The sequence below is a fragment of the Chryseobacterium shigense genome, from assembly GCF_014207845.1.
GTDB lineage: Bacteria > Bacteroidota > Bacteroidia > Flavobacteriales > Weeksellaceae > Chryseobacterium > Chryseobacterium shigense_A.
Map to the genome: position 1 here is coordinate 1 of NZ_JACHLC010000003.1, position 115,343 is coordinate 115,343.

Here is a 115,343-nt window from a genome sequence, read left to right on the forward strand (position 1 = left end):
AAGGGCCAAAAAGTTATTAACAATTTTAGCCCAAAAATTGAAAAAAAATATCTTAAATTTTGTTAAATACTGTCCTAAGGATGGGGAGTATTATATATAATGATCCTGCTTTTTTCTTACATATGATAAATAAGGCTGGGTTTCCTTTTCCGTACCCAAAACGAGAACAACAAAAGTGTCCGGAAGATCTTCTATTCTGTCTACATACAGATGAAATGCAACATTAGGTATCCCGAAGAAAGATAAAGCATCACAAAAAGACAACAGACTTGGAGAATCGGGGTGAGATTCTATTTGGAATTTTAATTCTTCATCATCAATATCAATATTTTGATCTTTTAAGTATAGCAGTAGTGAATTTATTTCTTTGTTTAATTCCATCTGAAAATTTTAATATTTCAAATAACTAATTAGATAAAAAGAGGTTGATAATATCAACCTCTTACGATGTCAGATTAACAACATCCTCCAAGATAAGTACAGTAAGAACTTTTTCCTGAAGCTGAGCAATAATAAGCCCAGCAGCCGCAATAACCGCAACCGCCTTTGATTGTTCTCATCTCATCTCTCTTCATACTGTTCTTAACAGTACTCAAACTGATTTTTTTCATGATATATATGATTTTTTATTATGCCTACTCTGTTAAGCTTTTCGGCAACCGCTTTGTTTTAACTTATTAGTTTAAGAAATAATTGTTTTAATTATGTATTGTTAAGTATATGTTGTGGATAATAAGATTGTGTAGAAAAATTTCTTAAAACTAATTAAGTCTACAGTTTTGTGAAATAAAATGCGTAGTAGATTTATAAATTTAAAGAGTAGTTTTATAAAAATAATCAGAGTTAATATTTTGATTATTAATATCTTGTATTTTTGTTTTTAGCTTTAATCATTTTCCTTTTTTTTCCATTGTTTTAGAACATAAATCTTGTGTAAATGAAGCCCAGCCCCCTGTTTTATTACTATTCTTTTTACACTTTTCCGGTCTTTCCACAAAAAAAAATGAATTGAAACGAAGGATTTGATAAAAACATGCCTCCAAAAAAAAACTTATAAAAAAGAGTAAAAAGGAAAAACTGTTTCTTATAATTGGTTTAACATTCTTCAGGAAATCCGGAAAAATAAAAAGTACATTTTAAAAACATGAACCGGAAAAATACTTTTAGACGGGAGCATCTTTTCATAGATTATAAAACGTTCTTAAAAAACAAAACATACTTCCTGAAGTCAATTTCAGATTGGAGCAGGGTTTAAAAATTCCTATTGAGTCTATTTTTAAACTAAAAAAATGCACTTTTTTCCGATGCCGGCTACCCGGATTTATTAAAATTCCGAATTTTGATATTGTTTTAAAATTTATAAAGTATACATTTCCAGCTGTTTATACTTTGGTTTCTTTTCTGTGTCTTGTTCAGATAGCCGGCTTCAGTCTATCTTTGTGCAAAGAATTTTCACATTCTAAAAACCACAAATTGCATGAAAAAATTGAACACATTGATGAAAAGTGTAATGGCTGGAGGATGCTTTCTGATGAGTATTGTTAATGCGCAAGTGGGCATTAATACATCAAGCCCTCAAGCCTTGCTGCACACTGACGGAAGTAAAGATAATCCGCTATCAGGAGCCCCGAATGCAGCTCAGGCGGCTAATGATGTGGTGTTTACCGCTACCGGGGAAATTGGACTTGGAATCCTTACTCCCGCAGTAAAAATAGACGCCCGTTCTGCCAATAACCCGGATAATTCTATCGGGATAGGAGAGACTACCCAGACAGCACCTGCAGCAGGTTCGGGAGCCATGAGGTACAATCCGCTGAATGGCGGAAAAATGCAGTATTCAGATGGAGTGGTATGGCAGGATTTTATTTCTTCACCTACAAAAGCTGTCGTAGTAGCTAATCTTCAGGCAAATAATTTTGCGGTTAAAGTTCCCTATCAGACCTCTACCGGAATCTCAGGATGGACTGAAATCTCTGATCCTACTTCTAATTTCATACCCTCAACAGGAACCTTTACAGCACCCAGAACCGGTGTTTACCTGATCTCTTTTACATATGATTTTGTAAGAATTCCTATTGTTTCAGGGTATTTTTCCGAAGCCAGATATGTTGTAAACGGAAGCACTGTCGTTAAAAAATGCGTAAAATCCTTTTCGAATACCTCAAAACAGGCGCAGGTGGCAGGCTCATGCGTTGCAGGAGTTCAGCTTAATAAAGGAGATACCTTTCAGCCGCATATTTACCAGTCGGTGTATAACGGAAGCTTAAGTTTGAGGACGGATACCACCCCCGCAAGCAATGAGTACGGCTTTGTGAATCTTTCCATTGTAGAACAATAACACACTTGATATGAAAAAAAGATTAGCAATTACTTTAATGATAGGCGGAAGTCTGTTTATTAAGGCACAGGTGGGAATCAATACATCTGCTCCCGAGGCCATACTTCATGTGGACGGACAGAAAAATACAGTTCCCTCAACCTCTACCAGTTACTACGATGACGTGGTTATTACTTCTTCAGGAAATATGGGAGTCGGAACAAAATTACCTAAAACAAGATTGGATTTACGGTCTGATGAGCATCTGAATGCCTTAGGTATCGGAGGAACATCACAGACAGCTTCGGCAGCAAAAGCAGGGGCGATGAGGTATAATTCCGGGACACAGGATATGAGCTACTCCAATGGATCTTCCTGGGTTGCACTGGCACATAAAGCTCCCAATGATTTCGTGGATGCTGAAAATTCATCAACACAGAACTTTACCAGCGGAACCCAGGCAACGGTGATTAACTGGACGAAAAAAACAGATGTCAACGGCAGCTTTAATTCGGGAACAGGAGTTTTTGTTGCATCAAAAACCGGGGTATATATTGTTTCTTTCACATTTTCACTGGCTTCAGGAACGATTGCCGATGATTCACGTTATGAAACGCTGATCCAGACGAATTCTACTTCTACAGCAACCAATAAGGTCTTCAAATGTGTGGGAAGCTATCCGGGAACTAATTCACTTTCCAACCGTGTGGCAGGAAGTTGTTCGGGGATTTTTAATCTTAATCAGGGAGATAATATCACGGTAAGTCTGAACCAGGCTTTAGGAACAGCAAAAACACTGGATGCGGCTGGTTCACTGACTTCTCTAAGTATTTTCGGACTATAAAAACAGGAATGATGAAAAAAAGATATTTATTAATAATTTTAGCACTTAGCTTTAATTTTACATTTTCACAAGTCGGAATCAATACTCCAAATCCGATAGGAATTCTTCATACCGATGGCCAGAAGGACAATCCTGTATCAGGAACTACATTTACCCCTGTTCAGCAGAGTAATGATATTCTGATTACAAGTGCGGGAAGAATAGGAGTGGGAACACACAGCCCGGCAGTGAAAGTAGATGCCAGGAACTCCGGAAACGGGGCAATTGGTTTTGGAACTTCTTCACTTACGGCAGCAGCGGCAGATGAAGGGGCGGTGCGCTACAATACCGGGATGGAATATTCCAATGGAAATGAGTGGCTTCCTTTACTTACTGCCCAGCCGGCTGTTAATAAAGTTATTGTGATTGCTTCCAAAACGGATAATACCGTAAAATTGGTTACCCCCTCTGCAACTACCACTACAGGCCTGCAAAACAGAGCGAGTAATTATCTGGTGGGCTGGACGAAGGCTTTTGAAAGCAACTCCGGAAGCAGCTTTAATGCTTCTACAGGAATTTTTACAGCTCCCCGGAACGGAGTGTATGTGGCGACCTTTACTACAGACCTGGCCCCTCTTGCCATTAATTATACGGCAGACCCTTTGAATCCTATTCAGATAGAGGCAATCTGGCAGTTGTATGACAATACAGCCGGGGTACTTGCTGCCAATATTGTAAACACGGTGAAGTGCGTGAATACAATGTCGTCCAACAGTAACGGAAATATTGATGCGGGAAGTAACTGTACGGCTTCTTTTTATATGACTACGGGACAGCGTTTGATGCCATATATCTGGTTCAATTTAAATAGCCTGAATACAACGGGTTTTTCACTGAATAATACGGGAGGATATAATAATCTGACTATTGCAGAACAGTAATCAGGAAATTCCGTCAAGTGCTTTAATGAAAGCGGAAGGATGGATTCCTGTAATTTTTTTAAATTCAAGTGAGAATGCGCTATGGGAAGAATATCCTGTAATTTCCGCAAGGTGATTGATTTTGTATTTACGGTATTGCGGCTCGTTCTTTAGTTTGCCAACAATATAATTAATCCTCAGATGATTAATGTATTGATTAAAATTGAAATTTTTGTGTTTTTTAATGACCGCGGATAAATACTTTGTATTCACATTCAGGGCATTAGATAAATTATAGCGCGAAATATTTTTTTTGTTAAAGTCAAAGTTCTCTTCAAAGGCTCTTAAGCCAGCTAAAATATGTTCTTCTGTTTCAACGGAAATTTTTATATCAGTCGGAATATTGTTATCTGATTGATCTTCAGCCTCAAGGGAATCCTCTTCATAAGCAACCGGAGTAATTCCCTGCTGATAAATTTGTGCTACAGCTTTTTTGTGTTTTTTTCGAAGGCTGAACATATTAAAAATTACCGCTCCTAAAACGAGAAGCAGAATGATACAGGCTGTAATAAGACCTTTGGAGAGGCTGTGGCTTTTAATCAGCTGCCTGTCAAAATTTTCTTCCTTTTTGTTAAGGGTCTGATTGACGGCCATTTTTTGATTATAAGCGATACTGTCCTTTAGTTCAAGATTTTTTAATTTATATTTCTGAACATTCTGGAGATCATTCAGTTTCGTGTAAGCCTCCTCTAGGTTTTTGGTAATTTCTATTTTCTTTTCGGTAAAACCATATTGACTGGCAATTGTTAAAGCCTTCTGATAATATAAAACAGCACTGTCCTGCTTATTCTGTTGTGAGTACGAAAACCCGATATCGTGGAGAATATTGGATTTCAGATAATAATTATCATGCCCGGCCAGTGCAAGAGCTTTCGAAAAAAAAGACTGGGCCTCACCAAACTTCTTAACTTCAGACAGGTTATACCCCAGATTGGTATAGGCAGAAACCAGAAGTTCATTCCGTCTCGGAATATTTTTGATCTGCTGAAATTCACGAATGGCATTTTTAGAATAAGACTCTTTCTGTTGATATTCATTCTGGTTAAGAAGTATCAGGAAAGAATTATAGATCATTCCTTTCAGCTCATGGCCTTCATCTGTATTTTCATTTTTTATTTCCGCCAAACCTTTATTCAGGCTTTGTGAAGCTTCTTTTAACAGTCCCAGTTTGGCATACTGTGTTCCCTGCATTCTGTAGGCGAGGGCCTTTCCGGGAGCATAGTTGTTCTCTGTAGAAATTTTCAGTGCTTTTTCTGCAAAATCAAGAGTTCCTTTTGCATCAGATCTTAAATAACTGTTGAATGATTTTAAATAATAGGCTTTGGCTATATAATTTGGCTGATTTTTCTTCTGTGCAGAATCTATGATGGTGTTCAGGATAATTTCCGAGCTGTCCGGATTTTTAGAAGACAGAGACCGTGCATATTTATACTGTTTCTCAAAATCAAAATGTTGAGAAAATATGAGATTTGAAAAAATAAGTAAGAGAAAGAGTATAATTTTTTTCTCCATCTGTGTTTATTTTTTTTCGTACTTCCAGTTTCTGGATTTTCCTTCGGCTATCCATTCCAAAGACTGTTCCATTCTTTTATTTCTGGTTGCTTCGGTTTTGGCTTCAGTAATCCAGTTGATGTATTCTTTTCTGAAAGACGGGGATTTTTGTTCAAAAACAGACCATGCAGTTTTGTTTTTATTCAAAGCTGCCTGAAAATAGTCAGGAATATCGGTTTCCACTTTGGATGGTGCCGCTTTTTTCATTGTAACGCCCATATCCGTAAGCTCCATAGCTTCCTTAATTGCATTTTTCAGCTGAACTTTTGAGGGCAGATCTTCCATTTTAGTAAGCTTGCCTAAACTGAACATGGAGCTTTCTTCTGCTGTGGTTTCCATTTCCTTCAAAGTCTTCATTTCCCCATGCAGCCAGAACCCGAGGCTGCAATACTGCTTGAATGAAGTAATAGAACAAAGGATTTTTCCTTTATACATGAATGCAGGAAATTTCCACTTAATGGCCTCCTCTGCATCGGGACATGCTTCATGAATTATTTCACGGAGGTAATTTAAAATAGGTTTTGCAAAATCCGGGGATTTTTCAATGTATTCGTCAACTTTTGTATTGTGTTTTTCCATGTTTTTTTACTGAAATAATTGTACGGTCTCATTAACAAGAAATCTTACCTGATCCGGTCTTCCCCTGTCATTTTTAGGATTATTGCTGTAGCTTCCGGTTCTTACAATCACCATATTATGTTCAGGAACCATGATAATGTACTGCCCCTGCAGTCCCAGGAAGTAATAGTGTTTTATTGGGTTATCATGATTAATCCAAAGTCCCGTTCCGTAGATCTCTTCAGATTTTTCTGTAGGTGTCCTCATTTGCTCAATAAAATCTGAACTGAGGATCTGCTTTTCACCTGCTTTTCCGTTATCTAAAAACAATTGTCCCAGTTTTGCATAATCTCTTGCATTGGAGTGGATGCAGCAGTATGTTTTTTCCATTCCGTAATTATCTGTACTCCATGAAGCGTTCTGTTCCATGCCCATTGGAATCCAGAATTTTTCTGATAAATAGCTGGATAACGTCTGGTTCAGCGCTTTTTTTAATGCAAATCCGAGGAGTTGGGTAGATCCGCTCTGGTATTCATACCGGGTTCCCGGTTCTTCTTTAAACTTTCTTGAAAATACTGCCTTGATAAGATTTTTACCATAGTAGGCTTTGGCATTCGGAAGAAAGGGGTTGTTGTAATTTTCATCCCAGTCAAGCCCGGCCTCCATCTGGGCTAAGTTTTTAAGGGTAACATTGCGTCCGAATTCTTTTTCTTTAAATTCAGGATAGAAATCTGAAAATTTTTCATCCATATTCCCGATGATGCCTTCTTCCATCGCTTTTCCCAGTAACATTACGGTTACAGCTTTTGCCATGGAAAAGGAATTAGTCTGGGAAAGTTGGTTATAACCGTCCCAATACTGTTCATGAAGAATTTTCCCGTTTTTTATGACGACAAAAGCGGCGGTTTTGGAATGCTTTAAATTTTCAGTTACATTTTCAGGCAGTTCTTTATGGTTATATTCAGGATCTTCTGTCCACAATACCGGCTCCTCCGTAGCGATGAGGTTTCCCGGGAACAGCTTTCCGTCGTCAATATAAGCGCTGGATTTTCCTTTGAGATATGTTTTGGAGATTCCGCTGAATAAATAATCGTATCCCAAAAGATAAACTGCAGCTACCCCCACGGCTGCTCCGCCTATTACATATTTTAATGCCTTCATATGGTCATGAATATCAGTCCTAAACAAATTTAAAATAATTTTGACAAGAAAATAAAAAAGGAATGGTAAATAAACTATTTTTGCGATAAATGATGAAAAATATGACCAGAAAACTTATTGTATTCGTGTTTTTCATTTTTTCAGTGACGGGAATAGCCCAGACCTATAAAATGATCGACACCGCAGACTATTTGCAGAGGAAAGAATTTTTAAAGAGTTTTACCGGAAATAATGAGGTTTTTATTAAAAAATTAAAATCGCAGTATTCCGGAAAGACAGGCTCAGAGCTGTCTAAAATTTATAAAGAATTCGGAACTGATTTTGAAAAGCAGGTAAAAAACAAGGATTTTATTTTCAAATCTGAATTTGAAACTGAGATAAAAAGCCTGATCCAGCGTCTCAAAAAAAATAACCCGAACATCCCTCAGGATCTGAAAATTTTAGTGGCAAGAGATAATACTCCAAATGCTTACTGCCTTGCAGACGGAACTTTTGTGATTAATATGGGGTTATACAACTGGCTTAACAACGAAGACCAGATTGCAGCGGTAATTACCCATGAGTTGGGACATAAGATTGATGAACATTCGCTTAAAACATTTTTAAGCATCATTGAGCAGGACCAGCTGGATAAAATAACAGTTCATAATCTGAAGGAAATAACGGTAAAAAGAAGCCAGAGCCAGAACCAGAAAGCATTTGATATTCTTAAAAACCGTGCCTATAAAAAAGGAGTGGAGAGAAGAAAGCAGGAAATGCAGGCAGATTCGCTGGGCTATGTGATTTTTAAGAACAGTGATTTCAGGAAAGTTGAATACGTAAATGCTCTTCAACGCCTGCAGGATTTTGATACTATTTCTCCCCGTGAATTAAAGGTAACAACCTATAAAAAGCTTTTTGATCTTCCAAAACAGGCTTTTAATGAAAAGTGGATGAAGAAAGAGGATTTTTCTCTGTATAATTATAATTTTTACAAAGAAAAGCTGAATAAAGATTCCCTGGCATCACATCCCGAAATGTCCAGAAGAATTGAAAAGCTCAAAACAGTCTTCGCAGAACTGAAAACACCTGCCGGACCGGAAAAAGCTACCGAAACTTTTACAACATTGAAGAAAATGGCCAGAATGGAAATTTTGCCCAATTATTTTCACTCTGAAGATTACGGACTGGGAATTTATGCATCTATGCAGTTTTTGCAGGACGATGAAGAGGAAAAGTATTATAAAGGCTGGCTGGGGAAATGTTTTGCAAAAATATACGAGGCCCGGAAAAATTATAACCTGAACCGTTATCTTGACAGGATAGAGCCTAAAGATCAAAGTGAGAGTTATCAGCAGTTCCTGAACTTTATGTGGAATTTAAGCCTTGATGATATAAAAAATATAGCAGACTTTTACCAGAACAGCTACCCAATAAAAGAATCCTGATGCATCATCAGGATTCTTATTTTTTAATAGTTCAGTTTTTCTAAACGGATCTTATTGAATTTTTCTTTTTCGTTGTACTCACGGAGGAGGATATAACCTTCTTTTCCAACATATGGTATAACGGTGTAGTTGTCTTTTTCGGAAATGGGAATGATTTCCTGTTTGAAATTCCCGTTAATAACCGTATTGATGAAAAGGTTCCATTTTTTCTGTCGGGTTACTTCATCTTTCTGATAATCGCGGTAGAAGAACACAACATCTTTTCCGCCGTTCAGGTATTGTGAGAAAAGGTAGTCGCTGTTTACCCATTTTGTTTTTTCTTTTTCAAAAACCTTGACATTTTTGATTTTGAAGTCTTTATCGGTATAAATATAAACTAAATCCGTAGTTTTGGGAGCATTGTACTGGCCGGCCGGTTTGTATTTTTCGGTAAGGATGCCCACGCTGCCGTCACTCATAAAATACATATCTTTGGTCTGAAGGTAATATCCGCTTTCTACATACCCATGACCGTCAATTTTAGGAAGGTAACCTGCAAAATCGGGTTTATAGTTAAGTGTCTTGGTATCAATGGAAAAATCTGATTTATTAACCATTAACCTTGCAAATCCTATATCATAGTTATTGCTTCCGTAGTTTCTGCCTGTTAATACTATTTTATCATCAAATGTCTTATCGTTGTCAAGGCTGTTGCCATATCCGGAAGTAAAGCTGTCGATGAGGTCAATAGTTGTATCAGGAAGTCCTGTGATGGGTTTGTTGGCAGCGTCTTTTCCTGTTTTCATGTCAATCACAACAAGGCTGAAAGCTTTTTTGTCATCGTCCACTTTTTTCATGATACAGTACATATAATTTTCATCCCTTTCCAGAACGGATAATGTGGAGAATACTTTTTTGTTTCCTTCCGTATTATATTTATACCTCCAAAGCTCCTTTTTATTATCATCGAATTTAATGATGCTGTTGCTGTTTATATATTTTCCATAATCTTTGTATTCTATGGCAAAATAGCCGCCTTCCTTTACTTCTCCTACGGCAGAAACATAATTATAGCCTTTCTCTTTTTTTTCTTCACGGTTTTCCTTGCGTTGTGCTTTCCAGTTTTTAGGTTCATTGATCTCCTTGAATGTACCATCTTCAAGATAATCATAATAAACTTTTCTTTTGATGGTATTGGTTTTCGGATCTATTACCATAGAAACGGGTGTGAAAATTTCCCTGCTTTTTACCAGGGAATAATCCATCATCGAAGGTTTTAAAATAATTTGTCCTTTAAAATCTACATAACCGAGGTAAGATCCGGCTGTAATATCTCCTTCAAACTCTTTGTTGGCAACAGGGTTGAGGTTTTTATCCAGGATCACATATTCGAACTTCTTGGTTTTGTCACCGGTTTTCCCGTAAGAATAAAGGGATACATACCCATAAAGGTTATCTTTATCATCGAACAGGGCATTCATTCCCACATGTTCACCGGCAGCAAGGGTTGTAAGGTCCTGGGTCTGGGAATAGGACAAAGTCTGGAATAATCCAAAGAGCAGAAAATATATTTTTTTCATGATTATTTTTTTTGCTGAAAATAATAAATTAATTTGAACGATATTAATAATTCAGTCTTTCCAGGCGTATTTTATTGAATTTTTCTTTTTCATTGAATTCCTGAAGGAGAATATATCCTTCTTTTGCCATATAAGGAATTGTAATATTGTTCTCTGAAGTCATTGGCAGTACTTCCTGTTTCCATTGTCCGTTGATAAAAGTATTGATAAAGAGATTCCACTTTTTTTCCCTGTTTTTCCTTTCTGTATCGGCATAGAAAAATACCATATCGTTTTTATCATTCAGGTACTGTGAAAAAAGATAGCTGCTGTTTTTCTGGGTAGGATAAACTTTAAGGTTTTTCAGTTTCATCATCGGATCAAACTGCATCATGATGATATCTGAAACCGCATTATTTTTCCTGCTTATTTTCTGAAAAATGGCAACAATATCATTATTCTTTAAAAAGCTTACGGATTTTATATCAATGTCTTTAGAGTCAAACGGCTCCTTAAGCTCTTCAATATCTTTATGACTGCTGTACACATCATCGAGAAGGTGAATTTCATTAAATGAAAGCTGGCTGGTACTTTTATCATAAATAAGCTTTACAAACCCTTCATTATAAAAATTAAGCGGGCCTCCGGAATATCTCAGCAATGACGTCAGTTTATCGTTTGTATTGTATTTGCCGTTTATTGCCCCGTCTACAGAGTTAAGGGTAATATAGAGATTTCTTTCATAAGGAAACGGAAGTACGGAAATTACCTTGCCTGTTTTCAGATCGAATACCATAAAATTATACTCCACAGAATCTTTCTGATATTTATACACTTTGGCAATCAGAATATCATTGTCAAAATTTACCACCTTGAAGTTAACGGAATTGTATTTATTATCCTGATCAAAGAATTTATAATCCCATACTTTTTCATTTTTGTCATTGAAGAATTTCAGGGAAATGTCTTTAAACAAAGGCCTGTCGTATTTGTATTCAAAAATAAGCGTATGGTTATTATTAAGCCCTATGACTTCAGAGGTTAGCTGATACCCGGCAGTTTTCTTTAGATTCCTGTTGTCGTCTTTTCGTTCTCCATTTGTTTTGGAAACAGATACCGGAGTAAGATTGGTTCCGTCATACTGAAGGTTATCTTTCTTTTTGATCTGGTAATCATTAAGACTGATAATAAAATCTGAAGGAGTATAAAATGAAGTGTCAAAAGCATAATCATATGCATTGAAGGAAGGGGTAATGACTAACTGCTTTTCCGGGTTGATATAAGAATAATATTCGATAGCCGTTTCATCACTTTCAAAATTTCCGGTGGAAAGAGAATTGAGATTTTTATCAAAAATGATGTACTCTAATTTGTTCTTCTTTTTGTTGTTTTCCGTTTTCCCTAAATCATAAAGTGCAAAATAACCGAAAAGGTTTTTATCATTGTCTAAAATAGATTTTAGTCCTAAATATTTCCCGGTAGCTAAAGTAGCCAGATTCTGGGTTTGAGAAAAAAGTAAAGTCTGTACCAGACCAAACATTAGCAGGAATAATTTTTTCATCATGGGTGTTTTTTGCAAAAGTAATAAATTAAGATATACACTGGAAATATTTCATTTTCCCTGTAAAAACTCAAGTAAAAAAATATAATAATTCTTAAGCACTAAAAGAAATCTGCTTTATCTGCTAAATCTGCGAGAGAATTTTAACGCTCACAGATTTAGCAGATTTAGCAGATGTTTGTGTTATATAATTACAAATTAAAAAAGCCCCAGATATTGGGGCTTTAATTTATATTTTAGAAAGTAAATTTCTGAAATTCGTTTTCTCATCAATGATCCTTCTTAATTCAGAAACGGGAACTCTTTCCTGCTGCATCGTGTCTCTGTCTCTTATGGTCACCGTATGATCGGTTAAAGAGTCGTGATCGATGGTGATACAGTATGGAGTACCGATTGCATCCTGTCTTCTGTAACGTTTTCCGATGGCGTCTTTTTCCTCATAGAATAAGTTGAAATCATATTTCAAATCATTGAAAATTTTCTCTGCATATTCTGCTAACCCGTCTTTTTTCATTAACGGAAGGATTGCCGCTTTAATTGGTGCTAATGCAGGAGGTAAAGACAATACTGTTCTTTCTGAACCGTCTTCCAGCACTTCATCTTTAAGACAGTGTGAGAAGATAGAAAGGAATAATCTGTCTAAACCTACAGATGTTTCCACCACATAAGGCACATAGTTTTCGTTTCTTTCAGGATCGAAAAACTGAAGCTTTCTTCCAGAATATTCTTCATGAGCTTTTAAATCGAAATCCGTTCTGGAGTGAATACCTTCCAATTCTTTAAATCCAAATGGGAAATTGAATTCAATATCAGCTGCGGCATTCGCATAATGAGCCAGCTTTTCATGATCGTGGAATCTGTAGTTTTCATTACCTAATCCAAGAGCAAGGTGCCAGTTCAGACGTTTTTGCTTCCAGTTTTCGTAGAATTCAAGTTCAGTTCCCGGAGCTACAAAAAACTGCATTTCCATCTGTTCAAATTCGCGCATTCTGAAGATAAACTGTCTGGCAACAATCTCATTTCTGAATGCTTTACCAATTTGTGCAATACCAAAAGGAAGTTTATGACGTGAAGTTTTCTGTACGTTCAAAAAGTTAACGAAGATACCCTGAGCTGTTTCCGGTCTCAGGTAAAGGTCCATTGCAGAATCTGCGGAAGCACCTAATTTAGTACCGAACATCAGGTTGAACTGTCTTACTTCCGTCCAGTTTTTAGAACCTGTATCAGGATCAGCAATTTCCAGCTCTTCAATTAAAGCTTTTACATCGGCAAGGTCTTCATTTTCAAGGGATTTTGCCAGTCTTGAAAGGATAGCTTCTCTTTTTGCCCTGTATTCAAGGATTTTTGGGTTGGTTGCTTCAAACTGAGCCTTATCAAAAGAATCTCCGAATCTTTTCGCTGCCTTTTCAATTTCCTTGTTCTCTTTATCTTCAATTTTAGCGCAGTAATCTTCCACCAAAACATCTGCTCTGAAACGTTTTTTAGAATCCTTATTATCAATCAATGGATCGTTGAAAGCGTCTACGTGGCCCGATGCCTTCCATGTGGTAGGATGCATAAGGATCGCCGAATCTATACCCACAATATTTTCGTTAAGCTGTACCATAGCTTTCCACCAATACTGTTTGATATTGTTTTTTAATTCGGCGCCGTTCTGTCCATAGTCATAAACAGCGGATAAACCGTCATAGATCTCACTGGATGGGAAAATAAAACCATATTCTTTAGCGTGAGAAATCACTTTCTTGAAAACATCTTCTTGCTTTGCCATAATTTTTTTACGTCTGATGTGCAAAAATAATGTTTTTTATTGGGAATTAATATCTGTAAGATCCTACATTGGATATTGTCATCAAAAAACATCCCCCTATACCGATGATAAATAAAATTCCTGCAATAATGAACAGTAATATTTTTGCCGTTTTATATTGTTTTAATCTTATAAAAAAGATGTTGGTTACTGCTATAATAACAGAAATAATGATCAATGTTACAAAAAAACCAAAATAATCTACCATAGCTTTTTTATTAAGTAAAAAATAAGATATTCAGGATCAGTTTTTAATATGTTCCTTTACAAATCTAACGAATTTAATGAAAGACGAACGGATCTCTGGGAATAAATTTTCATGGATCGGCAATCCATTGTACTGCAATCAGAGCCGGATCAATCAAAAATCTCTACTTTTGTCCCATGTTAGAAATTCTTTATCGCGACGAGCATCTTATCGCCATCAATAAACCCAGCGGATTACTGGTTCATAAATCCTTTTATGCGGGAGAGGCAGATACTTACGCGATTCAGGAGTTGAGAAAGCAGATCGGGCAAAAAGTTTATCCGGTGCATCGTCTTGACCGAAAAACTTCGGGTGTTTTGCTGTTTACCTTAGATAAGGAAACGCTTAGAATTATGAGCGATCGTTTTGCGGGCAGAGAAGTGGAAAAAAAGTATATCGCTATTCTCCGTGGCTGGACGAAAGATGAAGAAACTATTGATTATGATTTAATTAATGAAAATGAAGTCAGGCAGAATGCAGTCACTTATTATCGCCGTTTGCAGACTTCGGAAATAGATTTGCCCTTTTTAAAGCATCAGACTTCCAGATATTGTTTAGTGGAAGCTATTCCAGAAACGGGACGGTTTCACCAGTTGAGAAAGCATTTTAAACATATTTTACACCCAATTTTAGGCTGTCGAAAACATGGTTGCAATAAGCAGAATAAATTATGGCTTCAAACATTTGGTATCAATAAAATGACGCTTCATGCCCATCAATTGATTTTTAATCATCCTTTTTCTAACGAAAGAATTACGGTAAATGCGACTATAGATGATGAATTTAAAAGGGTAGGAAATATTTTGAATTTAGATTTGAGTTCTTATTCTTAATTTTTTAAATATTCCGCTGAATTTACGGATTCAACTGTTGTTTGTGCTATTCGTGAAAGTATTTGTGAAATTTGTGTTTACATATTAAAATAACTATCACACATCAACAAGCCATTAATTTTAAAATGAGTATTTTTGTAAAACTTTTTTTCAATGTACAAATCGCTCATTCGTCCGGTCCTTTTCAAATTTGATCCCGAAGAAGTTCATCACTTTACTTTTTCGGTGCTTAAAAATTTTGGATTTCTCACCAAATTATTTTTCCCAAAACCCGTTGAAGATAAACGTCTGGAAAGAGAAGTTTTCGGTCTGAAATTTAAAAATCCTGTAGGACTGGCGGCCGGTTTTGATAAAAATGCAGTTTTATTTAATGAATTGGGAGATTTAGGCTTCGGATTTGTAGAAATTGGAACGGTAACACCAAAAGCCCAGGCGGGAAATCCTAAAAAAAGACTGTTCCGTTTAATTGAAGACGGAGGAATCATCAACAGAATGGGCTTTAACAACGATGGTCTTGAAGCTGCCATTGAAAAACTGAAAGGCAATAAAGGAAAAATAATTATCGGTGGAAACATCGGAAAAAATACGGACACCACACCGGAAAATTACACACAGGATTATCTGGATTGTTTTGAAGGCCTGCATCCTTATGTAGATTACTTTGTACTCAATGTAAGTTGTCCCAATGTAGGAAGCCACGCCAAACTGGAAGATGTGGAATACCTTCGGGAATTAATTACTGAAGTTAAGAAAATCAACCAGTCAAAATCTGTACAGAAACCAATTTTACTGAAAATAGCTCCGGATTTGAATAACAATCAGTTAGATGAAATTATTGAACTGATTGCAGAAACAAAAATTGACGGTATCGTAGTTTCCAATACTTCTGTCAACAGAGAGGGATTGAAAACTTCCCCTGAAGTTTTAGCAGAAATCGGAAATGGCGGTTTAAGCGGGAAGCCAATTCGCGAGAGAAGTACGAAAATGATTAAATATCTTTCTGAAAAAAGTAACAGAACATTCCCAATCATCGGAGTAGGAGGAATTCATTCTGCAAAAGATGCCATTGAAAAACTGGACGCGGGAGCAAGTCTGGTACAGCTTTACACAGGGTTTATTTATGAAGGCCCGGAACTGATCAATGAAATCAATAAAGAACTTTTAAAAAGAGCAACCAGATTGCCAAGATAAAATATAAAGAGAGTTGAAAAGCTCTCTTTTTTATTTTGATTTTACAACAGATGCATTTTTTACATCCACTGTAAGGGTATAAGCCGGGGAAGTGGTTGTTTTATTGATCTTATATTTTAGTATTTTCCGGTCTTTGGATTTTGTTTCTGTTGTATCATAGATGTTTTCCAGGCAGCTTTCAGTGAGAAATTCTTCATAGCTTTTATAATTCCAGTCTTTTGTGAAGTATAAAATTCTGTAGCCTTTTTCGCCCTCACTGGCCCCGCATCTTCCACAGGCGTTAAAGTTTGAGGAATGTTCAAAATACAGCAAGACCCGGTTTCCATTTTCTCCGGAAGCATAGGATATCAGATGATTTCCGCCATGTTTATTGATAAAATCAAATGTGTTGATCTTTTTGTTGCTGGGCAGTATCAGGTAATTGTTATAACGGTAGATCATATTATTACCTGTGAATAGTTGGGCAGGCTGAACCTTCTGATTAAGATAAAAACTTCCCGAAATAACATTTTCTTTGGGATTATCCTGCTCAAATACAATATATTCCTTAGGAGATAATGCCGTTGCAATTTCGGCTGTTTTTTCCACTTTCTGAGGAGACGTGATCCGTTCTTTCAGCAGTTCAGAATTTTGTTTTTGCCTGTTTCCGAAATGGTATAGAGAAAGTTTTCCGTAATCATAAATACCGGTAAGGGGTATTTTTTTCTGATATTTATCATAATAATACCAGCCGTCAACAAAATACTGATACAGGCTGCAATCTGCAATACCAGCGAAATGAAGCTGCATAGTAATGGGAGCTCCTGCGATTTCACCTTTGAAGACCTGCGAAGAATCAGTCATTTCCTTAAGTTCAACTTTCTGACAGAGAAAAAATGTTAAGCTTAAGGAAAACAGTAAAGTAAAGATTTTTTTCATGGTTAGGGTATAGTTTTTTTAGTTTTTCAGAGGAAGAAATGGGCAATGGTGTAAATAACAAGGCCTACCAATCCGCCAACTAAGGTTCCGTTTACCCGTATAAACTGTAAATCTTTCCCAACTTCCAGCTCCAGCTTCTCACTCAGCTCTTTACCCTGCCAGTTTCCTACCGTAGAACTGATGAGGTTCCCGAACTGGTGCGTGTTTTTAAGAATATATTTGTAGGCAGTTACCCTTACCCAATGGTCAATTTTATTCTGAAGATTTTCGTCTGTTTTTAAATTTTCCGAAAATTCGCTCAGGTTTTTCGTGAGATAGTTCTTTAAAGAAGACTGCTCATCCTGTAATTCCTTCATCAGGGTATTCTTAATGGAAGTCCAGATATCACGGGAATATTCATCCAGCTTATCACTTTTTAAAAGCCCGTTTTTAATGCTTTTGAATTCTTCATCCCATTTCGGGTCTTCCTTCAGGTCTGTAGAAAATTCCTGAATCTTCTGCGTAACCAGATTTCGGATTTCATGCTCCGGACCTTCTTCAATTTCCTTAAAAAAATCAGAAAGTCCACTGGCAATTTTATCGGCAATCTTATTATCAACAAATGAAGGAATAAATGAATAGCTTCCTTTCTGAACACGGTCTTTGATCATTTCATCATTTTCGATAATATAGTCTTTGATCTGCCGGGAAAGATTGGTGACAATTCTCTGGTGGTCATTTTTTTCCAGAATATAGCTGATGCCGTTTCCGACTACTTTATTAAGTTTGATGTCATCTGTCATTTCAGAAACCTTCTTGCTGATGAATTGGCTCACGGCAGTATCATCAAGCTTATTAAGGATATCCAAAACAATATCGGATAAATTTCTGATCAAAATATCCTGGTTTTTTTCCTTATCCAGCCATTCACCTACAAAATTTGAGATTTTAAGCTTCTGAATATATGGCCGTATATTCTGTGGAGAAAGAAAATTACTCACCACAAAGCTGCCTAGATTATCACCAAGCCGCTGCTTACTGTTTTCAATAAGATTCGTATGTGGAATAGGAAGGCCAAGCGGATGCCGGAATAAGGCAGTCACAGCGAACCAGTCTGCCAAAGCACCCACCATAGCAGCTTCGGAAAAAGCTCTTACATAACCAACCCAGTGAGAAGGATTCGATTTCTGAAGTAGAGTAGTGGCGATAAAAATAACGGCCATCAGGACAAATAATCCGGTGGCGAACATTTTATATTTTCTCAGCTGTTTTCTTTTTGCTTCATCATTCATATTCTCAAATTTACTAAATTTGGTTGTGAACTTATGATTTATTCTAACCACAAAAGTCACAAAAGGTTTAAATACCTAAGTTTATTAAAATCTTTGATTTTCTCCTTTTATCAAACTTATAATTTTCAAAGTGGTGAACTTTTTAAGCTAAAGTGCTTTAAAGTGTCAAAAAACTTTTGTGACTTTTGTGGTTTTTATTTTTTATATATTATCAAAATACTTAAAATAATTCTATGGAAAACCAAGCAAAAAACAATCCATACTATTCCAGAACGAACACTACGAAATTGGATATTCCCAATGAAGAGTGGAAAAAGATCCTTGCTCCCGATTTATATGCCATTGCCAGGGAAGCTGCTACGGAAAGAGCTTTTACCGGCAAATACAATGAATTCGATGAAATCGGAGATTATTATTGTGCGGTTTGTGGGAATCGTCTCTTCCGTTCCACTTCAAAATTCTCAAGCAGCTGCGGATGGCCAAGTTTTTTTGAGGCAAATAAAGAAGGCGTATATTATAAGAGAGATATTACTTATGGAATGGAAAGGGTAGAGGTGCTTTGCAAACGTTGCGATTCCCATCTCGGCCATGTTTTTGATGATGGTCCAAAGCCCACGGGATTACGTTATTGTATGAATTCTATAAGCCTGGAATTTATTGTATATATGTAAAAATTGCGAGATTCTATTTAAATCTCGCAGTTTTTACATATATTTGGTACACTAATGATTAAGTTATGGTAGAGAAAACTCCGCAATATATAGAAGATGATGAAACCCTAAAGTTATCTATTAAAATTAGGCTTTCCGGCGAAATGAAGAAAATAGATGATGATTATTTATATTGGGATAAGGTTAAATATTTATCAAAAGAAACTGACCCTAAAAAGTATTGGAATGCTATAAAATTTTATCGTAATCTTAGAACAAATAAAATAAAATTTGGAAAATATTATTTTAAATACTTCATGACGGAATATATTCAAAAGTCATTGCATTTATTTGATTTAAATATAGGGGGCAATTTGGGGAGTAATATTGGTATTGCAGAAACAGATAAAAATAAGTTTGTTATTAGTTCTATTATGGAAGAAGCTATTGCAAGTAGTCAAATGGAAGGAGCTAATACAACTAGAAGAAAAGCAAAAGAGATTATTCAAAAAGAACTCAAACCAAAGACAAAATCTGAGCAAATGATTGTAAATAATTTTATAACTATGCGTCATATTGTTCAGAATAAAAACTTAGATCTAACAGTTGAAGACTTACTTATAGTTCATCAATTGATTACTAATGATACTCTTGAAAACGAAGAGGAAGAAGGAAATTTCAGAAGAAATGATGAAATTTTTGTAGCCAATTTTTCAAATGGAGATATTGTTCATATTCCCCCTGACCACAAGGAAATTAATGAATTAATTGCTGATTTATGCATATTTTTTAACAGTGAAGGAGAAGATTTTATACATCCGATTATTAAAGGTATTATTATCCATTTTATGATTGGCTGGATCCATCCATTTAGTGATGGTAATGGAAGAACAGCACGTTCAATTTTTTATTGGTACATGTTGAAAAGAGGCTATTGGCTTACAGAATATCTTTCAATATCTAGAATTATAAAAGATACAAAAAATCAGTATGAGAAAGCTTATTTATATACAGAAAATGATGAAAATGACCTGACCTATTTCATCAATTACAATATTAAGACTATGGATAAAGCTTTTATTGCTTTAAAAAACTATATAGGAGAGAAGCAAAGAGAAGCTATTCAGGCATCAAAATTTTTAAGAATTCCAAATGTAAATGAAAGACAGGCTCAAATTCTTAAAATTCTTAATGAAGACTCGGATAGGATTTTAAACGTTAAAGAAATAGAAAACCGGTTTAAAATTTCAAGTTTCACAGCAAGACAAGACCTGAATGGCTTAACAGAATTGGGGTTTCTTCAAATTATAAAAGTGAATAAAATTAAGAATAACTATGTAAAATCAAATTCATTTGATAGGATTTTAAATTCTTATTTTTTGTAAAAATTGCGAGATTATACCTTTATCTCGCAATTTTTACAAGGTTAAAGTTTCTTAAATTCAGTTAAACTTTGTAGACTTATAAGTGTCTGGTAATTATGTTTTTATAATTTTGCCTCACTAATTTGGATTTTAATAGTATTGAATGAAAGGATTTTATAGTGTATTAGGCCTGATATATATGGTCACGACTTCATTCTATCTTTCGCCGGGAAAGGCATCAAAGATTGAGAATGCAAACACAACAAAAATTGAAAAAGTAGCAGACACGAAATCTGGAAAGACAGCTGGATCAGCATCTTTATCAGAAGAATTGTACAAATCAATTCAATTTGACCCTGAACATGAACTGAATTACGAAGTTTTCGCAAAAGCATTAACAGGTTTTGAAAATTTGAAAAAAGCAGGATTGCTGAACCAGGATTCGCATTTATTAACTATCTGCGATTTTTCTATGTCTTCAAATACCAAAAGACTTTGGGTGATTGATACCAACGAGAAAAAAGTACTGTTCAATTCACTGGTAGCACACGGTAAAAATACAGGCGAAGAATTTGCGACGAATTTTTCTAACACGGAAAGTTCGCTGCAGAGCAGCTTAGGATTTTATATCACGGACGCCACTTACCAGGGAGACAACGGATATTCTTTGAAATTGCTGGGAATGGATAAAGGATATAATGATGCGGCATACAGAAGGGCTATCGTTATGCATGGAGCTGATTATGTAAGCGATGATTTTGCGTCAATGCACAAAAGAATCGGAAGAAGCTGGGGATGTCCCGCAGTACCGAGAGCCTTAACGCAGCCCATCATCAATACGATCAAAGGTAGAAATTGCCTTTTCATCTATTATCCCGATCAGAAGTATCTTTCTTCCTCGGAATGGTTAAAAGCGTAAAACACAAAAGCTGTCAGATTTGACTGCTTTTTTATTATAAAGGAACAAGATAACAGCGCAAAAAATTAAAACGCAAACATCTGTGAAAACCTATCCCATCTTTGATTAAATAAAAAACCAACCACAAAAGAGACAAAAGATTTTTGTAGTAGATAATACCCATAAACATCTGTGGAAATTTGTGCCATCTGTGGGAGAAAATAAAATAAAAAAATCCCTGTGCTATTTGGTACAGGGATTTAGAATTATATCATTTAAATACTATCTGAATTTCTTGAAAACCAAAGTTGCATTATGCCCTCCGAATCCAAAGGCATTGCTTAGTGCAAAGTTGATGTTCTTCTCTTTCGCTTCTCCAAAAACAATATTCACATCCTTCGGAATATTTTCATCTATCCTATGAAGATTGATTGTAGGAGGAATAATTCCTTTTTCCACAGCTTTGATGGAAAGAATGGCTTCAGCAGCCCCGGCAGCCCCCAATAAATGCCCGGTCATAGATTTCGTTGCGCTGATATCAAGATTTTTGCTTCCTCCGAATAATTTACTGATCGCATTCAATTCGATCAGGTCTCCCAGCGGGGTAGAAGTGGCATGAGGATTTAAGTAATCAATATCTTCTACATTGGCACCCGCTTCTTTCATGGCAAGCTGCATTGCTTTAATCGCGCTTATTCCGTCCGGATGAGGTGCAGTCATGTGATAAGCATCGGCTGTCATAGCCGCTCCCGCAAGTTCAGCATAAATTTTGGCGCCTCTGGCTTTTGCATGCTCGTACTCTTCAAGAATCAGGGCTCCGGCCCCTTCACCCATAACAAAACCGTCTCTTTCCGCGTCGTAAGGGCGGCTTGCTGTTGAAAAATCATCATTTCTGGTAGACATAGCTTTCATAACTGAGAAACCGCCTATAGAAGCCGGTGTAATGGCAGCTTCGGAACCTCCGCTGATGATTACTTTCGCTTTTCCGAGACGGATATAATTGAAGGCATCCATCAATGCAGTATTTCCCGTAGCACATGCTGAAATAGTAGTGTAATTGATGCCCTGTAATCCAAATTTCATGGAGATCATTCCTGAAGCCATATTCGCAATGAATTTAGGCACAAAGAAAGGGTTAAACTTAGGTGTTCCGTCTCCAGCTGCGAAATTCATCACTTCACCTTCGAATGTTACCATACCGCCCTGTCCGGTTCCCCAGATTACTCCGGTATCAAACGGGTCCATTTTTTCAAAGTCAAGTCCCGAATCCTGGATAGCTTCAGTAGTAGCATACATGGCATATTGTGAAAATAAATCGCTTCTTTTTATTTCGTTGTGGGTGAGATAAACTTTCGGATCGAAATTTTTTACCTCGCAGGCAAAATGTACTTTAAATTTTTCCGAATCAAAATGGGTAATTAAATCTGCTCCGCTTACCCCGTTAATGCTGTTTTGCCAAAAGTCTTCGACATTATTCCCCAAAGGCGTCACTGCGCCCAGTCCTGTAATAACAACTCTTTTCATATCTAGTTATTAATTTTGAATAGGTTAGAGGTTCCTCTGGCAATCAGTCTTGTTTTGTCTGCATTCCAGATTTCGCATTGTGCATTCACAAACTTCCGGCCTCTTTTTATAATTTTTGTTTCGGCTACAATATTATCATTTTCTTTTGCAGTTGAAAAATAATCGATCACATTATTGATGGTAGTTATGAAAGAATTTTCATTCAGGGAGAACATAGTGGCTCCAATAATGTCATCCATAATAGCTGCCGTTACTCCGCCATGAAGGTTTCCAACCGGGTTAAGCCATTCCGGCCTCACAGTATATTTAAATTCAAGATGTCCTTCTTCTGCAGAAAGTACAATGGGGTTGAGCCATTTCATAAATGGTGACGGTGACTGGTCAAATTCCTTCCCGATGAATTGCTGCAGTTGTGCTAATCTGTCCATATTTATTTTGTTTTATTTTTCTAAAATCATGGTAACACCCTGTCCGCGTGCGGCACAAATGGAAATGAACCCTTTTCCGCTTCCTTTTTCATGAAGCAGTTTTGCCAAAGTCCCGATAATTCTTCCGCCTGTTGCTGCAAAAGGATGGGCAGCGGCAAGACTTCCGCCTTTTACGTTGAGCTTATTCCTGTCGATTTTTCCCAATGCTTTCTCCAACCCGAACTTTTTGGCAAGATCATCGTTTTCCCAGATTTTAATGGTGGCAAGAATCTGTGCGGCAAATGCTTCATGAATTTCATAATAATCAAAATCTTCCAGTTTCATTCCTGCTTTTTTAAGCATTCTGTCTGCGGCAAAAACGGGAGCGAGAAGTAAATTCTGTTTATTTTCAATATATTCAATTCCTGCGACTTCTGAAAAAGTGATATAAGCCAAAACGGGAAGTCCGTTGGCAGCGGCCCATTCTTCACTGGCAAGTAAAACCGATGATGCACCATCTGTAAAAGGAGTTGAATTTCCTGCAGTTAAAGTACCATTCTCTTTGTCAAAAGCTGGTTTCAGTTGGGCTAACTTTTCAAGGCTGGTATCCCTGCGGAGGTTATTGTCTTTATCTAATCCGAAAGCGGGTGTGATCATATCATCAAAAAATCCTTCATCATAGGCCTGAGCCATATTCTTGTGGCTTTTAAAAGCTAATTCATCCTGTTCTTCGCGGGAAATCCGGTAATATTTAGCTGTAATCTCCGTATGTCCGCCCATTACCAGACCTGTTTTGGGCTCCTGTCCTTTGTAGGGTATTGGCATCCAGTCTTTCAGTTTTGGACTTAAGAGCTGTTTCAGTTTTCCAAACACTGATTTTTCTTTATTGGCTTTTAATAGTGCTTTTCTCAATCCCGGTGCAGATTCAAACGGAATGTTGCTCATTGCTTCAACGCCACAGGCGATTCCGCTTTCTATTTGTCCTAAAGCAATTTTATTTCCAATATAAACTGCGGCTTCAATTCCTGTATCGCATGCCTGCTGAAGATCGCATGCAGGGGTGGCAGGATCTAGCGCGGTGTTCATTACAGATTCCCTGATGAGGTTGCTTTCTGAAATATGTTTGATGACTGCCCCACCGGCTACTTCACCCAGCAGTTTTCCCTGCAAATGGTATTTGTTTATTAACCCGTTGAGAGCGGCTTCCAGAAGTTCCTGATTGCCTAGTTCTGCATAAGCGGTATTGATTCTGGCAAAAGGAATCCTGCTGTATCCTACAATGGCCACTTTTTTTGTTTCCATATTGAAAAATTTTATGATGGAAGTATTTTTAATTCTTTATCAATAATGAATAGTATTCTGTTCAGAGCCAAATGTAAATAGTTTTCATCTTCTGTGGTTTTGGCGAGGAGTATACCGCCTTCAACAAGCATAATGAAGAGAGATCCATATTCATTGGCGTTGATATCTCTACGCAGTTCTCCATTTTCCTGCCCGTCTGAAATTACATCTGCAATTTTTTTAATCCAGCCTTCAAAGGATTGGGTAACCTGTTTTTTCAGATTGGGGAAACTGTCGTCAGCTTCGGTAGCTGCATTCATCAATGGGCAGCCTCCGCTTTCAAAGACCGTTTTCCAGTTTTTGCGGTAAAAATTGACGAAGGCATTTAATTTATCAACAGTACCCGGAAATTCTTCACCTAAAGATCTGGCCATAATTTTAGCCAGTAAACCTGAGTTGTATTTATAAACTTCAAGAGCTACTTCATCTTTATTTTCAAAATTACCGTAGATGCTTCCTTTGGTGAGGCCGGTTGCTTCTGTAATATCAGATAAAGACGTAGCTATATAGCCTTTGGTGTTAAACAAAGAAGCTGTTTTTTCAATGATGAATTGTTTTGTCTTTTCTGCTTTTGACATTAAAATATTTAATTTCTATACAAATATACAAAAAATATACCGATCGGTATATTTTATTAAAAAATTAGTGATGTAAATGTTTTGGTTTTAAGTTTTGGCTAAAGCCAATATGTTGTTTTAAATAAAAACGGGCTAAAGCCCGTTCCTATTAATATTTTTATTGCTCCAGAGTGGCGTTCAATGTAATTTCAAAATTGAAAGCTGCGCTTACCGGACAGCCTTCTTCAGCAATTTTAGCATATTTCTGGAATTCTTCTTCTGAAATTCCCGGAACTTTTGCCGTAAGAGTCAGTTCAGATTTTGTGATTTTTCCTATGCCTGGGTCAAGGGTGACTACAGAGGTTGTTTTTAGTTCTTCCGGAGTAAAACCAGCCTGGGAAAGCTCTGCACTTAATTTCATTGTAAAACATCCAGCGTGTGCTGCTGCGAGTAATTCTTCAGGATTGGTTCCCACTCCGTCTGCAAAACGGCTGTTGAAAGAATATTGAGTTTCGTTTAAAGTAGTGCTTTGCGTTGTTAAATGTCCTTTACCTTCTTTGATGTTACCGTTCCAAACGGCTGTTGCGTTACGTTTCATAATGTTTGCTTTTTGTTGTTTTTAATATGTTGAATTTTGATGATACAAAGATAGGGAGGTTGTAAGCCGGATTCAATAGATAAAAAGACTTAAATATTGTACTTTTTTCCCGAAGAGTAATTTTTTTTAAAATTTGCCGGAGTACTTCCTGTTTTATTGGTGAAAAGCCGGTTGAAATAAGCAGGATCCTCGTAGCCAAGATCATAGGCAATCTCTTTAACAGGCTTATCTGTATAGAAAAGAAGTCTTTTGGCTTCCAGTAAAATTCTGTTGATAATTAATTGGTTGGGAGACTCCAGATTCAGGCTCTTGAATTTATGGGTTAATGTTTTCGGAGCGATGTGGAGAAGCTCTGCATAATCTGCAACATTATGTTTTTCCCTGAAATGAATTTCCAGGTACCTGCTGAAATCCCTGAAAATATCAAGTTCGTTGCCGGGAATTTTTACTGTATCATTGTTAAGGTGCTGCTTTTTCCAGTTTCGGGTGGCGCGGATGATGATTTGCTTTACATAGGTTCTGATCATTTCCTCAGCAGAAGAATCTTTCCATTCCAGCTCATCTTTTATATGGTGGAATAAATTTTCAATATCGGGGATTTCCTTATCATTAAGCTCTATAAAGGGAATTTCAAAGACATTGTGGAAGAGAAGTCCGTCGCAGGCTACTTCCTTATCATGAATCTGAATACAGTAGAAATCACGGTTATAATATAAAAGCATGCCCTCTTTTTTCCCTTTTTCAATCTTAAGGTGCTGGCTGGTAAGAAAAAATAAAGAAGGTTTTGAAACTTTATAATGATTAAAGTCTACCGTGAGTTCATAACCTTCAGGAATGAAAAGGATTTTGATATCATACCTGAATTTGTTTCCGTTAACTGCCTCCGGATTTTCTTCGGAAAAAATTTCAAGCCCTAGTTTTTTATAGTGATCTTCAAAGATAAGCTGCTTCTGCATACAATTACTTTAGCTTAAAGATACAAAAAAGAAGATTTATACATTATTAGCGAATGCAATCCATTATTTAAAAACCTTACTTGTTATCCATAACAGGCGCTGTTTTGAGTTTTAATTTCACTTTTTTTAATTAAAAACACAGAAAAAAATAAAAATTATATATTAGTTGATTGGTTTTTTATCAATTTTGTAAAAAGTACTGTATTGAATGATAACTATAATTTCTTCAAAGATTAGATGAGCAAGCTAGAAAATATTTTGAGAGAAATAACTCCATTATCTCCCGAGGACAGCTTTCTTGTATTTGACCGTATAAAAGCTTCTTTTGACTTTCCTTATCATTATCATCCGGAAGTTGAGATCAATTTTATCAGTAAAGGAAGGGGATACCGGCGGATGATTGGCGACCATACAGGTGAAATTGGCGATATCGAACTGGTTTTGGTTGGCCCCAACCTCCCTCACTGCTGGGCTAATCATAAGTGTAAAAACAGGAAAACCCATGAGATCACCGTTCAGTTTAATCAGGATTTTTTTAATCAGTCCATGATGAATAAAAATATTCTGAAGCCTATCAGTAACCTGATGAAGGACTCAATCCGGGGAATTCTTTTTTCCCAGGAAACGGCGGAAAAACTTAAAGATTCTTTCCTCAATTTATCCAAAATGAACAGTTTTGAGTCTTTTATAGAAATCATGAAAATTCTCAATGAGCTGGCTACTGCCGAAGACAAAACACTTTTGTCCTCCTACAGTATAGAGCTTGAAACTTTTGCAGATAATGATAAGATGAAGATTGTTCATGATTTTGTACATCAGAATTTCGAAAGTAAAATAACGCTTCATGATGCCGCTTCACTAATTAATATGAGCAGTGTAACTTTCAACAGGTTCATTAAAAAAAGAACAGGTAAAACTTTTGTGAATTATCTGAATGAAATCCGCATAAGCTATGCTGCAAGATGGCTGATGGAGAAGAATCTCACCGTTTTTGAAACTGCATTTGAAGCCGGTTTTAATAATATAGCCAATTTCAACAAAGTTTTCAAATCCATTAAAAAAACAACGCCAACTGAATTTAAGGAACTTTTTAAAGGAGTGAAAAAAATAGAGTAATTCTTTAAATCAGGTGAATTTATTTTATAATGATAAGGTCCGGATAAAGCTATCCGGATCTTTTTTTGATGAATATCAGATGTATTTTAATCAAAAAATGTAGAAAAAGCACCATGTGCCTACAGGTAAATTATGAGTGTTGATTAGTTTAATTTGTTGTAAATCAAATTATAAGCACGTTTTTATGCAATGATATGAAAAAATAATATCGTTTTATGATAAAATAACATTATATCCGGCTGGGAACAAAATTTAGATTTGTTAATGTGAATTAAATCTTAACAAAACTTTAATTATTTGATGCAAATGCAAGGTAATATTGCAGAAAAATGAAGATAAATCTCATTTTAGATGTAAACAATACTTATGGTGATGTAATTGATTCTCAAATAAATCTTAATAAAACTAAACCTTATGAGAAAAACTGTTATACCGGTTTTATTAGCAATTTCTTTATCTGCCTATGCACAGGAGACCAAACCGGCAGATACGGCTAAAACAACCAAGATAGAAGAGGTGGTTGTTACTTCTTTGGGGATAAAAAGGCAGGCAAGATCTTTAACGTTTTCGAGCCAGCAAATCGGCGGAGATGAACTTACGGAAGTAAAAACTCCCAATCTTTTAAACTCCATCAACGGAAAAGTTTCCAATGTACAGATTAATAAAACAAATGGCGGTGTCGGTGGATCCGTAAGGGTTGTCATGAGAGGGGATAAATCTACAAGAAACAGTCAGCCGTTGTATGTGATAGACGGTATTCCTATCATCAACAATACAAAAGGTCCTAACGTAGATTTTTATGCATCGATGCCGGATACAGGAGATGTATTGAGCACAATCAATCCCGAGGATATCGAGAGTATTAACTTCCTGAAAGGAGCCTCAGCAGCAGCTTTATATGGTTCTGCGGGAGGTAATGGTGCTGTTTTAATTGTTACTAAGAAGGGAAAAGCAGGGAGAAGCAAACTGTCATATACTACAAGTTTGACTCTGGATAGAGCGTACAGCCTTCCTGAATTACAATACAGCTATTTGCAGAGCATTCCTTATGACCATGCCTCAGGACAGACCGGTTCCCAGCAGAGCTGGGGGGTAAAAGGAGCTTCTAAAGACTATCTTAAAGATTTTTTACAGACCGGAACCACATGGGTTAACAATATTTCATTCCAATCAGGAAATGAAAAATCCAATAACTTTTTCTCTTTAGGAAATACAACCAATAAAGGTATTATTCCAACATCAGTATTTGATCAGTATAATATCAATTTCAGGAATTCAAGTAAATTTCTGGATGATAAACTGACACTCGATGCCAACTTCATGGGATCTTTACAGAACAGCAAAAACAGGCTGACTCCGGGTTCTTACTACTCACCATTGGTAAATCTGTACTGGTTGCCTAGAGGTATTGATTTTGACCAGTTCAGTGGTTCAAATTATGCCTATCAGAATAACAACAGATTGCTTCCTGCTCAGAACTGGTGGGCCATAAAGCCGGACGGAAGCTTTAGTGTAGAATCTCAGAACCCTTACTGGATTCTTTATAAAAACCCTGTTACCACAAAAAATAAAAATCTTTACAGTGCCGCAACATTGAGCTACCAGATCAATCCGTGGTTATCTGCCAGACTCAGAGGAAATTACAGTTATACTACTTCAGACAGCCAGCGTAATGTTGCAGTTTACTCCTTACCTGTTTTATTGGGAGGAAATGATAACGGAAAACTTTACAAAGACGTTATAGAAAGTTCATCTACTTACGGTGATGCATTACTAATCGGAAGTCCGAAAATTACAGATGATGTTTCTTTGGATTTTACAGTAGGAGGAAGTATCAATACACAAAGGTATACCTCAAGCAGCATTGAAAATAATCTTTTGGTAACAGCTAATCTCTTTGAACTGAATAACCTGCAATGGCCTGGCCAGAACGGAAACGGAGTAAGTTACCTGATATACAGTACCAAAAAACAGGTTCAGTCCGTTTTTGCAAGTGCGAATATCGGTTATAAGAAATTTTTATATCTGGATTTAACGTTTAGAAATGACTGGGATTCCAGTTTATCAAATGCAACTCAGAAATCCTTTGATTATGAATCTGTTGGTGTCAATGCTATTCTGTCAGAAATTTTTAATCTTCCAAAATCCATCAGTTTCTGGAAAATAAGAGGTTCCTATGCGAAAGTAGGTCTTGGTTTGCCTCCTGCTTTTCTTACAGGATCACAGATATACCAGGTGAATGCAGGTACTGTTATTAACCCAGCTTCATCTCCTGTTACCAATCCGGCTTTTTCAGATCTTTTTCCTAAGCCTGAGCTTAATGAAACTTTTGAGGCAGGAACAGAGTTAAGGCTTCTGGATAACCGTTTAAGCTTCGATTTTACCTATTATAACTCAATTGTATCAAACCAGTTATTGCAAGCCATTGAAATCTCTTCTAATCTGGGCTTTGGAACCGGAAGATTCGATATCAATGCCGGAAAAATTCAGAACAGAGGTTTTGAATCCAGTTTGTCTTATAAAGTATTCGGAGGTGAAAAATTCGGATGGACAACTACAGTAAATGCATCTGCAAATAAAAATGTCATCAAAGAACTATTCCCTTCCAGCTTAAAACTGTCGGATGATAAAACATTTGTACTTACAGGTGGAGGGTATAACAGATTAAAAGTAGGAGGCTCCTTCGGGGATATTTACGGATCAGTCTTTAAAAGAGATGGGCAGGGAAGAATTATTGTGGATGCAGACGGAGTTCCGTTAAGAGACGAAAATCAGGTACAGTATCTCGGCAATCCAAACCCTAAATTTATACTTGGGTTCAATAACTCGTTCAATATCGGTAAATTAGGGATCAGTTTCCTTATTGACGGAAAATTTGGAGGAAAAGTATTGGGATATACCCAGGCTAAGAACGATCAGTACGGCGTGAGTAAGGCCACTGCAGATGCCCGTGATAATGGAGGAGTATCCGTTCCAAATGCAGTATATGAAAACGGGACACCATATACAGGGGTAACCGATGCTGAAAAATATTATTCAAAAGTTTCAGGATCTATTGACGAACCGTATATGTATAAAGCAACGGCTATACGTTTACGGCAGGCTTCAATTTCGTACACATTTAATACACATTCAAAATATATGGAAAACGCTACAATAAGCTTGATCGGAAGCAACCTGTTTTTCCTGTACAAAGATGCTCCGTTTGATCCGGAACAGGTATCCGGAGTTAATCCCGGAGGTGTAGGAATTGATATGTTCGGAATGCCGATTACCAGATCTATCGGTTTATCATTAAAAGCTAACTTCTAATTTTTAAGAACAATGAAAATATCATATGTTAAAACCGTATCACTCAGTGCTTTCATGCTGCTTTCTGCTGTAAGCTGCACCAGTGAATTTGATAAATATAACCAGGAATATATCGGAGGTCCTGAAAACTTCAATGCCGATTTTGTTCAGATTGTAAACCCGCTGAAATTAATGCAGAGAAACCAGCAGAGCTCTACCAACTGGATCTATCAGCTGCAGACCAATCTTAACGCAGATATGTACAGTGGCTTATTCAGTACGGCAACACCATACAACGGAGGGAGAAATAATACTACTTACTTCATTATGGATGGCTGGAACGAGAGAATTATGATGACACAGCTGGAAGATGTTTTTGATAAATCAAAGACCATTAATTCAGTGATTCAGAAAAGCTATCCGGGTATAAACTTTAAAGCATCACTTGCCCTTACAAAAATTCTTAAAGTAATTTCTGCCAGCAAAGTTTCAGATGCACACGGACCTATTATTTACAGCAAGTTTGAAACACCTGATCCAGCAACAGGAATTACTGACTTTGACTCACAGCAGGAAGCTTATAATAACTTCATTGCAGATCTTACTTCAGCTATTTCAGACCTGCAGCAAACTCCGGGAGTAGAAGATAAGGCAGTTATAAATAAATCAGATCTTATGTATAGCGGTAATCTGGCTAATTGGGCAAAGCTTGCCAACTCCCTGAAATTAAGATTTGCCATGAGAATCAGCTATGCCGATCCTGCCAAATCAAGACTGTTTGCAGAACAGGCGTTGACGTCTCCTGTCGGGTTTATCGATGATAATTCAGCCAATGCTTTAATTAACTATGGAGGAGCTTCTCCTCTCAGCGATATCATTTATTCATGGGGAGACTGTAAAATTGGAGCACCATTAATGGCTTATATGAACGGGTTTAATGATCCAAGAAGATCTGCCTATGCCAAACCCGCTACCGACGCTTCTGTTGCCGGACAATACATTGGGATAAGACAAGGCGTTGATATGGGAGGAAGCAAGGACCGCTACGGAGATTTCTCACAACCTATTGCAGCATCTGCCAATGGAGATTATTTCTCTAACAGCAATGGCAAAAATAAAATCTTCACTGCCGCAGAAATCTGGTTCCTGAAAGCAGAAGCTGCCATCAGGGGTTATGCCGGAGCAGGAGATGCAGGAACAAATTACAACAAAGGTATCGAAATGTCCTTTGCAGAATGGGGGAAAAGCTCATCTTATGCAACTTATATAGCAGATGCAGTTTCTAAAGAAGCTCCTTATATTGATACTAAAAATGCTTCAAACAGTATTCTGGCAGGAAGCCCGATGCTGAGCACCATTACCATCAAATGGAATGAAGGAGACTCTTTTGAAAGAAAACTGGAAAGAATTATGACCCAGAAATGGATTGCTATTTATCCTGACGGCTCCGAGGCGTGGGCAGAACAGAGAAGAACCGGATATCCTGTTATTTTCAAAAATGTTCTTAATGACAGCCAGGGAACCATCAGCACAGATGCAATGATCAGAAGAGTTCCTATTCCGACCAAGTATAGAAACAATACCCTGAACTATGCTCAGGCACTGCAGTACCTTGGTGGTCCTGATACAGGAGGAACCAAGCTTTGGTGGGATAAAAAATAATAATTTTAAGAAGATCAATTATAAAGATAAAGAGGCCGTCTCAAAAGTTAGATTTAATTTGTGTTTTTTCATTTCGGCAGTAGAAATTCTGATAAACGGTTGTTTTTAGATTCTCAATTTTAGTTTCGTTTCAATTTCGGAATGATGCTTTTGAGAGGCTCTCTTTTTCTTTAATATTTTAGTTTGAATATGGGAAACAACAGCTCTGAAACTCATTCGGTAAAGCCAATCCTCTGGATATCAACATTATATTTTGCAATGGGAATCCCCTTTGTAACCATTAATGCCGTTTCCGGGATCATGTACAAAGACATGGGGATTTCAGATGCTAAAATCACATTCTGGACCGCTCTTATTATGTTTTCATGGACATTAAAGCCTCTTTGGAGCCCGTTTCTGGAAATCTACAAAACAAAAAAATTCTTTGTTGTAGCCACCCAGTTTGCCATAGGGATTCTGTTCGCGCTAATTGCTTTAAGCTTACCGATGCAGGACTTTTTCAGATACAGCATTGCCCTTTTTGCAGTCGTTGCATTTTGTGGTGCCACTCATGATATTGCTGCAGATGGAACCTATATTAATTTTCTGACTAACAAAGAGCAAGCGAAATATATCGGATGGCAGGGAGCTTTTTACAATCTGGCAAAGATCATCAGCAGTGGTGTTCTGGTCTATTTTGCAGGAGTTCTGGAAAAAACAAAAGGAGTAACCAATGCCTGGATGATTATCATGGGAATTTATGGCCTTCTGTTTTTTGTTTTGGCCATTTATCATTACGCTGTTTTGCCAAAAGAAAATAAAAGTGAAGAGCCAAAAGAAATAAGGAAAGCAAGAAATGTCCGTAAAGAACTGCTGGAGGTAATTACTTCATTCTTCAGAAAAAAGAATATCCTGTGGGCTGTGCTGTTTATTATTCTCTACCGTTTTGCAGAAGGATTTGCCATAAAAATTGCACCCTTGTTTTTCAAAGCACCGAGAACTTCAGGAGGACTTGGATTATCCACATCAGATATCGGGCTTATTTACGGAACTTACGGTTCAGCTGCGTTTATTCTGGGATCTGTACTGGCGGGCTATTTCATTGCTGCCAGAGGACTGAAAAAATCACTGATCTGGCTGTGTTCGGCATTTAATATTCCATTTGTGGTGTATGCTTTACTCGCTTATTTTCAGCCGACAGAGCTGCTTCCGGTAGGTATTGCAGTTGTTGTGGAGTATTTCGGTTACGGATTTGGGTTTGTAGGTCTAATGCTCTATATCATGCAGCAAATTGCACCCGGTGAACACAAAACCGCCCATTATGCTTTTGCAACCGGCATTATGAATCTGGGAGTAATGATTCCCGGAATGTTCAGCGGAATGATCAGCGACTGGGTAGGATACAAAATATTCTTTATCTGGGTATTAATTGCCACAATACCGGCATTTATCGTCACATTGCTCGTTCCATTCCCATATCCTGAAAAACTAAAAGAACACTAAATCATTATCAAAATACATTAAATAAAAAGTAAAAATACTTTATGACATTTCAACCAGCAAAGATCCCTTGGCAGGATCGTCCGGAAGACAGCCGTGATATGATGTGGCGTTACTCTGCAAATCCGATTATCAACAGGTATGCGATACCTACATCCAACAGCATTTTCAACAGTGCAGTGGTTCCTTTTGAGGATGGATTCGCAGGAGTTTTCCGTTGCGATAACAAAGCAGTGCAGATGAATATTTTTGCAGGATTCAGCAAAGATGGGATCAATTGGGAGATCAATCACGATCCTATTGACATGAAAGCCGGAAATACCGAAATGATAGAATCGGATTATAAATACGATCCGCGTGTTGCATTTATAGAAGACCGTTACTGGATCACCTGGTGCAACGGATATAACGGACCAACAATCGGGATTGCCTATACTTTTGATTTTAAAGAATTCTTTCAGTGTGAAAATGCATTTTTGCCCTTTAACAGAAACGGGGTTCTTTTTCCTGAAAAGATAAACGGCAAATATGCAATGTTGAGCAGACCTAGCGATAACGGTCATACCCCTTTTGGAGATATTTACATCAGTTACAGCCCGGATATGAAATACTGGGGCGAGCACAGATGCGTGATGAAAGTGGCTCCGTTTGAAGACAGTGCATGGCAGTGTACAAAAATCGGAGCAGGGCCGGTTCCCATCAAAACAGAAGAAGGATGGCTGCTTTTCTATCATGGTGTAATCAATACCTGCAGAGGGTTCCGCTATTCTATGGGAGCATCGCTGCTGGATCTTGAAGACCCGTCAAAAGTATTGTACAGAACAAAACCTTACTTACTGGCTCCGGCTGAACTGTATGAACTTACAGGAGATATTCCGAATGTGGTGTTTCCGTGTGCGGCACTTTCAGAAGGAGATAAGGTAACGGTATATTATGGCGCGGCGGATACCGTTGTGGCTATTGCGTTTGGATATATTTCAGAAATCATTGATTTTATGAAGAAAAATTCGCTCTGAATGGATTAAAAACCTGTGAAATATGCCGGTTAACTTTATTTTCCTGCTTGTTGAAATCATTGTTGAGGTTTTTATATTGTTAAATAAACTCCTATCTTGAAGATTTTTTAAGATTTTCGTATTATGATTATGAAAAAAGAACTGCTTATATTTTTATTAATTACTCTTATTTCCCATACCGGAAATGCCCAGCAACGGAAAGATGATGTTCTTTCATGGGTAGATCCCTTTATAGGAACCGGAGGACACGGTCATACATTTCCCGGGGCAACCACACCTTTCGGAATGATCCAGCTCAGTCCGGACCAGAATACCAAAAGCGGCGACTGGGACTGGTGTTCAGGATATCATTACAGCAGTAAAACCATCATGGGATTCAGTCATAATCATCTCAGCGGAACAGGATGGGCAGATCTTGGAGATATCTTGGTAATGCCAACCGTAGGGCAAATAAAAATGCTTCCGGGCACAGAAGACAAACCCGAAAGCGGTTACCGTTCAACATTCAGTCATGATAAAGAAACTGCTTCACCGGGATATTATTCAGTAATGCTGGACAGCTACGGAATTAAAGCAGAACTGACAGCTTCCCCAAGAGTAGGATTTCACAAATATACCTTCCCAAAGAGTGAAGAATCAAATGTCATCATAGATCCTACCAATAAAATTTTCGGAAATATTTATCATACGCTGGTAAGCATCGAAGGAAATAACAAGATCAAAGGCTACTGCTACAGCAATGGCTGGGGAGGAAAAAGATTCGCCTATTTTGTGATGGAATTTTCAAAACCTTTCAAATCTTACGGAACCTATTCGGAAGGAAAAATAAAAGAGAATGAAAAAATAGCTCTTGCTAAAGATGCTAAAGCCTTCGTAAGATTTTCTACTCAGGAAAATGAAAGCATAGAAGTTAAAGTGTCCTTATCTCCGGTAAGTACAGAAGGAGCACAGCAAAACTTTGATGCCGAAGCAAAAAACGTAGATTTTGCAAAAGCTAAAGAAACCGCTCAGAATACATGGAGAGATCTCATCAGCAGATTCCAGATAACAGGAGGTACGGATGATCAGAGGAAAATTTTCTATACAGGAGTGTATCACTCCTTCATTGCTCCTAACCTGTATATGGATACCAACGGAGATTATGTTGCCGCACAGGAAAACATGAATACCAAATGGTTTACCAACTACAGCACCTATTCCTATTGGGACGGCTTCAGGGCAACACACCCTTTGCTTACCATTATGGACCAGAAACATACGAAAGAGTTTGCCAATTCCCTGATCAGCAGGTATACAGACCGTAAAGATCACATGCCGATCTGGGAACTGTGCGGATATGATAATTTCTGTATGCTCGGATATCACAGCGTTTCAGTGATTTGGGATGCCATTTCCAAAGGCGTGCCGGGAATTGACCAGGAAAAAGCATTTGCCGCGATGAAAGATGCGTCTTTAACCGATAAAATGAGCAGCAGCGATGGAGGTGGAGGTCTGAATGATTACATCAAATTAGGCTACACCCCATCCGAAAACGGAGCTTCAGTTTCTGCAACCCTGGAATATGCATACGATGATTGGTGCATCCAGCAGCTCGCTGAGAAATTGGGTAAAAAAGAAGAAGCAGAAGTTTATAAAAAACGTTCCATGAATTTCCTGAATACATTTAACAAAGAAAATAACCATTTCTGGCCAAGACAAAAAAACGGTGAATTCCTTGCAGATTTTACATTAAACGACTGGAAAAAACTACAACCACATTGGGTTTCCGGGAATATCTGGGCCTATGATTTCTTTGTTCCCCACCAGATTGATGAAATGATTAGTCTTTATGGAGGAAAGAAGGGATTTGAAGAAAAACTGGATAAAACCTTTACGGAAGAACTTAAAATGATTGGTGAGCAACACGTGGATATTTCAGGATTCATAGGCTCTTTAGGATTTGGTGATGAGCCGGGACATCATGTTCCTTACCTGTATAATTATGCAGGAAGTCCTTACAAAACACAGAAAATGGTAAAATTCATCCGGGACAATATGTACGCAGCAAAACCGGACGGAATTGTCAACAACGAAGACTGCGGCCAGATGTCGGCATGGTACATTTTCTCTTCATTAGGATTTTACCCTGTAACTCCCGGAAAACCGGTATATGCAATTGGGGCACCGCAGTTTCCGAAAGCATCTTTAAAGCTGGAAAACGGGAAAACATTCACTGTAATTGCAGATAAAATTTCCGATAAAAACATCTACGTTCAGAAAATGTTTTTGAATGGTAAAGAATTCAAAAGCTGGGAAATCAATCACAGCGATATTATGAATGGTGGTGAGCTGAAATTCGTAATGGGAAGCAAGCCCGTAAAATAAATCAAATAAAAATTAAAGAAATAAAAAGTATAATGGAAAGGAGAAATTTTATAAAGACAAGTGTGCTGGCAGGAGCGGGGTTACTCTTTACTCAGAATGTTTTTGCAAAAACGCTGGGTACGGAAGATTTCCCTGTTGTCCGTGTTCCCAAAGATAAAAGACATTTTACCAGTGAAGCGGTAGAAAGTGCAATTGAAGCTTTTAAAAAGAAAGTAAAAAATAAAGAACTTGTCTGGTTATTTGAAAACTGCTTTCCCAATACATTAGATACTACTGTTTTTTACAAAGAAACAAACGGAATTCCGGATACCTATGTTATTACAGGAGATATTGATGCCATGTGGCTTCGTGACAGCTCTGCACAGGTTTTCCCTTATCTGCAGTTCTCAAAGAAAGACGAAAAATTACATAAACTTATCTCAGGAGTTATCCATAAACAGACAGAATTCATCCTGAAAGATCCATATGCCAACGCTTTTTATAACGATGAAAACAAAATAAGCAAGTGGAAAGAATACGATCATACAGATATGAAGCCTGGCATCCACGAAAGAAAATGGGAAATAGATTCGCTTTGCTATCCGATACGTCTCGCTTATCATTTCTGGAAAACAACAGGTGATACAAAACCGTTTGACAGCAACTGGCTACAGGGAATCAAGCTTACTCTACAGACGTTCAAAGAGCAGCAGAGAAAGACAGACTTGGGACCATATAAATTTGAACGTACCACAGCCTGGGCTACAGACGGAATTCCAATGGGCGGATACGGTTATCCTACGAATCCTGTTGGTCTTATCAATTCCATGTTCCGTCCGAGTGATGATGCTACGATTTACGCCTTTCTGATTCCATCCAATCTGTTTGCTGTAGTGAGCTTACGCCAGGCTGCAGAAATGGTTTCAAAGATAAAAAATGAACAAAAACTTGCTCAACAGTTAAACAGCCTTGCCGATGAGGTAGATGCTGCCATCAAAAAATACGGAATCTACAATCACCCTGAATACGGAAAAATATACGCTTTTGAAACCAACGGATTCGGAAGCTATAACCTGATGGATGATGCCAACTGCCCGAGCTTGTTAGGTTTACCGTATCTGGATGCAGTAAAAGCAGATGATCCCGTTTACGTGAATACCAGAAAATATGTCTGGTCGAAAGACAACCCGTTCTTTTTCAAAGGAAAACTGGCAGAAGGAATCGGCGGACCGCACATCGGACTTGATATGATCTGGCCGATGAGTATCATCATGAAAGCGCTTACCTCCAACGATAAGAAGGAGATAAAATGGTGCATAGAAACCCTACAGAAAACCCACGGCGGAACCGGATTTATGCATGAATCCTTCCACAAAGACAACGATAAGAAATTTACCAGGGAATGGTTTGCCTGGGCCAATACATTGTTTGGAGAATTGTTATGGAAAACCTTTAACGAGAATCAGGATTTACTGACTTAGATTCGATATTTGCAGCAGGTGGCAGCGCGCCCTTTATTCCCGTTTTTTTAGTTTCAGTGTTTTACAAAAATTTCATTGAAGGAGAACTTATATGAAATTTTTCGGTCAGCAGCTGATCATGTTCTTCCTTTCCGGAGAAGATGAATAGATATAAATACATCAAATTAACTTAAAAAAAACATTATGAAAAAAGCCATTACTATGTTGATTGTAATGATCATTCATGCCATTCCTGTGCTTAATGCGCAGCAGCTTAATCCTACAGGAATATGCTATGTGGAAGTAAACAACAATAATCTGTTGAATGCAGGTTCGTACAAGCTGCAGACATCAGGTAAATACTTGTTTAATGTCGTCAATATTTTTGCCGCCAATATCAATTATGATACAGGCAGAGGCAGGCCTTATCTGTACTGTAATAACAACGTTACAAAAGTTCTGACCAACGCAGATACCTACATAAAACCGCTTCAGGCAAAAGGAATGAAGGTGGTATTAACGATTTTGGGGAATCACCAGGGAGCAGGTCTCTGTAATTTTCCTACCCGTGAAGCAGCAAGGGATTTTGCTCAACAGCTTGCCCACACGGTAAATACTTATGGGCTTGACGGAATCGATTTTGATGATGAATACTCGGATTATGGCCAAAACGGTACCGGACAGCCGAATGCCAGTTCTTTCGTAATGCTTGTTCAGGAGCTAAAAGCTTTACTGCCTACTAAACAGATCACATTTTATTATTACGGTCCGGCAGCTTCAAGGCTTTCATGGAACGGCCTTAGAGTAGGAGATTATGTAAACTACAGCTGGAATGCCATGTACGGAACTTTTTCAGCGCCTAATGTTCCACCTCTTACCAATGCACAGATCTCCCCGGCAGCTGTATGGATGGGAAATACTTCCAACTCTACTACAACCAGCCTGGCTACCCAGACGAAGAATGGCGGTTACGGAGTTTTTATGTGGTATGATCTTCACGGAACCAATGAAACAACACAGCTTTCGGCAGGAACACAGACATTATACGGAGAACAGACCGTTTTAAGCTCGCCTTTACAGTCATGGACACAGGGAACCAATTGTGATGCACCTATCGGATTATTTACCAGCAATCTTACCGGAACAAGCGTAAAACTGAACTGGTCTGCAGTAGGGACCAACACCTATGACGTAGATTATAAACTGGCTTCTTCTGCTACGTGGACAACTGCTGCAACAGCTACCAATGCTACTTCAGTAACCATATCAGGATTAACAGCCAATACGGAATACGACTGGAGAATCAGGACAAACTGCAGCGTAAAAAGCACCTATATGTTTGCCCCGAGATTTAACAGCGGAATAGGAACGGCTCCTTCAGGGTCTACTTCTATTTCCCTGGACGGAAGTACTGAATCCGGAGCAGCGGGAAACATTAATCTAAGCGGTTCAGCTTTATCACTGGAAGGCTGGATAAAGCCATCATCCTTCAAATCAGCATCGCCTTATATTTCATCTCTTTTGGGTACAGAAGTAAGCGACAGCAATTCAGCATTTTTAAGACTGGGCGATGCCAACATTGCCAATAACAAGCTGCAGTTCGTGGTAAGTATCAATAATGTACAGCAAAAACTGACAGCTGCCACAGCTTTAAATGCCAATTCATGGTATCATATTGCGGCAACTTATGATGGCTCATCCATGAAAATTTACATCAACGGCGTTCTTGATGCAAGCAAATCCCAGACGGGAAGCGTTAATTCCAACGGAGCATTCAATGTAGGATATTTATACAATACATCAAGGAATTTCAATGGTAAAGTGGATGAAGTAAGGGTTTGGAAAAGAGCATTAAGCCAGACAGAAATCAGCCAGAATATGTGCAATGTGACACTTCCGGCAACTTCCCTTACAGCTTATTGGAAATTTAATGAAGGAAGCGGCTCTTCAGTTCAGGACAGTTCGGGAAACGGAGTTACATTAACATTAACAGGTGTTGATGCTTCCAACTGGGGAACAGATATACCTTGTCCTGCAGGTTCTCAGAAAGTTTCAGCAGCGAGAAGTCAAAATACAGGTTCTGAAGAAATTTCAGCAAAAAAGCAGGTGAAATTATACCCAAACCCTGTAAGCAAATCCTCACCGTTTACAGTTTCAGTGCCGGAAGAATATAATAAAGGAAAACTGACAGTATATAGCCTTACCGGTAATCCGCTGGAATCTAAAACAATAAATGCTGGAGATCAGCAGTATGATATTTCAAGATTTAAAGAAGGCAATTATATCATTCAGTTTGAATCTCAGAACGGAAGCCTGAAGCAGACTGAAAAATTAATTATAAAATAAAAAAAATCATCATCATCGGGCTCCGGCCCGGTGATTTTACCAAAACTAAATTAATACTATGAAAAAAAAATCTATTCTTACCGCCCTGATCTTACTGGTCATTCATGGGGCATCTTTACTTAAAGCCCAGCAGCTCAATCCTGTGGGGATATGTTATGTGGAAGTGAACAACAATAACATGCTGAATGCGGGATCCTATACCCTGCAGAATACGAACAGACAGCTTTTTGATGTTGCCATTATCTTTGCTGCCAACATTAATTATGATGTTTCTAAAAACAGGGCTTATATTTCCAACAATAACAACGTTACCAAAGTCCTGAACGATGTAAATACTTATGTAAGACCTTTACAGCAAAAAGGAATTAAAGTATTGCTGGATATTTTAGGGAATCACCAGGGATCCGGAATTTCAAACTTCCCGAACAGGGAAGCTGCAAAGGATTTTGCACTACAACTCGCACATACCGTTTATACTTACGGTCTGGATGGTGTTGATCTGGATGATGAATATTCAGACTATGGAAATAACGGAACAGGCCAGCCCAACAGCAGCTCTTTCGTAATGCTTTTACAGGAACTTAAAGCTGCGATGCCCGACAAACTGATTACGTTTTATTATATAGGCCCGGCTATATCAAGACAAACCTACAACGGTGATGTGGCTGGAAACTATATCAATTACAGCTGGAATCCGTATTATGGAACCTACAGTGCGCCTTCTGTGCCGCCGCTTACCAATGCCAAGCTTTCTGCCGCCGCTACATGGATTCGTAACTCGAATCCGCAGTCCACTTCAGCTGCTACACTTTCCACTCTTGCAACCAATACCAAAAATGACGGGTATGGCGTGTTTATGTGGTATGACCTTAACGGGGTTGATAATGCCAGCTATCTGAGTACAGGATCAAATATCCTTTACAATGAAAATACACTGCTCTCAGGTCCGCTTTATTCATGGTCACAGGGAGATACATGCAACCCTCCTTTGGGACTTGAAGCCACAAATATTACAGGAACTTCGGCCAAATTAAACTGGACTCCCATTGGTTCCCAAACGTATAATGTTGATTATAAGCCGGCTGGTTCAACAACATGGACCAATATTGCAAGCAGCTACACAGGAAACAATATTACAGTTAGTAACCTTACTTTAAATACGGACTATGACTGGAGAATACAGTCTAATTGTTCAGCAACAATAAAAAGTACCTATCTGTTTGCGCCAAGGTTCAATTCGGGAAACGGATGCACAACACCATCCGGTTTAAAAGCTGAAAGCTTTCTGGGAACTACCACCAAAGTTTCATGGGACTTGGTACCAGGTGCATTATCATATAATTTACAATACAAAACAGCTGCAGCAACTAGCTGGATTGATGTTCAGAATATTTCTTCAACTTCTTACACACTTCCTGGTTTAACTGAAAACACAAATTATGTATGGAAAGTACAGGCCGTATGTAATGGAACAAATACCAGCTCATATACCGCAGATGCATCTTTCAACAGTGGATTTGCCCCTGTTCAGAGTCCCGGACCAAGATCCCTTTCATTCAATGGAAGTACACAATATCTTAATGCAGGACAGTTTAATCTAAGTGGAAACGCTGTGTCGTTTGAAGGGTGGGTAAAAGTAAATGCATTTAAAACAGCCTTTCCCTATATTTCATCAGTAATGGGTATTGAGGTTGGTGACAGCAATTCTGCGATTTTACGATTCGGTGACGGAAATCTTGCCAATAATAAATTACAGTTCATCCTAAGCTTCGGATCAGCGCAGGTAAAGCTTAACAGTAATACCGGGCTCAATACAAACACATGGTACCATATTGCAGCCACTTATGACGGAGCAGCTATGAAAATTTACATCAACGGTAATCTTGATGCAAGTGCCGCTGCAACAGGAAATTTTACTGCCAACGGTATTCTTTATCTGGCCAGAAATTATGATAATTCCAGAACACTGAACGGATTTTTAGATGAATTCAGGGTATGGAAAAGAGCATTGACACCTGCAGAAATTCTTGCCAATAACTGTAATGTGGCAGGCAGTTCAACAGGTCTTGAAGCCAACTGGAGAATGAATGAAGGAAGCGGAAATGGAGCTTTAGATGCCACAACAAATACCCATTTTGCAACCCTGACCAATATGACGGCAACTAACTGGAAAACAGACGTAGCCTGTACTACATTATCTGCACAGGATATAGCTTCGGCAAAAGAAAATATCAATCAGGCATATCCAAATCCTGTTAAAAAAGGAAATAATATTCATTTCAGGATCAATGACAGTTCTGCCGGTGAAATATTGTTATACGATATGACAGGTAAGTTAATAATCAGCCAGAAAATTGATAAAAACGATATAGCCATCAGTACTCAGAATTTATCTGTCGGAACTTATGTTTATAAAATAAATTCAAAAGAGAATACTGTAAAATCTTCCGGAAAAATGGTGGTAGAATAAAGCTTAACCAAAAATAAAAGTAAAATAAATTAGGAGATTTTATTACAGGCAGACGGAAGTCAGTGGCTTTTTGTCTGTCTGTTTTAAAATCAAAGAATGGTTTCAGGAAAAATAAAAAAGTATAATGCAGAATATAGTAGGAATAGACATTGGCGGTTCGCATATTACCATGGCCCAGGTAGACCCGGAGAAACGTGAAATTATTGCTTCTACATACGTAAGGGAACATGTAGATTCTTTCGGGGACAGGGAAAGCATTTTTTCCGCCTGGATCTCGGCCATAGAAAAAGTAACTGAAGATCTCGTTAAAAAAGACCTTCTGCTCGGTATAGCAATGCCGGGACCTTTTGATTACGAAAACGGAATATCATTGATGCAGCAGGGGAAATTCATCGACATTTACCAGATCAATATTAAAGAAGAACTTGCTAAAAGGCTATCCATATCAACTGCTCAGATTCATTTCGTAAATGATGCCGGGGCTTTTCTTGAAGGAGAAGTTTTTGGAGGCTGTGTGCAGGATTACAAAAGGGTTTTCGGGGTTACTTTGGGAACAGGATTGGGAACTGCTTTTTATGATGGGGAAACAGCTTCAGATGAAGATCTTTGGGATTCACCTTTCAGAAATTCTATTTGTGAAGATTATCTTGCGACACGCTGGTTTGTAAATCATTATGCAGCTTTGACTGGTGGGAAAATATCAGGAACCAAAGATCTGCTGGATCAGCCGGAAGATATACAGTCTCAAATATTCGATGATTATGCAGATTCCTTTGCCGAATTTATTGTGAAATATGTCAGGGGCTATAACCCGGAAGTTCTGGTCATAGGCGGAAATATTGCAAAAGTATATCCCTGCTTTAAAAAGAGGTTAAATCAACATCTGGAAGATCATAAAATCAGTCTTCCTATTAAAATTTCCGCTATTTTTGAAGATGCAGCTATTCTTGGTGCTGCAGGTTACGCTTTGAAGAAAGCCAGGATCAATTTAACAAAATGATATCATGAAGTTTTTATTCTCAGGTCTTTTAATTTTACTCAATATCTTCACGTTTGGCCAGAAGATTTCTCTTGCTGATTATGTGAATCCCTTAATGGGAACCCAGTCCAAACCGTCCTTATCCAATGGAAACACTTATCCCGCCATTGGGCTTCCTTGGGGAATGAACCTATGGACACCGCAAACAGGAAAAATGGGTGACGGATGGGCTTATACCTACGATGCAGACAAAATAAAAGGATTTAAACAAACCCACCAGCCATCTCCCTGGATGAATGATTACGGAGCCTTCGCGATCATGCCCGGAGTGGGTAAACTAAAATTTAAGGAAGAAGAACGTGCCAGCTGGTTCAGCCATAAAGCAGAAATTGCAAAGCCTTACAGCTACAGCGTTTATCTGGCGGATATCAATGTAACTACAGAGCTTACTCCCACAGAAAGAGCAGCTTTCTTCAAATTTGATTTTCCTAAAACAGACAGCGCATATATCGTTATTGATGCCCTGAATAAAGGGTCATACATTAAGATCCTTCCCAAAGAAAGAAAAATCCTTGGTTATACAACCAAATATTCCAGAGGGAAATATGATAATTTCAAAAACTACTTTGTCATCCAGTTTGATAAAGATTTTGATTTAACAACCACCTGGAAAGACAGCGTTTTTGTTAAAAATCAGTTGGAAATCACAAGCGATCATGCAGGAGCAATTGTTGGATTTAAACTGAAAAATAAAGAAAGTGTTTATGCAAGAACAGCTTCTTCGTTCATCAGTTTCGAACAGGCAGAACTGAACCTGAAAAGAGAAATAGGAGGAAAGAACTTTGAACAGGTAAAAACAGAGGCAAAAAATATCTGGAATAAAACATTAGGAAAAATTGAAGTGAAAGGCGGAACAGATCAGCAGATACGTACATTTTACTCTTCGCTGTACAGAACCCTGTTCTTTCCTCAGAAATTATATGAGATCGATGCTCAGAATAAAGTAAAACACTGGAGCCCTTACAACGGAAAGATTTTAGACGGGAAAATGTTTGCAGGAACCGGCTTTTGGGATACCTTCCGTGCTCTTTATCCTTTCCTTAACCTCGTATATCCAAGTATGAACGTTGAAATGCAGGAAGGTTTGGCCAATACTTTCAAAGAAGGAGGGTTTTTACCGGAATGGAGCAGTCCGGGATATTCCGATATCATGATAGGAAACAATTCAGCCTCAGTAGTTGCAGATGCTTATATAAAAGGACTTCGCGGTTACGATGTGGAAACCCTTTGGCAAGCTGTAAAGCATGGTGCCAATAATGAAGGCCCGATAGATGCCGTAGGGCGCAGGGGAGTTGAATATTACAATACTTTAGGTTATGTTCCTTACGATGTAAAGATCAATGAAAATGCAGCCAGAACGCTAGAATATGCCTATGATGATTTTGCCATCTATCAATTAGGGAAAGCGTTAGGTAAACCTGCTTCTGAAATTGATATTTACAAAAAAAGAGCTTACAACTATAAAAATATGTTTGATCCGTCAACCGGTTTGATGCGAGGAAAAAACAAAAACGGAAAATTCCATTCGCCATTCAATCCGTTTAAATGGGGTGATGCATTTACAGAAGGAAACAGCTGGCATTACACATGGTCTGTTTTCCAGGATATTGACGGTTTGGCTAAATTAATGGGCGGGCAAAAGAATTTCGAAGCTAAACTGGATGAGGTTTTCTCCCTTCCACCGGTATTTGATGATAGTTATTACGGAAGCGTAATCCATGAGATCCGTGAAATGCAGATTATGAATATGGGGCAGTATGCCCACGGAAACCAGCCTATCCAGCACATGATTTATCTGTACAATTATGCAGGAGCACCTTATAAAACTCAATACTGGGCAAGACAGGTGATGGATAAACTTTATTATGCTACACCTGACGGATATTGCGGGGATGAAGATAACGGTCAGACTTCTGCCTGGTATGTATTTTCTGCCTTAGGTTTTTATCCGGTAACACCTGCTACAGATCAGTACGTTCTGGGAGCACCGCTTTTCAAAGAAGCAGTAATTCATCTGGAAAACGGGAAGAAAATTGAAATAAAAGCACCGGAAAACAGTGCTGAAAATCTATATGTGAAATCTTTAAACGTAAATCTTCGGTTTTACTCAAAAAACTGGCTGAGCCATAAAGAACTGATGAATGGGGCAATTTTGGATTTTCAGATGGATAATAAGCCGAATAAAGAAAGAGGTTCACAGGAAAAAGATTTTCCTTATTCAATGTCGAAGGAATAGTCATTAACAAACATTAAATTTGAAAATAATTTTAGAATAGGGTAAATTATGGATACAGAGAAAACAGAAATATTCGATAAAGTAGAAAAAATGCTGGAATCACAGGGGTTTACCGTTGCAGCAAAGGATAGCACAAGACCCTGGGGCGGTTTTTTCGTGATTGATGAAAACCAGGCGCAGGATTTTGCCAATCAGTATTTTGATGGAATTAATGTAGAAAGTTTAAAAATAGGCGGAAAACTAAGCCCTAAAATCCTTCTTGTTGCTCCTGATTCACGTTTAAGCTGGCAGTATCATCACAGAAGAGCAGAGATTTGGCAGGTAGTTGAAGGGGTAGTGGGAATCAAAACCAGTAATACAGATGAAGAAGGGGAGCTGAAAGAATATCACCCGAAAGATCAGATTAAGCTTCAGCAAGGTGAGAGACACAGGCTTATCGGTTTGTCTGGCTGGGGTGTGGTTGCTGAAATCTGGCAGCATACAGATGCATCCAATCCTTCAGATGAAGATGATATTGTGAGAGTACAGGACGATTTCGGAAGATAATTTACTCTTATATAAAAAAAAGTAAAAACAGCATCAATTTGATGCTGTTTTTTGTATAGATGAAATAGGCTTTTATTTTTTCTCGCAGATTATAAAATACAAACATCTGCTGGATTTGCTCAATCTGCGAGAGAGTACTATTTTAATTACAAAGAATTTTAGTTTATAAAATCAATTACCATTTAAAAAGCCACATCCAGTCCCATATAAAAGTTGGCTTTCATAATCGGTGCATACACCATCCCACCGTCAAAGTAATTTCCAAAAGGATTTTTAAAATCAACAATTGCATTCTTCTGGTAATATGAAGTAAGGTTTTCACCACCTAAATAGGCCCTGATCTTTTTATTGAAATTTCTTGAGATCTGCGCATTCAGTACTGCATAAGAATCGGAATATACAGGAAGCTGGAATTCTGCCGGGTTACTGGAAGTATCAGGAAGTCTTTGCTTTCCTACCCAATTCAGAGTAGTATCAAAACTCCAGAAGCCTCCATTATCATTTTTATTGGTTGCATACGCAAGATTCACGAAACCTCTGTGTTTTGCCATAAACGGAATCTCTCTTCTGCCGTTCATATAATCTGCCTGGACATCATAATATTTATAAGCCAGCCTTACATCAAAATTTTTAAAAGGGGTAAAATCCCATTGGGTCTGGAAAGAGTTGGCAAAAGATTTTCCTTCCAGGTTATAAAAAGTAAGCTGTTGCGGAGAACGGTCCAGATCTACAAGAACCTGATCCTGAAAATCCGTCCTGAAAAAATCAGCAACAATTGAGGATTTTCTTCCAAAAAGTTTGAATTCCTGCTGTAAACTGGCTCCGTAATTCCATGCGATCTCTGGTTTTAAACCATAGATATTTCCATTATTCTGAAGAATCTGAATGCTTCTGTGAGATGCTAGATACTGCTGGTTTTCCGCAAAAACATTAGCCGTCCTGAACCCTCTGCCCGCAGAAAGCCTTAAGATCGTCTGAGGCGTGAAATCATATTTAAAATTAACTCTTGGGGTAAACTGAGTTCCCGCAAGATTATGAAAATCCGCTCTGGCTCCTGCTACCAAAGTATATTTTAATCCCGTTAATGTATATTCTGCAAAAATTCCCGGAACCATTTCATTTCTCTTCATATCATCGGTTAAATACGTTTCCTCATAGCCGTCATATAAAAAGCTTGCTCCCGCTTTATACTTGTGGTTGGTATTACCGATAATGCTTTCAAAAATCAGATTGGAATAATAGGTATGCTGTTTCCCGGAATAATTTCTCAGTCCGAAGAAGCTGTCCTGCTGATGATATACATACTGGTTCATCCATCCTAAACTCTGATAAGGTTTTCCCTTGAAGACGTACCCTGTTTTATTCCAAACCTGGAATCTGGAAATATCAATTCCTACACCGTATACATTTTGTTTATCCTGAGCCAGATTTTTATCAAAACCAATCTGTCCGGCTGTTCTCTCATCCCTGATAAAATTGATCCCGAAATGAGATCCCAAACCTGATTTTTCCAGATCATTATAATTTAAAAGATAGGCAGTGTTGATCTGCGTTCCTTTCGGTCTGTCGAGAAAAGTGTCATCATTCATATCCGTATCCCCGAAAGTTCCGTTTCCATGCAGTAAAAAGGTCTGCGACCATTTATCATTGATAGGGGAGACACTTGTAATATTGGCTTCCGCTCTTCCGTTGAAATCCGCGAAGATATTTAACGAAGTCTCAGGTTCTTTGGCATTTTTCAAAAGTTCAGTGTTGATCTGTCCTGTAATACTTTCGTAGCCGTTTGTTACCGTACTTCCGCCTTTGGTGAGCTGAATGCTTTCAATCCATCTTCCGGGAATGAAATTCAGTCCGTAAGCCGAAGCAAGACCTCTGATCTCTGGCAGAAGTTCTTTGGTTAAGCTAGTGTACTTTTGATCCAAACCGAGCATTTTCAGCTGTTTTGTTCCCGTAACGGCATTGCTGAAAGAAACATCTACGGTTGCATTGGTTTCAAAGCTTTCCGAGAGGTTACAGCAAGCTGCTTTTAACAGTTCCTTTTTATCGATATTAAAAACAAGGCCTGCTTCCCTTTTGCTTAATGCAGTTGCAGCTTTTGAACCTGTAACCGTTACGCCTTCAATTGTTTTTCCATGCTGTTCATGGTGATCATCAGTAGTTTCCGATTCATGTTCTTTGTGGTCTTCATGCTTTGTTCCTTCTTCGGAATGAACTTTTGGATTAACCTCTCCAAAAGGAATATCCCTGTCGTACAAACAACATCCCGGAAGATTTTTATAGACAGCGTCAGAGGTTTTATATTTTTCATTATCATGTCCCACATCAGCAATAGCTTTTAGAATTTTATCTGATGAGGTCTTTGACGGATCAAAATTTAGCGTTACCGTTTGTTTTTCTGCACTCCATTCGGCTGAATCTGCTCCGGCTGTTTTTGCGGCTTTTTCAATTCTTGCCTTACATGAGCCGCAATTCCCTTTTACATAAAACTCATTATCTTTTTTAGCATGATGCTGATGAGCTTCTACAGGAGAGGGAGCAGGGTCTCTTTCATAATGACAGCATCCCGGAAGACCTTTATAGATTTCGTCACTGGATTTGAATTTCTCATTATCGTGGCCTGCACCGGCAACTTTCTTTAAAATTTCATCTGTAGAAACTTTATTGTCTGTTTCCAGGGTTAAAGTCTGAAGATCAATAGAATAAACAGCTGTTTTAGCACCTGCCTTTTTGGCTGTAGCTTCAATTCTGGATTTGCACATGTCGCAGTTTCCCTTGACTTTAAACTGGTTTTTTGAAAGGTTTTGAGCTGATATAAAGTGTACAGACAAGATCATTAGTCCAAGAATAAACCTGGAAATATATAATTTCATTTTGCTTAAAAGTTTTGATTAATTAAAAATGGTCCATTAAAGCATTTAACGGACTACTGTGTAATAATTAACCTATTTTAGGCGGCTGCCAGATTTCTTTTAAACGGTCTGATAAATGAGGTGGTGAATATTGGAACTGGAAATTCTTATTCGCTTTGTAATAAGACAGTTCAAAGTGTAAGTTTCTCGAAAAAGGTGTTTCTATATAGGTGTAGCACGCAACACATGTTGAGCAGCAATCATCATTACATGAAGACTTTGTTTTGCCGTCTGTATGATTTTTTGAAGTATGATTTTTACAGCAATCGTTTTTTTCAGACTTGGCTTTGCAGCATGTTTCCTGCATAGATTGGGAATAGAAGCTGTCTTTAGGAACTAAAAAAATTCCTAAACATAAAATAACTGTAAGAATGTGAAACAGCTTCATTCCTGCAAAAATACAAAAATTATGATAAAGGATCGCCAACTTTTAAGGCGCAATTATGCCACGGCTCTCCGTGAGGAGGGTTTAGTTTCGGTTTTTCACCAGTTGGGGCGGCAACGGGTACAGGTCCGGGAACATTCTGTGCTGCGCTTTGAACGGGCTGAGGCGTTGGAGCAGGGGCAGGTTTACTGTTTAAAGGCTGTCCAACAGGAATATCGCATCTGTGACCGGGCTGTCCGTGTGGAGGATTCATTCCGGGAGCTGTTTTTACCTGCTTCCCGTCATTGTTAATTACAACTTTTCCCGGCGACATTGAATTCGGGTCTATTTTAATAGAGTTATTAGGATTTTGACCGGCAGCAGTCTGTGTAGTTGCAGGATTTACGTTAAGCGGTTGCCCGACAGGGATATCGCATCTGTGGCCAGGCTGTCCGTGCGGAGGATTTTTTATCCCAGGTACTGTAGTAATAGGAGCTGGATTTGAATTGGATGGGACACCCGCCTGTTCCATCAGGGCTGTTTTAGAAGTTGAATTAACTGCTATATTGGGCTGCTGAACACCGGCTTCTTCTTTTAAATAAGTAGGTTTTTCATCTTTACTGCATGAAACAGCTGCTAAGGAGATGGCAATAAGGCCTAAGAATGTATTTTTCATATCCAATCGGTATGAAACAAAATTAGCAAAACATTTTTAATTGTTTTGCTAATTTTATATTTATAACAGGTTTTTAAGCCTAATTTTTAACTAAAAGTCTGAATCCTTCTCCGTGAACGTTGATAATTTCCAATCCTTCGTCATCTTTTAACAGCTTACGAAGCTTGGCAATATATACGTCCATACTTCTTGCTGTAAAATAATTTTCTTTTTTCCAGATTTTTCTCAAAGCAAGATCTCTCGGCATAAAATCGTTTCTGTGAATGCAAAGAAGCTTTAACAGTTCATTTTCCTTCGGAGAAAGTTTGTATTCCTTATCACCTACTTTCAGCTGTCTCAGCATAGAATCGAAGAAAATATTGCTGATTTTAAACTGTTCCTGTTCTTCATTTTCCAGCGTAGAACTTCTCTGCAGGATTGCTTTAATCTTGTATAAAAGAAGTTCCGTATCAAACGGTTTTGTAATATAGTCGTCTGCTCCCAGCTGATAGCCTTTAAGGATATCTTCTCTCATATTTCTTGCGGTAAGGAATATGATAGGGGTATTTTTATCAATTTTTTTTACGTCTTCAGCTAATGAAAACCCGTCTTTTTTAGGCATCATTACATCGAAAATACAGATATCAAACTCATTTTCTGTAAATTCTTTCAAACCTTGTTCTCCATCTGTAGCAAGGGTTACCTCAAAATTGTTGATCGTTAAATAATCCTTCAGCACAGCCCCGAAACTCTGATCATCTTCTACTAATAATATTCTGTTGCTCATGATTTTAATAATTAATAATTAATAATTAAGAATGAACGTTCTCACTCTATCCTCTATACTTGTTATTTGGTTTCTATTTTTATCATTGAAGAATGAAAGTTTATCATTCATCACTCTTCCTTATCATTTAAGCCATTGGCAGCTTTATCGTAAACGTACTTCCTTTGTCTTTGTGGGAATCTACGAGTATCTGTCCTTTGTGCAGTTCTACAATTTTCTTTACATAAGAAAGCCCCAGCCCCTGTCCTTTTACATTGTGAATGTTACCGGTTTCTTCCCTGAAAAATTTTTCGAAGATCTTGGTTTTATTCTGGGTTTCCATTCCCATTCCCTTGTCGGAAATTTCTATAACGTACCAGCTTCCTTCGTTTCTTGTTGTTACTTTAATCTCAGGTGCTTCCGGCGAGTATTTGTTGGCATTGTCCAGTAAATTCACCAGCATATTTGAGATATGGAATTCATCTATTTTAAATGTATAATGGGTTGCGTTGAATTCCTGCGTCAAAGAACCGTTTCTCTGCTGTACAATAAGATTGAAAGATTCTGTTGTCCTTTTTATCAGTTCCCGAACATTGGCTTCTTTGAGGAACAGCTCTACTTCATTTCTTTCAAGCTTGGACATATTCAGGACGTTTTCCACCTGTTTTTTCATCCTTAGATTTTCCTGCTTAATCAGTTCCGAATAGTATTTTACCTTATCCGGATTTGTCGCAATCTTGTCATTGGCTAAAGAATCGGTAGCTACAGAAATTGTGGCCAGCGGTGTTTTAAACTCGTGGGACATATTATTGATGAAATCTGTCTTTACTTCTGCCAGTTTTTTCTGTCTCATCATATAATTGATGGAAATAATGTAAATTCCAAGAATAGTTAATAATGACAGGAAGGTTCCCAGAAGCATCGGCCAGTTGTTCATTGCCAGTGAGTATTCCTTTTTAGGAAAAACTAAAGCCAAGGTATATAAGGTCCTGTCTTTTGTATCGGTAAAAAGGGGATAAGAATAAGTATTGTTATCCTTTTTCTCTTTATACACCTTGTTTACAACGCTGGTAAGGTTGTTGTTTTTATCAGTAATTCCGTACCCGAATTTTGCAGAGATTCCTCTTATTTTCAGTTCTTTTGTAATAACTGAGTCAAGAATTTTATCATTAACTCTTTTTGTAATGGGTAGATTGTTCCCGTAGATTTTGGCAAATTCTTTTATGGTATAATCCCCATTTTCAATATCATTGTTGATTTCTGCAGTAAGTTGCTGCGGTTTTGTGGTGTCCCTTTTTATTTTATAGGCCGCTTCATCACTGTAAAGGGTAGTCCATTTTATTGAATCTCCTCTTTGGGAAATGGGAAGCTGCGTTTTTTCAATGATATTTTTAGAATAAATGATCTGTCTCTGAGTGCCGGAATCTTCCACCTGCTGAATCGTAGTAAGGGAAGGCTGCTTGCTGTTGGCAATAATATCATTCCGGAAATTCTTGTTGTTTTCATTCATGTATTTTTCCACCTCGATTTCCGAAACACTTTTGGCTGTACTTTCCAGAGCGGTATATACTTTGTTTGAGAAATCCTGTTCTAATGTGCCATAATACCTTTTCAGCCAATAAAATTGGAGTGTCACAAAGACAATCAGTGAAATCGTCATAAACACCGAAATTATTGGGATGAATTTATTATTCATTATTTGATTTTAATATATTGGGAAAAATGAATGTTAAAATTAATTATTTTAAGACTTCATAAACAAAAAACGAGCCAAAAAATTGTTTAATTTCTCTTAAAAGAGAGTTTTTTAACAAATATTTATGAATTTAAAATTACTTGCCATATGAAAAGAGCTGTAAACGGATAAAATAACTAGCTTTAATAAAAATAATTACTTATGGAATCTGATATCATTTTTAACAAAGATTTTGATTCGAACAGTGTATATGTCATGAAGATATATAATGCTGATGTATCAAAAGTGTGGGACTATTTTACCAAATCCGAATTACTGGATCAGTGGTGGGGCCCAAAGCCATGGAAGTGTGAAACGGTAAAACAGGATTTTAAAGAAGGTGGAATCTGGCATTATGCAATGGTAGGCCCGGATGGAGAAAAAATGTATGCCCAGGTGAAGTATGGCGAGATTATGGAGCATAGAAGTTTTGATGGAACAGATGCTTTCTGTGATGAAAAGGGAAATATCAATGAAAATTTTGATCAGTCTAAATGGCTGTTCGGATTTACAGGGGTAGAAGAAGGAACAAAAATGACTGTCAATATCCATTTTTCATCTCCTGAAGCTATGAAGCAGATGTTGGAAATGGGCTTTGAAGAAGGATTTAAGATGGGGCTTACACAACTGGAAGAAATTATTTAATTTGAGAATTTGAAAATGAGTTAATTTGAGAATGGCTTTATGCTTGGTTCAAATAGTTTCATTCTTTATAAATTTATATAGGCAGACTTAATCTGTCTTTGTATTTTGAAATTAAGAGAATTCATTTAAATAAATGACCGTCACCAAATTTTCAAATTAACTCATTTTCAAATTCTCAAATTGATTTACCTCTATCAAATCAGTTCTTCTTCCTGAAAATATTGTATGATTGCCTTTTTCATCAGAAGAGACTGCTCGTTCGGTTTTAATTCCGGCAATTCTTCCAGTTTTTCAAAGTGCGGGTACCCATCATCATCGTAATGCGTAAATTTATAATATCCAAAAGGTTCCAGCAATCTGCAGACGGCAATATGAATTAAGTTAACCTTATCATCTTTTGTGTATTTCTGCTGACCGCTTCCCAACTCCTGAAGACCTATTAAAAACAGATAAGTTTCAATGGGAGCGTTTTTTTCAGTATCAAAATTTTCTATAAAAAACTGTTCTATTTTTTGCCAGTATTCGGATTCGTTCATAGTATTCGTCATTTATTTTCTTCAGCTTTTCTTGCATCTTCTTCTCTTGCTTTTTCAAGAAGCTGCTGCAGTTTTTCTTCCTGCTTTTCTTTAAAGATTTCGCGCTTTTCCGTCTTCCGGATTTTATCTTTTTGTATCAGATAGTAAACAATTGCTATTACGAGAAAACTTAGTAATAACATGGTTTCGTTTTTAAGTTGAAGAAAAAATTACAGTTATTTTTTGTCAATCATTAAAAGAAATGCATATTCCAGCGCATCTTCCTTCAGGGATTCAAATCTTCCGCTTGCACCGCCGTGGCCTGAGCTCATATCAGTTTTGAATAACAATAAATTGTCATCTGTTTTTAATTCTCTAAGCTTGGCCGTCCATTTTGCCGGTTCCCAGTATTGCACCTGGGAATCGTGAAGACCTGTTGTAATCAGCATGTGGGGATAATCTTTTGCCTCAACATTATCGTAAGGCGAATATTCTTTCATGTACTGATAATATTCCTTGTCATTGGGGTTTCCCCATTCATCATATTCCCCGGTTGTTAGGGGAATCGTTTCATCCAGCATTGTCGTAACCACATCTACAAAAGGAACCTGTGCTACAATTCCGTTAAAAAGTTTAGGTTCATAATTTACTACAGCTCCTACCAGAAGTCCGCCTGCACTTCCGCCCATTGCATACATGTGGTTGGATGATGTGTAATTCTCCTTAATTAAATGCTTTCCCGCATCAATGAAATCGAAGAATGTATTTTTCTTGTAAAGCATTTTTCCGTCTTCATACCATTCTCTGCCTAAATATTCCCCGCCACGGATGTGAGCGATAGCGTAAATGAATCCTCTGTCTAAAATGGAAAGCCTTACATTGGAAAAACTTGCATCCACAGTATGGCCATAGCTTCCATAACCGTATAATAATAAAGGCGTGTCTGAAGATTTTTGAGTGTCTTTATGGTAAACCAGGGAAATCGGGATTCTTGTTTCCCCATCTCTTGATTCTGCCCAGATTCTTTCTGAAATATAGTTTTCGGGAAGAAATTTTCCGCCGAGAACTTCCTGTTGTTTAAGAAGCTGAGTGGTTTTTTCCTTCATATTGTACTCGTATGTTGAGCTTGGCTGAGTTAATGAAGTGTAACCGTAACGCAGAACTTCCGTATCAAACTCCATATTGATTCCTATATAGGTTGTATAAGTAGGATCAGAAAAAGGAAGATAATAAGACTCCTGTGTTTTTTCATCAATGATCTTGATCTGCAAGAGGCCTTCTTCTCTTTCTTCAAGAACAAGGTAATCCCTGAAAATTTCAAAGCCTTCCAGAAGAACTTCAGCGCGGTGTGGGATCACATCTACCCAGTTTTCCATGCTGCAATTATCAATTTTCGTTTTTACGATCTTGAAATTCGTGGAATCATCTGCGTTTGTGATGATGTAAAATTCGTCTTCGTAATGTTCTACCGAATACTCCAAGTCATCTATTCTTGGCTGGATAATTTTCCATTCTGCAAAAACATCATTGGAAGGAATGAACCTGTGTTCATCAGAAATTGTACTTGAGCTTGCAATGAAAATATATTCCATCGACTTTGTTTTAAATACATTCACATCAAAAGTATCATCCTTTTCATGGAAAATCAGGACATCTTCTAAAGAATCTGTACCCAGTTTATGTCTGTATACCTGGAAAGCGCGCAAACTTTCATCCTTTCTGGTGTAAAAAACGTGTTCATTATCATTGGCCCAAACCGCTTTTCCTGTTGTATTCAGGATCTGGTCCGGGAAAATTTCCCCGGTTACAAGGTTCTTGAAATTGATAGTATAAATTCGTCTGCTTACATTATCTGTTGAAAAAGAGACCAGCTCATTATTGGGAGAAACGGCAACGCTGCCCACTTCAAAGTAGGATTCACCTTCTGCTAAAATATTAACGTCAATAAGGATTTCTTCTGCATTGTCCAGGCTTGCTTGTTTTCTGCAGAAAATAGGGTATTCTTTTCCTTCCTCATAGCGTACAATATACCAGTATCCGTTAAAGAAATACGGGAGAGATTCGTCATCTTTTTTATAACGGGCCTTCATTTCTTCGAAAAGCTCTTCCTGGAAAGCTTCCGTGTCTTTCATCATAAACTCTTCATAGGCATTCTCTTCTTCAAGGTATTGTATGACTTCAGGGTTTTCTCTTTCATTGAGCCAAAAGTAATTGTCAGTTCTTCTGTCATTATGTTTTTCTAGTATTTTTTCTATTTTTTTTGCCTGTGGAGCTTTCATCCGGATATTTTAAATTTTTGTGACTGATGGAATGTACTTATAAATTTCTCTTTTTTTGAAAATTATTCAGGACATTTTATTCAATATTAATTCTTGTTCAAATTTAGTTAAAAAAAAACCATCTTTCCTGTATAGAAAAGACGGTTGTTTTTATATTAAGTTTCAAATGCTACTTGTGTAGCGCTTTGATATACTTTTCAAGTGCCATTGTCATAGATGGAGTTTCCTTTGTAGGAGCCATAAGATCTACTGTTAAGCCTGCCTCTTCTGCTGCTGCCAGCGTTGTGTTTCCAAAAACACCGATTTTTGTTTCCTCCTGTTTGAAGTCCGGAAAATTCTGCTGAAGAGATTTGATTCCCTGCGGGCTAAAGAAAATCAGCATATCATAATCCTTAGCATTGATGTCCGTAAGATCACTGCATACCGTTCTGTACATAATAGCTCTGGTCCAGTCTACATTAGCTGTTTCCATTGTTTTTACGATATCCGGGCTCAGAACATCCGAAGACGGCAGAAGATATTTTTCAGTAGGGAATTTTTTAAACAGAGGTAACAGATCCGAAAAGTTTTTCTCTCCGAAGCTGATCTTTCTCTTTCTATAAACAATATGTTTCTGAAGATAGTTGGCGATTGCCTCAGACTGGCAGATGTATCTCATCGTATCCGGAACTGAAAAACGCAATTCTTCGGCAAGCCTGAAATAATGGTCTATCGCATTTTTGCTGGTGAAAATGATTCCAGTATACTGCGTCAGATCTATCTTCTGAGTTCTGAGTTCTTTGTTGTCTACTCCTTCGACATGGATGAAAGGACGGAAATCAATTTTTATTTTTTCCTTCTTTGCTATATCCAGATATGGAGAAGACTCACTAGGCGCTGGTTGAGAAACCAATATGGACTTTATTCTCATCATTGACTTTTATTAAAAAAATAACAACTTCCAAAGCAACAATAAAGGTGCAATTTGGAGGGTGCAAATATACAAAAATTTATAATACCATTTTTCGGGAAGTATATTGTTTTTGTGAAACAAATAGAAGAAAATCTTGAAAACCGCCACGAATGCAAAGAAGTAGAAGTAGTATAAAAATATTTTATTTCTGTCCACGGGGAAATAATAGTGGGCTACACATAAAATTATTAACAAAAATGACAGAATGAAGTAAAATTTCGTCGAGGTAAAATAAAAAACAGACCATTTTCTGCCATCACCAATACTTTGGTAAAATAAAAAGCCCAGTGCAGATTTGGAGACATAAAAAAATACAACTGCCAGCAGAGTATATCCGAATTTATTAACCTGGTAACCGAAAAGCTGCAGATCGCTGATGTATTTCGGAACTATGGGTATATATTGTGAAAGCAGGGCAGATAAGGTAAGTGCCGTTACGCAGGAAGTAATAATCCAGCTCGGCAGGTTATTGCTGGCATCAAAATACTTCTGAAGCAGAAAATCTTTCAGGCTGGCATCCCTTTCTATGATATTCATCATGAACACATATAAGAATATGCATCCTATTAATATGAAGATTACCCAATCATTATTCTCAGGTATTCTTACGTGGTTTATAAAATTTTGTGATAACAGCAAAGGAATATTTTTTGCAAAATTATAGATTATTTTGTATAAAATAAAAAGGTTAAATAAACTATCTTTGCAAACTGAAATGAAAAAACTCGTCATTATCCCTACATATAACGAAAAGGAAAATATTGAAAATATTATTTCCGCGGTTTTTGCATTGGAGGACGATTTTCATATTCTGGTTGTGGATGACTCTTCTCCGGATGGAACGGCTGATATCGTAAGAGAGCTGCAAAAACAGTTTTCCCATTATCTTCATCTTTCGGTAAGGCATATAAAAGACGGTTTGGGAAAAGCATATATTCACGGGTTTAAATGGGCTATCGAAAATAAATACGATTACATTTTTGAAATGGATGCCGATTTCTCCCACAATCCGAATGATCTGCCCAAGCTTTTTGAAGCCTGTTTAAATGCTGATATGGCAATAGGATCACGTTATTCAAAAGGAGTAAATGTAGTGAACTGGCCAATGGGCCGCGTGCTGCTTTCTTATTTTGCCTCTAAATATGTAAGATTTATTTTAGGGCTTCCGATTCATGATACAACGGCAGGCTTTGTCTGTTTTTCAAGGAAAGTTCTTGAAGAGATTGGATTAGATAATGTAAGGCTTAAAGGATACGGCTTCCAGATTGAAATGAAATTCAGGGCTTTTAAAAAAGGTTTTAAAATTGTAGAAGTTCCTATTATATTTACCAACAGAATTTTAGGAGAAAGCAAAATGAACGGAGGTATCATTCATGAAGCTGTATTTGGAGTTTTAAATTTAAAATGGAAATCAATAATCAACAGATTATGAAAAAACTGGTCTTCATTTTCGTTATGCTGTGCATGTTCTCATGCGGCGACTATATCGATAAGCCCAAAAATCTCATCGAGCCTGAAAAAATGGCTGAGATTCTTGCTGATCTTGCCATTACAGACCAGGCGGTTATTATATATCCAAACAAAAATTTAGAGGCAGGAACAAGATTTGTGCTTAAGACACACAATATAAAGTCCGAAGATTTTGTAGAAAGCTTCAAATACTATGTCATTAAAGACAAAATGAAAAATATTGCGGAAGACGCACAGAAAATAGTATTGAAAAAAGATCCTAAAGCAAATAAATATATCCAGGATAAACTGAAAAAAAGCGGCGTTACTCCTGTTTTAAACAGATAAATTATGATGCGGAAGAACCGTTAAGAGCGGTGAATTAAAAGAATATTACGAATGAAATTTTTTAATATAGAAAAAACCTCTGAAGGAAAAGCAAGAGCAGGAGAGATCACAACCGATCACGGAAAGATCCAGACGCCCATCTTTATGCCTGTAGGAACTGTAGCCAGTGTGAAAACAGTTCATCAGAGAGAATTAAAAGAAGACATTAAAGCCCAGATTATCCTGGGAAATACATACCACCTGTATCTTCGTCCTACCATGGATATTATGCAGGAAGCAGGAGGACTGCACAAATTCATGAACTGGGACCTGCCTATCCTTACTGATTCAGGAGGGTTTCAGGTATTTTCGCTTTCCAAAAGCAGAAAAATGTCTGAAGAAGGAGTGAAGTTCAAATCCCATATCGATGGAAGTTATCACATGTTTACTCCTGAAAAGTCAATGGAAATCCAGAGACAGATCGGGGCAGATATTTTCATGGCTTTCGATGAATGTACCCCTTATCCTTGCGAATACAATCAGGCCAAAACATCCATGGAGCTTACTCATAGATGGCTGAAAAGATGTATCGACTGGACAGAAGAAAATAAAGAAATTTACGGGCACAAACAAAGACTTTTCCCGATTGTTCAGGGTTCTACCTATTCAGATCTCAGAAAAATTTCAGCTGAAGTGATTTCCGAAGCCGGAGCAGAAGGAAACGCAATCGGTGGACTTTCCGTAGGAGAGCCGGAAGAAGAAATGTACAGAATTACCGATGAGGTAACGGATATTCTTCCAAAAGACAAACCAAGATACCTCATGGGTGTAGGAACTCCCTGGAACATCCTTGAATCCATCGGCCTGGGCATTGATATGATGGATTGTGTAATGCCCACCAGAAATGCAAGAAATGCAATGCTTTTCACCTGGCAGGGTGTCATGAATCTTAAAAATGAAAAATGGAAGCGTGATTTTTCTCCTCTCGATGAATTTGGAACAAGTTATGTAGACAGAGAATATACAAAAGCATATTTACGCCATTTATTTGTGTCAAAAGAATATCTTGCAAAACAGATCGCTTCCGTACACAATCTGGCATTTTATTTAGACCTTGTAAAAGTAGCCAGAGAACATATCATAGCAGGTGATTTCTATGAATGGAAAAAATCTGTAGTGCCTGTTCTCAGACAAAGACTTTAAACAGAGAAAGATCATGATCAAAATTATAGACAGATATATCATTAAAAAATACCTTGGAACATTCAGTTTCATGCTGATATTGCTGTCTATAGTTGTACTGGTGATCGATGTTCAGCAGAAAATCCCAAGAATAGAAAATGCAAAAGCCTTAGATCCCAAACTGGATTTAATGTATTTCCTGCTTAATTTCTATCCCTTCTGGATCATTAACCTTGTAGTGACGTTTCTTTCCATTCTGGTATTCATTTCCGTGATTTATTTCACTTCTAGAATGGCGAATAATACTGAGATTGTAGCAGTAATAAGCAGCGGAGCCAGTTTCCACAGATTTGCTAAACCTTATCTGTATACTTCGCTTTTCATTGCCATGATATCCCTTCTGGTCAATCATATGGTGCTTCCGTGGGCCAATATTAAGAAAAATGAGCTGGAAGCCTATACCTATAATGCAGCAAACAAAGAAAAAATTCTGGGAACCGGTCCTGCATCTGCCCAGTTAAGCAAAACAGAATATATTTTCGTGAACTCCTGGAATAAAAGAGAAACCAGAGGTTCAGGCTTTGTCTATCAGAAATTTGATAAAGTCCGGAAAATGACCTACGAGCTTAAAGCATCCGAAGTATACTGGGATAAAGCCAAAAAACAGTTTATCCTTACCAACTATCTGGAAAAAACGGTTAATAAAGATAATACTGAAAAGCTGGGGAATGGTGTGGAAATAAGGAAAAGTTACGGGCATTCCCCTGAAGAACTTTTCCCGAACGAATTGCTCGGACAAAATAAAACCACTCCCGAACTTATAAAATTTATCAACAGAGAAAAAGAGAAAGGAAACAGCAATCTGAATTCTTACCTTAATGAGTTCCATCAGAGAACTTCCATGCCTGTTTCCATTATTATATTAACCTTCCTTGCGCTTTCGCTGGCTTCCCAGAAAAAAAGAGGAGGCCTTGGGGTTAACCTGGCAATAGGTATTTCCCTGGCATTTGTTTTCGTTTTCTCTTTCGAGGCATTAAAAGTAGTTTCCGAGAATAAAAGCCTTTCGCCGGCTGTTGCTATGTGGCTGCCTAATATGGTTTTCTTTCCGCTTACCTTATACCTTTACCTGAAAAGAGCCAATCAGTAGAGTAGCCTGATCTCTTTGTGATAGAAAGATTGTAAGCCGTATCTTTCAAGTTCTATCCAGAGCTCTCCCTTTTCGTCCGCATTCCGGATAATGCCATTTTGTCTCTCTTTTTCAATCTCGAAGACAGAAATTTCATTTCTACGGTATAAATTACGGTTGAACTGCTCGATAATCTCCTCTTCGGATGGAATGTTTTTCAGTTTTTCAGAAAGATATTCGTGAAGATTCAATACAAATTCATCAAGATGATAAGCCTGTCCTGTCTGGGTAAGAAGTGATCCTGCATGCGATATTTCGTCAAAATGATCCTGCAGAACATTGAAGCCTGCTCCTATGATAAAATAATTATTCTGATTGACTTTTTTCTTTTCAATCAGGATTCCGACGATTTTTTTATTTTTAAGGATAATGTCATTCGGCCATTTTATCTTTACATCATGATCAGTCAAATTGGCAAGGAAATCCCGAATAGCAACCGCGGTATAGTAATTGAATATAAAATCTGAGAGCAGAATGCTTTGAGCCTTAACAGCCAGCGTATACGCAATATTTTTTCCGGCCACTGCCGCCCATGTGTTTCCGTACTGTCCGCGGCCTTTAGTTTGATTAAATGTGTGTAAAGCTATAAAATCTGAATTTTCGTAAAGTAAAAACTTAGATATTTCGTCATTAGTAGAAGAACACTCTTTTAAATAAAATAATTGACCCATTTAAGAAAACTTTAAGACTTTAAAAGGCTAAAAGTAAGGCTAAAGTAAAAGAAAAACAATAAATTTGCAGATTATAGATATTTTAATGAATAAAACAGCAGAAAAGCAGGCACTAATAGATAAAATTGTTGAAGCCCTTCAGGACGTAAAAGGTGAAGATATCATGATTTTTGATCTTTCGAAAATTGAAAATTCTGTAGCGGAAACTTTTATTATTTGCAGCGGAAACTCAAATACACAGGTTTCTGCATTGGCAGGTAGTGTTGAGAAAAAAGTAAGAAACGATCTTAAAGATAGACCCTGGCATGTAGAGGGTACCGAAAACTCAATGTGGGTTTTGGTAGATTACGTAACGGTTGTAGTGCATATTTTCCAGAAAGAAGTACGTGAATATTACGATATTGAAGAACTTTGGGGAGATGCGGCAATCACCAAAATTGAAAATGAATATTAAATTTTAAAAAGTATAAATGAACAATAAAGGATTCAACTGGTTTTTTCCAATTGCAATCGTGGCTCTTTTGTTATTTTTCGGCTCCAATTTTTTAGGGGGCGACAGTGCAAAATCTATTGATGAGGATGCTTTCTTTAGGGAAATGCAGGCAGGAAAGGTCCAAAACGTTATCATATACAAAGACACAGAGAAAGCAGATGTTTTCCTGACAAAAGCAGCAAAGACGGCAATGGTCAGCAAATCGGCCAACCAGAATAATCCCCTTTCTGCATTCGATATGGCTCCAAAAGCAGATTTTTCTGTAAAATATGGAGATCTTCAGCTTTTCCTTCAGAAATTTGATCAGATAAAAGCGACAAACGCAGCAATTAAAACAACAAAAGATTACGGAGCAGGTAAAAACCCGTTCATGGATATCCTGGTTTCAGCGCTGATATGGATTGCGATCCTGGGACTTTTCTACTTCCTTCTTTTCAGAAAGATGGGCGGAGGCGGAGGCCCTGGCGGACAGATCTTCTCAATCGGAAAGTCCAAAGCAAAACTATTTGACGAAAAAGAAAGAATCCAGGTAACATTTAAAGATGTTGCAGGTCTTGAAGGTGCTAAAGAAGAAGTACAGGAAGTAGTAGATTTCCTTAAAAATTCTGAAAAATATACCAAACTGGGAGGTAAAATTCCTAAAGGAGTACTCTTGGTAGGCCCTCCGGGAACCGGTAAAACATTATTGGCAAAAGCCGTTGCAGGTGAAGCTAAAGTGCCGTTCTTCTCCCTTTCAGGTTCAGATTTTGTTGAAATGTTTGTTGGAGTAGGAGCTTCAAGAGTAAGAGACCTTTTTGCTCAGGCGAAAGCTAAATCTCCTGCCATTATCTTTATTGATGAGATTGATGCCATCGGACGTGCAAGAGGAAAAAATAATTTCTCAGGCGGAAACGATGAGAGAGAAAATACACTCAACCAGCTTCTTACAGAAATGGACGGTTTCGGAACAGATGTTAACGTAATTGTGATGGCTGCCACCAACAGAGCTGATATTCTTGATAAAGCCCTGATGAGAGCCGGACGTTTTGACCGTTCGATCTACGTAGACCTTCCAGAGCTGCATGAAAGAAAAGAAATATTTGATGTTCACCTTAAGAAAATCAAACTGGATGAAAATGTAGACAGGGATTTCCTTGCCAAGCAGACTCCGGGATTCAGTGGTGCAGATATTGCCAATGTATGTAACGAAGCCGCGCTTATTGCCGCAAGAAACAGTCATACCTCTGTTACAAAACAGGATTTCCTTGATGCTGTAGACAGAATTATCGGAGGTCTTGAAAAGAAAAATATGGCCATCAAACCTTCTGAAAAAAGAAGAGTAGCTTATCATGAAGCAGGACACGCAACAATTTCATGGTTGGTAGAACACGCATCTCCGCTTTTAAAAGTAACGATTGTTCCGAGAGGACGTTCATTAGGAGCAGCATGGTATCTTCCGGAAGAAAGACAGCTTACCACTACAGAACAGATGCTTGACGAAATGTGCGCTACTTTAGGAGGAAGAGCTGCAGAGCAGGTTATTTTTAACAATATTTCCACAGGTGCGCTTTCCGATCTTGAAACAGTAACGAAAAGAGCCCAGGCAATGGTTACGATCTACGGTTTAAGTCCTAACATCGGAAACATTTCTTACTATGACAGCTCAGGCCAGTCTGAATATTCTTTCGGGAAACCTTATTCTGAAGAAACAGCTACAAAAATTGATGCCGAGATTAAATCAATCATCGAAAATCAATATGACAGAGCCGTAAAAATTCTGGAAGAAAACAAAGATAAACTTGATGCTCTTGCCAACAAGCTTCTGGAAAAAGAAGTAATCTTCCGTGAAGATCTTGAAGACATTTTCGGAAAAAGAGCTTGGGATCCTGAACTTACAGAAAAACCTGTTACAAATACCATCCCGCAAAAGGATATTGAAACACCGGAAGTACCGGAAATTAAAGAGAAAGAACAAGGAAGTGAAATTCAGGCTCCAGAGAGTCCTTCACAGCTTTAAAGCTCCTTAAAACAGAATATATAAAACCTGGCAGTCTTAGAATTGTCAGGTTTTTTCATATTTAAGGACTATTTTTGGAATCTATTGTAATTTATTTTCTATTTTTGTATAAAGTTGACTAAAAATAGATTAAGTTGAATTTATTCAAGAGGATTGTAAACAAACTTACCAACCAGCCTGAGGAAGAAGAAAAACAGAGTCTGGAGAAGCTCGGGGATTCGCTGAAAAATGCGGATCTTGATTATAAGTTTGCGCAATTATTTACGCATTCGGGAGGATTCTTCAACTATTGTGCAGATGAAGCGGAAGCTTTACAGACTTTAAACCAGATTATCAAAATAGAAGGGATCAGTAATATTTTTTGCTGGGATAAAGAGCTTCAAAGCTTTTTAAATGTAGTAAAAACACCTTTTACCCCCGAAATGGAACATTCCAATGATGCCGCGCTCATTACCTGCGAATATCTTATTGCATATGACGGCAGGATCATGCTTTCGCACAACAATATTCTGCACTATCATTCTTCAAGGCTTCCCGGGAAAATTATTATTATGGCCAATGTATCACAGATTGTGAACAACCTTAATGATGCGATGGGGAAGATAAAAAGGAACGGAAATATCAAAAACCTTACTTCCATCAGTGGAGGACAGTCGAGTTTGGATACTTCTTCCCATACGAATACAAAACTGTTTTTATTGCTGCTTGAAGATTAAGCATCAACTTATAAATTTTACATTTTGGACAAAAACCTTATTCAGAGAACCATTTCCGGGCTTGTTTATGTTGCCGTTATCATTCTTTGCACAACACCGCTGGGCGCACAGCTCATCAACAAGATTCATCCGGACCTTATCAGGCAGGAATATCTGTACCACGGACTGATTACTCTTTTACTGCTGGTAGGTACATGGGAATGTATTAAAATCATGAAATTTGGCAGAGGGTATGAGAAATGGATCGTACTTCCGCTGGTTATTTTTATCTACTACGTTTTTTCCAAAAGATATTTCAATCATGATTTCTTTTTCGATTTCAGGCTGAATGAAATACTTGCAATTTCCCTGATTGTTATTGCTGTGGTTACTTTATTCAAATATCCCAACGAATTATATTTCGACAGCGGAAAACTGATTTTTACAGTAATCTATGTTGCCCTTCCTTTCAGTTTTGCTTTAGGTCTGCCTAAATTTTCCGGTATGGAAGGAACATTCTCACTGGAAGTTATATTTTTATTCATTCTGATCTGGAGCAGCGATACCTTTGCTTATCTTACCGGTAAATTTTTCGGAAAGCATAAAATGGCCCCGAAAATCTCTCCAAAGAAAACCTGGGAAGGATATGCAGGAGGAGTGGTCTTAACGTTAGTTTTATCCTACTTTATAGAGCAGTATCAGCCCGAACTTCGCGGGAACTGGATGGTAGTAGGTTTCCTGGTTGCGGCATTTGCTCCGCTTGGGGATCTTGTAGAAAGCCAGCTGAAAAGAAATTTCGGGGTGAAAGACAGCGGAAACATCATTCCGGGGCATGGAGGGGTGCTGGACAGGCTGGACAGTTTTTTAATCTGCGTTCCTGTCGTATATTTGTACTTTATTTTAGAAAAATTTATTTAATCTCATGAAATTACATAAGGAGTCAAAAGGAACGATTGCCGTAGCAACAATACTGTTTATTATCATAAGCGTGCTGGCTATCTATTTTCTTAAAATGTGGTCGTTACTAATTATTATGCCGTTATTAGTGGTTTACAGCCTGGTATTTTGGTTTTTCAGGGTTCCGGCCCGTGATATACTTGAGCACAGAGAAAATGTAATTGCTCCTGTAGACGGAAAGGTAGTAATGATTAAAGAAGTGGAAGAGACCGAGTTTGTTAAAGGTAAAGCTATCCAGGTTTCTATCTTTATGTCACCGCTTAATGTTCATATCTGCAGATATCCGGTTTCCGGAAAAGTAATCTATAAAAAATATCATCCCGGGAAATATCTTGTGGCATGGCATGAAAAGTCATCTACGGAGAACGAAAGAACTACGGTAGCTGTGGAAACAGCAACAAATCATCAGGTAGTATTCAGGCAGATTGCGGGATATGTGGCCAGAAGAATTGTTTTCTACTGCAATGAGGGAGATCAGGCAAAAGCCGGGCATGAGTTCGGGTTCATTAAATTCGGGTCGAGAATGGATGTGTTTCTGCCCCTGGATACAGAAATTATCTGTAAGATCGGAGATATTACAAAAGGAGGTCTGGATGTAATTGCCAGAATGAAAGATTAATCACGATAAAATTGATATAAAAAGGAGAAAATTTAATTTTCTCCTTTTTTTGTTTATTAAATATAAAGCTGATGGTTTAGAGCTATTCTGATTCATTGAAGCCCTTCAGATATGAGTTTTACTACTCGTGCGTAATATTGAGTATGTTTATTATAAGGGGAATATATGGGTTGTTGATAATTTTGCATACGAAATATAATAGTTTATTTTTCAAACAAAGTAAAAACTAAATGAAGGATGAATTTAAAAGATATACACATAGGCAAACTTATACATGAAAGGGTTAATGAGCTCCAGATGCCTGTTGCCCGGATCGAAAAATTTATGAAGTGTAGTGAGGAAGAAATTGAGGGTATGTATGAGCAAATCAGTATTGATACCTTTTATTTATTGAGATGGAGCAAATTGCTGGAGTATAATTTCTTCAGGGTATACAGTGCGCATTTGATTCTTTATGCTCCGCCGGCTAATCCTCCAAAAAAAACTGATCAAAAAGAAAACCTGCCTGTTTTCAGAAAAAATATATATACCGAAGAAGTGAAAAGCTTTATACTGGAAAAAATTGCCAGTAAAGAAATGACAGTTAACGAAGTTATTCTGAAATACAGAATACCCAAAACCACTCTTCACACATGGATTAAAAAAGCATAAATATATGGGACCGGATTATAAACAAATATATACTGATATTGTAGAGGAAAAATTCCCGGATAAAGCTGATGATCTCAAAATTATACGAAAATTAGAGAATATTAACAGCGTAATGGATATAATAACACTGAATAAGCTTATTTTTGGCGAAGCCGGGCTTTTAATACAATCCGAAAGCCAAAAGCTTCGTTCCTATGACCGTAAATCTATTTTCAGTATCCTCGAATATCAGAAAAAAAACAGGCTTAATAATACGGAAACGGCCAATCATTTCAGGATGAGCCGAAACACCATATCAAAGTGGAAACGTATTTTCAAAGTTTAAGCCGTTTTTTCTTAAACATCCAAAGCATTTTATTACCATTATTCCATTGAGCAGATTTTCTGATGCCTGAAATTTTCATGCCTGAAAACTTTTCTCATCCTTATCGGTGTTTTTTGATTTTATCACATAAGAGTGTTTTGTTTGCTGTTTTACTTCATGTTTAATGATTATATTTTTAATTGTATGTTAAAAATATCTAATTGTCTAAATATTTTGTAAAATCAAATCTTAATATTTCCTACATTTATATATTCAAATAGCTACCTGTGTATTTTAATGTATTCACATTTTAAACGTTATTAGAATATGATAAACAAAATTTCTAAAATAATCAATGGTGAAAATGAAATGGTTGATAATAATTTCGATCATAATTATATAATGCTGATCAACCGCTATCTTATATTTCTCTTTTTACTGTTTTTATTTTACTCCGTATTTATTGTCCTTTTCTTTGGGGACGCAGTGAGTTCTACATTTCTTATTTTTCTTACTTTTTTCTGGTTTTTTTTGATCTTCCTTAAAGGGAAAATCAGCAGATTCAAAAAAATTCTAAAAGCAGTCATCATTACGATTTTTATCATCCTTACACTTATAGTCAGCTTTTTCTATATATACACCTCAAGAAGTGGGGGAGTTGAGTATTTCTATTTTTCACTTCTGTTTGCATTGCCGTTCTTTTTCAATTACGAAGAAGATTATCATCTGATATTGCTTACCGTAATCATTATTGCATTGAACTTTATCGGCTGTTTAGTTCTGGAATTGAATTTTGTGCCAAGAAGCGGCTATATAAAAGAGGCGGATTTTAAAATAATACGTCTCCTGAATATTATTTTTTCCATCACTACATTTTTGATAGATGCATTCTTTATTTACCAGAAAGATAAGCTTATCAATGGTTTAATAAGGGAGACGGAAATTAAAGACTCAACGATTGAGGATTTGGTGAAAGTAAATAATGAACTGATGAAGCAGCAGATTATCAGCAATAACCTGACAGAAGATAATATTGCCGATATTCTGGAGCTGGCAGATATAGATTCACCTCTTTTTCTTGAGAGGTTTCAGATGTATTTTCCGGATTTTATGCCCAGTCTTTTAAAGATCAATTCCGGACTTATCAGTTCCGAAATACATATCTGCGCATTAATGAGACTTAATTTTGATACTAAAAAAATTGCTTTGTGTACCAATAGCAGCGTGAGAGCTATTGAAAGCAGAAAGTACAGAATAAGAAAGAAATTGGATATTCCGTCAGATATTAACATCAATAACTTTATACTCAAGATATAGCTGTTGTCATGAGTTTCTCTACGCGTGAGTAGTATTGCGTAGCCCTATTTTAGCGATGTAGTATTGCTGTAAATAACTTTGCACCTTGTTAAGATCACAAAGATTTTCAGAATCTGTGATTTTTTGAAAAGCGAAAATAGAAAGTTAAAAACAACATAAAAACAACAAATGCTAAAATTTACAACAATGATGACAAAATCTACAAAAATTCAAATCCGGACAATGCTTCTGGCTTTGCTTCTTGTTTTTGGAGAGTTTTACTCGCAAAGCAATAATGGTGCAGTAGGGATTAATACTGCTTCTCCCAATGCAAACAGTGTTCTGGATGTGGTTTCCGGAAGTAATAACAAGGGTATTCTTATTCCCCGCCTCACGGAAACACAAAGAAATACGATTGTAATAAACCCTGCAAAGGACGACGGACTTACCATTTTCAATACAAGTGAAGATTGTTATAATTACTGGAGCCTTGCGGATAATGAATGGAAGAGTGTCTGCGGACAGATAGGAAAGTCTGTTTTTACAGTGGATTGTTCAGGAACCAAAGCAATGGGGACTTATATCCAGGGTAAAGAGCTTACAGCTTCCAATTATCTTAGTGTTAAGGTAAATGTTACCAAAATCGGAAATTATACCATTACAGGAACAACTACGAATGGGTATAATTTTTATGGTACCGGTGTTTTCTTAAACACAGGGGTTCAGACGGTACAGGTTCCTGGTCAGGGAATACCGGGTGCGGTACAGGCAGATGCAGTACAGCTTTCAGCAAATGGTGTAAGTGCAGGATGTTCGGTTACTGTTAACGTATTGAGTTCAGCCGGGACATATTCTATGTCTTGTGGTAGTGCTGTCGTTAATGGAGTATATACAAAAGGTACAGCTTTAACAGCTACTAATACCATAACATTGCCGGTGGTTGTAACTTCTCTTGGAAGCTATTCTGTAACAACCAACACGGTAGATGGAATTTCTTTTAGCGGATCAGGTACATTTACAGCGACCGGAAATCAGAATATCACATTATCAGGGACAGGTACTCCTACCTCTACTGCAGATAAAGTGTTAACTATAACATCTAACAGTGCAGATGGTGCTGCTACGTGTAACGTAACTGTAGTAATTACAATTCCTGTAAAGAAAGTTCTGCATATTGGTGCTGAAACAGCTTACGGATACAGTGCTTTCACAGGGCCATCAAGAAGCCTGATGGATTCTCCTACCAATTTCGGAACTACAGCATCAAGTATTGTGAAATCAGGAGGATATACTCATACCTCATTGGGATCCAATCCTTCAAATGCAACATTATTAACAGCATTAAATACCAAGCCGGACATCGTAATTTTAGGATATCCATATACACCGGATGCAACTGCCGCAGGATATTTAGCAAATTATTTGAACAGTAAAGGAGTAGTAATTGCATTTGAAGATGATTCCCCTTCTTCCCGAAATGTAATGCGTGCAATCTTCTCAGACCCTACAATCTCTGCCAATAATGGAAATGGTGCAGGTTCTGTATATGCCCTTGTAAACACGAACGATCCGGTACTAAACGGGCCATTTGGTGATGTAAGAGGGAAAAACTGGGGGGAAGATGCTTCCACAACGATAAATATATCAGGCTTAACAAGTGGTTTTATTCCATATAGCTATGCTCAGCCTATAAACGATACAACTTCAAGAACCGGAATTTCAGGATTAAGACATGCATCATTGAATTTCATCTGGTTTGGAGATGGTGGATTCCTGAGTAATGAAAATGCAAACGGAAATCAATATCCAAGCAATACAATAGAGCCGTTTGTTGCTCCAAGCTCAGGAGGGTATTTCCCGGTACAGAAAAGCACTTATGGATCTGCCGGTAACGGTTATTCAACAGGAAGTATGCAGGTGCAGAACTCCATACTATTTGCCAATATGCTTGCATGGGCAATTAAACAGGCGGAAACCAACGGAATAAATACGCAATAATATTGCTGCTGTAATTCCCGATAATTTAAGATTATAAAACACAAATGATACATAAAACACCGATGTCAAAATAACATTGGTGTTTTATATTTTTAATAAAGAATTTATGAAACATCTGAAAGATTTTTTTGATTTAGGCTCCACAAACCTTCTGTATTATTTTTTCTTTGCAGGATTATGCTACTGGTTATGCTATATCATGTTTAAAAGAACACTTTACAATGCTAAAATTCAGCAGAAAGAAATTAAAAAGGAAGACGTTATAAGAGAGATTTTTCATTCCGTGATTTCAACTTTTGTAATGGCGCTTTTAATTCTGCTGGTAACTCACAGCTTCCTGAACCAGTATACCAAACTCTACAGAGATATTAACGACTACTCTTTATACTGGCTGGTGGGAAGTACTTTTGTGGGATTATTCATCCATGATACCTATTTTTACTGGATGCACAGGATCCTGCATCATAAAAAGATCTTTAAATATGTGCATCTTATCCATCATAAATCTACAAATCCCAGTCCTTTCGCTGCTTATTCATTTCATATGGCAGAAGCTATTGCAGAAGGATTAATTGTCCCTATTTTACTCTTTATCATCCCTTTACATTTTATCAGTATTTACATATTTATTGTAAGCTCTCTGATGATTAATATTTATGGACATTTAGGGTACGAGATTGCTCCAAAATGGCTGAGGAATTCATTTCTCTTTACAATATTCAATACCTCCGTTTACCATAATTTACATCATAATAAATTTAAAGGAAATTACGGGCTGTATTTTAGATTCTGGGATAAGATCATGAAAACTGAAAACCCGGATTATGTAAAAACATATGACCGTATTCAGGAAAAGCGCTTCGGAAAACAGGGTTAAATATACTGCTTTACATCATCAATAACATTCATAATGAAAGAAACAGGCAAATCCTTTTCCATGTCAATCAAAAGGATTTTAAATTTCTTTCTGCCTTCCTGAAGCAGTTCAGGATAATTGAGTTTATCACCGTGATAAAAGCTTATGTAATGCTGTCTGTATTTTTTACTGTAATAGATGTAGCAGAGCATTTTCTTTTTATACTTGAAAAAAGGCAGTCCAAAACTGAACGTTTCCGTAATATGATCGGGATCGGATTCCAGGATCATTTTTCTTAAAAACAAAAGAGTACTTCTTTCAGGCTCTGCGATTCTGTAGAAATACTCTTGTATAGGATTCATTACTGAATGTATTCAATAAATGATTAGTCGAAATTCTGAAGCTCCACCAGTTTGTGGTACATCCCTTTTTTGGCAATAAGATCATGGTGTGTTCCCTGTTCCACTACAATTCCTTTCTCCATTACTACAATCCAGTCTGCTTTCTGGATCGTTGAAAGCCTGTGGGCAATAACCAGGGATGTTCTGTTTTCCATCATTTTATCCAGGGCATCCTGAACGAACCTTTCGGATTCTGTATCCAGGGCAGAAGTTGCTTCATCCAGGATCATCACCGGAGGGTTTTTCAATACGGCTCTGGCAATGGAAACCCTCTGTTTCTGGCCTCCGGAAAGCTTATTTCCGTCATCACCGATATTGGAGTCGTAACCTTCAGGAAGATTTGAGATAAAGTTGTCAGCATTGGCAATTTTTGCTGCCTCAATGACTTCTTCTTTCGTAGCCTCAGGTTTACCCATCAGTATATTGTTATACACAGAATCATTGAATAATACGGACTCCTGGGTTACCATTCCCAGAAGCTGACGGTATTCTTTTAATTTTAAATGCTTGATATCTGTTCCGTCAATTAAAATTTCACCCTCATTTACATCATAGAATCTTGCTAAAAGATTGGCAATTGTAGTTTTCCCGCTTCCGCTCTGTCCTACAAGGGCTATGGTTTTTCCTTTTGGAATAATCAGCGAGAAATTTTTAAGGATAACATTATCTTTATCATAATAGAATCCAATGTTTTTGAATTCAATCTGGTTATTTAATGTAGAAATGGAAACCGGCTCTGCAATTTCTTCCACTTTTAAATCATAGTCAAGAACTTCAGCCACTCTTTCCAAACTTGCCATTCCTCCCTGAATAGAAGAAATTGCGCTGGAAAGTTTTTTGGCAGGGTCCAGGATCTGGAAAAACATTCCGATGAAAACAAGGAAAGCCTGAGGCTTCATAGTCTGTTCCTCTAAAATCTGAGTTCCCGCATACCAGGTAATAATAAGAATGGTGATAGAACCAAGGAATTCGCTCATAGGAGATGCAAGTTCTCTTTTTCGGCTCATGTCTATAGCGAAATTTTGCCAGTTGGTCGTTGTTTCGTTGAACCTGTTTTTAAGGATCTTATCTGCATTGAAGATCTTGATCACTTTGGAAGATTTTAAAGTTTCATCTACCAGCGAGAAAAGATTTCCGAGCTCAGCCTGGGCATAATGGGCCTGTTTTTTTAAGCTTTTTCCTGTCCATGAGATCAGTAAGCCCATAACAGGGAAAACAACCAGTGAAAAAAGGGTCAGCTGAGGAGACAGTAGAAATAAGGCAATCAAAGAAGAGATAATCATGAACGGGGCGTTGATGATATCTACCAATACCCCCATAATTCCACCTTCCACTCCTCCGATATCATTGGAAATTCTGGACATCATATCTCCCTTTCTCTGTTCGGTAAAGAACGAAACCGGAAGCTGTAAGAATTTGTTATACATTGCAGTACGGAGGTCTCTTGTAATACCCACACGGTAATTAACCAAAAGAAAAGCTCCTATATACCTGAAAATATTTCTCAATAAAAATGAAACTCCGGTAATTGCACAAAGCACAGCAAGTACATAAACAGCACCATGCTGATCAATCTGTGTCTGTACAAAATAGTATGCTTTATCCTTAATATAATTGAAATAATCACCGAAAGCTCCGCTCCATACCGGTTCTTTTGACTGTTTTTCAATAGTACCGAACATTAATCCCAAAATAGGAAGCATAGTTCCTACAGATAAGATATTAAGTAAGGAGTACAGGATATTGAAAAACATACTTCCGAAAAGGTATTTTTGATGCGGTTTCGCGAAATAAAGTATTCTTTGTAATGGTTTCATTCAATGAAAAATTGGATAGCAAAATTACGTAAAATTAAAGGAAAAGACGTTCTTAATCCTGTTTTACTTTAATTAATATGTTTCAATAGATGTTATTTTGTTACAAACGTTTGTTTAATTTTTAGTTGTAATAACGGTCAGGATACAAAATAAACCGCCATTACAGCGGTTTATTACAATTATCTAATATTTTACTTTGTCGTTGTATTTCGGGGTGAAATTCTGTGGAGTCAGTTTTTCTAAAGTTTTTCCAACATTATTGATGATGGCTGTTAAATTATCAAAATCTACCACATGCATATCGTCATCTTCATTATGGTAATGGGAAGCTTTCGTCATATCAACCGTGGAGAATGAGTGGGCAATGATCTTTTTCTTTACAAAACTTACATTATCTGATCTGTAAAATAATTTTTGTGCTGCATAAGGATCGGAATTTATTTTTAAACCGTTCGCCGCATATTTATTAAAAAGCTCATCGAAATCAGAAAACTCATCACCTGTCATAAATAATGCATTTTTCCCGAACTGAGATTCTGTTGCTACCATCTCAAAATTGAAAAGTGCGGTCATATTATTATATATTTTGTCCAGATTGGTGTCTGTAGAAATAGCTTTTGAGCCAAGCATTCCCTTCTCTTCGCCGTTGAAAGCCATAAATACCATTGAGAAATCAGATTTCTTATTTTTGAAATAATCGGCAATACCTGTTAAGGCGGTAATTCCGCTTGCATCATCATCTGCGCCGTTATAAATATTATCGCCGGTTTTATCACTCGTTCCGATATGATCAAAGTGTCCGGAGAATCCTAAGTATTTATCCGTTTTCCCTTTTTTGATACCACATACATTATAGGCTTTCTTTCCTTTATAATCAAAAGGGATCAGGTAAGAATTTCCGGTACAGTATTCAAGGTTGTTTTCTTTAAAAAGTGTCGCGATGTATTCTGCCGCCTTATCATTTTCCGGTGTCCCGATCTCGCGGCCCTTCATTTCATCCGAAGCCAAAGTGGAAAGTATTGTGGTAACTCTTTCTTTTGAAACTTCCTGTGCAAATGTAAATGCTGAAAAGAATGACAGGGTAAGATAGGTTAGTTTTTTCATTTTTTGATACAATTTACAAGATCAGTCGTATTCTTAACGGAAATGTTGCATGAAATGGTATAAATTAATTTTTAAAGTAAAAACTATCATCAAAAAGTTTTAAGTTGTTGAGCGGAATAATAACTTGTTTTATTGAGCTTTATAAAATTTTTAACGCAAAGTTTAATTTTAGTAATGAATATTCTAAGAATGCAAAGGAAAAATCAATCAAAGATTGATTGAATAAGCGTTCGTATTATCCAGCCGCTTAATCAACGGCGTAGCCGGCATCTTTGCCTTACTTAAAATAATACGGTTTAAATATGAACCTTTGCGTTAAAAAAATCAGGCTATAACAAAAAACAGCTCCTTTCGGAACTGTTCTCACTCAAAAAATCGTTGTAAGGCTATCGAAGTCTGTCTACAGATTTTACGAGCCTTTCATCTCTGCGGATGTATATGTTTGCAATAAGCAGACAAATTACCGCAATCAATGAAAAAACCGGCTCAATACCCTTCTCAGGAATCTGAATTCCTCCGGATAAGTTTAGTAACCAGTACGCCAATACACCAATCAACAAAACGTTTATAATGATGCTGAACGTATTCAGCAAAATTTGTCTTTTTCTGTTCTTAAAGCTGAAAATACTCAATGCTCCTACCAAAACAAGTGCAATACAGCCAATATTAATCACCGGAATATTGCTAAAAACGTCAACATCCTGTCCCGTAATGAAAAGGAAAACAGCAGCTAAAACTGCCAGAAGGGTCCATATAGTCTGTATTCTTTGTAACATTGATTATTAAATGCGAGGCAAAAATAACATAAATTTTGCACAATTCAAAAATAAGTGTAGATTTGCATTATACATATGTACTTGAAAACAAAAGTCGCCGGACTTACTTTTCTTACTCACAATTAATTACATTTTTACATTAAGTATGTTTAACATAGAAACGTTAAGGTCAAAATCCGTAACGGAACTGACTAAAATCTTAAAAGATTTAGGCGTTAAAGTTGCTAGAAACAGCAATGATAATGATAAGATCTTTGCCGTTCTTGACTTTCAGGCTTCTAACCCTAAAGTTGCAAAAGATTATTTCAACGCCACAGAAACCAGTATGAATACTGAAGAAAAACCGGCAGAAAAACCTGCCAAGGCTCCTGTAAAAAAAGCAGCGCCTAAAAGACAACCTGCCAAACCTAAAGCAGAAGTAAAAGCACCGGTTGAAGAAAGCCCCAAAGCTGACGAAACAGCAGAACAAAAGGTGCCCGCTGCTAAAGAAGCAAGGCAGGAAGAAACAAAACAGGAAGAGCCAAAAACGGAAACAGTTGTTGTAACTCCTGAAGAAAACAACCCCGGACAGGCTAAGAAAAAAAGAAAAAGAGTAGCAGCCAACACAGGCAATACAGATACTCCACAGGAAAGAGCAGAAGCTCCAAAGAATGCAGAACCTCAGGAATCTGCAGCACCAGAAGAAAAGCCGAATATTTCCCAACCTCAGGCTAGATCCCCAAAAGGGCACAATAACCCGCAGAACAGCGGAAACCAGCATAAAAATCAAAATCAGAACCAGAATCCTAACCAAAACCAAAATCAGCACAGACAGCATGCTGAAAAGGTGGAGGAGCATCATTCCGAACAGAGAAAAGAATTCAATTTCGATGGAATGGTAAGTATTGAAGGCGTTTTAGAGATCCTTCCGGATAACTACGGATTCCTTCGTTCATCAGATTTCAGTTATATCTCTTCTCCTGATGATGTATATGTTTCTACTGCACAGATCAGAAATTTTGGTCTGAAAACAGGAGACACCGTTAAAGGAATTGTAAGACTTCCGAAAGAAGGTGAAAAATATTTTTCATTATTAAAGCCTACGGAAGTTAACGGACGTGATCTTGCTTTCATCAAAGACCGTGTTGCATTCGAATATTTAACTCCACTTTTCCCTGAAGAGAAATTTAATCTGGCAGGAAATAATTCTACCATGTCTACAAGAATTGTAGATCTGTTTGCGCCAATCGGAAAAGGACAGAGAGCAATGATTGTAGCACAGCCGAAAACAGGTAAGACCATGCTGCTTAAGGATATTGCCAATTCTATTGCATCCAATCATCCTGAAGTATATATGATGGTCCTTCTGATTGACGAACGTCCTGAAGAGGTTACCGATATGGAAAGAAGCGTAAATGCTGAGGTAATTGCTTCTACATTTGACGAAGCCGCAGACAAACACGTAAAAGTGGCCAATCTTGTTCTGGCAAAAGCTCAGAGAATGGTTGAATGCGGACACGATGTAGTAATTTTACTGGATTCAATTACGAGATTGGCAAGAGCTTATAATACTGTTACCCCTGCATCAGGAAAAGTGCTTTCCGGTGGTGTGGATGCAAATGCGCTTCATAAACCGAAAAGGTTCTTCGGGGCAGCCAGAAAAATTGAAGGTGGCGGTTCACTGACTATTATTGCTACAGCCTTAATTGATACCGGTTCCAAAATGGATGAAGTGATTTTTGAAGAATTCAAAGGAACAGGTAATATGGAACTTCAGCTGGACAGAAAGATTGCAAACAGAAGAATTTATCCTGCAATAGATCTTGTAGCTTCAAGCACACGTAGAGATGATCTTCTTTTAGATGAAGTTACTTCACAGAGAATGTGGATTTTAAGAAAATATCTTTCTGAAATGAACCCTGTAGAAGCCATGGAATTTGTAAATAAAAACATCAGAGGAACTTTAAATAATGAAGAATTCCTGATGTCTATGAATAAATAGATTAATTTAATTGTTTGTTAAAGAAAGCACGGAGATTATTCTTCGTGCTTTTTATTTATTACAGTTTATAGTAAGATATGAAGTGTAGTTCCTAAAAGGTTCTTAACGCAAAGTTTTACATTCAAACCGTATTACTTTAAAGTAAAAAAAAAGCAAAGATTCCGGCTTCGCTGTTGATTAAGCGACTGGATAATAAGAACGCTTATTCCGATCAATCGAAGATTGATTTTTCCTTTGTATGCTTAAAATATACACTATTAAAAATTAGACTTTACGATAAAAAACTTTAAGATGAATTCTATACCACAATAATTTGTCTTTTATTATTTGTTTTAAAAAAAATTAATTCATTCTAAATCAATATATCAATGTTAAAGATTTATTAAAGTAATCCCCAGTTTTTGATAATAGCTTAAATATTGGCTAAATTTGGATATAACATTAAAAATAAAAATTATGTCATTTGAATTACCTAAACTAGGATATGCATACGATGCATTGGAGCCTACTATTGATGCAAGAACTATGGAAATCCACCATACAAAACATCACCAGGCATATATTGACAATCTAAATAAAGCAATTGATGGAACTGAGCTGGCGGGAAAAACTATAGAAGAGATCTGCCAGACAGGAACTGACAAGCCAGCAGTAAGAAATAATGGAGGAGGACATTTCAACCACTCTTTATTCTGGGAAATTTTAACTCCGGGCGGAAGCAAAGAGCCTGTAGGAAACGTAAAAGCTGCAATTGAAAATTACGGAGGTCTTGAAAAATTCAAAACTGATTTTTCTGAGGCTGCTAAAACAAGGTTCGGTTCAGGATGGGCTTGGTTGGTTAAAAATGCAGACGGTTCCGTATCCGTTTCTTCTACACCAAACCAGGATAACCCGTTAATGCCTGTTGCAGATGTTAAAGGAACTCCGGTTTTAGGACTGGATGTTTGGGAGCATGCTTATTATTTAAACTACCAGAACAGAAGACCTGATTATGTTTCTGCATTCTTTGATGTGGTAAACTGGGATAAAGTGGAGGAATTATTCAACAAATAATTTTCAGCTATTATAAAAATAAAAGGTTCAGAAGAAATTCTGAACCTTTTTTATTGAAGACATAATTAAATTAAAAACATTTTACCTCGCGGCATCACTTCCGGACAGTCCATTCATTTTCAGTCCATACTTCCAGCTTACGTATGCGAAAACCTGGTAAAGCTTATATTCGAATTTAATCCCGTAATTCTCTCTTGAATCATAATCTATTCCGGACTCTATAATATTCCTGTATTTTCCTGAACTATAGTAGGAATTCCATTCAGAGACAAGGAAGGAATTTTTTGTTTTCAGGTAAGATTCTGAATACTGACTTATAGGTTTGGCTACTGCATTCAGAAAATAATCGAATTGGGTATCGATAACGGTAAGGTCCCATTCTCCGTCTTCATTCTTGGAAGGCTTCATTTCTGATTTTTCTTCCTCTTTCTTAGGACTGTTCTGGGAAAAACAGCTGAAAGGGATCAATGCGAAGAAAAATAATAGAATAAGGTTTTTCATAATAAATACATTGTATAAAAAATAAGCACTCAAAATGAGTGCCTAAGTTAATTTTATGGTTCTTTCTGAAGAACTACAAATGCCGGAAAGTGGTCACTGTATCCACCTGTAAACCGGTCGCCGTCCCACGATCTGAAAGGGTAGCCTTTGTAGCTTCCTTCCTTGTTCACTAAATAAGGTGGAGCAAAGATTTCTGCTTTGTATACGGAATATTCTTTTGTAACCTGATCAGATATCACATTTTTGGATACAATGATCTGGTCGAAAAGGTTAGGAGCATCCTGATAAGCAAGAGAAGCAATCCCTTTTTTGTACAAAGGATACATTAGATTAAGATATGGCGTAGTTTCACTAAGGTCTTTAGGATTTCCGGCAGCTTTCAGATAATTTTTAAAACTGGAGCTTACAGGATCATCATTGAAGTCACCCATAGCAAAAAGCTTAGTGGAAGGATCTGCAGTTCTTATGCTGTCCATTTGCTGTTTAAGTAGAGCGGCAGCCGCATTTCTTTTAGGTAATGAAACGGCTTCACCCCCTCTTCTTGAAGGCCAGTGGTTCATAAAGAACGCTACTTTTTCATTATCAAGGAAACCGGTTACTACCAGAATATCCCTTGTGTATTCTCTTCTGCCGTCATCACCGAAAACTTTTAATTCTTTTTTCAATGAATTGGTTGGGGTGAATCTTCTTTTCTGATAGATTAAAGCCACATCAATTCCTCTGTAATCATAAGAATTGTAATGAATGATTCCGTAATCGTATTTGGCAAGAACAGGCTGCTTTACCAGGTCTTCAATAACCTGTCTGTTTTCAACTTCAATAAGTCCAACTACGGCAGGAGCAGTTTTGGTATATTGTGCACCCAGTTCAGAAATTACTTTGGCTTCATTGGCAAGCTTTGCTTTATAAACTTTAGTGTTGTAATTTTTACCGCTGTTTGGAGTAAATTCTTCGGAGCCGCCTTGGTATCTTACGACTTTTTTACCTTTTAAGGCGCCATCACTCCAGGGGCCTTCATATTTTTCTGCTTCTAAAAACCGGATGGAGTCAATAGGAATACTTCGGTGAAAAGCGGGATTGCGGATATCTTTCGTCCCGTCAATATAATCTGCAGAACGGATGGTGTCCCAAAGGTTTTCCACATTCAAAAAACCAACAGTAGCTACTTTTCTCAGCTTTCCCTGTTGTGCAAAAGCCATTATTGAAAAAACAACAGCTATAAAACTCATATATCTCTTCATCCTAGTAGAGTATTAAAATTATTTAAATAACAAATTTACCTTTTTTTAATTCAATGCATTTTAAATATTTGTAAATTTAAAACAATATAAAACAAATCTGTTATATAATGAATCATAAAAGCTTGCAATGTTAAGAAAAAATAATGTTAAAAAAGTTGGAAATTCTAAATTTTGACTAAATTTGTGCCCCCAACTTTTAAAACGTTGAAAACTAAGAAGAAAAGTATTTAAAAAAATAATATACTCATGATTAAAAAACTATCATTAGTCTCTTTATTTACTTTACTTCCTGCTTCATTCTATTTTGCGCAGACCACAGTGTTTGCGTATCTTAAGGATGCCGAAGGAAAGCCTGTTGAAAAGGCAGAAGTAGATATTAAAGGGAGCGAAAATGATGTAACGGCTGATAAAATTGGATATTTCCAGTTTGTAGACCTTCAGCCGGGCCATTATCAAATTATGATTACGAAACCAAACTTCGAAACCAAAATGATGGAGTTTGACGTAGCCGATGAGAAAAGAAAGGATCTGGGAGTCATTACCCTGTATTCTTCTCTTACGAGCGCAGATCAGGGACTGGCGATTATAGACAGTGATGATGACGATGATAGCAGCAGTAGCAGCGGACAGGCCTCTACAGTAGGATTGCTTCAGTCTTCTCAGGATATCTTCAGCAGAATTGCTGCGTTTGATCTAGGATTTTACTGGTTCCGACCGAGAGGTATAGACGGAAGAACAGGCGAATCCATGCTGAACGGTGTTTCTATGGTGAAATCTGATAATGGTAATGTTGACTTCAGTAACTGGGGTGGATTGAATGAGATTACAAGATATCCGGAAATTGCAGCTAACCATTCCCCGTCTGAATATGCTTTTGGTGGAAACAGCTCTGTTGTTTACAAAAATACAAAAGCAAGTGAGTATAGAAAAGGATTCCAGTTTACCCAATCCCTTACCAACAGAAACTACAGAAACAGAACATCTTTACGTTATTCTTCAGGAATGAGCAGAAAAGGATGGGCATTCACTGTAATGGGGGCAAGAAGATGGGCTGAAGAAGGAATCCAGGAAGGAACTTTCTATGATGCTTACGGAGCTTACTTAGGGGTAGAAAAGAAATTCAGCGACAGCCATACAATGACTTTTAACTTCATTGGCGCGCCATACAGAAGATCTACTGCAAGCCCGAGCACTCAGGAAGTATACGATTACAGAGGAGTGCATTATAACTCTTACTGGGGATGGCAGGATGGAGAAAAGAGAAGTGAAAGGGTCCGAAGAGGATTCCAGCCGCTTTTCCAGATCCAGGACTTCTGGAAGATCAATAAGAATTCAAGTCTTTGGACTACTGCATCATATCAGTTTGGAAAAGATAAAGGTTCCCGTTTAGACTGGAATGGAGTAGTAAACCCATCTCCAACATATTACAGAAATTTACCAAGTTATTATTTTAATAACATTGTTTATAATGTAATGAACGGAAACCCGGATCCTTTTCAGTACGGAACTTTGATTGATGCTTACAATACAAGTCTGGCAAACTGGCAGAACGGAGATCCTAATGTTACGCAGATCAACTGGGGGCAGATCTATGCCAACAACCAGAAGGCCGATGCTGCAGACCAGGCAGAAATGACACGTCTTTACGGATTAACCGGGAAACGTTCCAAAGTATATCTGGTAGATGATGTAAGCGATGATAAGATTTTCAATGCTGGGACACACTACACATACAATTTCAACGACCGTACAAAGTTTATCCTTAACGTTTCTTACCAGAATTACAAATCTGAGCTTTATCGCGAAATGAAGGATCTTTTAGGCGGTGATTACGCTATTGGTGTAGATCCGTTTAAAGAGTCTGCCAAACCAGGTTCCACAGGATTCTACAATACATTGAATCCTAATGTTCAGTTGCATGTAGGTGACCGCATGACTTACAACTATATCCTGAGAAGACAGGAAGCCAAAGTAAACCCGGGGCTGAAATTTTCTACAGGTAATTTCGATGTATTCGTTTCTGCGTTGGCAGGATATTCAACGTCTAACAGAGAAGGTCTTTTCAAACATTATTTATACGAAAATTCTTACGGAAAAAGCAAAGATTACAACTTCTGGAACTTCGGTCTGAAAGGGCAGATTGTTTACCGTATCAATGGACGTAATTTCTTAGTATATAATGGAGCTATGTACAACCAGGCGCCATTTATGGAAGATTTATTCGTGAATCCTAGAATTAATGCACTTGTTAATCCGAATATCAGGAGTACAGTATATACAGCAAATGATTTAAGCTATGTAATTAATTCTCCTTTCCTTAAATTAAGGGCATCCGGATATATTGTAGATACGGATAATGAAACAAACGTACAGAGATTCTTTGCAGACGGAATTCAGTTGAGCAGTGTTAATCCGGACGGTTCTGTTTCTAATGTACAGAGTGCATTTGTTACCCAGGTAATGTCCAATGTTTCGAAAAGAAATATGGGAGTTGAGCTGGGAGTTGATGTAAAAGTTATCCCTACTTTATCTTTACAGGGACTTGCAAGTTTAGGCCAGTATACTTATAGAAATAATCCTGAAGTATATCTTGTTTCTGATGCTTCCGGAGGTGGGGTAACTTCCTTTGGCGAGTCATATATTAAAAACTATAAGCAGGGAGGTACTCCTCAGAGAGCTTTCTCATTAGGTTTCAGATACAACAATCCGAAATACTGGTGGGTAGGTGCGAACTGGAACTATTTTGATAACAATTACCTGGATCCGGCTCCTACTTTAAGAACGAATAACTTTATTCAGAACCCATATTCAAATACCCCTTATCTTGGGCTTACAGAAAGTGATTTACGTGATATGCTGAAGCCGGTAGAGCTTCCTTCCGCATTTTTCTTAAATGCTAATGCCGGAAAATCATTCATGATCGGAAAGTATTATATATTGCTGACAGCTTCTGTAAACAATATCCTGAATAACAAAAGATTCAAAACAGGAGGTTTTGAGCAGACCAGAGAAACAAAAGCCGGTGATTTTGCCAATGACTACTATGGCGGCGCACCTTCTTTCGGACCTAAGTATTGGTATACCCAGGGACGTTCGTACTTTGTTAACTTACAATTCAGATTCTAATAAAATAAAAAAAACAATAATGAATAATTTCACTAACTTTTTCAAAACGGCATTTGTGGCAGTAGGTGTACTGTCGGCATTGTCTTCTTGTGTAAAGAATGATGATTGGGATACTCCTCCAATCGCTTGTTCAAATAAGTTCGGAGATCCTACCATCACAATGGCAGATTTCGCGGCTCAGGCTCCTGCTACAGGATATAAATTAATCACTACAGACCAGATCTTCGACGGTTATATCGTTTCTTCTGATGCTCAGGGAAATTTCTACAAAACCATCTCTTTCCAGGATAAAACGGTAAACCCTACAGTAGGTCTTCAGATCGAAGTGGATAAAGCAAGTAATTTTGCAGACTTCCCGGTAGGTGCACACATCAGGATTAATGCAAAAGGATTACGTCTGGGACTTGACAGAGGAGCAATTAAGATAGGTTCAGAAGATCCTAACTTTGCGATCGGTAGAGTTCCTCAGGCATTGGTTGGAAGATATATGTCCGGAGTTTGCGGTGGAAACGGGTTGGATATCCAGACTATTGTACCTACAAAGCTTACTTCATTGAATGATGCAAAACAGGCTAATTTAATCAATACATTGGTTACTGTGTCGGACGTGCAGTTCAGCATCGGAGAAATCTTCCCGGTTCAGAAAAAATATCTTGATTATGATGCCGGAAACCAAGGATTGGATACAGACAGAAATATTGAAGATAAATTGGGAGGTACTGCGGTAATCAGAAACTCAGGATTCTTCAAGAGTGGAGGAGAGCTTTTACCAAAAGGAAGCGGTGACGTTACTTTTGTGGTGAGCAGATACAACACAACATGGCAGATGCTGATCAGAAGTCTTTCAGATATTAATTTCAGTGGAACAAGAGTAGATTCCACTCCGCCAAAAGGAGGTACAGCTATTACCTACTCAGGTTCTTTCCTTGAAAATTTTGAAAGCTATGCTACCACTCCGGCTAACCTTGAAGTATATCCTAAATATGTAAATGATCCGGTATTAGGAAACAGATACTGGCAGCTAAAAACATTTAGCAGTAATAAATATATACAGTTGGGCGCTAATTCAGGTTCAGGAAGCTATTTAACTTACTTTGCGGTACCGGTTGACTTTACAGCGGCCAATACGTTGAAGTTTGATGTAAACGTTGGATTCTGGAATGGGAATGCTTTAAAAGTATATTATACCACCAATTACACTCCGCTTGGGGATATTACCACAGCAACAAAAACAGATATTACATCTGCGTTCACAATTCCGCAGGCACCTGTTAGTGGTTATGGTACATTGGCTCCTGCGGGAACTTATACCTTACCTGCAACATTAACAGGTAACGGATTTATTCTGTTTGAATATTCAGGATCATCTACCGGTGTTACTACTACTGTTCAGTTAGATAATATTCAGGTTCAATAATTGATACCGGATATTTTAAATATAGACCGCCCTTTTATAAGGCGGTCTTTTTATTTAATATTAATTTTGATTCTAAATTAAATATGAATGAAAAAATTTGTATATACTCTTGAGCATATTTGCAGCACCGGGAAACATAAAGACCTTAAACTTTTGGGCTTTTTTAATGATCTGAAAAAATTGGAAAGTATTCAGGATATTGTTTCAAAATTTTCTGGATTTAAAAATTATCCGGATGGTTTTGTAATCAAAAAGCGTGAATTAGATAAAGCGCATTGGAAAGTTGGGTTTTACACTGTAGTAGGAGAAATAGGCAGAGATTATTTACCTGAAGAGGATATAATAGATGAAGATACCTATATAATTCAAAATCTAAAATCAATATTTAATATTAGCCATGTATATACTGTTGATTCTTTTAAAGATGATGAAAGAATTATAGGTTCTTTTTCAAATTTGGATAAAGCTCAGCAAGCTCTTGAATTATTAAAAGGAAACTCTGGGTTTAAAGAACATCCAGAGAATTTTATTATAGATGAAATTCAATTAAATGAACTTTTATGGACTTCCGGATTTTAAAATAGTATGTTTTAGGATGTACCGGTAAATAAAAACAACAAAAAACCACCGCGTCTGCAGTGGTTTATTATTTTTTAAATTATTCTGTTTAGAACGAAACTTCATTCACTTCTTTGCCTCTCTGGAAATTCATTACTTTCAGGTTTCCTTTATAAGCAATACTAACAACGTTACTCTGCTTAGGAAAAGCGCTTAAAAGAATCGTATTCTTAATTTTCAAGGTACTGATATCGGAGACTCCTCCGGTCTCAAAATATACCCATACAGTTTCTCCGTTTACCTGACTTCCGGTGAAGGTTATAGTTTTCGGAGCACCATTGACGTACACATCAAAATTATTATTTACATATTTTTTTACTTCTGCTTCAAATCCTGCTGTACTTGGATTTATCTTGATAGCATCAGAAATATGGTTGGTATTTATTTTTGTGGTAAACTTCAATGTCTTGCTTCCATCTATATAGTCCACTTTGGTCATTGAAGAGAAAAAGTCTGCATACATAAAACTCATTAACACAAAAAATGTTAAAATTCCTGATATATATAAAAGTTTTTTCATCTTAATTAATAGATTTACAAATCATACTTGATCTTTATAAAGGTCACAAATAATATGCCAATTAGAAATTTACATTCACAGAATATTTATCATAGAATGCTTTGATATGAGCTACAGCTTCGTCAGCCGTATCTACCACACGGTATAAATCCAGATCATCTGCGGCAATCATTCCCTCTTTTAACAGTGTTGCTTTGAACCAATCCAGTAATCCGCCCCAGAACTCACTCCCTACCAGAACAATTGGGAACCTGCCAATTTTATTGGTCTGGATCAGGGTTAATGCTTCCGTAAGTTCATCCAAAGTACCAAATCCTCCCGGCATTACCACAAATCCCTGTGAATATTTTACAAACATTACTTTTCTTACAAAAAAGTAATCGAAATTCATGGAATAGGATTTATTGATATACGGATTGAAATGCTGTTCAAACGGGAGATCAATATTAAGCCCGATGGATCTTCCCTGGGCATTAAAGGCGCCTTTGTTTCCTGCTTCCATGATTCCCGGTCCGCCTCCGGTAATGATCCCAAAGCCCAGTTTGGTGATCTTTTCGGCAATTTCCACTGCCATTTCGTAGTATCTGCTTTCAGGTTTCAGTCTTGCAGAACCAAATATAGAAACGCATGGTCCTATTTTAGCCAGCTTTTCGTAACCGTCTACAAATTCAGCCATTACTTTGAAAACCATCCAGCTGTCTTTAGTAATGGTTTCGTCCCAGGTTTTCTGTCTGAGACTGTTATGAAGTTTTGTTTCGTTAATATCCAGGGCCGGATTTACTAAGCTCTCATCCCTGTTTCCATCCATTTCCATTGCAAAAATTATTTAAAATATTTTTCGGCTTCTATTACAGATTCGGGTCTTCCCACATCTACCAGGATGCTGTCGTGTACAAATCCGTGGATATGTTCAGTCTGCATCAGGTCAAGATATTCCTCCATAACAGAAAATTTGCCGGTTCTTTTTATCTTTTCAAAGATAACTGGGTTGATACAGTGAACGCCGCTGAATGCAAGAGCCTTAAAGCCTTTGTTGAATTCCGCAAGCCTCTGTTCTCCCGATTGTACATTAAGCCAGCCTCTTAAAACCAGATCATCATTGAAAAGTAGTTTTCTTGAACTTTCTCTGTCAGAAACCGCTAAAGTAGCAAAATCTTTTATCTTTTTGTGGTATTCAACAAGAGCACCAATATTGATATCCGTTAAAATATCCGCATTCATGATCAGGAAATCTTCTCCATGATCGAGGAATTTTCTGGCAAAAATCAAGCCACCGCCGGTTTCCAGCAGCTCTTCGGTTTCATCCGAGATTTCAATATTACATCCGAAATTACTGTTTTTATTTAAAAATTCAACAATCTGGTTTCCAAAATGGTGGATGTTGATCACAAAATCCTTTATTCCGAAACTTTTAAGGTAATTGATGTTTCTTTCCAAAAGCGGTACGCCGTTTACTTTGGCCAATGCTTTTGGATGATGATCTGTAAAGGGTTTAAGCCTTGTGCCTTTTCCGGCAGCGAATATTAAAGCTTTCATATAGTATAAGTAATGGGTATAAATAATGAGTAATTCCGTATTCAATTAATAGGTAATAATATAACCTATTGCTGATTATCCATTGCTTATGTTCAGATGGTGCTGTTCATCGTGGTGAAGGCTTATTTTTACTCCTTCAGGATACTTTTCTTTAATGAATTCGGTAATCTTGATCGCAGAATATACAGATCTGTGCTGTCCTCCGGTACACCCGAAATTGATCTGCAGGTTTTCGAAACCTCTTTCAAGATAATTATCGATGTTGATTGAAATAATAGATTTTACCAGCTCCAGAAATTTGGGCATTTCGGTTTTTGTTTCAAGATATTCCTGAACTCCAATGTCGTTTCCTGTCTGGATTTTATATTCTTCAATTCTGCCGGGATTCAAAATTCCTCTGCAATCAAAGGTAAAACCTCCGCCGTTTCCTGAATTATCCTTTGGAATTCCTCCTTTTTTGTATGAAAAACTGTGTATATCGATGTGTAGCATATTTTTTATTTGAACCATTAAGATTCTTTAAGTTTTTATATTGATTAAGCCTTCGACTCCGCTCAGGCTGATATTGCTAATACTATCTGTTAATATGTAAGCTGTCAGCCTGAGCGGAGTCGAAGGCTAACTTTTTAAAATAGTATTAATTTTTAATTTTGATTCCTCTGAAGATAATTGTTCTATTACTTTCCTCAGTTCCGGATAGTCTTTCATCTGTTCCCATGAAGCTGCAAACTGTATAATATTCTGAATTCCTTTTTCGAGGCTTGCGATAAAATGAGGCTTTCTTTGGATGAGTCCTCTGAAGCCGTACGCTCCAAGGACCTGCAAAAATCTCATCATCTGAATTGGTTTTACCGAATTTCTTAGTTGACTTTGAGTTTCTTGATTTTCAAATAGTTCGATGTAATAGTAGAGCATTTCATTTTTAAAATCTTCCGGAAAGTTTGCTTTCGCCTGGAAAAGAAAGGAGATTACATCATACATTAGCGGACCTTTCATAGCAGACTGGTAATCGATGAACGAAACTTTACGATCTTCATTAACCATGATATTTCTTGCCTGAAAATCACGGATCATAATTCCTTTAGGCTCAAGGCTTTCAATAAGCCCGGCGATTTGTTTAAATTCTTTCAGCAGGGCCGATTTACGGTATTCAAGCTCCAGAACATCAGCTATAAAGTTTTTGAAATAATACAGATCGTGGATTACCGGAAGTTCATCATAACTTTCATATTCAAAAGTTTTTGAGTAGTCAATTTTTCCCTGGGTCAAAGTTTGAAGCCGGAAAAGTTTTTCTAATGTCTGCTTTACCAATGTTTTTACATGGCCTGAAAGTCCTTCTGCTGTAATAACTTCTGAAAGGGTTTGTGCTCCGAGAAACTCCTGTACATAGATTTTTCTATCATCTGAAACAGCTAAGACAGAAGGTGTATTGAGGCCAAGTTTTGAGAATATTTCAGAATAATAGAGGAAGCTCTCGTTTTCAGGAATGTTTTCATTACTGGTGATAATGTATTTTCCGGTACCGGATCTGGCAAGAAAATTAATTCTCGCGGAACCGCTTTGAGCCAGCGTAACAAACTCAGAAGATGGTTCACCCAGATAATTTTCAAAAAATTGTTTTGCGTTTTCGGAAGTCATAATATGGTAGCAAATATACTAATTTCATGGGAGTTGGAAATAATGAGGTTAGTTTAGGGTGGAAGCTGTAAGAAGCGGCTTTTCAGCATATATATTACAGGGACGGATAGACACTTCCATTTTGCATCTTCTGACTTCTCTTCTTAAATCATAATTTTCTTAACTCAAATTCAGCTTAAGTTTCCTCCTAATTTTTATCTTTGTACCATGCTAAAGGATTTTAAACCAGTTTTAAACATTTTGCTGAGGTTCATCGTCATTTATGTGGTGCTTCTTCTGGGGTATCAGTTTTACCTTAATATGAGTAAGGCAGGAGGACTGGATCCTTTTTCCAGAATGATTGCGGATCAGGTTGCATCTGTTCAAAAAGCAGCAAGGTTTCCTACATTGCTTTATGATGATGTGAAAAATGAGCAGATCTGGTTCTATGTAAAGAAAAATTATGTGACAAGAATGGTGGAGGGGTGTAATGCCATTTCCGTAATGATCCTGTTTATAGCTTTTGTTTTTGCATTTTATAAAGGGGCGAAAACGTACATTTTCGCACTGGCCGGACTTATTCTTCTTTACATGATGAATCTTTTACGGATCGTGGGACTGAATATTGTGATGGTAGATCATCAGGAATATGGAAAAATGTTTCATGATTTTATTTTTCCGGCAGTTATTTATGGAACTGTAGTGGTTCTTTGGTTGGTATGGATTAAATTCTTTGCTTTAAAAAATGAAAATTCTTAACTGGCTTTTGGTAATAGTAGGAATCTGCGGTCTTATTGGTGTACGGATGTTTGAAGACAGGATTTTCTATGATCCTTTCCTTGAATACTTTCACGAAGCGAATAAGAACATTCTGTTTCCCGGGTTTGAATGGGGGAAATTAATTGTAGGGCATCTTTTCAGGTTTATCCTTAATCTTGGGCTTTCATGTCTTATTATTCAATGTCTTTTTAAAAACCGGCAGTGGACGGCACAGGGAGCGTTATTGATTACTATTATATTTGTTATCACCTTTCCGATCTATCTTTACTGCATCAATGACAGGTTCAATATAGGCTATCTCTTTTCTTTTTACATGCGGAGATTTGTGATCCAGCCTCTGGCTCTGCTTCTTATTGTTCCTATGTTTTATTACAGAAAGCAATTGATGGAAAGGGGAAAATAAATGAATCAGGCTAATCTGCAGTATGTTTATCCACGCTTGTTACATTTTCCGGGGTCCATTCCACTCTTTTTATGAAATCTTTTTCGCGGACAGGACAGTCTTTGATCTGACAAACAGGGCATGATACGGTTTTGCAATCATCCATATGGAAGTTAAATTCTACACTTCTTTTTGTGTTTTTGGCTAAAAGAATAATCATTTTTTCCATTTCATTGTGAGCTTCCCGAAGGCTGTAATACCACGGTAAAGTAATATGGGCATCAATATGAAGGTTAGCCCCGAATTGCTGGATCTTCATATTGTGGACATCTATCCATTCTATCCTTCTGTTTTCTTCAAGTATTCTGATAATCTGGTTAAGCAGATCAGGATCCTGTTCATCCATAATGCCGCTTAAAGATTTTCTTACGATCCTGTACCCGACATAGATGATATAAAGCCCGAAAATAAGGGCAACAACTGAATCTAGCCAGTAAATTTTAGTAAAGTAAACAATGACTAAACTGATTACAACACCCAATGTTGTGATGGTATCGGACTGAAGATGTTTTCCGGATGAAACAAGAACCAGTGAGTTTTCTGCCTTGCCTTTTTTAATGGAAATATACCCCAGGAGATAATTTACAACAGCGGTTGCTGCAATAATCCATATTCCCAGATCAAGTTGGGCTAGTGTTTTTCCGACTACGAGACTGTTTACGCCTTCATAGATGATCATGATGCCCGCTATGGCTATTAAAGCACCTTCAATGCCGGATGTTACGAATTCTACTTTTCCGTGGCCGTAAGGATGGTCCTCGTCTTTAGGTTTCGCTGCAAGATGAAGGGAATAAAGCCCCATGAAGGCACTGATAACATTTACGATACTTTCCATGGCATCAGAAAAGACAGCATCGGAATTGGTGAGCTTCCAGGCAATGATTTTTCCGATAAAAAGGATGAGCCCGAAAACAGCAATAAGTTTTTGAAATCCTATTTTATCTTGGGTGGTATTTTTCTTTTTGTTGTCCATAGTTTGATAAAAAAAAGAATCTCAATTCTGAGACTCTTTTTTATTTTGTTAGTTTACACTAAGTTGTTTGCTACAAGGTATTCTGCAATCTGTACAGCGTTTGTTGCTGCTCCTTTTCGCAGATTGTCTGCCACGATCCAGAGGTTGAGCGTTCTGGGCTGTGAAAGATCCCGTCTTATCCTTCCGACGAAAACTTCATCTTTTCCTTCGGAGTATAACGGCATGGGATATATGTTGTTCTTAACATCATCCAGTACAATGACTCCCGGAGTTTCAGACAAGATTTTTCTTACTTCGTCCAGCTCAAATTCATTTTCAAATTCAATGTTTACGCTTTCAGAATGGCCTCCCTGAACGGGAACTCTCACTGCTGTTGCCGTTAAATTAAATGTATCGTCACCTAAGATTTTTTTAGGTTCTTTCATTAATTTAATTTCTTCTTTTGTATAATCGTCATCTGCGAAAACATCACAGTGTGGCAAAGCATTTTTGAAGATCTGATTCGGATATACTTTTGCAACGGAATCATCGCCTTTGATTTCTGCATTGAGCTGGTCTACAGCTGCCTTTCCTGTCCCTGTTACGGACTGGTAGGTAGAAACAACCACTCTTTTCAGATCATATTTTTTATTCAACGGGCCCAGAACCATTACTAACTGAATGGTAGAGCAGTTCGGATTGGCAATGATCTTGTCTTCTTTGCTCAAAACATTGGCATTGATCTCCGGAACAACCAGTTTTTTGGTAGGGTCCATTCTCCATGCTGAAGAATTATCGATCACTGTGGTGCCAGCTTCTGCAAAAAGGGGAGCGAACTCAAGAGAGGTGGATCCTCCGGCAGAGAAAATAGCGATATCCGGTTTGGCAGCTATAGCGTCTTTCATGCTTACAATGGTAAATTCTTCCTGTTTATACTTCACCTTCTTGCCTACAGATCTTTCGGATGCTACCGGGATTAATTCTGTTACAGGGAAGTTTCTCTCCTCCAAAACTTTAAGCATAACTTGTCCAACCATTCCTGTTGAACCTACTACAGCTACTTTCATTGATTTAATTAAAAAATTTAAGGTTAAACTATTACAAAGTTATAACTCATCATTAATAACTTATTTTTTATGTTTTAAGCCCCAAAGACTCTCGTCCAAGGGAATGCGAATGCAAATAAACCTGCCGCAATGAGCCCCATGATTACAATTCCCAATGAAATGGTATCATTGGATTTTACTTTTTTGTTGATGATGGTCATCAATACTGCAGCAACTAACATTGAAAATGGATGTTCTACAAATGTTTGTCTGCTATAAGGATCCTTCATTAATGTTCCGCCATCTAATGCTGCTTTGAATCCGGGAGAAAATATGAATAATAAACATATTCCTATCAGAAACTGAACATGAAAGAAAATCATAGTGAAGAGGGTAGTCTTCTTTAAAAATTTGTTCACTTTACCACTGAAGCCGAACATTGTGGTTAATAGGGCAATAATAAATAATGACACCAAAAGAAGTTCAAGATACCCGAATCCTTTGTGTGCACTTAGAAAAATCTTGTAAAAATCCATATTCAATTTTTTGTACACAAATATAGCAAAAATCCCGGCGAAAAGCCGGGATAGATATTTATAAAATCTAATATTGTGATCTTATTAGAATCTGAAAGTGATGTTGGCAGACCAAGTTCTTCCAAATCCGAAGTACACCTGGTTACGTACATCTATTCCTTTGTAAGTAGGTTGTGTACCATCTGCATAAATACTAGATCTTCCTTCTGAAATATATGTAGTGTCTAGTAAGTTGTAGATATTTGCTCCGATTGTTAGGCTCTCTCTGGATCCGAAATCGAAAGTATAGTTAGCACCTACGTCAAGTAAATTATAATCAGGTAGCTTTAATGTTCCATTGATTGCTGCTGGAGGAAGTTCTCCTGTATTCATATTGATCATGAAATCTGTAACAGTGATGTTACTGTATAGATTACCTACAAATCTCCAATCTGCATTGATTCTTAATCCTTTTACCGGCTTTAAAGTTGCACCTAATGAAGCTGTTAACTGAGGAGCATCTCCTACTTTTGCCTTATCTAAAGCCAATGTAGCAGTATTGTTTCCATTTTGAACAACTACAGGATTATTGTTGTCATCAAATACGGTACCGGAAGCATTACCTTTATATCTGTAATCTCCCCAAGAGAACATACCTTCTAAATCCAATAATCTATTTAATGAATAGGATGCTTCAAGCTCTGCACCGTAATGCACCTGTGTAATTCCGGATATTTCCGCGTATGCGTTCGTAATTGAGTTATTTGTTGCCGGGTTGTTATCCGGATCAATGTTAAGACCGGTTCTTCTCTGGAATCTATCCGCCCATGAAGTTCTGAAAAGGTTTACATTTGCTCTGAAAGCTTGTGATCTGAATCCGTAACCTAATTCTAAACCAACGATTTTTTCATTAGTTAAGTTAGGGTTTAAAGGCTGTTTGTTACTTGGATAAACCGCTGTGAAGAATGGCTGTTTTGATTGGTATCCAACATTAACAAATACATTGTGATTAGCATTGATGTTATAGTTAGCTCCACCTTTAACATTGTATCCCAGGATGTTTTTAAAGTCAGTTTTTCTATAAACCGTTTCGCCGTTTTGTACAGTTACACCATCTACGATCCAGTTGTCAATTCTTTTAAATCCTTGATTAGATACAGCTCCCTGAATGAAAGCAGTAAAGTTTTCTTTTGTATATTCTACCTGTCCGAAAGCTCCGTACCATAAAACTTGTCCATCATAATTTCTGTTAGCAATTTGATTTTTGTCTTTAATTGCTTTTACGAATGGATTTGCTGATGGAACAGGATTATAAGCTTCATTTACAATAAAACCTGCAGGACGGTTAAAATCTCCTCTTTCCTGGTATCCGTTTGCGCCCAATAGGTTCGTTATAATTCCCGGATGGTATCCATAGTAATAACGGGCATCAATTCCAACAGAGAAATTGAACTCATTGTTTATTTTGTGATTAAAGTTTGATAGTAAACCATACCAGTCATGTGAATTAACGTTTGACCTCATAGTAATACCATTATTACTTCTGTTTATACCAGGACCAGCTGGGAAAGTATTTGCAGGAGCATTTGATGTATTACCCACTGTAAAGTCAGAAATTACAGCACCTTGATTCCATCTTACAATGTCATCAAAACGTATTTGTCCATCTGCAGTTTTAGGTAAGTTAAAGATCGTTTTACCGTTTATTGAACCTAGTACCCCGGTACCACCACCTCTACCGAATGATGCATACCCAACTGTTGATAGTTTTGATTTTTCTGAAATTTTCCAGTCCCAGTTAATAGACGCAACCGGTTTAGAATAATAATTTCTATTGGTTGTAAATTGCTCGCCGTTTAGAGTTCCCCAGTTAGAGTTATATCTTCTGTTAGGTTCTCCATCCTTGCCATATTGTAAATAGGTAGAAATAGGATTTGTAAAGTTTTGATTGTGCCATTGAGGAGCTCCTGTAAATGTGAACTGGAAATCATGTTTCTCATTTGGCTGATATCCTAATGCAAAATAGTAGTTGTATCCTTCAAAATCTGAACCATCAATATACATTGCCCCTGCAGTTCTACTCATTAGGAATGATGTTGACCATCCTTTTGCAGATTTTCCTGTATTATAAGCAAATGAAGTTTTTAAATAACCATCATTACCTAAACCTAATGAAACAGTACCTTGTCTTTTTTTATCAGCTGCTCTTGTTAAGATATTTATTGTACCTCCAACAGAGGAAATTGCTAATTTTGAAGAGCCTAAACCTCTTTGCACCTGCATTGCAGATGTTACCTCAGACATACCTGCCCAGTTTGACCAGTAAACAGCTCCGTTTTCCATATCGTTCACTGGCATACCATTTACCATTACAGCAATATTTTCATTTCCGAAACCTCTGATTCTAATTGAGGCATCTCCAAAACCTCCACCGCCTTTAGTTGCATAAACAGACGGAGTCGTATTTAAGATCTCAGGGAATTCCTGATTTCCTAATTTCTCAACAATTTTTGCTTCCTTAATTGTTGAAACTGCTACCGGTGTTTTTCTATCTTTGGCGATATCGGCAACACCAGTGATTACAACTTGTTCAATGTCGTTGGATTTAGTTTGTACTGTATCCTGAACCTGTTGAGCATAATAGACGCTGGCTGTAGATAAGGTAATCACTGCAGATAGCATCGATTTGTTGATTAATTTCATAATCGTTAGTAATAGTTAGATTTAATTTTCTGCAAAATTCGCGAAATAAAATTTAACCAATATTAACTGTATGTTAATTTTTATTCAATCTTAATAATATTTAATTTGTTGATTATCAGTATTGTGTGTAAAAATTGAATTTTAACATGAAAAAAATCATATTATTGAGTTTTTAACAAATGGGTGTTGTTTTTATTAAAAGTATAACGCTATTTCACGGCTTTGAGACTCAGATCAATATTTTCAGCCGAGTGGGTAAGGGCTCCGGCGGAGATATAAGTAACCCCTGTTGATGCAATTTCTTTTAACATATCCCGGGTAATTCCGCCAGATGCTTCAGACTCACAAGACCCGTTGATCATTTCTACTGCCTGCTTCATCATATTCACATCCATATTATCGAGCATGATTCTATCTACTTTGACCTTAATAGCTTCTTTAACTTCTTCCAGGTTTCTTGTCTCGACCTCGATTTTTAACTTTTTTTTGTTAGTTTTAACATAGTCCTTTGCCATTTTAACAGCATTGGTAATGCTTCCGTTATAGTCAATATGATTGTCTTTCAACATGATCATATCATATAATCCATACCTGTGATTGGTTCCGCCTCCTATGGCAACAGCCCATTTTTCACAAACCCTGAAATTGGGTGTTGTTTTTCGGGTATCCAGAAGTTTTGTTTTGGTTCCTACCAGCCTGGAATCCCAGTCGTGGGTAAGTGTTGCAATTCCGCTCATTCTCTGCATGCAGTTCAAAACAAGTCTTTCCGTTGAGAGAATTGATCTTGCGCTTCCGGTTACAATAAAAGCTATATCTCCAATCTTAGCAGTTTCTCCATCTTTAATGAAGACTTCTATTTTTAAATTTTTATCAAAAGTTTTAAAAATAATTTCTGCCAGCTCAACACCTGCCAGGATACAGTTTTGCTTTACCAGGAGTTTGGCACTTTGCTCAAGATCCTTCGGAATGGTGGAAAGAGTAGAGTGGTCCCCATCCTGAATATCCTCTTCCAGGGCATTTTTAATGAATGTTTTTAATACTTTATCTGTAGCGTAAGCTGGTCTTTTCATTATATATATTTTAAGCTAAGTCTTTATTATAAAATGCTCCTTTATTTTCCGTCATTTCCATAGATTGGGTAATGATGAGGTGGGCAACGGTTGTTAAATTCCTTAATTCAGATAATTGGGGAGAAAGGATAGAGTAGTGGTAAATTTCATCAACGGCATCTGCAATTTCCTGGTGTTTTTGTAAAGCCATACTCAAACGCTTGTTGCTTCGTACAATACCTACCAGATCGCTCATCATCTCCTGAAGCTGCTTTCTGAGATAACTTACGATAACCATTTCATCCATGATTTTCATCCCTTCTTCATTCCATTCAGGAACAGCTTTCAGATCATCAAAGTTGAAATTATTTTCATTGAGAAGATCAACTGTTTTCATCGCGGCATTGTGCCCGAAAACCAAGCCTTCCAGTAAAGAATTTGATGCAAGCCTGTTGGCGCCGTGCAATCCTGAATTGGTACATTCTCCCACCGCAAAAAGATTCAGGATGGAAGACTGACCATCCCTGTCAACTTCAATCCCGCCCATAAGGTAATGGCAGGCCGGTACTATAGGAATCAGCTGAGTGAAAGGATCGATTCCTTCTTCTTTGCATTTTTTATAAATATTGGGGAAATGTTCCAGGAACTTTTCATGATCCATATCGCGGCAATCCAGACCGGCATATTCATCACCAGAGATTTTCATTTCATTATCAATGGCTCTTGCTACGATGTCCCTTGAGGCTAATTCTTCACGGGCATCATATTTGTGCATGAATTTTTCACCTTTTTTGGTTCTTAATTTGGCGCCATCTCCGCGGACTGCTTCAGAAATCAGGAAAAGCATCCCGTTAATTTTGCTGTACAGTGCCGTAGGGTGAAACTGGTAATACTGCATATTGGAAACCTTACCTTTAGCACGGGCTACAAAAGCAATTCCGTCTCCGGTTGCAATAGTAGGATTGGTGGTGTTTTTATAAACATGTCCCGCACCGCCTGTGGCTACCAATGTTATTTTTGAAGTGATCTTTTTGATCATTTTTGATTTTTCATCGAGAATGTAAGCCCCATAGCAGTTGATATCACCTTCGCTTACTTCTTTTCCGGGAACATGGTGCTGTGTGATAATATCAATGACGTAGTGATGATCCAGAATTTCAATGTTCGGGCTGCTGTTGGCTGTTGCCAGAAGAGCTCGTTCGATTTCGAATCCGGTAATATCTTTATGGTGGACAATTCTGTTTTCTGTGTGGCCGCCTTCTCTTCCCAAAGCGAATTGTCCGTTCTTCATATCGAAATTGGCGCCCCATTCTACAATTTCATTGAATCTTGTAGGAGCTTCCCTTACCACCATTTCTACAACATCGCGTTTGTTTTCCCCGTCTCCGGCACGCATGGTATCTTCAATATGCTTTTCGAAATTGTCGTTTTTAAAATCGGTGACCACGGCGAGTCCGCCCTGTGCATATTTGGTATTGCTTTCGTCTTCGTCAGATTTTGTTACGATGATGATTTTGGCATCAGGGAGTTGTTCAGAAACTTTAATGGCATAGGAAAGTCCCGAGATGCCGGAACCAATTACTAATACATCCGCTTTTATCATATGCTTTCTTTAGGTACGATCATTTAAATATTAAATAAATTTAAACAATTTTTCGTTTGGTTTTCTTACTTTTTTCATGTGCTGGAAATGGTCCTCCTCAGAGCGGTAGCCCAGGGCGAGTGTAACGGTTACTTTTTCTGTTTCCGGATTGATATTGAGGATCTCTTCCATCATCTCCTGCCGGAAGCCTTCCATAGGACATGAATCTATATTTTCGATAGCAGCGGCATACATCATATTGGCCAGTACTATATAAGATTGTTTTTCAGCCCAGTTGAAGATTTCTTCCTGGGTTTTTTGGGTGATGTGCTGATTAATACTTTTCCGGAACAGGTCTAAGTTTTCAACAGGTGTTTCCCTAACTTCGGAAATGTGATTAAAGTAGCCATGAATATAACTTTCCTCAATAATCTTCTTTGAAATGATGACAATAAGATGCGAACAGGTGGAAATCTGCGACGGATTATAGAAGGCTGGAATTAATTTTTGCTTCATAACCGCGCTTTCCACAACCAGAATTTTATACGGTTGAAGCCCAAGCGAGCTGGCAGACAGTTTTCCTGACTCAAGAATGTTGTGGAGGACATCCTGAGGGATAATCTCGTGATTGAATTTTTTCACAGAATATCTTCTGCTTAAAGCTTCCAAATAATTCATAAGACAAATTTAAGAATTGAATGCGAATAAAGTGCCTTTATCCTGAAATATATCCTTTTGCGGACAACAAAAAAAGATCACTCCAAATTTGGAGTGATCCCGGGTATATAAAAAATAATCAAATTTAGCTTACTCTCTGTTTTTCACCATGATCCAGCCTGAGAATTTAATAGGCGTATTCTTGCTGTTGTTTTCGTTCCATGTGATGGAGTACCAGTAGTTTCCTGTAGGGACTTTCTTGCTTCCGGCGGTTGTTCCGTCCCACATATATCTGTTGGATTTATCGGCCTGGAAAAGCTTGTATCCATACCTGTCGAATATCCCTATTTCCAGGTTCTTTTTATTGGAAAGTGCTGAATAATCAATGGCGTCATTTACTCCGTCTCCGTTTGGGGTGATTACGTTAATAAGGTTAGGAACTGTAATATTGATTTGTATAGGTTCGCAATCGTAACTGTCTTTTACATATATTTTGGTTTCTCCTCTTGGTACGTTGGAGAATATATTGGAGGCCTGCCATTGTATATTATCCATGGAATATTGATAAGGAGGAGTTCCTCCGTTAGCAAATACAGTCACCGTACTTCCTGAAATATCAATATTGGTAATTACAGGTTGTTCTGATGCATATACTTTTACAGTCTGTAATGTGATGCAGTCTCCGGTTTTTAATTTGACCCAATAAGTTCCCACGGCTACGTTGGTGATAGATTGGGTTGTTGCACCTGTGCTCCATTCATAGCCATTAAAGCCAGGTCCCGCATCCAGTGTGGTTTTATCTTCAATACAGATAATCTTATCCTTTAATACGCCGGATAGAACCGGGGCAAGCACAGTCAATGTTACTTTCGCAATTGAATAGCAGCCCTGCGCATTGAATACTTTTATATAAATTACTCCGGATGGGGCCGTGTAGGCTAAGAAATTTAAAATTTCATTAGTGCCGTTTACGGCATCCGTTAAAGAAGGGTAATATTTTTTTGTAGCTCCCGTTAAGGTTGTTACCGTTGCATTGCTTAAGTTAAATGTTCCCAGAGAAGGATTGGTTTCAAGGAAGCATGATCTTAAAGACGCATCTGTTACTGTAACAACCGGGTTAAGACTCAGTGTAACTTTTGCTACACTTACGCACCCCTGAGGCGTGGTTACTTTTGCAAATAATACTGCGGCTCCTGATGCATAAGCTGTAGGGTTGGGGATCTGGTTGATTCCTGCGTTCAGTTCAGCCATGGTATTGTAGAATTCCATAGTGCAGCCCGGTACTGTTGTTAAAGCAGCTGTAGTAAGATCGAAAGTTGCAGTGCCTGCATTATTGTTGTTACATCCAGTAAGTGTAGCGTCGGTTGCTGCAAAAGGTGTGGGATTTAATTGTATGACTCCGTCTCCGTTGTCGCAGAGCGTGGAGCTTGGATCTTTGATGACCACTTTAATAGTTGTATTGCCTGAATACTGGAAGCTGGTAGGATTGGCAATCGGAGTTGAGTTTCCTAAAACATAGTAAGTGAATACATAGTTTCCGGGATTATTCACAAACTGGGCATTAAAAGAAGTCAGATCCACGGTTCCTGTTCCGGTTGCAGGGTTGGTACATACAAAAGGGGTTACTGTAGCATTCAGGATTGGAACTTTATCCACATAAACTTTTACGTTTTTGATAGAGTGTCTTGCACTGGCGCCTCCTGTGGCTGCTGAAAATCCAAAGTATCCCTGAGACATTCCGATGGCTGCTCCTGAGGGGGCAAATGACTGGTCTGCAATAAGGATACCGTCTATTTTTATTTTAATAATCCAGTTCGTAGGATTGGTAAGATCTGTTTCCCCGTTTACTTCTACGTGTTTGTAGTTTGGTCCTACGAACGGCTGGGTCGGATTGAGGTCTGGAGAGTGAAAGGTGCTGCCAGGTGTCATATTGTATTCAATATTGTTTCCGGCAGTGTCATTTGTTCCGTAAAGAACATGCACTTTACTCATCTGGCCTTCTGTTGTATTGTTGAAGATATCAAATCCTACCATAAGCCCGGATGCATTTCCTGGAATTCCAAGCCCTCCTCCGGATACAAACCCTGTGGGCGGATTGGCAAGGTACCAGAATGTAAATCCGTCTCCTCTTCCGAACTGTGTTGTTCCGTTTCCGTCAATTCTGAAGTCAAATTCTACCTTCCATTTATCACAATAACTTAATGTGATTGGGGTGGCTAGTTTTATAGCACCATATAGATTTCCGTTATCTGTAGTTAGCCTTACAAAATCGGTATCAACAGCCGCATTTGAGACAAGATCCCATCCTGTAGTATTTACAGGATTTCCTGTAAGCTGATAGGTTTGAGAAAACAGCTGTCCTGAAAAGCATAATAAGATGGTTAAATAATAAATGAGTAGTTTTCTTTTCATATGAAGTAATTAGTTTTGTGGTTATTCTTGTAAATATATTTGTTTTATTCTTTCATATATAATGTATAATTGTCAATTGATTAGTGAAAATCGTCAATTTTGCAATTAATTTTGATAATATGTGAAAATGATTAAAATAAGAAGGGTGTTTTCCTTGTGGAATTGAGAAGCTGTCTGTGCTTGCTTTATGAGGTAAGTCACATTAAAAAAATCACCCCGGTAAGGGAGTGATTTTATATAGACAAACTTTTATTCTCTGTTTTTTACCAATACCCATCCTGAATATTTGGTTTCGGTATTGTTTTTATCATTTTCGTTCCATGAAATAGAGTACCAGTAAGTTCCTGTAAGGATTTTTTTGCCGGATGCAGTTCCGTCCCATTTGAAGTTTCTTGTTTTGTTGGCTTCATACAGTTTATTGCCATATCTGTCATACACTATAAAAATCAGATTCTTCTTGTATGCGAGTGAAGAATAATCAATAACATCATTAATGTTGTCGCCGTTCGGTGTAATAGCGTTGATCAGATTGGGAACAGTGATCTGAACTTCAACAGGTGAGCAGTTGTAAAAATCTTTAACGAAAACCTTTGCCTCACCCCTGTGTAATCCTGTGAATGTATTGGAGTCCTGCCAGTCGATGCCGTTTAAAGAATATTTGTATGGGGGAGTTCCGCCGGATACATTTACGGTTACGGTTGTATTATTGATGTCAATGCTTGTGATTACGGGGTTTGCGGAAGCAATAACCTTTACCGTCTGAAGGGTAATACAGCTTCCTGTTTTAAGTTTTACCCAATAAAGTCCTACGCCTATTCCCTGAATAGAAGGTGTGGTTGCTCCTGTGCTCCATTCGTAGCTGTCAAAGCCTGGACCTGCATCCAGATCGGTTCTGCCATCAATACAAATGATTTTGTCTTTTAAAACAGAAGATTTTACCGGAGGAAGAACAACCAGATTAACTTTTGCTATGGCGAAGCAACCGTTGGAATCTGTTACTTTTACATAAACTGCAATGCTCACGGACATATACTGAGATGGATTCATAATCTCATTGGTCCCGCTTAAAGCATCTGCCACGCTTGAATAGTATTTTTTTGTAAAACCGCTGGTCAGTGTGGTCACATTAGCAGAGGTAAGGTCGAATATGGCATTCGTAATATTATCCTGGATGAAACAGGATTGCAGGGTAGCTTCTTTTACCGGGGTTTCAGGATAGAAAGTTAAGGTGATTTTTGCTGTACCTGTACATCCCTGTGGAGTTATTACTTTTACATAAACTACTCCGGGTGCGGAAGTGTAAGAGCTCGGATTGGCAATTTCGTTAGTGCCAGCATTCAGGTCATTCAGGGTTTTGTAGTATTTTTTCGTTGCGCCAAGTACGTCAGTTACATTGGCGGTAGTAAGATTGAATATTCCTGTTCCCGCTTTATTATTGTTACATGCTGTTAAGGTTTTATCGGTGAGTGTAAGAGGGGCCAGTACCAGCAATATCTTCCCGTCCGGGTTGTCGCATAGTATTCCTGCATTGTCCTTTATGATTACGGTAACTGTGGTATTTGTATTGAATTGATAGTTGGTGGGATTGGTGATTGGTGTTGCTCCCTGCAGGTAGGTAAATGTATAATTGGAAGGATTGCTTACGAATTGTGAATTGAAGGTCGTTAAATTTACAGATCCATACCCCGTAGTCGGATTTGGACAGAACGATTGGGTAGCTGTACTTTGTAAAATGGGAACTTTATCGGTGTAGATTTTTACATTTTTAATGGAATGTCTTGATCTTGCACCACCTGTGGAAGCCGAAAATCCAAAATATCCAATAGTCATTGCAGCTGCTGTGCCTGAAGGAGCAAACGACTGGTTGCAGATTGTTGTTCCGTCAAGTGTTATTTTTATAATCCAGTTGGTGGGAATTGCCGGATCTACCTGTGCAGTTACTTCAACATGCTTATAGGTTGTTCCCTGAAAAGGTTGGGTGGTGTTCAGGTCTGGTGAGTGAAAAGAGCTTCCGGGAACATTGAAAAATTCAACATTGTTATTGTCTGTTGTATTGGCTACCTGCCCGTAAGCAACATGTATTTTACTCATTGTGGCTGTAGTGGTGTTATTATAAGTGTCAAAACCTACAATGAAACCAACGGCGTTTTGAGAAACTCCCAGTCCGGAGCCTAGTACGCTTGCAACAGGTGGATTCGCCAGATACCAGAATGCAATTCCGTCACCATTGGATGTTTGGTTGGAATCCATTCTGAAATCAAATTCAACCCTCCATTTATCGCAATATTTTAAGTTAATCTGATCATTTAGCCTGATAGACCCTGACTGGTTGTTGGTATCGGGAGTGAGCTGGATAAAATCGCCCATAACCTGGGTGGGGGCTACCATAGTCCATCCGGTAGTGCTTACTGGATTTCCGGTTAACTGATAGGTTTGGGAAAATGCTCCTCCTGACAAGAAAAGCAGAAAGAGGGAAATACAAGACAGTAAAAATTTATTCATTGAAGTGGGATTACTTTTAATTAGATACTGTAAATATATTAAATCCCTATTAATTAGTGTGTATTTAATGTTAATTTTACCGAAAATGATAATGATTTCTTAACAAATGATAAGATAGTAAGGGGAATAATGAATGATATAGGTTTATTTTTTAAAAAAGCGAATTGCTTTCCAGGCCTTCGAAATAAGTGTCTACTTCCAGGTTTGGTGAGCTTGCTGCTGCGACAGCCAGTTTATCACAGAGTTCGTTTTCAAAGTGACCTGCATGGCCTTTTACCCAATGCATCTGAGGTTTATGCATGTTATACATTTCAATGAACCTTTTCCAGAGGTCCGGATTTTTTACATTTTTCCATCCTCTTTTGATCCATCCGGAGATCCAGTTTTGGTTAACAGCATCAGCTACATATTTGCTGTCTGTATAAATGTGAATATCGTTCTCCGAAGATTTTAGTTTTTCCATTGCCGTAATAACAGCGAGAAGCTCCATCCTGTTATTGGTGGTTTTTCTGAATCCTTTTGAAAATGTTTTCTGATAGTTCTTTTCCGGGACGCGCATAAGGATTCCATAACCTCCTTTTCCGGGATTTCCGCTGCATGCTCCATCAGTGTATATTTCTATTCTCAAAATTTCAGATCTGTATAAATTTAGTATTCCACTTAAAACTAAGTTTGAAGAATCCAGGCCGGTTATTTAAAATACTGTTGATGTTAGAAAGGAAAATCATCGTCATCATCGAAATCATTCATCGATGAGCCTGAAAGTTTTGAGCTGTCAGGAAGATCAAATGCGGCACCGGGTTGAATTGTTGTTTTAATCTTTTCAAAACCACCGGGTTCATTAGAACCGAAATTAGAAGGATAGCCTCCCATACCGCCATTAAGTGCGGCTTCAATATCCCCGAATTTGGCAAAGTGCTTCAGGAATGATAATCTTACATCGGCTGTTGCACCATTTCTGTGTTTTGCTATGATAAGCTCAGCCTGGTTTTCGGTTGAAGTTTCCTGGCCTTCTTCGTCATTGTCCCAAACTGCAATTTTATAATATTCGGGTCTGAAAATAAAGGATACAATATCGGCATCCTGCTCAATAGCTCCGGATTCCCTCAGGTCAGAAAGCTGGGGCCTTTTACCGGGACGGGTTTCTACACTTCTTGATAGCTGGGAAAGTGCAATAACAGGTACGTTAAGTTCTTTGGCGATGGCTTTTAATGAACGGGAGATCATGGAGATTTCCTGTTCACGGTTTCCGACACCTTTTCCTCCGCCTCCTGCGGTCATCAGCTGAAGATAATCCACCATGATCAGCTTTACGCCATGCTGCATTACCAGTCTCCGGCATTTTGCACGGAAGTCGAATATAGAAAGAGAAGGAGTTTCGTCAATAAAAAGCGGTGCATTTTCAAGTTCGGATACATTGGAGAACAGTCTTTGCCATTCTTCATCATCCAAAGTTCCTTTTCTCAGTTTTTCAGAAGAAATTTTGGTTTCAGAAGCAATCATCCTGGTGATAAGCTGTACGGATGCCATCTCGAGAGAGAAAAGCACCATTGGGATTTTGTGTCCTACAGCTATATTTCTGGCCATTGATAGAAGGAATGCTGTTTTACCCATCGCCGGACGGGCTGCTATAATGATGAGGTCGGAATTTTGCCAGCCTCCCGTTTCTTTATCAATATCCCTGAATCCTGAAGGAACTCCGGAAAGCCCTTCTTTATCTTTCAAAGATTTGATAGTGTCAATTGCCTGTTTTACCAATGAATTGGCGGTATCGAATCCTTTTTTGATGGTACCGTTGGTGATTTCAAAGAAGGACTGTTCCGCTTTATCCAGCAGCTCAAATACATCGGTAGATTCTTTGTAAGATGAATCGATTACGTTGGCGGAAACATTAATAAGGCTTCTTAAGATATATTTTTCCAGAATAACACGTACATGATATTCTATATGGGCAGATGAACTTACACCCATCGTTAGATCGATGATATAATGATCACCACCTGCCTGGCTGAGTTTGTCTTCTTTTTTTAATTCCTGGATAATGGTCATCAGATCCACAGGGTGGTTACCTTCATAAAGTTTCAGGATCGTGGCAAAAATAACCTGATGTCTCGGGTCATAAAATACTTCAGGAGTAAGAAGGTCAATAGAATGGTCAAGCCCCTTCTTGTCTATTAAAAAAGTTCCTATAACCAGTCTTTCAAAATCTACAGCATTGGGAGGCATTTTTCCATCCGCAATAGACAATTCTCTTGCAAAGTTTCCGTGTGTAAGGGATGATAATGTTTCTTTCTGCGCCATACTGCAAAGATAGTTTATTTAAAAAAATAATTAAAAAATAGTAACTAACAAGTTATCAGCAATTCGTTCTTAACGTGTAAAAACAGAACTCAGATGAGTGTTAGTAAAAAGTGGGGTTCAAAAATAGAAAATTTTCAATAAGTAATATTCATCAGGGTGAAAATGATAAATGATTTTTTTTATTTACTATTGATGAAATAGGGGTATTGAATAAAAAAAGACTGCCAATTACGACAGTCTTTCTTTTTATGGTCTAAGAATTAACTTATTCTTTATTTTTTACCAGTATCCATCCTGAATATTTCGTTTCGGTACTGTTTTTATCGTTTTCGTTCCATGAGATGGTGTACCAGTAAGTACCTGTAGGGATTTTCTTGCCGGAGGCTGTTCCGTCCCATTTGTAGTCTCTCATTTTATTGGCTTCATAAAGCTTGTTTCCGTATCTGTCATATACAATGAATATCAGATTTTTCTTATAAGCCAATGCAGAATAATCAATTTCGTCATTTACCTTATCCCCGTTCGGAGTAATAGCGTTGATCAGGTTTGGTATCGTAACAGTAATCTGGATAGGATTACAGTCGAAAGAATCCTTTAGGAAGATTTTATTTTCTCCTCTAGGAAGCCCGCTGAATGTATTGGTTGTCTGCCAGTTGATACCATCTACTGAATACGTATAAGGAGGGGTTCCGCCTGAAGCATTTATTGTAATAGTGTTATTGCTGATATCCACGCTGGCAATTACCGGCTGTGAAGAAGCAAAAACAGTTACAGTCTGTAAAGTGAAGCATTTTCCTGTTTTCAGTTTTACCCAATAAACTCCTATTCCTGCATTGTTGATAGATTGTGTGGTGGCACCTGTGCTCCATTCGTAACCGTCAAATCCTGGCCCTGCATCCAATGTTGTTTTAGCTTCAGCACAGATTGTTTTGTCTTTCAGCACGGCAGATTTTACCGGAGGAAGAACTTTTAACGTGATCTTGGCAATAGCGTAACACTGGTTGGTATTGGTTACTCTTACATAAACCTCAGTGCTTTCAGTAATGTAAGCATTTGCAGGAGAAATCGGGTTGGTTTCTGCCTTGGCATCGATTAGTGTCTTGTAGAATTTCTTCGTTTGTCCCGCTATCGAACCTACATCAGCAGTTGTAAGATCAAATGTAGATTTCAGGACATCATTTTCAATGTAACATTCTTCCAGTATTGCATCTTTTAACGTTACCACCGGGTGGAATGATAGCGTAATGGCTGCTGTAGCCGTACATCCAAATACAGAAATTACTTTAACGTAAACTATTTTCTGAGGGGAAATATAATCAGTAGGGTTGGTAATTTCGTTAGTATCAGCATTCAGATCGGCAAGAGTAGGATAATATTTTTTGGTTACGGTTCCGGTAAATACATCTGCCGTTGTAAGGTCAAATTTACCTATACCCTCACCATTATTGTTACAAGCAAAAATAGTTGCATTTCTTGCTGTAATGCTGGCATTTACGAATTTAAACTTACCACTTATGAAACATTTATTGATAACGCTGTTCGGGTTGTCAGGATCAAAATACCGGATTCTGTAGTAGTAAGTAGTTGTTCCGTTTACAGTAGCAGTGGTAAGTGGATCTTCTCCTGTAATAACATCGTTAACGTTGTCATGGTAAGTAACCTGGAAATTAGGGTTGTTCCCATTGATAATACCTGGAGTAAGGGTAGTAAAGTTGAACTGTGACGGAAGCCCGCATACCATGATGGTTGTAGGGTCATCCGGATTAGCTCCAGGGATACCAGGCGGAAGGAAAGGATTAGGCGCAAGAACAGGATCGTTAAATGCTGAACTTAAGGTAGCGGTACCACCCCATGTCATTTTAAATCCGTCCGGAGAACTTCTGAAGTTGTCTACAACAAGATAATATGTTTCACCGGCCAGTACCTGCATATATGGGCTCCACTCAGCTGAGTTTCCTGCATTTCCGTTTGTATTGGGAGGTGGAGGTGGAGGCAAAGTTAAAGTAAGTCCTGTATTTCCCGTTGGAGTACTACCGTTGTAGTTACATCTTAGCGGCGTTACAAAAGTGTTATTGGTATTTAAAGAAGTACATCCATTGGTTGTAGGACCGTATACTGCAAAATCGTAGTCATCGGAATTTACGTTGGGATCAATAACGAATGTTAAAGTTCCGGATGTAGCAACGGTAAAAGTATACCATACCGAGAAATTCTCACTTCTGCCCAGACATCCGTTTGCGGATAGATTCTCTGCGATAGTTCCATGTCCTGACGGGGTGTACGATAGCTCAGAGTTTCCGCAAAGAGGGATTGCCGTGACGCAATCGGACTGTGCATAAAACACCTGTGCTATAAATAGAATTAAAAGAAGTAATGTTTTTTTCATGTTTAAAATGATTTTTGTGAAACAAGATTTGAGTAAAATAAAGTTATCAGCATTTATGTTAAAAAAACCGCCCCGTAGAGCGGTTTTATTATGACAAGAAATTATTCTCTATTTTTTACCATTACCCATCCTGAGAATTTAAATGGTGTGTTCTTTTTATCATTTTCATTCCATGTTACAGAATACCAGTATGTTCCTGTAGGAACTTTTTTACCGGCAACAGTTCCGTCCCACTTGTATCCGTTTGTTTTATCGGCCTGGTGGATCTTGGTTCCATATCTGTCGAAGATACTTAATATAAGACCCTGTTTTCCTGATAGCGCTGAATAATCTATAACATCATTAATACCGTCTCCGTTTGGAGTAATAACGTTAATAAGATTAGGTACAACAACTGTTATATCAATAGGCTCACAATCGTAGGCATCTTTTACATATACCGTATGGTCTCCTCTTGAAATATTGCTGAATACGTTAGAATCCTGCCAGTTAATATTATCCATAGAATACTGATAAGGAGGAGTCCCTCCGATAACATTTACGGTTATAGAAGTATTGGCAATATCAATACTTGAAACAACCGGCTGTTCGGAAGCATATACTTTTACGGTCTGTAATGTGATACAGTCTCCGGTTTTTAGTTTAACCCAGTAGGTTCCTACGCTTACATTAGTAATACTCTGTGTAGTGGCTCCTGTGCTCCATTCGTAACCGTTAAATCCAGGTCCTGCATCCAGTGTTGTTTTATCTTCAACGCAGATAATCTTATCCTTAAGAACATTTGAGTACACCGGAGAAAGTACAGTAAGAGTTACTTTCGCAATAGAATAACATCCCTGCGCATTAAATACTTTTACGTAGATAACTCCTGATGGAGCAGTATAAGCAAGGAAGCTTAAAATTTCATTTGTTCCGTTTACTGCATCTGTAAGAGAAGGATAATACTTTTTTGTTGCACTTGTCAGTGTGGTTACTATAGCATTGCTCAAATTAAATGTTCCCAGTGAAGGGTTTGTTTCAAGGAAACATGATCTCAGAGAAGAATCAGTTACCGGTACCAAAGGATGGAATTTCAATGTAATTTCAGCTGTTGCCGTACATCCGAACTCATTGGTTGCCTTTACATATATTTTTCCTTCGGCAGATACAAACTGGTAGATTGCCGGGCTTGTAATCTCATTCGTTCCTGCATTCAGGTCGAACATAGTAGGATAATATTTTAATACATGATTAGGGCCGGCTCCTATAGCAGCGGTTGTAAGATCGAACATTGCCGTACCTGAACCATTGTTGCTGCAGCTTGTAAGTGTGGCATTGGTTAGAGTAAAGCTTCCGTCTCTAAATTTAAATTTCCCTGTAATAAAGCACCCGTTCATAGGGTTGCTTGGATTTGTAGGATCCTGATATACAATTCTGTAGTAATAAACTGATGCAAGATTTACTATTTCTGTTGTAACAGGATTTCCGCCTGTAATCACATCATTGGTATTCTTGTGATAGCTTACCTTGAAATTTCCACTGTTGCCATTGATAATTCCTGTGCTTAATGAAGCAAAGTTGAATGGAGTGGCAAGTGAACATACAGTCACCTCGTTCGGATCATTCGGGTTAGCAGCCGGAAGTCCCGGAGTAACAAATGGATAAGGTGCCAGAGTAGGATCGTTAAATGCAGAGCTTAAGCTTGCGGTACCGCTCCATGTCAGGGAGAATCCGTTTGCAGAACTTCTGTAGTTGTCTACAACAAGATAATATGTCTCGCCTGCCTGTACTACAAGGTGTGGGCTCCATTCGTCCTGGTTTCCAGCATTTCCGTTTGTATTTGGCGGTGGCGGTGGCGGTATAGTCAGTGACAGGCCTGTATTCCCCTGGGAGCTACCTGTGCCCCAGAAATTACATCTTACCGGTGTTACAAAAATATTACTGTTGTTCAGTGAAGTACAGCCGTTGGTGGTAGGACCGTAAACAGCGAAGTCATAGTCATCAGTATCAACGTTGGGATTAATTGTAAATGCCAATGTTCCTGAGGTTGATGCCGTGAAACTGTACCATACGGAAAAGTGTTCATTTTCCGTATCACTAAGACAGGAATTCACACCAATGCCTTCCAGAACATTCCCTGGTCCCGACGGTGTATAAGAAATATCTGAGTTTCCACAGATAGATATTGCACTAATACAATCTGATTGGGCATATAAGATGCGCGAGCAGATGATTAGAAAAATGAGTAATGCTTTTTTCATAAAGGGGGATTTAAAAAAGACAAATATAAAAAATTATTAAAGTTAAATTAAAGTTTTTGTGATATATTTAATAGAATCAGCATATTATTGTCTAATAATTCATTTTTCTCAGCTTGGGATTGGTACTCGCTACAAGAATAGCGACTAAAACCGTCATACTTCCCCCGAAGACTACAGAACGTACCACGCCTAGCAATTTTGCCATCAGTCCGCTTTCAAACTGCCCCATTTCATTACTCGACATAATGAATATGGAGTTGACGCTCAATACACGTCCCCTGATGTTGTCAGGAGTTTTCAGCTGCACAATGGTTCCTCTGATTACCACTGAAATTCCATCCAGCATTCCGCTCATTACCAGGAAGATAAATGACAGCCAGTACAACTTGGATAACCCGAAGCCAATAATGCAAAGCCCGAATCCGGCAACAACTGCAAGAAGGATTTTTCCCTGATTTTTTCTTAACGGAACAAGCGCCAGAAGAGTAATGATGCACATAGAGCCTATATCTGAAGCGGCATTCAGAAGACCGAAGCCTTCCGCTCCGGCATCCAGGATGTCAGTGGCAAATACAGGGATCATAGCAACAGCCCCACCAAAAAGCACCGCAAACATATCAAGGCATAATGCCCCTAAAATTTCTTTTGTTTTAAAGATATAAGAAATACCTTCACGCATACTTTCCACAACATTTACATTCTCTTTTTTATATTCGGAATGCTGCTGTTTCAGCTGCCAGAAGAATAATGAAGCAATAAATATCAGGGAAATAATAACAACCAAAGTCCATTTTACTCCGAAATAACCGATAAGAAGTCCGCCCACAGCATGTCCGCATACGGAAGAGATCAGAAAAGTAGCCTGGTTCAGGGTTACTGCATTCGGGAGATTTTCCTTCTTTACAATTTTAGGGATCATTGACGGAACAATAGGTCCAATGAAAGCTCTTGCAATTCCTGTGAAAAATATAACACCATAGATGAAATAGGTAATTTCGTGGCCGTTAAAATGCATCTCTACATTGAAAAATGCTGGAATCAACAAAAGACCGATCAGGAATATATAGGCATAATTGCAGATCAGAAGCAGTCTCTTTTTTTCGTTCATGTCAATAACATGGCCCGCATACAGTGCGCAGCTTACCGCCGGAATTACCTCCGAAAGCCCGATAAGGCCTATTGAAAATGGATCTTTTGTTAACTGATATACCCACCATCCCAGTAAAGTTGCGAGCATTCTGAAGGCTAAAACAATAAAAAATCTTCCCGTAAGAAGATTCCTGAATTCAACATTTTGCAATGTTTTTAACGGTGTAAAGGAAATCATGCACAAAAATAGCCCTAAATATTTATTTAAGGCTGTTTATATAGCGGTTTTTTAAATGATAAATCAAATAGGTCCCGAAAGATAAAATCTATTTTAGTCTGCCCTCAGTGAACTGATCACGATAGCTGCAACACCCGCAGCACCAATTACGGCTGCACCTGCTGTTACTCTCGCTTTGGATCTGTCTTTTACGGCAGCTACATTGGATTTCGGGATAATTACTTCTGTACTGTCTTTTTTGCCTGTGGTTCCTATCAGGTTATCACCGTCAATATTTCGGAACAGCATTTTCTGCTTTGGAGAACCATCTTTCATGGAAACAACGTACATTTTTCCAGCCTGAAGATTAGAATAATTGTTTTTAGAAACATCTTCGCTGTATTTTGTTGTGGCACAGGATGAAATTACAAATAAAGATGTGAGTAAAGATGATTTTAACAGTACAGATGCTTTCATTATTATTTTTTATTTTTTCAAATTTATAATTTTTTTCGAATATATGTTTTTGGAATTGAAAAAATATCTTTAAAGTTTGTAAATTTCCAATAGATCTGCAATTTTTCTGTCATTCGCAAGTCTGGGTATTTTATTTTGGCCTCCCAATTTACCCTGGGATTTTGCATACTCATGGAAAGCATTCTTTTTTAGTCCGGTAATATGAAGCACCTGAAGAATATTTCCCGTAATGAGATCATCATAATATGTATTTCTCTCTCTAAGCTGGCGGTCCAGTTCATTTCTGAATAACTCTAAATTTTCAGGCTCTTTTTCAAATTCTATCATCCATTCATGATACGGAAGTCCTTCTTTAGGATTTACCTGTGGAGCAAGATGGAATTCCGTGATCTGTGCAGGATGCTTTTCCAAAGCAGCTTTCATGGCTTCTTCAACTTCAAAGGCGATTACATGCTCTCCAAAGGCAGACGTGAAATGTTTCGTTCTTCCGCTTACCAGGATTCTGTACGGCTCCTTATCTATGAACCTTACAACATCACCTATTGAATAAGCCCACAAACCTGAATTGGTGGTAAGGATAAGTGCATAATCTTTGTGGAGTTCTACATCTTTTAAAGTCAATCTTCTGGCATTGGGTTTACCGTATTCTTCCAGAGGAATAAATTCATAGAAAATTCCGTGATCCGTTAAAAGAAGCAGCCCCTCTTTCATATAGTCGTCCTGAAAAGCAAAAAATCCTTCAGATGCCGGAAAAGTTTGGATAATATCAACTTTCCCGCCCAGTAGTTCATTCATTTTATCCCGGTATGGCTCATAATTGACGCCCCCGGTAACAAGAAGCTGCAGATTGGGGAATAACTGTTTGATCTTCTTTCCGTGTTTCTCAGTAAGTTTCTCAAAATACATAATCAGCCACGGCGGGATTCCTGAAATAAGCGTCATGTTTTCATGTTCCGTTTCTTCAATGATCTTGTCAACTTTGGCCTCCCAATCCTCCATAATATTGGTATTCCAGCTCGGAAGACGGTTTTTTTGAAGGTAGGCCGGAATATGATGGGCTACGATTCCTGAAAGACGTCCTGTTTTTATGCCAAAGACTTCTTCCAGTTCAGGGCTTCCCTGGAGAAAGATCATTTTTCCGTTCACAAAATCTGCATTATTTTTCTTTGCAATATAATGAAACAGTGCGCTTTGGGCTCCCGCAACCTGAAACGGCATTCCTTCCTTTGAGATCGGAATATATTTCGAGCCTGAAGTTGTGCCTGAAGTTTTTGCAAAATATTCAGGAGTTTCGGTCCAG

Annotated in this window: 97 protein-coding genes (1 of these 97 running past the window's edge); 43 read left to right on the forward strand and 54 right to left on the reverse strand. The window is 37.7% G+C overall.

The features are described from left to right. Window positions 1-90: 90 nt before the first annotated feature. The gene (locus tag HNP36_RS12815; RefSeq protein ID WP_184429272.1) at window positions 91-381 is read right to left on the reverse strand and encodes a hypothetical protein; all 291 of its coding nucleotides are present in this window, start codon (window positions 379-381) and stop codon (window positions 91-93) included. A 74-nt stretch (window positions 382-455) separates the two neighbouring features. Then, a complete protein-coding gene (locus tag HNP36_RS12820; RefSeq protein ID WP_184429274.1) occupies window positions 456-611 on the reverse strand; it encodes a hypothetical protein in 156 nt (51 codons plus the stop codon). 866 nt (window positions 612-1,477) lie between these two features. Between HNP36_RS12820 and HNP36_RS12825 the strand changes: the two genes are divergently transcribed. The 3 genes from HNP36_RS12825 to HNP36_RS12835 are packed head-to-tail and all read left to right on the forward strand — an operon-like array spanning window position 1,478 to window position 4,081. Continuing rightward, complete coding sequence (locus HNP36_RS12825) at window positions 1,478-2,338, forward strand: hypothetical protein (RefSeq protein WP_184164105.1); 861 nt, start codon at window positions 1,478-1,480, stop codon at window positions 2,336-2,338. 10 nt (window positions 2,339-2,348) lie between these two features. Further along, window positions 2,349-3,161 (forward strand): hypothetical protein, encoded by an 813-nt coding sequence (locus HNP36_RS12830; RefSeq protein ID WP_184164108.1) that lies wholly within the window; start codon window positions 2,349-2,351, stop codon window positions 3,159-3,161. Window positions 3,162-3,169: 8 nt separating this feature from the next. Then, window positions 3,170-4,081 (forward strand): hypothetical protein, encoded by a 912-nt coding sequence (locus HNP36_RS12835; RefSeq protein WP_184164111.1) that lies wholly within the window; start codon window positions 3,170-3,172, stop codon window positions 4,079-4,081. Here HNP36_RS12835 and HNP36_RS12840 read toward each other — a convergent pair whose 3' ends face one another. The 3 genes from HNP36_RS12840 to HNP36_RS12850 are packed head-to-tail and all read right to left on the reverse strand — an operon-like array spanning window position 4,082 to window position 7,390. Beyond that, a complete protein-coding gene (locus tag HNP36_RS12840; RefSeq protein ID WP_184164114.1) occupies window positions 4,082-5,632 on the reverse strand; it encodes a tetratricopeptide repeat protein in 1,551 nt (516 codons plus the stop codon). Window positions 5,633-5,638: 6 nt separating this feature from the next. Then, window positions 5,639-6,250: a YdeI/OmpD-associated family protein gene (locus HNP36_RS12845; protein WP_184164117.1), complete on the reverse strand. Its 612-nt coding sequence runs from the start codon at window positions 6,248-6,250 to the stop codon at window positions 5,639-5,641. Window positions 6,251-6,256: 6 nt separating this feature from the next. After that, complete coding sequence (locus HNP36_RS12850; protein WP_184164120.1) at window positions 6,257-7,390, reverse strand: serine hydrolase domain-containing protein; 1,134 nt, start codon at window positions 7,388-7,390, stop codon at window positions 6,257-6,259. A 101-nt stretch (window positions 7,391-7,491) separates the two neighbouring features. Between HNP36_RS12850 and HNP36_RS12855 the strand changes: the two genes are divergently transcribed. Further along, window positions 7,492-8,817, forward strand: coding sequence for a M48 family metalloprotease (locus HNP36_RS12855; RefSeq protein WP_228456365.1), 1,326 nt, complete (start codon window positions 7,492-7,494; stop codon window positions 8,815-8,817). A 23-nt stretch (window positions 8,818-8,840) separates the two neighbouring features. Here the strand turns inward: HNP36_RS12855 and HNP36_RS12860 are convergent, their stop codons facing one another. From HNP36_RS12860 to HNP36_RS12870, 3 genes are all read right to left on the reverse strand, one after another. Beyond that, window positions 8,841-10,376, reverse strand: a complete 1,536-nt coding sequence (locus HNP36_RS12860; RefSeq protein ID WP_184164125.1) for a hypothetical protein — start codon at window positions 10,374-10,376, stop codon at window positions 8,841-8,843. Window positions 10,377-10,419: 43 nt separating this feature from the next. Next, window positions 10,420-11,919 (reverse strand): hypothetical protein, encoded by a 1,500-nt coding sequence (locus HNP36_RS12865; RefSeq protein WP_184164128.1) that lies wholly within the window; start codon window positions 11,917-11,919, stop codon window positions 10,420-10,422. Window positions 11,920-12,145: 226 nt separating this feature from the next. Beyond that, on the reverse strand, window positions 12,146-13,687 hold the full coding sequence (locus HNP36_RS12870; protein WP_184164131.1) for a glycine--tRNA ligase: 1,542 nt from the start codon (window positions 13,685-13,687) through the stop codon (window positions 12,146-12,148). Between the two features lie 423 nt (window positions 13,688-14,110). On the opposite strand from HNP36_RS12870, the gene HNP36_RS12875 reads away from it, so the two are divergent. Together HNP36_RS12875 and HNP36_RS12880 are read left to right on the forward strand one after the other, a co-directional pair. Continuing rightward, on the forward strand, window positions 14,111-14,806 hold the full coding sequence (locus HNP36_RS12875) for a pseudouridine synthase (RefSeq protein WP_184164134.1): 696 nt from the start codon (window positions 14,111-14,113) through the stop codon (window positions 14,804-14,806). 153 nt (window positions 14,807-14,959) lie between these two features. Then, a complete protein-coding gene (locus tag HNP36_RS12880) occupies window positions 14,960-15,997 on the forward strand; it encodes a quinone-dependent dihydroorotate dehydrogenase (RefSeq protein WP_184164138.1) in 1,038 nt (345 codons plus the stop codon). 30 nt (window positions 15,998-16,027) lie between these two features. On the opposite strand, the gene HNP36_RS12885 is transcribed toward HNP36_RS12880, so the two are convergent. Together HNP36_RS12885 and HNP36_RS12890 are read right to left on the reverse strand one after the other, a co-directional pair. Continuing rightward, the gene (locus HNP36_RS12885; RefSeq protein ID WP_184164141.1) at window positions 16,028-16,915 is read right to left on the reverse strand and encodes a hypothetical protein; all 888 of its coding nucleotides are present in this window, start codon (window positions 16,913-16,915) and stop codon (window positions 16,028-16,030) included. Between the two features lie 26 nt (window positions 16,916-16,941). Continuing rightward, entirely contained in the window at window positions 16,942-18,186 is a 1,245-nt protein-coding gene (locus HNP36_RS12890) for a DUF445 domain-containing protein (protein ID WP_184164144.1), read from the reverse strand. 233 nt (window positions 18,187-18,419) lie between these two features. On the opposite strand from HNP36_RS12890, the gene msrB reads away from it, so the two are divergent. From msrB to HNP36_RS12905, 3 genes are all read left to right on the forward strand, one after another. After that, window positions 18,420-18,857 carry a peptide-methionine (R)-S-oxide reductase MsrB gene (gene msrB, locus HNP36_RS12895; protein WP_184164147.1) on the forward strand — a complete coding sequence of 146 codons (438 nt, stop codon included), beginning with the start codon at window positions 18,420-18,422 and terminating at the stop codon, window positions 18,855-18,857. A gap of 65 nt (window positions 18,858-18,922) precedes the next feature. Further along, window positions 18,923-20,221 (forward strand): Fic family protein, encoded by a 1,299-nt coding sequence (locus tag HNP36_RS12900; RefSeq protein WP_184164150.1) that lies wholly within the window; start codon window positions 18,923-18,925, stop codon window positions 20,219-20,221. Window positions 20,222-20,363: 142 nt separating this feature from the next. Then, window positions 20,364-21,119 (forward strand): murein L,D-transpeptidase catalytic domain family protein, encoded by a 756-nt coding sequence (locus HNP36_RS12905; RefSeq protein WP_184164153.1) that lies wholly within the window; start codon window positions 20,364-20,366, stop codon window positions 21,117-21,119. Between the two features lie 261 nt (window positions 21,120-21,380). Here the strand turns inward: HNP36_RS12905 and fabF are convergent, their stop codons facing one another. The 6 genes from fabF to HNP36_RS12935 form a co-directional block, all read right to left on the reverse strand. Next, window positions 21,381-22,622 (reverse strand): beta-ketoacyl-ACP synthase II, encoded by a 1,242-nt coding sequence (gene fabF, locus HNP36_RS12910; RefSeq protein ID WP_184164155.1) that lies wholly within the window; start codon window positions 22,620-22,622, stop codon window positions 21,381-21,383. A gap of 2 nt (window positions 22,623-22,624) precedes the next feature. Further along, window positions 22,625-23,050, reverse strand: a complete 426-nt coding sequence (locus HNP36_RS12915; protein WP_184164158.1) for a PaaI family thioesterase — start codon at window positions 23,048-23,050, stop codon at window positions 22,625-22,627. A 12-nt stretch (window positions 23,051-23,062) separates the two neighbouring features. Next, a complete protein-coding gene (locus HNP36_RS12920; protein ID WP_184164161.1) occupies window positions 23,063-24,331 on the reverse strand; it encodes an acetyl-CoA C-acetyltransferase in 1,269 nt (422 codons plus the stop codon). An 11-nt stretch (window positions 24,332-24,342) separates the two neighbouring features. Further along, the gene (locus HNP36_RS12925) at window positions 24,343-24,948 is read right to left on the reverse strand and encodes a TetR/AcrR family transcriptional regulator (protein ID WP_184164164.1); all 606 of its coding nucleotides are present in this window, start codon (window positions 24,946-24,948) and stop codon (window positions 24,343-24,345) included. Window positions 24,949-25,105: 157 nt separating this feature from the next. Beyond that, on the reverse strand, window positions 25,106-25,525 hold the full coding sequence (locus HNP36_RS12930) for an OsmC family protein (RefSeq protein ID WP_184164167.1): 420 nt from the start codon (window positions 25,523-25,525) through the stop codon (window positions 25,106-25,108). A gap of 89 nt (window positions 25,526-25,614) precedes the next feature. Beyond that, the gene (locus HNP36_RS12935) at window positions 25,615-26,481 is read right to left on the reverse strand and encodes a helix-turn-helix domain-containing protein (protein ID WP_184164170.1); all 867 of its coding nucleotides are present in this window, start codon (window positions 26,479-26,481) and stop codon (window positions 25,615-25,617) included. A gap of 237 nt (window positions 26,482-26,718) precedes the next feature. Here HNP36_RS12935 and HNP36_RS12940 point away from each other — a divergent pair, with 237 nt between their 5' ends. The 12 genes from HNP36_RS12940 to HNP36_RS12995 all read left to right on the forward strand — a co-directional run bounded on the left by HNP36_RS12940 (window position 26,719) and on the right by HNP36_RS12995 (window position 47,485). Continuing rightward, window positions 26,719-27,597 carry an AraC family transcriptional regulator gene (locus HNP36_RS12940; RefSeq protein ID WP_184164173.1) on the forward strand — a complete coding sequence of 293 codons (879 nt, stop codon included), beginning with the start codon at window positions 26,719-26,721 and terminating at the stop codon, window positions 27,595-27,597. Between the two features lie 414 nt (window positions 27,598-28,011). Next, entirely contained in the window at window positions 28,012-30,909 is a 2,898-nt protein-coding gene (locus HNP36_RS12945) for a SusC/RagA family TonB-linked outer membrane protein (RefSeq protein WP_184164176.1), read from the forward strand. Between the two features lie 12 nt (window positions 30,910-30,921). Further along, window positions 30,922-32,550 carry a SusD/RagB family nutrient-binding outer membrane lipoprotein gene (locus HNP36_RS12950; protein ID WP_184164179.1) on the forward strand — a complete coding sequence of 543 codons (1,629 nt, stop codon included), beginning with the start codon at window positions 30,922-30,924 and terminating at the stop codon, window positions 32,548-32,550. 189 nt (window positions 32,551-32,739) lie between these two features. Further along, window positions 32,740-34,032 carry an MFS transporter gene (locus HNP36_RS12955; protein WP_184164182.1) on the forward strand — a complete coding sequence of 431 codons (1,293 nt, stop codon included), beginning with the start codon at window positions 32,740-32,742 and terminating at the stop codon, window positions 34,030-34,032. Window positions 34,033-34,073: 41 nt separating this feature from the next. Further along, window positions 34,074-35,045, forward strand: coding sequence for a glycoside hydrolase family 130 protein (locus HNP36_RS12960; RefSeq protein ID WP_184164185.1), 972 nt, complete (start codon window positions 34,074-34,076; stop codon window positions 35,043-35,045). Between the two features lie 129 nt (window positions 35,046-35,174). Next, complete coding sequence (locus tag HNP36_RS12965; RefSeq protein WP_184164188.1) at window positions 35,175-37,409, forward strand: GH92 family glycosyl hydrolase; 2,235 nt, start codon at window positions 35,175-35,177, stop codon at window positions 37,407-37,409. Window positions 37,410-37,441: 32 nt separating this feature from the next. Next, window positions 37,442-38,869 (forward strand): glycoside hydrolase family 125 protein, encoded by a 1,428-nt coding sequence (locus HNP36_RS12970; RefSeq protein WP_184164191.1) that lies wholly within the window; start codon window positions 37,442-37,444, stop codon window positions 38,867-38,869. Between the two features lie 183 nt (window positions 38,870-39,052). Further along, complete coding sequence (locus HNP36_RS12975; protein WP_184164194.1) at window positions 39,053-41,194, forward strand: endo-beta-N-acetylglucosaminidase H; 2,142 nt, start codon at window positions 39,053-39,055, stop codon at window positions 41,192-41,194. A 58-nt stretch (window positions 41,195-41,252) separates the two neighbouring features. Continuing rightward, complete coding sequence (locus tag HNP36_RS12980) at window positions 41,253-43,664, forward strand: endo-beta-N-acetylglucosaminidase H (protein ID WP_184164197.1); 2,412 nt, start codon at window positions 41,253-41,255, stop codon at window positions 43,662-43,664. A gap of 124 nt (window positions 43,665-43,788) precedes the next feature. Then, window positions 43,789-44,664: an ROK family protein gene (locus tag HNP36_RS12985; protein WP_184164200.1), complete on the forward strand. Its 876-nt coding sequence runs from the start codon at window positions 43,789-43,791 to the stop codon at window positions 44,662-44,664. A 4-nt stretch (window positions 44,665-44,668) separates the two neighbouring features. Then, complete coding sequence (locus HNP36_RS12990) at window positions 44,669-46,939, forward strand: GH92 family glycosyl hydrolase (protein WP_184164203.1); 2,271 nt, start codon at window positions 44,669-44,671, stop codon at window positions 46,937-46,939. A 48-nt stretch (window positions 46,940-46,987) separates the two neighbouring features. Next, on the forward strand, window positions 46,988-47,485 hold the full coding sequence (locus tag HNP36_RS12995; RefSeq protein WP_184164207.1) for a phosphoheptose isomerase: 498 nt from the start codon (window positions 46,988-46,990) through the stop codon (window positions 47,483-47,485). Between the two features lie 182 nt (window positions 47,486-47,667). Here HNP36_RS12995 and HNP36_RS13000 read toward each other — a convergent pair whose 3' ends face one another. The 5 genes from HNP36_RS13000 to HNP36_RS13020 form a co-directional block, all read right to left on the reverse strand. Further along, window positions 47,668-50,355 (reverse strand): TonB-dependent receptor domain-containing protein, encoded by a 2,688-nt coding sequence (locus HNP36_RS13000; RefSeq protein ID WP_184164211.1) that lies wholly within the window; start codon window positions 50,353-50,355, stop codon window positions 47,668-47,670. Between the two features lie 67 nt (window positions 50,356-50,422). After that, entirely contained in the window at window positions 50,423-50,782 is a 360-nt protein-coding gene (locus HNP36_RS13005; protein ID WP_184164214.1) for a hypothetical protein, read from the reverse strand. Between the two features lie 19 nt (window positions 50,783-50,801). Further along, window positions 50,802-51,434, reverse strand: coding sequence for a hypothetical protein (locus HNP36_RS13010; protein ID WP_184164217.1), 633 nt, complete (start codon window positions 51,432-51,434; stop codon window positions 50,802-50,804). A gap of 79 nt (window positions 51,435-51,513) precedes the next feature. Further along, a complete protein-coding gene (locus tag HNP36_RS13015; RefSeq protein WP_002982671.1) occupies window positions 51,514-52,200 on the reverse strand; it encodes a response regulator transcription factor in 687 nt (228 codons plus the stop codon). Window positions 52,201-52,327: 127 nt separating this feature from the next. After that, window positions 52,328-53,875, reverse strand: coding sequence for a sensor histidine kinase (locus HNP36_RS13020; protein WP_184164220.1), 1,548 nt, complete (start codon window positions 53,873-53,875; stop codon window positions 52,328-52,330). A gap of 201 nt (window positions 53,876-54,076) precedes the next feature. Between HNP36_RS13020 and HNP36_RS13025 the strand changes: the two genes are divergently transcribed. After that, entirely contained in the window at window positions 54,077-54,559 is a 483-nt protein-coding gene (locus HNP36_RS13025; RefSeq protein ID WP_184164223.1) for an SRPBCC domain-containing protein, read from the forward strand. A 194-nt stretch (window positions 54,560-54,753) separates the two neighbouring features. On the opposite strand, the gene HNP36_RS13030 is transcribed toward HNP36_RS13025, so the two are convergent. From HNP36_RS13030 to HNP36_RS13050, 5 genes are all read right to left on the reverse strand, one after another. Continuing rightward, window positions 54,754-55,095, reverse strand: a complete 342-nt coding sequence (locus HNP36_RS13030; protein WP_184164227.1) for a hypothetical protein — start codon at window positions 55,093-55,095, stop codon at window positions 54,754-54,756. An 8-nt stretch (window positions 55,096-55,103) separates the two neighbouring features. Then, complete coding sequence (locus HNP36_RS13035; protein WP_184164230.1) at window positions 55,104-55,277, reverse strand: hypothetical protein; 174 nt, start codon at window positions 55,275-55,277, stop codon at window positions 55,104-55,106. A gap of 33 nt (window positions 55,278-55,310) precedes the next feature. Next, window positions 55,311-57,353, reverse strand: a complete 2,043-nt coding sequence (locus HNP36_RS13040) for a S9 family peptidase (protein ID WP_184164234.1) — start codon at window positions 57,351-57,353, stop codon at window positions 55,311-55,313. Window positions 57,354-57,522: 169 nt separating this feature from the next. Beyond that, a complete protein-coding gene (locus tag HNP36_RS13045; protein ID WP_184165214.1) occupies window positions 57,523-58,263 on the reverse strand; it encodes a uroporphyrinogen-III synthase in 741 nt (246 codons plus the stop codon). Window positions 58,264-58,275: 12 nt separating this feature from the next. Further along, window positions 58,276-58,944 (reverse strand): DUF4271 domain-containing protein, encoded by a 669-nt coding sequence (locus HNP36_RS13050; RefSeq protein ID WP_184164237.1) that lies wholly within the window; start codon window positions 58,942-58,944, stop codon window positions 58,276-58,278. 76 nt (window positions 58,945-59,020) lie between these two features. On the opposite strand from HNP36_RS13050, the gene HNP36_RS13055 reads away from it, so the two are divergent. From HNP36_RS13055 to HNP36_RS13070, 4 genes are read left to right on the forward strand one after another with little or no spacing between them, the layout of a single operon-like run. Then, window positions 59,021-59,737: a polyprenol monophosphomannose synthase gene (locus HNP36_RS13055; RefSeq protein ID WP_184164240.1), complete on the forward strand. Its 717-nt coding sequence runs from the start codon at window positions 59,021-59,023 to the stop codon at window positions 59,735-59,737. Continuing rightward, window positions 59,734-60,102, forward strand: coding sequence for a DUF4296 domain-containing protein (locus tag HNP36_RS13060; RefSeq protein ID WP_184164243.1), 369 nt, complete (start codon window positions 59,734-59,736; stop codon window positions 60,100-60,102). Before HNP36_RS13055 ends, HNP36_RS13060 begins: the two co-directional genes overlap by 4 nt. A gap of 51 nt (window positions 60,103-60,153) precedes the next feature. Beyond that, window positions 60,154-61,284, forward strand: a complete 1,131-nt coding sequence (gene tgt / locus HNP36_RS13065; RefSeq protein ID WP_184164246.1) for a tRNA guanosine(34) transglycosylase Tgt — start codon at window positions 60,154-60,156, stop codon at window positions 61,282-61,284. A gap of 16 nt (window positions 61,285-61,300) precedes the next feature. Further along, on the forward strand, window positions 61,301-62,410 hold the full coding sequence (locus HNP36_RS13070; protein WP_184165216.1) for an LptF/LptG family permease: 1,110 nt from the start codon (window positions 61,301-61,303) through the stop codon (window positions 62,408-62,410). Here HNP36_RS13070 and HNP36_RS13075 read toward each other — a convergent pair. Beyond that, on the reverse strand, window positions 62,404-63,120 hold the full coding sequence (locus HNP36_RS13075) for a biotin--[acetyl-CoA-carboxylase] ligase (protein ID WP_184164249.1): 717 nt from the start codon (window positions 63,118-63,120) through the stop codon (window positions 62,404-62,406). The genes HNP36_RS13070 and HNP36_RS13075 overlap by 7 nt on opposite strands. Before the next feature lie 85 nt (window positions 63,121-63,205). On the opposite strand from HNP36_RS13075, the gene rsfS reads away from it, so the two are divergent. The 10 genes from rsfS (at window position 63,206) to HNP36_RS13125 (ending at window position 73,006) form a co-directional block, all read left to right on the forward strand. Then, complete coding sequence (gene rsfS, locus HNP36_RS13080; RefSeq protein WP_184164254.1) at window positions 63,206-63,574, forward strand: ribosome silencing factor; 369 nt, start codon at window positions 63,206-63,208, stop codon at window positions 63,572-63,574. 16 nt (window positions 63,575-63,590) lie between these two features. Then, complete coding sequence (gene ftsH / locus HNP36_RS13085) at window positions 63,591-65,609, forward strand: ATP-dependent zinc metalloprotease FtsH (RefSeq protein WP_184164259.1); 2,019 nt, start codon at window positions 63,591-63,593, stop codon at window positions 65,607-65,609. Between the two features lie 134 nt (window positions 65,610-65,743). Further along, window positions 65,744-66,325 carry an LUD domain-containing protein gene (locus tag HNP36_RS13090; RefSeq protein WP_184164261.1) on the forward strand — a complete coding sequence of 194 codons (582 nt, stop codon included), beginning with the start codon at window positions 65,744-65,746 and terminating at the stop codon, window positions 66,323-66,325. A gap of 24 nt (window positions 66,326-66,349) precedes the next feature. Further along, window positions 66,350-67,222, forward strand: a complete 873-nt coding sequence (locus tag HNP36_RS13095; protein ID WP_184164264.1) for a phosphatidate cytidylyltransferase — start codon at window positions 66,350-66,352, stop codon at window positions 67,220-67,222. A 4-nt stretch (window positions 67,223-67,226) separates the two neighbouring features. Further along, entirely contained in the window at window positions 67,227-67,880 is a 654-nt protein-coding gene (locus HNP36_RS13100; protein ID WP_184164267.1) for a phosphatidylserine decarboxylase family protein, read from the forward strand. 237 nt (window positions 67,881-68,117) lie between these two features. After that, window positions 68,118-68,531, forward strand: a complete 414-nt coding sequence (locus HNP36_RS13105) for a transposase (RefSeq protein WP_184164270.1) — start codon at window positions 68,118-68,120, stop codon at window positions 68,529-68,531. Between the two features lie 4 nt (window positions 68,532-68,535). After that, window positions 68,536-68,856, forward strand: coding sequence for a helix-turn-helix domain-containing protein (locus HNP36_RS13110; protein ID WP_184164273.1), 321 nt, complete (start codon window positions 68,536-68,538; stop codon window positions 68,854-68,856). A 306-nt stretch (window positions 68,857-69,162) separates the two neighbouring features. Continuing rightward, window positions 69,163-70,152: a helix-turn-helix transcriptional regulator gene (locus HNP36_RS13115; protein WP_184164276.1), complete on the forward strand. Its 990-nt coding sequence runs from the start codon at window positions 69,163-69,165 to the stop codon at window positions 70,150-70,152. 186 nt (window positions 70,153-70,338) lie between these two features. Then, window positions 70,339-72,129, forward strand: a complete 1,791-nt coding sequence (locus HNP36_RS13120) for a hypothetical protein (protein WP_184164279.1) — start codon at window positions 70,339-70,341, stop codon at window positions 72,127-72,129. Between the two features lie 106 nt (window positions 72,130-72,235). Next, window positions 72,236-73,006: a sterol desaturase family protein gene (locus HNP36_RS13125; RefSeq protein ID WP_228456368.1), complete on the forward strand. Its 771-nt coding sequence runs from the start codon at window positions 72,236-72,238 to the stop codon at window positions 73,004-73,006. Here HNP36_RS13125 and HNP36_RS13130 read toward each other — a convergent pair. The 4 genes from HNP36_RS13130 to HNP36_RS13145 form a co-directional block, all read right to left on the reverse strand. Beyond that, window positions 73,003-73,347: a DUF1801 domain-containing protein gene (locus HNP36_RS13130; RefSeq protein WP_184164282.1), complete on the reverse strand. Its 345-nt coding sequence runs from the start codon at window positions 73,345-73,347 to the stop codon at window positions 73,003-73,005. The two genes, HNP36_RS13125 and HNP36_RS13130, sit on opposite strands and share 4 nt — an antisense overlap. 23 nt (window positions 73,348-73,370) lie before the next feature. After that, window positions 73,371-75,203 carry an ABC transporter ATP-binding protein gene (locus HNP36_RS13135; RefSeq protein WP_184164286.1) on the reverse strand — a complete coding sequence of 611 codons (1,833 nt, stop codon included), beginning with the start codon at window positions 75,201-75,203 and terminating at the stop codon, window positions 73,371-73,373. A 183-nt stretch (window positions 75,204-75,386) separates the two neighbouring features. Next, the gene (locus HNP36_RS13140) at window positions 75,387-76,307 is read right to left on the reverse strand and encodes a M28 family metallopeptidase (RefSeq protein ID WP_184164289.1); all 921 of its coding nucleotides are present in this window, start codon (window positions 76,305-76,307) and stop codon (window positions 75,387-75,389) included. A gap of 386 nt (window positions 76,308-76,693) precedes the next feature. Further along, window positions 76,694-77,083: a DUF4293 family protein gene (locus HNP36_RS13145; protein WP_184164292.1), complete on the reverse strand. Its 390-nt coding sequence runs from the start codon at window positions 77,081-77,083 to the stop codon at window positions 76,694-76,696. A 145-nt stretch (window positions 77,084-77,228) separates the two neighbouring features. On the opposite strand from HNP36_RS13145, the gene rho reads away from it, so the two are divergent. Continuing rightward, window positions 77,229-79,064 (forward strand): transcription termination factor Rho, encoded by a 1,836-nt coding sequence (gene rho / locus HNP36_RS13150; protein WP_184164295.1) that lies wholly within the window; start codon window positions 77,229-77,231, stop codon window positions 79,062-79,064. A 456-nt stretch (window positions 79,065-79,520) separates the two neighbouring features. Further along, the gene (locus HNP36_RS13155; RefSeq protein ID WP_194304135.1) at window positions 79,521-80,117 is read left to right on the forward strand and encodes a superoxide dismutase; all 597 of its coding nucleotides are present in this window, start codon (window positions 79,521-79,523) and stop codon (window positions 80,115-80,117) included. A gap of 81 nt (window positions 80,118-80,198) precedes the next feature. Here HNP36_RS13155 and HNP36_RS13160 read toward each other — a convergent pair whose 3' ends face one another. Further along, complete coding sequence (locus HNP36_RS13160; RefSeq protein ID WP_184164298.1) at window positions 80,199-80,618, reverse strand: DUF6146 family protein; 420 nt, start codon at window positions 80,616-80,618, stop codon at window positions 80,199-80,201. A 53-nt stretch (window positions 80,619-80,671) separates the two neighbouring features. Beyond that, window positions 80,672-81,859, reverse strand: coding sequence for an endonuclease/exonuclease/phosphatase family protein (locus tag HNP36_RS13165; protein ID WP_184164301.1), 1,188 nt, complete (start codon window positions 81,857-81,859; stop codon window positions 80,672-80,674). Between the two features lie 246 nt (window positions 81,860-82,105). Here HNP36_RS13165 and HNP36_RS13170 point away from each other — a divergent pair, with 246 nt between their 5' ends. The 3 genes from HNP36_RS13170 (at window position 82,106) to HNP36_RS13180 (ending at window position 86,981) form a co-directional block, all read left to right on the forward strand. Next, window positions 82,106-84,985 (forward strand): carboxypeptidase-like regulatory domain-containing protein, encoded by a 2,880-nt coding sequence (locus tag HNP36_RS13170; protein WP_184164304.1) that lies wholly within the window; start codon window positions 82,106-82,108, stop codon window positions 84,983-84,985. A 19-nt stretch (window positions 84,986-85,004) separates the two neighbouring features. Continuing rightward, the gene (locus HNP36_RS13175; RefSeq protein ID WP_184164307.1) at window positions 85,005-86,402 is read left to right on the forward strand and encodes a DUF5689 domain-containing protein; all 1,398 of its coding nucleotides are present in this window, start codon (window positions 85,005-85,007) and stop codon (window positions 86,400-86,402) included. A gap of 87 nt (window positions 86,403-86,489) precedes the next feature. Beyond that, window positions 86,490-86,981: a hypothetical protein gene (locus tag HNP36_RS13180; protein ID WP_184164310.1), complete on the forward strand. Its 492-nt coding sequence runs from the start codon at window positions 86,490-86,492 to the stop codon at window positions 86,979-86,981. An 88-nt stretch (window positions 86,982-87,069) separates the two neighbouring features. Here the strand turns inward: HNP36_RS13180 and HNP36_RS13185 are convergent, their stop codons facing one another. The 5 genes from HNP36_RS13185 to HNP36_RS13205 form a co-directional block, all read right to left on the reverse strand. Further along, window positions 87,070-87,540 (reverse strand): DUF6702 family protein, encoded by a 471-nt coding sequence (locus tag HNP36_RS13185; RefSeq protein ID WP_184164314.1) that lies wholly within the window; start codon window positions 87,538-87,540, stop codon window positions 87,070-87,072. Between the two features lie 61 nt (window positions 87,541-87,601). Then, a complete protein-coding gene (locus HNP36_RS13190; protein WP_184164317.1) occupies window positions 87,602-88,354 on the reverse strand; it encodes a TIGR00730 family Rossman fold protein in 753 nt (250 codons plus the stop codon). 8 nt (window positions 88,355-88,362) lie between these two features. Next, the gene (locus HNP36_RS13195; protein WP_184164319.1) at window positions 88,363-89,076 is read right to left on the reverse strand and encodes an NDP-sugar synthase; all 714 of its coding nucleotides are present in this window, start codon (window positions 89,074-89,076) and stop codon (window positions 88,363-88,365) included. A 75-nt stretch (window positions 89,077-89,151) separates the two neighbouring features. Further along, window positions 89,152-89,568 (reverse strand): RNase adapter RapZ, encoded by a 417-nt coding sequence (locus tag HNP36_RS13200; protein ID WP_184164322.1) that lies wholly within the window; start codon window positions 89,566-89,568, stop codon window positions 89,152-89,154. A 126-nt stretch (window positions 89,569-89,694) separates the two neighbouring features. Further along, window positions 89,695-90,714 carry an aminoglycoside phosphotransferase family protein gene (locus HNP36_RS13205; protein ID WP_184164325.1) on the reverse strand — a complete coding sequence of 340 codons (1,020 nt, stop codon included), beginning with the start codon at window positions 90,712-90,714 and terminating at the stop codon, window positions 89,695-89,697. Window positions 90,715-90,921: 207 nt separating this feature from the next. On the opposite strand from HNP36_RS13205, the gene xrtF reads away from it, so the two are divergent. Next, the gene (gene xrtF, locus HNP36_RS13210; protein ID WP_184164328.1) at window positions 90,922-91,452 is read left to right on the forward strand and encodes an exosortase family protein XrtF; all 531 of its coding nucleotides are present in this window, start codon (window positions 90,922-90,924) and stop codon (window positions 91,450-91,452) included. Next, a complete protein-coding gene (locus tag HNP36_RS13215; protein WP_184164331.1) occupies window positions 91,439-91,876 on the forward strand; it encodes an exosortase F system-associated membrane protein in 438 nt (145 codons plus the stop codon). The genes xrtF and HNP36_RS13215 overlap by 14 nt, the downstream gene beginning before the upstream one ends. A 10-nt stretch (window positions 91,877-91,886) precedes the next feature. On the opposite strand, the gene HNP36_RS13220 is transcribed toward HNP36_RS13215, so the two are convergent. The 16 genes from HNP36_RS13220 to HNP36_RS13295 all read right to left on the reverse strand — a co-directional run. Then, window positions 91,887-92,888 (reverse strand): cation diffusion facilitator family transporter, encoded by a 1,002-nt coding sequence (locus tag HNP36_RS13220; protein ID WP_184164334.1) that lies wholly within the window; start codon window positions 92,886-92,888, stop codon window positions 91,887-91,889. Window positions 92,889-92,941: 53 nt separating this feature from the next. Next, window positions 92,942-93,934 carry an aspartate-semialdehyde dehydrogenase gene (locus HNP36_RS13225; RefSeq protein ID WP_184164337.1) on the reverse strand — a complete coding sequence of 331 codons (993 nt, stop codon included), beginning with the start codon at window positions 93,932-93,934 and terminating at the stop codon, window positions 92,942-92,944. 74 nt (window positions 93,935-94,008) lie between these two features. After that, window positions 94,009-94,449 (reverse strand): hypothetical protein, encoded by a 441-nt coding sequence (locus tag HNP36_RS13230; RefSeq protein ID WP_184164340.1) that lies wholly within the window; start codon window positions 94,447-94,449, stop codon window positions 94,009-94,011. 84 nt (window positions 94,450-94,533) lie between these two features. After that, a complete protein-coding gene (locus HNP36_RS13235; RefSeq protein ID WP_184164343.1) occupies window positions 94,534-97,131 on the reverse strand; it encodes a TonB-dependent receptor in 2,598 nt (865 codons plus the stop codon). A gap of 209 nt (window positions 97,132-97,340) precedes the next feature. Beyond that, window positions 97,341-98,201 (reverse strand): carboxylating nicotinate-nucleotide diphosphorylase, encoded by an 861-nt coding sequence (gene nadC / locus HNP36_RS13240; RefSeq protein ID WP_184164347.1) that lies wholly within the window; start codon window positions 98,199-98,201, stop codon window positions 97,341-97,343. A 10-nt stretch (window positions 98,202-98,211) separates the two neighbouring features. Continuing rightward, window positions 98,212-99,783: an L-aspartate oxidase gene (nadB, locus tag HNP36_RS13245; protein ID WP_184164350.1), complete on the reverse strand. Its 1,572-nt coding sequence runs from the start codon at window positions 99,781-99,783 to the stop codon at window positions 98,212-98,214. 30 nt (window positions 99,784-99,813) lie between these two features. Further along, window positions 99,814-100,440, reverse strand: coding sequence for an NAD(P)H-dependent oxidoreductase (locus HNP36_RS13250; RefSeq protein ID WP_184164353.1), 627 nt, complete (start codon window positions 100,438-100,440; stop codon window positions 99,814-99,816). Window positions 100,441-100,569: 129 nt separating this feature from the next. Next, window positions 100,570-102,831, reverse strand: a complete 2,262-nt coding sequence (locus HNP36_RS13255; RefSeq protein ID WP_184164357.1) for a T9SS type B sorting domain-containing protein — start codon at window positions 102,829-102,831, stop codon at window positions 100,570-100,572. 249 nt (window positions 102,832-103,080) lie between these two features. Further along, window positions 103,081-105,333, reverse strand: coding sequence for a lectin-like domain-containing protein (locus HNP36_RS13260; protein WP_184164361.1), 2,253 nt, complete (start codon window positions 105,331-105,333; stop codon window positions 103,081-103,083). 151 nt (window positions 105,334-105,484) lie between these two features. Continuing rightward, window positions 105,485-105,961, reverse strand: coding sequence for a ribonuclease HI (gene rnhA, locus HNP36_RS13265; RefSeq protein WP_184164364.1), 477 nt, complete (start codon window positions 105,959-105,961; stop codon window positions 105,485-105,487). 83 nt (window positions 105,962-106,044) lie between these two features. After that, window positions 106,045-107,634 carry a replicative DNA helicase gene (gene dnaB / locus HNP36_RS13270; protein WP_184164367.1) on the reverse strand — a complete coding sequence of 530 codons (1,590 nt, stop codon included), beginning with the start codon at window positions 107,632-107,634 and terminating at the stop codon, window positions 106,045-106,047. Between the two features lie 265 nt (window positions 107,635-107,899). Further along, on the reverse strand, window positions 107,900-110,020 hold the full coding sequence (locus tag HNP36_RS13275) for a T9SS type B sorting domain-containing protein (protein WP_184164370.1): 2,121 nt from the start codon (window positions 110,018-110,020) through the stop codon (window positions 107,900-107,902). Between the two features lie 101 nt (window positions 110,021-110,121). Next, window positions 110,122-112,260 carry a T9SS type B sorting domain-containing protein gene (locus HNP36_RS13280; protein ID WP_184164374.1) on the reverse strand — a complete coding sequence of 713 codons (2,139 nt, stop codon included), beginning with the start codon at window positions 112,258-112,260 and terminating at the stop codon, window positions 110,122-110,124. A gap of 91 nt (window positions 112,261-112,351) precedes the next feature. Beyond that, window positions 112,352-113,587 (reverse strand): MFS transporter, encoded by a 1,236-nt coding sequence (locus tag HNP36_RS13285; protein WP_184164378.1) that lies wholly within the window; start codon window positions 113,585-113,587, stop codon window positions 112,352-112,354. Between the two features lie 93 nt (window positions 113,588-113,680). Then, on the reverse strand, window positions 113,681-114,043 hold the full coding sequence (locus tag HNP36_RS13290) for a hypothetical protein (RefSeq protein ID WP_184164381.1): 363 nt from the start codon (window positions 114,041-114,043) through the stop codon (window positions 113,681-113,683). A 69-nt stretch (window positions 114,044-114,112) separates the two neighbouring features. Beyond that, window positions 114,113-115,343: the 3' portion of a GH3 auxin-responsive promoter family protein gene (locus tag HNP36_RS13295; RefSeq protein WP_184164386.1), read on the reverse strand. Its footprint extends 269 nt past the window's final position; 1,231 of the gene's 1,500 nt are visible here — the last part of the coding sequence; its start codon lies off the right edge, out of view; its stop codon occupies window positions 114,113-114,115.

Coding starts and splice junctions, on each gene's coding strand:
- HNP36_RS12990 (WP_184164203.1), top strand. CDS start 44,669: ATGAAGTTTTTATTCTCAGGTCTTTTAATTTTACTCAATATCTTCACG.
- HNP36_RS12840 (WP_184164114.1), bottom strand. CDS start 5,632: ATGGAGAAAAAAATTATACTCTTTCTCTTACTTATTTTTTCAAATCTC.
- HNP36_RS12930 (WP_184164167.1), bottom strand. CDS start 25,525: ATGAAACGTAACGCAACAGCCGTTTGGAACGGTAACATCAAAGAAGGT.
- HNP36_RS12950 (WP_184164179.1), top strand. CDS start 30,922: ATGAAAATATCATATGTTAAAACCGTATCACTCAGTGCTTTCATGCTG.
- fabF (WP_184164155.1), bottom strand. CDS start 22,622: ATGAAAAGAGTTGTTATTACAGGACTGGGCGCAGTGACGCCTTTGGGG.
- HNP36_RS12920 (WP_184164161.1), bottom strand. CDS start 24,331: ATGGAAACAAAAAAAGTGGCCATTGTAGGATACAGCAGGATTCCTTTT.
- HNP36_RS13060 (WP_184164243.1), top strand. CDS start 59,734: ATGAAAAAACTGGTCTTCATTTTCGTTATGCTGTGCATGTTCTCATGC.
- HNP36_RS13030 (WP_184164227.1), bottom strand. CDS start 55,095: ATGAACGAATCCGAATACTGGCAAAAAATAGAACAGTTTTTTATAGAA.
- HNP36_RS13105 (WP_184164270.1), top strand. CDS start 68,118: ATGAATTTAAAAGATATACACATAGGCAAACTTATACATGAAAGGGTT.
- HNP36_RS12925 (WP_184164164.1), bottom strand. CDS start 24,948: ATGTCAAAAGCAGAAAAGACAAAACAATTCATCATTGAAAAAACAGCT.
- HNP36_RS13165 (WP_184164301.1), bottom strand. CDS start 81,859: ATGAAGAGATATATGAGTTTTATAGCTGTTGTTTTTTCAATAATGGCT.
- HNP36_RS12985 (WP_184164200.1), top strand. CDS start 43,789: ATGCAGAATATAGTAGGAATAGACATTGGCGGTTCGCATATTACCATG.
- HNP36_RS13235 (WP_184164343.1), bottom strand. CDS start 97,131: ATGAAATTAATCAACAAATCGATGCTATCTGCAGTGATTACCTTATCT.
- HNP36_RS13145 (WP_184164292.1), bottom strand. CDS start 77,083: ATGTTACAAAGAATACAGACTATATGGACCCTTCTGGCAGTTTTAGCT.
- HNP36_RS13075 (WP_184164249.1), bottom strand. CDS start 63,120: ATGGGTCAATTATTTTATTTAAAAGAGTGTTCTTCTACTAATGACGAA.
- HNP36_RS13290 (WP_184164381.1), bottom strand. CDS start 114,043: ATGAAAGCATCTGTACTGTTAAAATCATCTTTACTCACATCTTTATTT.
- HNP36_RS12825 (WP_184164105.1), top strand. CDS start 1,478: ATGAAAAAATTGAACACATTGATGAAAAGTGTAATGGCTGGAGGATGC.
- HNP36_RS12940 (WP_184164173.1), top strand. CDS start 26,719: ATGAGCAAGCTAGAAAATATTTTGAGAGAAATAACTCCATTATCTCCC.
- HNP36_RS13280 (WP_184164374.1), bottom strand. CDS start 112,260: ATGAAAAAAGCATTACTCATTTTTCTAATCATCTGCTCGCGCATCTTA.
- HNP36_RS12820 (WP_184429274.1), bottom strand. CDS start 611: ATGAAAAAAATCAGTTTGAGTACTGTTAAGAACAGTATGAAGAGAGAT.
- HNP36_RS12980 (WP_184164197.1), top strand. CDS start 41,253: ATGAAAAAAAAATCTATTCTTACCGCCCTGATCTTACTGGTCATTCAT.
- HNP36_RS12955 (WP_184164182.1), top strand. CDS start 32,740: ATGGGAAACAACAGCTCTGAAACTCATTCGGTAAAGCCAATCCTCTGG.
- HNP36_RS13170 (WP_184164304.1), top strand. CDS start 82,106: ATGATTAAAAAACTATCATTAGTCTCTTTATTTACTTTACTTCCTGCT.
- HNP36_RS12875 (WP_184164134.1), top strand. CDS start 14,111: ATGTTAGAAATTCTTTATCGCGACGAGCATCTTATCGCCATCAATAAA.
- nadC (WP_184164347.1), bottom strand. CDS start 98,201: ATGAAAAGACCAGCTTACGCTACAGATAAAGTATTAAAAACATTCATT.
- HNP36_RS13115 (WP_184164276.1), top strand. CDS start 69,163: ATGATAAACAAAATTTCTAAAATAATCAATGGTGAAAATGAAATGGTT.
- HNP36_RS13215 (WP_184164331.1), top strand. CDS start 91,439: ATGAAAATTCTTAACTGGCTTTTGGTAATAGTAGGAATCTGCGGTCTT.
- HNP36_RS13110 (WP_184164273.1), top strand. CDS start 68,536: ATGGGACCGGATTATAAACAAATATATACTGATATTGTAGAGGAAAAA.
- HNP36_RS12890 (WP_184164144.1), bottom strand. CDS start 18,186: ATGAATGATGAAGCAAAAAGAAAACAGCTGAGAAAATATAAAATGTTC.
- HNP36_RS13205 (WP_184164325.1), bottom strand. CDS start 90,714: ATGACTTCCGAAAACGCAAAACAATTTTTTGAAAATTATCTGGGTGAA.
- HNP36_RS13275 (WP_184164370.1), bottom strand. CDS start 110,020: ATGAAAAAAACATTACTTCTTTTAATTCTATTTATAGCACAGGTGTTT.
- HNP36_RS13120 (WP_184164279.1), top strand. CDS start 70,339: ATGATGACAAAATCTACAAAAATTCAAATCCGGACAATGCTTCTGGCT.
- HNP36_RS12935 (WP_184164170.1), bottom strand. CDS start 26,481: ATGCAGAAGCAGCTTATCTTTGAAGATCACTATAAAAAACTAGGGCTT.
- tgt (WP_184164246.1), top strand. CDS start 60,154: ATGAAATTTTTTAATATAGAAAAAACCTCTGAAGGAAAAGCAAGAGCA.
- HNP36_RS12945 (WP_184164176.1), top strand. CDS start 28,012: ATGAGAAAAACTGTTATACCGGTTTTATTAGCAATTTCTTTATCTGCC.
- HNP36_RS13175 (WP_184164307.1), top strand. CDS start 85,005: ATGAATAATTTCACTAACTTTTTCAAAACGGCATTTGTGGCAGTAGGT.
- HNP36_RS13230 (WP_184164340.1), bottom strand. CDS start 94,449: ATGGATTTTTACAAGATTTTTCTAAGTGCACACAAAGGATTCGGGTAT.
- HNP36_RS13250 (WP_184164353.1), bottom strand. CDS start 100,440: ATGAATTATTTGGAAGCTTTAAGCAGAAGATATTCTGTGAAAAAATTC.
- HNP36_RS13035 (WP_184164230.1), bottom strand. CDS start 55,277: ATGTTATTACTAAGTTTTCTCGTAATAGCAATTGTTTACTATCTGATA.
- HNP36_RS12880 (WP_184164138.1), top strand. CDS start 14,960: ATGTACAAATCGCTCATTCGTCCGGTCCTTTTCAAATTTGATCCCGAA.
- HNP36_RS13180 (WP_184164310.1), top strand. CDS start 86,490: ATGAAAAAATTTGTATATACTCTTGAGCATATTTGCAGCACCGGGAAA.
- HNP36_RS12900 (WP_184164150.1), top strand. CDS start 18,923: ATGGTAGAGAAAACTCCGCAATATATAGAAGATGATGAAACCCTAAAG.
- HNP36_RS13190 (WP_184164317.1), bottom strand. CDS start 88,354: ATGGAAATGGATGGAAACAGGGATGAGAGCTTAGTAAATCCGGCCCTG.
- nadB (WP_184164350.1), bottom strand. CDS start 99,783: ATGATAAAAGCGGATGTATTAGTAATTGGTTCCGGCATCTCGGGACTT.
- HNP36_RS12870 (WP_184164131.1), bottom strand. CDS start 13,687: ATGGCAAAGCAAGAAGATGTTTTCAAGAAAGTGATTTCTCACGCTAAA.
- HNP36_RS12850 (WP_184164120.1), bottom strand. CDS start 7,390: ATGAAGGCATTAAAATATGTAATAGGCGGAGCAGCCGTGGGGGTAGCT.
- HNP36_RS13100 (WP_184164267.1), top strand. CDS start 67,227: ATGAAATTACATAAGGAGTCAAAAGGAACGATTGCCGTAGCAACAATA.
- HNP36_RS13160 (WP_184164298.1), bottom strand. CDS start 80,618: ATGAAAAACCTTATTCTATTATTTTTCTTCGCATTGATCCCTTTCAGC.
- HNP36_RS13155 (WP_194304135.1), top strand. CDS start 79,521: ATGTCATTTGAATTACCTAAACTAGGATATGCATACGATGCATTGGAG.
- HNP36_RS13000 (WP_184164211.1), bottom strand. CDS start 50,355: ATGAAATTATATATTTCCAGGTTTATTCTTGGACTAATGATCTTGTCT.
- HNP36_RS13220 (WP_184164334.1), bottom strand. CDS start 92,888: ATGGACAACAAAAAGAAAAATACCACCCAAGATAAAATAGGATTTCAA.
- HNP36_RS13185 (WP_184164314.1), bottom strand. CDS start 87,540: ATGAAAAAACTTTTATATATATCAGGAATTTTAACATTTTTTGTGTTA.
- HNP36_RS13225 (WP_184164337.1), bottom strand. CDS start 93,934: ATGAAAGTAGCTGTAGTAGGTTCAACAGGAATGGTTGGACAAGTTATG.
- HNP36_RS12970 (WP_184164191.1), top strand. CDS start 37,442: ATGGAAAGGAGAAATTTTATAAAGACAAGTGTGCTGGCAGGAGCGGGG.
- HNP36_RS12830 (WP_184164108.1), top strand. CDS start 2,349: ATGAAAAAAAGATTAGCAATTACTTTAATGATAGGCGGAAGTCTGTTT.
- HNP36_RS13200 (WP_184164322.1), bottom strand. CDS start 89,568: ATGCTACACATCGATATACACAGTTTTTCATACAAAAAAGGAGGAATT.
- dnaB (WP_184164367.1), bottom strand. CDS start 107,634: ATGGCGCAGAAAGAAACATTATCATCCCTTACACACGGAAACTTTGCA.
- HNP36_RS12835 (WP_184164111.1), top strand. CDS start 3,170: ATGATGAAAAAAAGATATTTATTAATAATTTTAGCACTTAGCTTTAAT.
- HNP36_RS12855 (WP_228456365.1), top strand. CDS start 7,492: ATGACCAGAAAACTTATTGTATTCGTGTTTTTCATTTTTTCAGTGACG.
- HNP36_RS13010 (WP_184164217.1), bottom strand. CDS start 51,434: ATGAAAAATACATTCTTAGGCCTTATTGCCATCTCCTTAGCAGCTGTT.
- HNP36_RS13025 (WP_184164223.1), top strand. CDS start 54,077: ATGGAATCTGATATCATTTTTAACAAAGATTTTGATTCGAACAGTGTA.
- HNP36_RS13255 (WP_184164357.1), bottom strand. CDS start 102,831: ATGAAAAGAAAACTACTCATTTATTATTTAACCATCTTATTATGCTTT.
- HNP36_RS13140 (WP_184164289.1), bottom strand. CDS start 76,307: ATGAAAAAACTAACCTATCTTACCCTGTCATTCTTTTCAGCATTTACA.
- HNP36_RS12905 (WP_184164153.1), top strand. CDS start 20,364: ATGAAAGGATTTTATAGTGTATTAGGCCTGATATATATGGTCACGACT.
- HNP36_RS13130 (WP_184164282.1), bottom strand. CDS start 73,347: ATGAATCCTATACAAGAGTATTTCTACAGAATCGCAGAGCCTGAAAGA.
- HNP36_RS13020 (WP_184164220.1), bottom strand. CDS start 53,875: ATGAATAATAAATTCATCCCAATAATTTCGGTGTTTATGACGATTTCA.
- HNP36_RS12975 (WP_184164194.1), top strand. CDS start 39,053: ATGAAAAAAGCCATTACTATGTTGATTGTAATGATCATTCATGCCATT.
- HNP36_RS13045 (WP_184165214.1), bottom strand. CDS start 58,263: ATGAGAATAAAGTCCATATTGGTTTCTCAACCAGCGCCTAGTGAGTCT.
- HNP36_RS12960 (WP_184164185.1), top strand. CDS start 34,074: ATGACATTTCAACCAGCAAAGATCCCTTGGCAGGATCGTCCGGAAGAC.
- HNP36_RS13285 (WP_184164378.1), bottom strand. CDS start 113,587: ATGATTTCCTTTACACCGTTAAAAACATTGCAAAATGTTGAATTCAGG.
- HNP36_RS12965 (WP_184164188.1), top strand. CDS start 35,175: ATGAAAAAAGAACTGCTTATATTTTTATTAATTACTCTTATTTCCCAT.
- HNP36_RS12815 (WP_184429272.1), bottom strand. CDS start 381: ATGGAATTAAACAAAGAAATAAATTCACTACTGCTATACTTAAAAGAT.
- HNP36_RS12860 (WP_184164125.1), bottom strand. CDS start 10,376: ATGAAAAAAATATATTTTCTGCTCTTTGGATTATTCCAGACTTTGTCC.
- xrtF (WP_184164328.1), top strand. CDS start 90,922: ATGCTAAAGGATTTTAAACCAGTTTTAAACATTTTGCTGAGGTTCATC.
- HNP36_RS13055 (WP_184164240.1), top strand. CDS start 59,021: ATGAAAAAACTCGTCATTATCCCTACATATAACGAAAAGGAAAATATT.
- HNP36_RS12995 (WP_184164207.1), top strand. CDS start 46,988: ATGGATACAGAGAAAACAGAAATATTCGATAAAGTAGAAAAAATGCTG.
- HNP36_RS13005 (WP_184164214.1), bottom strand. CDS start 50,782: ATGAAGCTGTTTCACATTCTTACAGTTATTTTATGTTTAGGAATTTTT.
- HNP36_RS13260 (WP_184164361.1), bottom strand. CDS start 105,333: ATGAATAAATTTTTACTGTCTTGTATTTCCCTCTTTCTGCTTTTCTTG.
- HNP36_RS12865 (WP_184164128.1), bottom strand. CDS start 11,919: ATGATGAAAAAATTATTCCTGCTAATGTTTGGTCTGGTACAGACTTTA.
- HNP36_RS12915 (WP_184164158.1), bottom strand. CDS start 23,050: ATGGACAGATTAGCACAACTGCAGCAATTCATCGGGAAGGAATTTGAC.
- HNP36_RS13125 (WP_228456368.1), top strand. CDS start 72,236: ATGAAACATCTGAAAGATTTTTTTGATTTAGGCTCCACAAACCTTCTG.
- HNP36_RS13015 (WP_002982671.1), bottom strand. CDS start 52,200: ATGAGCAACAGAATATTATTAGTAGAAGATGATCAGAGTTTCGGGGCT.
- ftsH (WP_184164259.1), top strand. CDS start 63,591: ATGAACAATAAAGGATTCAACTGGTTTTTTCCAATTGCAATCGTGGCT.
- msrB (WP_184164147.1), top strand. CDS start 18,420: ATGGAAAACCAAGCAAAAAACAATCCATACTATTCCAGAACGAACACT.
- HNP36_RS12885 (WP_184164141.1), bottom strand. CDS start 16,915: ATGAAAAAAATCTTTACTTTACTGTTTTCCTTAAGCTTAACATTTTTT.
- HNP36_RS12845 (WP_184164117.1), bottom strand. CDS start 6,250: ATGGAAAAACACAATACAAAAGTTGACGAATACATTGAAAAATCCCCG.
- rsfS (WP_184164254.1), top strand. CDS start 63,206: ATGAATAAAACAGCAGAAAAGCAGGCACTAATAGATAAAATTGTTGAA.
- HNP36_RS13040 (WP_184164234.1), bottom strand. CDS start 57,353: ATGAAAGCTCCACAGGCAAAAAAAATAGAAAAAATACTAGAAAAACAT.
- rho (WP_184164295.1), top strand. CDS start 77,229: ATGTTTAACATAGAAACGTTAAGGTCAAAATCCGTAACGGAACTGACT.
- HNP36_RS13135 (WP_184164286.1), bottom strand. CDS start 75,203: ATGAAACCATTACAAAGAATACTTTATTTCGCGAAACCGCATCAAAAA.
- HNP36_RS13195 (WP_184164319.1), bottom strand. CDS start 89,076: ATGAAAGCTTTAATATTCGCTGCCGGAAAAGGCACAAGGCTTAAACCC.